The 115,343-nt window shown below is 49.9% G+C and carries 79 protein-coding genes and 2 tRNA genes; 37 read left to right on the top strand and 44 right to left on the bottom strand.

The annotated features are described in order from the left end of the window. Window positions 1–129: 129 nt before the first annotated feature. The 8 genes from ACW9SV_RS14350 to ACW9SV_RS14315 all read right to left on the bottom strand — a co-directional run bounded on the left by ACW9SV_RS14350 (window position 130) and on the right by ACW9SV_RS14315 (window position 15,656). Window positions 130–1,317, bottom strand: coding sequence for an aldose epimerase family protein (locus ACW9SV_RS14350; protein WP_479557465.1), 1,188 nt, complete (start codon window positions 1,315–1,317; stop codon window positions 130–132). Window positions 1,318–1,385: 68 nt separating this feature from the next. Further along, entirely contained in the window at window positions 1,386–2,444 is a 1,059-nt protein-coding gene (locus tag ACW9SV_RS14345) for a family 43 glycosylhydrolase (RefSeq protein WP_479557464.1), read from the bottom strand. Between the two features lie 132 nt (window positions 2,445–2,576). Further along, window positions 2,577–4,574 carry a glycoside hydrolase family 97 protein gene (locus ACW9SV_RS14340; protein ID WP_479557463.1) on the bottom strand — a complete coding sequence of 666 codons (1,998 nt, stop codon included), beginning with the start codon at window positions 4,572–4,574 and terminating at the stop codon, window positions 2,577–2,579. A 209-nt stretch (window positions 4,575–4,783) separates the two neighbouring features. After that, window positions 4,784–6,805, bottom strand: a complete 2,022-nt coding sequence (locus ACW9SV_RS14335) for an alpha-L-arabinofuranosidase C-terminal domain-containing protein (protein WP_479557462.1) — start codon at window positions 6,803–6,805, stop codon at window positions 4,784–4,786. Between the two features lie 75 nt (window positions 6,806–6,880). Then, window positions 6,881–9,247, bottom strand: a complete 2,367-nt coding sequence (locus tag ACW9SV_RS14330) for a beta-L-arabinofuranosidase domain-containing protein (RefSeq protein WP_479557461.1) — start codon at window positions 9,245–9,247, stop codon at window positions 6,881–6,883. 155 nt (window positions 9,248–9,402) lie between these two features. Continuing rightward, a complete protein-coding gene (locus tag ACW9SV_RS14325; RefSeq protein WP_479557460.1) occupies window positions 9,403–10,884 on the bottom strand; it encodes a family 43 glycosylhydrolase in 1,482 nt (493 codons plus the stop codon). A gap of 96 nt (window positions 10,885–10,980) precedes the next feature. Beyond that, window positions 10,981–12,537 carry a RagB/SusD family nutrient uptake outer membrane protein gene (locus tag ACW9SV_RS14320; protein WP_479557459.1) on the bottom strand — a complete coding sequence of 519 codons (1,557 nt, stop codon included), beginning with the start codon at window positions 12,535–12,537 and terminating at the stop codon, window positions 10,981–10,983. A gap of 41 nt (window positions 12,538–12,578) precedes the next feature. Beyond that, entirely contained in the window at window positions 12,579–15,656 is a 3,078-nt protein-coding gene (locus ACW9SV_RS14315) for a SusC/RagA family TonB-linked outer membrane protein (RefSeq protein WP_479557458.1), read from the bottom strand. A gap of 645 nt (window positions 15,657–16,301) precedes the next feature. Here ACW9SV_RS14315 and ACW9SV_RS14310 point away from each other — a divergent pair. Continuing rightward, window positions 16,302–17,843, top strand: a complete 1,542-nt coding sequence (locus ACW9SV_RS14310) for an alpha-N-arabinofuranosidase (RefSeq protein WP_479557457.1) — start codon at window positions 16,302–16,304, stop codon at window positions 17,841–17,843. Between the two features lie 224 nt (window positions 17,844–18,067). Further along, window positions 18,068–19,045 (top strand): glycoside hydrolase family 43 protein, encoded by a 978-nt coding sequence (locus ACW9SV_RS14305; protein ID WP_479557455.1) that lies wholly within the window; start codon window positions 18,068–18,070, stop codon window positions 19,043–19,045. A gap of 141 nt (window positions 19,046–19,186) precedes the next feature. Here ACW9SV_RS14305 and ACW9SV_RS14300 read toward each other — a convergent pair whose 3' ends face one another. Beyond that, complete coding sequence (locus tag ACW9SV_RS14300; RefSeq protein WP_479557454.1) at window positions 19,187–19,945, bottom strand: sterol desaturase family protein; 759 nt, start codon at window positions 19,943–19,945, stop codon at window positions 19,187–19,189. Between the two features lie 361 nt (window positions 19,946–20,306). Here ACW9SV_RS14300 and ACW9SV_RS14295 point away from each other — a divergent pair, with 361 nt between their 5' ends. The 4 genes from ACW9SV_RS14295 (at window position 20,307) to ACW9SV_RS14280 (ending at window position 26,747) form a co-directional block, all read left to right on the top strand. Further along, window positions 20,307–23,234: a PAS domain S-box protein gene (locus ACW9SV_RS14295; protein WP_479557453.1), complete on the top strand. Its 2,928-nt coding sequence runs from the start codon at window positions 20,307–20,309 to the stop codon at window positions 23,232–23,234. Between the two features lie 354 nt (window positions 23,235–23,588). After that, window positions 23,589–24,446: a hypothetical protein gene (locus ACW9SV_RS14290; protein ID WP_479557452.1), complete on the top strand. Its 858-nt coding sequence runs from the start codon at window positions 23,589–23,591 to the stop codon at window positions 24,444–24,446. Between the two features lie 650 nt (window positions 24,447–25,096). Beyond that, entirely contained in the window at window positions 25,097–25,630 is a 534-nt protein-coding gene (locus ACW9SV_RS14285; protein ID WP_479557451.1) for a hypothetical protein, read from the top strand. 217 nt (window positions 25,631–25,847) lie between these two features. After that, window positions 25,848–26,747 carry a hypothetical protein gene (locus ACW9SV_RS14280; RefSeq protein WP_479557450.1) on the top strand — a complete coding sequence of 300 codons (900 nt, stop codon included), beginning with the start codon at window positions 25,848–25,850 and terminating at the stop codon, window positions 26,745–26,747. A 250-nt stretch (window positions 26,748–26,997) separates the two neighbouring features. Here ACW9SV_RS14280 and ACW9SV_RS14275 read toward each other — a convergent pair whose 3' ends face one another. The 5 genes from ACW9SV_RS14275 to mutS form a co-directional block, all read right to left on the bottom strand. Then, the gene (locus ACW9SV_RS14275) at window positions 26,998–27,945 is read right to left on the bottom strand and encodes a glycosyl hydrolase family 28-related protein (RefSeq protein WP_479557449.1); all 948 of its coding nucleotides are present in this window, start codon (window positions 27,943–27,945) and stop codon (window positions 26,998–27,000) included. Between the two features lie 218 nt (window positions 27,946–28,163). Then, window positions 28,164–29,273 (bottom strand): acyltransferase family protein, encoded by a 1,110-nt coding sequence (locus ACW9SV_RS14270; protein WP_479557448.1) that lies wholly within the window; start codon window positions 29,271–29,273, stop codon window positions 28,164–28,166. A gap of 194 nt (window positions 29,274–29,467) precedes the next feature. Next, window positions 29,468–29,551 (bottom strand) — tRNA-Leu (locus tag ACW9SV_RS14265). Window positions 29,552–29,625: 74 nt separating this feature from the next. After that, a tRNA-Gly gene (locus ACW9SV_RS14260) sits at window positions 29,626–29,698 on the bottom strand. A 507-nt stretch (window positions 29,699–30,205) separates the two neighbouring features. Further along, on the bottom strand, window positions 30,206–32,803 hold the full coding sequence (mutS, locus tag ACW9SV_RS14255) for a DNA mismatch repair protein MutS (protein WP_479557447.1): 2,598 nt from the start codon (window positions 32,801–32,803) through the stop codon (window positions 30,206–30,208). Window positions 32,804–33,078: 275 nt separating this feature from the next. Here mutS and ACW9SV_RS14250 point away from each other — a divergent pair, with 275 nt between their 5' ends. Beyond that, window positions 33,079–33,618: an RNA methyltransferase gene (locus tag ACW9SV_RS14250; protein ID WP_479557446.1), complete on the top strand. Its 540-nt coding sequence runs from the start codon at window positions 33,079–33,081 to the stop codon at window positions 33,616–33,618. Window positions 33,619–33,708: 90 nt separating this feature from the next. Here ACW9SV_RS14250 and ACW9SV_RS14245 read toward each other — a convergent pair whose 3' ends face one another. The 4 genes from ACW9SV_RS14245 to ACW9SV_RS14230 all read right to left on the bottom strand — a co-directional run bounded on the left by ACW9SV_RS14245 (window position 33,709) and on the right by ACW9SV_RS14230 (window position 39,313). Next, window positions 33,709–34,101 carry a hypothetical protein gene (locus ACW9SV_RS14245; protein ID WP_479557445.1) on the bottom strand — a complete coding sequence of 131 codons (393 nt, stop codon included), beginning with the start codon at window positions 34,099–34,101 and terminating at the stop codon, window positions 33,709–33,711. A gap of 115 nt (window positions 34,102–34,216) precedes the next feature. Next, a complete protein-coding gene (locus ACW9SV_RS14240; protein WP_479557444.1) occupies window positions 34,217–34,813 on the bottom strand; it encodes a tetratricopeptide repeat protein in 597 nt (198 codons plus the stop codon). A 958-nt stretch (window positions 34,814–35,771) separates the two neighbouring features. After that, complete coding sequence (locus ACW9SV_RS14235; RefSeq protein WP_479557443.1) at window positions 35,772–36,398, bottom strand: hypothetical protein; 627 nt, start codon at window positions 36,396–36,398, stop codon at window positions 35,772–35,774. A 428-nt stretch (window positions 36,399–36,826) separates the two neighbouring features. Then, window positions 36,827–39,313, bottom strand: a complete 2,487-nt coding sequence (locus tag ACW9SV_RS14230) for a TonB-dependent receptor domain-containing protein (protein WP_479557442.1) — start codon at window positions 39,311–39,313, stop codon at window positions 36,827–36,829. A 430-nt stretch (window positions 39,314–39,743) separates the two neighbouring features. Here ACW9SV_RS14230 and aspS point away from each other — a divergent pair, with 430 nt between their 5' ends. The 5 genes from aspS to ACW9SV_RS14205 all read left to right on the top strand — a co-directional run bounded on the left by aspS (window position 39,744) and on the right by ACW9SV_RS14205 (window position 45,367). Next, window positions 39,744–41,495, top strand: a complete 1,752-nt coding sequence (gene aspS / locus ACW9SV_RS14225) for an aspartate--tRNA ligase (protein ID WP_479557441.1) — start codon at window positions 39,744–39,746, stop codon at window positions 41,493–41,495. A 427-nt stretch (window positions 41,496–41,922) separates the two neighbouring features. Further along, on the top strand, window positions 41,923–42,789 hold the full coding sequence (locus ACW9SV_RS14220; RefSeq protein ID WP_479557440.1) for an alpha/beta fold hydrolase: 867 nt from the start codon (window positions 41,923–41,925) through the stop codon (window positions 42,787–42,789). Window positions 42,790–42,803: 14 nt separating this feature from the next. Then, window positions 42,804–43,862: a sensor histidine kinase gene (locus ACW9SV_RS14215; protein ID WP_479557439.1), complete on the top strand. Its 1,059-nt coding sequence runs from the start codon at window positions 42,804–42,806 to the stop codon at window positions 43,860–43,862. Next, entirely contained in the window at window positions 43,843–44,559 is a 717-nt protein-coding gene (locus ACW9SV_RS14210; protein ID WP_479557438.1) for a LytR/AlgR family response regulator transcription factor, read from the top strand. The genes ACW9SV_RS14215 and ACW9SV_RS14210 overlap by 20 nt, the downstream gene beginning before the upstream one ends. 154 nt (window positions 44,560–44,713) lie before the next feature. After that, window positions 44,714–45,367: a DUF2625 domain-containing protein gene (locus tag ACW9SV_RS14205; RefSeq protein ID WP_479557437.1), complete on the top strand. Its 654-nt coding sequence runs from the start codon at window positions 44,714–44,716 to the stop codon at window positions 45,365–45,367. Between the two features lie 146 nt (window positions 45,368–45,513). Here ACW9SV_RS14205 and ACW9SV_RS14200 read toward each other — a convergent pair whose 3' ends face one another. The 14 genes from ACW9SV_RS14200 to ACW9SV_RS14135 all read right to left on the bottom strand — a co-directional run bounded on the left by ACW9SV_RS14200 (window position 45,514) and on the right by ACW9SV_RS14135 (window position 59,097). Then, the gene (locus ACW9SV_RS14200; protein ID WP_479557436.1) at window positions 45,514–46,890 is read right to left on the bottom strand and encodes an NADH-quinone oxidoreductase subunit N; all 1,377 of its coding nucleotides are present in this window, start codon (window positions 46,888–46,890) and stop codon (window positions 45,514–45,516) included. A gap of 36 nt (window positions 46,891–46,926) precedes the next feature. After that, entirely contained in the window at window positions 46,927–48,375 is a 1,449-nt protein-coding gene (locus ACW9SV_RS14195) for a complex I subunit 4 family protein (protein WP_062543830.1), read from the bottom strand. A gap of 11 nt (window positions 48,376–48,386) precedes the next feature. Beyond that, window positions 48,387–50,342, bottom strand: a complete 1,956-nt coding sequence (nuoL, locus tag ACW9SV_RS14190; RefSeq protein ID WP_479557435.1) for an NADH-quinone oxidoreductase subunit L — start codon at window positions 50,340–50,342, stop codon at window positions 48,387–48,389. A gap of 59 nt (window positions 50,343–50,401) precedes the next feature. Then, complete coding sequence (nuoK, locus tag ACW9SV_RS14185) at window positions 50,402–50,731, bottom strand: NADH-quinone oxidoreductase subunit NuoK (protein WP_479557434.1); 330 nt, start codon at window positions 50,729–50,731, stop codon at window positions 50,402–50,404. A gap of 296 nt (window positions 50,732–51,027) precedes the next feature. After that, on the bottom strand, window positions 51,028–51,543 hold the full coding sequence (locus ACW9SV_RS14180) for an NADH-quinone oxidoreductase subunit J family protein (RefSeq protein WP_149092020.1): 516 nt from the start codon (window positions 51,541–51,543) through the stop codon (window positions 51,028–51,030). 33 nt (window positions 51,544–51,576) lie between these two features. Next, window positions 51,577–52,038: a NuoI/complex I 23 kDa subunit family protein gene (locus ACW9SV_RS14175; protein WP_479557433.1), complete on the bottom strand. Its 462-nt coding sequence runs from the start codon at window positions 52,036–52,038 to the stop codon at window positions 51,577–51,579. A 108-nt stretch (window positions 52,039–52,146) separates the two neighbouring features. After that, window positions 52,147–53,202, bottom strand: coding sequence for an NADH-quinone oxidoreductase subunit NuoH (gene nuoH / locus ACW9SV_RS14170; RefSeq protein ID WP_479557432.1), 1,056 nt, complete (start codon window positions 53,200–53,202; stop codon window positions 52,147–52,149). Beyond that, on the bottom strand, window positions 53,202–54,206 hold the full coding sequence (locus tag ACW9SV_RS14165) for an NADH-quinone oxidoreductase subunit G (RefSeq protein WP_479557431.1): 1,005 nt from the start codon (window positions 54,204–54,206) through the stop codon (window positions 53,202–53,204). The genes nuoH and ACW9SV_RS14165 overlap by 1 nt, the downstream gene beginning before the upstream one ends. A 114-nt stretch (window positions 54,207–54,320) precedes the next feature. After that, window positions 54,321–55,664: an NADH-quinone oxidoreductase subunit NuoF gene (gene nuoF, locus ACW9SV_RS14160; protein ID WP_149092016.1), complete on the bottom strand. Its 1,344-nt coding sequence runs from the start codon at window positions 55,662–55,664 to the stop codon at window positions 54,321–54,323. Continuing rightward, the gene (locus ACW9SV_RS14155) at window positions 55,646–56,185 is read right to left on the bottom strand and encodes an NADH-quinone oxidoreductase subunit NuoE family protein (RefSeq protein ID WP_479557430.1); all 540 of its coding nucleotides are present in this window, start codon (window positions 56,183–56,185) and stop codon (window positions 55,646–55,648) included. Before ACW9SV_RS14155 ends, nuoF begins: the two co-directional genes overlap by 19 nt. A 72-nt stretch (window positions 56,186–56,257) precedes the next feature. Further along, window positions 56,258–57,472, bottom strand: a complete 1,215-nt coding sequence (gene nuoD, locus ACW9SV_RS14150) for an NADH dehydrogenase (quinone) subunit D (protein ID WP_479557429.1) — start codon at window positions 57,470–57,472, stop codon at window positions 56,258–56,260. A 72-nt stretch (window positions 57,473–57,544) separates the two neighbouring features. After that, entirely contained in the window at window positions 57,545–58,051 is a 507-nt protein-coding gene (locus tag ACW9SV_RS14145) for an NADH-quinone oxidoreductase subunit C (RefSeq protein WP_186640990.1), read from the bottom strand. Between the two features lie 3 nt (window positions 58,052–58,054). Next, complete coding sequence (locus ACW9SV_RS14140) at window positions 58,055–58,609, bottom strand: NADH-quinone oxidoreductase subunit B (protein WP_479557428.1); 555 nt, start codon at window positions 58,607–58,609, stop codon at window positions 58,055–58,057. Window positions 58,610–58,713: 104 nt separating this feature from the next. Beyond that, on the bottom strand, window positions 58,714–59,097 hold the full coding sequence (locus ACW9SV_RS14135) for an NADH-quinone oxidoreductase subunit A (protein WP_479557427.1): 384 nt from the start codon (window positions 59,095–59,097) through the stop codon (window positions 58,714–58,716). A gap of 452 nt (window positions 59,098–59,549) precedes the next feature. Between ACW9SV_RS14135 and ACW9SV_RS14130 the strand changes: the two genes are divergently transcribed. From ACW9SV_RS14130 to ACW9SV_RS14120, 3 genes are all read left to right on the top strand, one after another. Next, window positions 59,550–60,101 (top strand): hypothetical protein, encoded by a 552-nt coding sequence (locus tag ACW9SV_RS14130; RefSeq protein ID WP_479557426.1) that lies wholly within the window; start codon window positions 59,550–59,552, stop codon window positions 60,099–60,101. Window positions 60,102–60,241: 140 nt separating this feature from the next. Then, window positions 60,242–60,688, top strand: a complete 447-nt coding sequence (locus ACW9SV_RS14125) for a nucleoside deaminase (RefSeq protein ID WP_479557425.1) — start codon at window positions 60,242–60,244, stop codon at window positions 60,686–60,688. 68 nt (window positions 60,689–60,756) lie between these two features. Further along, the gene (locus tag ACW9SV_RS14120; RefSeq protein WP_479557424.1) at window positions 60,757–61,368 is read left to right on the top strand and encodes a superoxide dismutase; all 612 of its coding nucleotides are present in this window, start codon (window positions 60,757–60,759) and stop codon (window positions 61,366–61,368) included. Window positions 61,369–61,599: 231 nt separating this feature from the next. On the opposite strand, the gene ACW9SV_RS14115 is transcribed toward ACW9SV_RS14120, so the two are convergent. Next, the gene (locus tag ACW9SV_RS14115) at window positions 61,600–61,974 is read right to left on the bottom strand and encodes a Fur family transcriptional regulator (protein ID WP_479557423.1); all 375 of its coding nucleotides are present in this window, start codon (window positions 61,972–61,974) and stop codon (window positions 61,600–61,602) included. Between the two features lie 158 nt (window positions 61,975–62,132). Between ACW9SV_RS14115 and ACW9SV_RS14110 the strand changes: the two genes are divergently transcribed. The 3 genes from ACW9SV_RS14110 (at window position 62,133) to ACW9SV_RS14100 (ending at window position 66,848) form a co-directional block, all read left to right on the top strand. Beyond that, complete coding sequence (locus ACW9SV_RS14110; protein ID WP_479557422.1) at window positions 62,133–63,041, top strand: NAD(P)/FAD-dependent oxidoreductase; 909 nt, start codon at window positions 62,133–62,135, stop codon at window positions 63,039–63,041. Between the two features lie 101 nt (window positions 63,042–63,142). Then, window positions 63,143–65,611, top strand: a complete 2,469-nt coding sequence (locus tag ACW9SV_RS14105; protein WP_479557421.1) for a DUF2339 domain-containing protein — start codon at window positions 63,143–63,145, stop codon at window positions 65,609–65,611. Further along, on the top strand, window positions 65,601–66,848 hold the full coding sequence (locus ACW9SV_RS14100; RefSeq protein ID WP_479557420.1) for a hypothetical protein: 1,248 nt from the start codon (window positions 65,601–65,603) through the stop codon (window positions 66,846–66,848). Before ACW9SV_RS14105 ends, ACW9SV_RS14100 begins: the two co-directional genes overlap by 11 nt. 92 nt (window positions 66,849–66,940) lie before the next feature. Here ACW9SV_RS14100 and ACW9SV_RS14095 read toward each other — a convergent pair whose 3' ends face one another. Further along, window positions 66,941–69,076, bottom strand: a complete 2,136-nt coding sequence (locus ACW9SV_RS14095; RefSeq protein WP_479557419.1) for a M48 family metalloprotease — start codon at window positions 69,074–69,076, stop codon at window positions 66,941–66,943. 340 nt (window positions 69,077–69,416) lie between these two features. On the opposite strand from ACW9SV_RS14095, the gene ACW9SV_RS14090 reads away from it, so the two are divergent. After that, window positions 69,417–72,605, top strand: coding sequence for a VPS10 domain-containing protein (locus tag ACW9SV_RS14090; RefSeq protein WP_479557418.1), 3,189 nt, complete (start codon window positions 69,417–69,419; stop codon window positions 72,603–72,605). A gap of 289 nt (window positions 72,606–72,894) precedes the next feature. After that, a complete protein-coding gene (mscL, locus tag ACW9SV_RS14085) occupies window positions 72,895–73,314 on the top strand; it encodes a large-conductance mechanosensitive channel protein MscL (protein WP_479557417.1) in 420 nt (139 codons plus the stop codon). 94 nt (window positions 73,315–73,408) lie between these two features. On the opposite strand, the gene rlmN is transcribed toward mscL, so the two are convergent. The 3 genes from rlmN to ACW9SV_RS14070 form a co-directional block, all read right to left on the bottom strand. Next, a complete protein-coding gene (gene rlmN / locus ACW9SV_RS14080) occupies window positions 73,409–74,491 on the bottom strand; it encodes a dual-specificity RNA methyltransferase RlmN (RefSeq protein ID WP_479557416.1) in 1,083 nt (360 codons plus the stop codon). Window positions 74,492–74,512: 21 nt separating this feature from the next. Beyond that, window positions 74,513–74,941 (bottom strand): acyl-CoA thioesterase, encoded by a 429-nt coding sequence (locus ACW9SV_RS14075; protein ID WP_479557415.1) that lies wholly within the window; start codon window positions 74,939–74,941, stop codon window positions 74,513–74,515. Window positions 74,942–75,073: 132 nt separating this feature from the next. After that, window positions 75,074–76,468 (bottom strand): T9SS type A sorting domain-containing protein, encoded by a 1,395-nt coding sequence (locus ACW9SV_RS14070; protein WP_479557414.1) that lies wholly within the window; start codon window positions 76,466–76,468, stop codon window positions 75,074–75,076. Between the two features lie 347 nt (window positions 76,469–76,815). Between ACW9SV_RS14070 and ACW9SV_RS14065 the strand changes: the two genes are divergently transcribed. Beyond that, complete coding sequence (locus ACW9SV_RS14065; RefSeq protein ID WP_479557413.1) at window positions 76,816–77,724, top strand: S66 peptidase family protein; 909 nt, start codon at window positions 76,816–76,818, stop codon at window positions 77,722–77,724. A gap of 115 nt (window positions 77,725–77,839) precedes the next feature. Here ACW9SV_RS14065 and ACW9SV_RS14060 read toward each other — a convergent pair whose 3' ends face one another. The 3 genes from ACW9SV_RS14060 to ACW9SV_RS14050 all read right to left on the bottom strand — a co-directional run bounded on the left by ACW9SV_RS14060 (window position 77,840) and on the right by ACW9SV_RS14050 (window position 82,069). After that, window positions 77,840–78,850, bottom strand: coding sequence for a M28 family peptidase (locus tag ACW9SV_RS14060; protein ID WP_479557412.1), 1,011 nt, complete (start codon window positions 78,848–78,850; stop codon window positions 77,840–77,842). Further along, window positions 78,840–80,333: a cysteine--tRNA ligase gene (gene cysS, locus ACW9SV_RS14055; RefSeq protein WP_479557411.1), complete on the bottom strand. Its 1,494-nt coding sequence runs from the start codon at window positions 80,331–80,333 to the stop codon at window positions 78,840–78,842. The genes ACW9SV_RS14060 and cysS overlap by 11 nt, the downstream gene beginning before the upstream one ends. A 629-nt stretch (window positions 80,334–80,962) precedes the next feature. After that, a complete protein-coding gene (locus ACW9SV_RS14050) occupies window positions 80,963–82,069 on the bottom strand; it encodes an endonuclease/exonuclease/phosphatase family protein (RefSeq protein ID WP_479557410.1) in 1,107 nt (368 codons plus the stop codon). Window positions 82,070–82,305: 236 nt separating this feature from the next. On the opposite strand from ACW9SV_RS14050, the gene ACW9SV_RS14045 reads away from it, so the two are divergent. From ACW9SV_RS14045 to ACW9SV_RS14005, 9 genes are all read left to right on the top strand, one after another. Then, window positions 82,306–82,692 (top strand): Sec-independent protein translocase subunit TatA/TatB, encoded by a 387-nt coding sequence (locus ACW9SV_RS14045; protein ID WP_479557409.1) that lies wholly within the window; start codon window positions 82,306–82,308, stop codon window positions 82,690–82,692. Between the two features lie 3 nt (window positions 82,693–82,695). Continuing rightward, window positions 82,696–84,132: an Asp-tRNA(Asn)/Glu-tRNA(Gln) amidotransferase subunit GatA gene (gatA, locus tag ACW9SV_RS14040; protein WP_479557408.1), complete on the top strand. Its 1,437-nt coding sequence runs from the start codon at window positions 82,696–82,698 to the stop codon at window positions 84,130–84,132. Next, window positions 84,132–85,712, top strand: coding sequence for a lytic transglycosylase domain-containing protein (locus ACW9SV_RS14035; protein WP_479557407.1), 1,581 nt, complete (start codon window positions 84,132–84,134; stop codon window positions 85,710–85,712). The genes gatA and ACW9SV_RS14035 overlap by 1 nt, the downstream gene beginning before the upstream one ends. 217 nt (window positions 85,713–85,929) lie before the next feature. Continuing rightward, window positions 85,930–88,200 carry an NADP-dependent malic enzyme gene (locus ACW9SV_RS14030; protein WP_479557406.1) on the top strand — a complete coding sequence of 757 codons (2,271 nt, stop codon included), beginning with the start codon at window positions 85,930–85,932 and terminating at the stop codon, window positions 88,198–88,200. Between the two features lie 157 nt (window positions 88,201–88,357). Then, on the top strand, window positions 88,358–88,948 hold the full coding sequence (ruvA, locus tag ACW9SV_RS14025) for a Holliday junction branch migration protein RuvA (RefSeq protein WP_479557405.1): 591 nt from the start codon (window positions 88,358–88,360) through the stop codon (window positions 88,946–88,948). A gap of 18 nt (window positions 88,949–88,966) precedes the next feature. Then, a complete protein-coding gene (sov, locus tag ACW9SV_RS14020; RefSeq protein WP_479557404.1) occupies window positions 88,967–96,118 on the top strand; it encodes a T9SS outer membrane translocon Sov/SprA in 7,152 nt (2,383 codons plus the stop codon). 58 nt (window positions 96,119–96,176) lie between these two features. Further along, the gene (gene gcvH / locus ACW9SV_RS14015; protein ID WP_479557403.1) at window positions 96,177–96,557 is read left to right on the top strand and encodes a glycine cleavage system protein GcvH; all 381 of its coding nucleotides are present in this window, start codon (window positions 96,177–96,179) and stop codon (window positions 96,555–96,557) included. A gap of 12 nt (window positions 96,558–96,569) precedes the next feature. After that, window positions 96,570–96,968: a VanZ family protein gene (locus ACW9SV_RS14010; protein WP_479557402.1), complete on the top strand. Its 399-nt coding sequence runs from the start codon at window positions 96,570–96,572 to the stop codon at window positions 96,966–96,968. 10 nt (window positions 96,969–96,978) lie between these two features. Next, window positions 96,979–98,256, top strand: a complete 1,278-nt coding sequence (locus ACW9SV_RS14005) for a M28 family metallopeptidase (RefSeq protein WP_479557401.1) — start codon at window positions 96,979–96,981, stop codon at window positions 98,254–98,256. A gap of 177 nt (window positions 98,257–98,433) precedes the next feature. Here the strand turns inward: ACW9SV_RS14005 and ACW9SV_RS14000 are convergent, their stop codons facing one another. Both ACW9SV_RS14000 and ACW9SV_RS13995 read right to left on the bottom strand, forming a co-directional pair. Continuing rightward, window positions 98,434–100,542, bottom strand: coding sequence for a M43 family zinc metalloprotease (locus tag ACW9SV_RS14000; RefSeq protein WP_479557400.1), 2,109 nt, complete (start codon window positions 100,540–100,542; stop codon window positions 98,434–98,436). 51 nt (window positions 100,543–100,593) lie between these two features. Then, window positions 100,594–101,478, bottom strand: a complete 885-nt coding sequence (locus tag ACW9SV_RS13995) for a YicC/YloC family endoribonuclease (protein ID WP_479557399.1) — start codon at window positions 101,476–101,478, stop codon at window positions 100,594–100,596. Window positions 101,479–101,606: 128 nt separating this feature from the next. On the opposite strand from ACW9SV_RS13995, the gene purQ reads away from it, so the two are divergent. Then, entirely contained in the window at window positions 101,607–102,299 is a 693-nt protein-coding gene (purQ, locus tag ACW9SV_RS13990; protein ID WP_479557398.1) for a phosphoribosylformylglycinamidine synthase subunit PurQ, read from the top strand. A gap of 273 nt (window positions 102,300–102,572) precedes the next feature. On the opposite strand, the gene ACW9SV_RS13985 is transcribed toward purQ, so the two are convergent. Then, complete coding sequence (locus ACW9SV_RS13985; RefSeq protein WP_479557397.1) at window positions 102,573–105,785, bottom strand: TolB family protein; 3,213 nt, start codon at window positions 105,783–105,785, stop codon at window positions 102,573–102,575. Then, window positions 105,782–106,858, bottom strand: a complete 1,077-nt coding sequence (locus ACW9SV_RS13980) for an NAD(P)/FAD-dependent oxidoreductase (protein WP_479557396.1) — start codon at window positions 106,856–106,858, stop codon at window positions 105,782–105,784. Before ACW9SV_RS13980 ends, ACW9SV_RS13985 begins: the two co-directional genes overlap by 4 nt. A gap of 65 nt (window positions 106,859–106,923) precedes the next feature. Here ACW9SV_RS13980 and ACW9SV_RS13975 point away from each other — a divergent pair, with 65 nt between their 5' ends. The 6 genes from ACW9SV_RS13975 (at window position 106,924) to ACW9SV_RS13950 (ending at window position 115,002) form a co-directional block, all read left to right on the top strand. Beyond that, window positions 106,924–107,574, top strand: a complete 651-nt coding sequence (locus tag ACW9SV_RS13975; RefSeq protein ID WP_479557395.1) for an MBL fold metallo-hydrolase — start codon at window positions 106,924–106,926, stop codon at window positions 107,572–107,574. A gap of 39 nt (window positions 107,575–107,613) precedes the next feature. Next, window positions 107,614–108,318 carry a CDP-alcohol phosphatidyltransferase family protein gene (locus ACW9SV_RS13970; RefSeq protein ID WP_479557394.1) on the top strand — a complete coding sequence of 235 codons (705 nt, stop codon included), beginning with the start codon at window positions 107,614–107,616 and terminating at the stop codon, window positions 108,316–108,318. Continuing rightward, window positions 108,315–108,566 carry a phosphoribosylformylglycinamidine synthase subunit PurS gene (gene purS / locus ACW9SV_RS13965; RefSeq protein WP_479557393.1) on the top strand — a complete coding sequence of 84 codons (252 nt, stop codon included), beginning with the start codon at window positions 108,315–108,317 and terminating at the stop codon, window positions 108,564–108,566. Before ACW9SV_RS13970 ends, purS begins: the two co-directional genes overlap by 4 nt. Window positions 108,567–108,658: 92 nt before the next feature. After that, window positions 108,659–112,516 carry a type IX secretion system sortase PorU gene (gene porU, locus ACW9SV_RS13960; protein WP_479557392.1) on the top strand — a complete coding sequence of 1,286 codons (3,858 nt, stop codon included), beginning with the start codon at window positions 108,659–108,661 and terminating at the stop codon, window positions 112,514–112,516. 26 nt (window positions 112,517–112,542) lie between these two features. Continuing rightward, on the top strand, window positions 112,543–113,712 hold the full coding sequence (porV, locus tag ACW9SV_RS13955) for a type IX secretion system outer membrane channel protein PorV (RefSeq protein WP_479557391.1): 1,170 nt from the start codon (window positions 112,543–112,545) through the stop codon (window positions 113,710–113,712). A 6-nt stretch (window positions 113,713–113,718) separates the two neighbouring features. Next, a complete protein-coding gene (locus ACW9SV_RS13950) occupies window positions 113,719–115,002 on the top strand; it encodes a M16 family metallopeptidase (protein ID WP_479557390.1) in 1,284 nt (427 codons plus the stop codon). Window positions 115,003–115,343: the final 341 nt, after the last annotated feature.

The following is a 115,343-nucleotide window of genomic DNA, read 5'->3' as shown; positions in this document are numbered from 1 at the left end:
GGGCAACTCAGGCGTTATAGGGCCATTTTTTAGAAAATAGGTTTAAAAAGGCTTTCCAAAGGAAATGAAAATCCCCGAAAACTGTCTGGAAAGGAGTTCACGGGGATTCAAAGGCGAGCAGGCTAAATCCTATTTCGCGGAGAATTTATACACCGAGGTGGTTACGTAGCTTTCGCCAGGCTTCAGCACGGTAGTAGGGAAATTTGGCTGGTTAGGAGAATCTGGGAAATGCTGAGTCTCCAGGCAGAACGCGGTTCTGTACGCATCCTTAGACCCGTTCTTAAGGGTATGGGAACCGTCCATGAAGTTTCCGCTGTAGAACTGCAGCCCTGGTTCCAAAGTGTACACTTCCATCACAATCCCGCTTTTGTCGCCCACGGCGGTGGCTACCTTTTTGATGTCTTTTCCGTTAGCACCGGTTAAAACGAAGTTATGGTCGTACCCGCCGCCGTACTGCAACTGCTGGTTTTTGTCCTGGATTCTGGCTCCTATGGCGGTAGGCTGGTTGAAATCAAACGGTGTTCCTGTCACAGGTTCAATACCGGTAGGAATGAGGGTAGAATCAACGGGGTTGTAACGGTCTGCGTTCACTTGCAACTGGTGCCCCAGGATGTCGCCACTGCCTTCGCCATTCAGGTTAAAGTAGGCGTGGTTGGTAAGGTTGACAATGGTGGTTTTGTCAGTGGTGGCGTGATAGCTGATGCTTAGCTCATTTTCATCCGTAAGGGTATAAGTAACCTTGGTGGTTAAGGTACCAGGGTAGCCTTCTTCCATGTCACCGGCCACGTAGGTCAGTTCCAGGGTGTTGTCGTTTACCTGTTTAGCATCCCACACCACGCGGGAAAAGCCTACGTTTCCGCCGTGCAGGTGGTTTTCGTTGTTGTTAGTGGCCAAGGTGTATTGCTTGCCTTCCAAGGTGAACTTGCCCTTGGCAATACGGTTGCCGTACCGGCCAATGGTAGCCCCGAAGAACGTATCGGCTCCCTTGGTATAATCTTCTACGTTTGAAAAACCAACGTTCACATCAATCAGCTTCCCGTTTTTGTCTGGCACCAGCAGGCTCACCAGTCTTCCGCCGTAGTTGGTGATGGCCGCCTGCATGTTGTTCTTGTTTTTCAGGATAAACAGGTCGGTTTGCTTGTTGTCAATGGTTTTCTGGAAATCGGCGCGGGCAGGTAGTTTCACTTCGTTGGCAGTGTTTGTGGTTTGGTTTTCAGAGTTAGCTGTCTCCTCTTTCCCAGCGTTCTGGTTACAGGCGCTCACCAGCAGCATAGAAGCTGCCAGTAACATGGAAACAGGTCTTAGTACGTATTTCATGGGCTAGTTATAGGTTTTAGGCTTAATATTTTTAGAAGTTTCCGCTTGTTGTTGAATCCTGCTTTTTGTTACTGCGCCACCGCTACTACCGGCCACTGCTCTTTGTCCCAACTCAGTTTCTCTATCCGCAATTTAGGCCTCCCGTTTTCGGTGGCATCGTAGCCGTGAAAAATAATATAATCTGTGTTCTCAAAAGTATAGGCTGCGTTGTGCCCTACCCCGTTCCACTTCTCGTTTCCTTCCAGCAACGTTGTGCCGCCACCGGCCTCCATGGCTACCCCGTTCTTGTCTAAATAGGGCCCCTGCACGTTTTTGGAGCGCCCCACAATCATTTTGTAGTCACTTTTAGCTCCTTTGCAGCAATAGTCAATGGAAGCGAACAGGTAATAATAACCGTTTTTTTTGAAAATGAAAGGGGCTTCTATCGCATTTCCTCCGGCCTCGGGCGGATTACCGGGCAAAGGCGCTGGATTTGTCTGAATGGTCAGGCCTTTTTTGCGGCTGGCAATGGTAGGAATCTTGGTCATATCCGCGGCCACCGATAAACGGTCTTTGTTCATCTTCACTAGTTTCAGGCCACCCCAAAAAGACCCGAACGTCATCCACGGCGTCCCTTTGTTATCGGTCACTATGTTTGGGTCAATGGCATTCCAGTTAGTTTGTCCCGGAATGGATTCAATGATTTTGCCATGGTCTACCCACTTGAAGTCTTTGCTGGCAGGGTCAAGGGTTTTGTTTGTAGCCAGGCCAATGGCCGACGTATTCTTCCCGAAAGCCGAGATGGAGTAATACAGGTAATACTTCCCGTTATAGAAGCTGATATCCGGAGCCCAGATGTGGTTGTCTTTGAAGCCGGCCACCGCTTTTACCGCCCACTCCGGGGCCGAGGCAAACACCGGAGCCTCCTTTTTCCAGTTCTGCATATCGGTGGAGGACCACACCGAGATGCCGTGCCCCGTGCTGAACAGGTAGTACGTGTTTCCCTGCTTGGCCATGACCGGATCATGAACCGTCATGTTGCTCATTGGCCGAACCTCGCCTACCTGTTGCCCCTGCGTTTGTTGGGCCTGGACAGAACCAAGGCCCGTGAGCAAAAGCACGACTAAAATGAAGCTTCTTACCATCATATTACTCTTGATTATTTTTCATTTTGCGGCTGCTTTGGTCAAAATGACTACAAATCAGGCCTAGTTAATAAGGAGGCAGGATTTCTGCCTAATTTCCCCTCGCTCGTCTTTATTGGGCGAGTAATTTTTTTATTAAAATACCATCACAAAGCCACCATTGGGTTTCAAGTCCACAGTGGTCTTTCCGTTAGCAGCAATCTCTACTGCTTTTTGCTGCATACCTGAGGCATCGTTGCCATCTGTGATGAAAGAACCTTTTTTGCCTTTCAGGAAAGACAGATCCAAGTCCATGGTTTTGGCTGAATTCTCGCCGTTGATGCCGGCCACGTACCACTTGCCGTTTGCCTGACGCGCCATCACCACCTGCTTGCCCGGGTAGCCGTCAATAAATTTGGAGTCTTCCCACACGCTGGGCACTTCCTTCAGGAAGTTTTGCGCATAGGCCGGTACTTTGGCCATGCCTTGCGGAATCTCCACGTAATGCTGAATGCCTGAGATAAATAGCACCGACAACGCTAGCTCAAAGCCTTTGGTCGTTTTGCGGTTGATTCTCGGGATCTGGTCTAAATTCACCGGCGTGAAATCCATTGGGTCAAACACATTGCGGGTGAACGGAATCACGGTGGCGTGCGCAGCCTCTTCGTCGGCGTTCCGTTGCTCAAAGGTGATGAACTCAAAGCCTTTAATGGACTCCATGGTCATGAGGTTGGGATAGGTGCGCTGCCAGCCTCTGGGCAACGTACAGCCGTGGAAATTTACCAGCAGTTTGTTCTCGGCGGCGTCTTTCAGGATGTCGGTGTAATACTGCATCACGCTCTGCCCATCGCCGCCAAAGAAGTCAATCTTCACGCCTTTGATGCCCATATCACGCAGTTTGGCAAACTCCTGCATCCGGATTTCATGGGTGAGCATTTTGTCTCTGGGGGTATAGGGCGCCGTGTTCCAGGGACCGGCGGAGTTGTACCACAGCAACAAGCCTACGTTCTTGGTTTTGGCGTAATCGGCTAGCTCTTTCATTTTGGAGTAGCCAATTTTTTTGTCCCAATCAGCGTCAATGAGGGTGTAGGCCCAATTCATGCGGGCGGCGTAGTCAATGAACCGCTTCTGCACGTTGTACACCGTGGAATCATCTTTGAGCAAGGCCCAGCTCCACGAGGCTTTGCCGGGTTTGATGAAGCTTTGGTCCAGGGTTATGGCCGGTTTTGCCAAATCGGTTCCTAAAGTAGACTCCGCAATGGCTTTGAGAGAGCCCACCGCCACAATGCGCCACGGCGTGTACCAAGGCAATTCAGACTCGGGGTTCACCACGCCACTGGCCATCTTCTCAGCTTCCTGCGGAAACGCGATGCTGTACTCGCCTCCGGGTGCATTCTGCGCTAAACGGGTACCACAGTAATTTCCCTCGGGAGCAGATTCGGTGATCAAGGCCCAGCTGTCGCCGCTCTGGAACAAGGCCGGGAATACCCATCCTGCTTTGATGGGCGACGGCGTTCCTACCGGAATGCCTTTCAGGTAGTATTCTTCATAGGACGGATTGGTGCTCTCCCAGCCGGTTTTGGCATCAGACATGGGTTGCAGCCAGCCTTTCGCGCTCGCCGGGAACTTAAAGGAAGTAAGCTCCTGGTTGATTTTCTTTATCCCAGAACCTTGTCCCGGAAAGTAGTACCGGAACGCCACCCCGTCATTAGACACCTGAAAGATCACGTCCATCTGCTGGCCTTGGGCATTCTTCAAATGGAAGGTGCGTTTATTAGCGCGGTAGGAGTTCTTCTTGCGTTTGGCCGTCAAAATCTCGTAATCATCCTTTACGGTTTCCACCTTAGAAACCGAGGCTAAGGTCAGGCCTTTGGTCAGATCTGCGTCTTCCATGCGTACTCCCAATTTGGAGTCCTGCAGCACTGGCGCCCCATTGCGGGTAATAGCATAGGTAGCGCTCTGATCTGGCGCCAAGCTAAATCGTACCACAATGCTTTTGTCCGGGCTCTCTACCAGGTACTCATTCTCCAGGGCAGCGCTGCTGGTGCTGCTGTTTTTTTGGGAACAGGAAACAAATACCAGCAGCCCTAAAGCGACTAAGAGGAACTGGCACTTACTAAATACAGATCGGCTTTGTTTGTGTGGGAAAGACATGTACGTTTCTTTTAACTGGGAGAAGCTTTTAGGCTAGTTTTTAGAAAGAGGCGGTGATCAACGTTTTTAGACAAAATGGCCAGCATTTACTTCAGACTTCAAGTAAGTCCTAGGAAATACATTTGCGCCAATAAGAAGAAAAGGAGTTGGCGTTTCCAGACCGGATTACCTAAAACAGCCTGAAAACGCCACCACCTAATTACTACCGTTTACTTTGTGTTCTGCGAGTATTGGTTTTCCGTAGGAGTCACTTTCACCTTAATCACGTTTACAGAATAAGGCTCCAGGGCTAACTTTACGCGTTTGTTTTTCACCTGCACCGTTTGTTGCACCGGACTGATGGCCGTAGGATTAGCAAAAGAGTTCATCTGCTCCAAGTTGCTGCTTCTCAACTTCTGCACGGTGCCTTTGCTCTGGGTGCTTTTCACCCCGTTCAGCACAAATTCGCTTTCCTGGGCTTTGTCTGAGGTGTTCACCACTTTCAAAATCAGCTCGCTTGTTTTCTTGTTCAAGCTAGCCGACGCGAACAGTTTATCCTGTCCGGTCACGTTGGCATTGTTCAACTGGATAGGCACCAGGTGCGTGCCTACGTTGGTGGAAAATAGCTTCTGCACATAGTAGTTGGGCGTCCCGAAAGATTGGAGGTTGTTTACCCAGATCATATCGGGGGTCCACTGCCAGCCTTCTTCATGGGCGAACAAAGGGGCGTAGGAGGCCATCACCACCACATCGGCGTTGCGCTCCAGACCGGTCATGAACGCAGCTTCGGAGAGGGCGCCTTTCCAGTTGTTCTTGTTGTCCGGGCTTGCAATGGCTACGGTTTGAGAGGCGTATTCCCCAGCAAAGATTTTAGGGCCTTTGCGGTCATAGTTGTCATAGCGCGTGGCGTTCTGCTGGAACCACTCCGGGGCCCGGTAATAGTGCTCGTCAATGATATCCGCATTGAGGCTGCGCATGGTTTTGTTCAGGTAATCAAACTCAGGACCATCGGGGAACGGGCCGGTAGTGGTGATCAGCTTCACGTCTGGGTACTTGGCCTTGAGTGCTTTCTCAAAGATTTTGTAGCGCTCCACGTACTGCTCACCCCATTGCTCATTGCCTACCCCCAGGTACTTGAGGTTAAACGGCGCCGGATGGCCCATCTCGGCTCTGATCTTTCCCCACTCTGAGGTAGCCGGGCCGTTGGCAAACTCAATCAGATCCAGCGCATCCTGGATGTAAGGATCCAATTGGTCTAGCGGCACCACCTCGCCGGTATTGAACTGGCAAGCCATGCCGCAGTTTAAAATAGGAAGTGGGGCGGCCCCAATGTCTTCGGCTAACTGGAAGTACTCAAAGAAACCTAACCCGAACGTTTGGAAATAGTCTGGTGTGTGGCGGTGCTTAAATTCAGTGTTCCAGCGGTTAAACAATGTCGCCCGGTTCGCCACCTCGCCAATGGTTTTCTTCCATTGGAAACGCTCATCCAAAGTACGGCCTTCCACAATACAACCTCCCGGGAACCGCAAGAAACCAGGCTTCATATCTGCCAGGAGCTGCACCATGTCGGCACGTAGGCCGTTGGGGCGCTGTTTCCAGGTATTCTTAGGGAACAGGGAAATCATGTCCAGATCAACAACACCTTTTCCTTTGGCGGTCACCACCAAGTTGGCTTTAGGCTCTGTGGCTGTAGCGGTAAGGCTGGCCTCATATTTTTTCCACTCCTGTCCGGATGGCGTAAGCGTAGCGGAACCCAATTTCTCACCTTTGGCATTCACCAGTTCCACCACTAGGGGCACGGTGCTGCCTGCTTCTTGCCGAGCCAAAATTGTGAAATTGTACTGCTCGCCTTTCTTGATGCCCATGCCCCGGAAGCCTTCGTTCAGCAAGCCGTATCCTGCCTCTGTTTTAGACGTCAGGCGCAGGAACCTTGGGTTGGCAGCGTTCAGATTTCCACGGTTATGGATAAGCAAACTGCCTTCGGCGTTGTTCTGCTTCTGCTCTTTCCAGCCCATCAAAGGTGTATCAAACTCAAAGGAGCGATTCTTTACCAACTCGGCGTAAATACCGCCATCGGCGCCCAGGTTAATATCTTCAAAGAAGACCCCGTACATGGTGGGGGCAATCTCGCCATACACCTGGTCTGCTTTCACGGTAAAGGTCTTGCTGGAGGCGGCCGTCTGCCCCGAAACGTTCCAGGAGACAAGGCATCCTACCACCAAAGCGGCTAAGGAAAAGGGTTTGTTTGTCATGGTTATACTAAAATCTGGTGCTACAAGTAATCATCGGGCCGCGCGTTACGGCGGCTATTTATTCAGTCTCGTTTTCTATTTAAGTAGTCTCACGTAGTAAATGCCCGCCGTAGAGGAGTTTTCCTGGGCAGCAAAAGTGACTTTGAGGGTATTGTCCTTTGCCTTCTGCAGCACCTCGGCCGGAAGGGCATAATCAACGTCAATGAACGTATCACCGGCAGAGCCGTCCAGCCGCACGGTTTCCAGCAAGGTTCCGTTCACAGAAATGGTAAAATTGCGGTCTTTGTCTGTGCCGTAATAAGTGACGCGCAGCTTGCGAGGCCCTTGCCCTTTGTTTTTGAGGATGTAGCTGAACCATCCCCGGGCGAGTCGCCAGTGCCGGTCTTTGTAAACGCCCGTCTCGGTCTTCTCCCCCGCGAACCCGTGGTCAGATTCTGGTTGCTGCTCGCCGGGCGCCACCTGGTCTACCGTTTGGGCTTCCAGGGCCAGCTTTACCCGTTCTTTTTCTTTGATAGCTGCCATTCTCGCCTCCAGTCCTTCTGGGGTGGTCACGGGCCAATAGACCATGTACCGGGCATCATGTATCTGGTAGAAAGGCACCAACTCTACCTGCTTGTATTTCTCTGATTGAATTAACCCCGACGCCGAAAACGTAAAGGGTTTGCCCGGCACCGGCTGAATGGCAGAGGCCACTTCTTTGCTGGAAGACACCAGTAAAGGGGCTTCTTCCAGCGGGTACAAAGGTCCGTTCGCGACGTGGCCCATACGGCTTCCGTCGGCTTGCAAGCCGGTTAAATCTGTTTTATCGGTCACGGCCGCGAGCACTATGGGCCCGTGCACAAAAGATACCCAGGGTGATCCATCGGGCAGGTACTCGGCTTTGGTTTGCATGGGCAGCGTCACCGTCACCACATCCCCAGATTTCCATTTCCGGTCTATTCCCACGTACCCAGTCGAGGCAGCGGAGCTCTTCACGTCCTTGCCGTTCACCTTTACGGTCATTTGGCCTTGTTTCACCCACTCTGGGTGCCTGATGTTCAAGGTAAACTTCTGCGCCTTCTTCAGGACAAGGGATATCTCTGAGGTTTCCGCCAAAGGGAATTTGGTGTTCTGCGTCAAAGTTAAACCTTTCTCCTGCCAATCTAAGGTAGAGGGCAAAAACAGGTTTACGTACAGGTCCTTGTCTGAATGAGCGTACACCAACTCCCCGTACTTGCCGTGGTTCTCCAAACCCGAGCCTACGCAGCACCAGAAATCTTCCTGCGGCTGGGAATATACCCGATAGTGCCGTGGCCGCATGGAAGTGAAATACACAAACCCGCCTCTCTCTGGATGCTGCGAAGAGAGGATGTGGTTGTACATGGCCCGCTCATAGTAGTCCAGGTACTTAGGAGAGGCACTGGAGAGGTACAGTTGCTTGGTAAGCTTGAGCATGTTGTAGGTGTTGCACGTCTCAGGTCCCTCTTTCCCTTCCACCATGGAGGTAAAGTCGTTGGCCGGATGGAAGTGCTCGCTTACGCTGTTGCCTCCAATGGAGACCGTGCGTTTATCCACTACCGTTTTCCAAAAGAAATCAGCGGCTTTGGTCCAGGTGGGGTCACCCGCCACCTCAGCCACCCGTTGGTAACCGATCACCTTCGGGATTTGGGTGTTGGCGTGCATGCCGTTCAACTGGTCTTTGCCTTGTAGCAATGGGGTAAGCACCGAAGTCTGCGAGAATCGTTTGGCAAGGGTCAGGTACTTTTGATCCCCGGTTATTTGGGCTACATCGGCGAAGACCTCGTTCATGCCGCCGTGCTCGCTGCGCAGCATGTCCTGTATTTGGGCATCGGTCAGGTTAGAAGTCAGATCCAATGCCCAGTCCGAAAGCTTAATGAGCATGTGCTTTGCCTTCTCGTTTCCGGCAAATAGGTAAGCATCCCGCAGCCCAGAATAGGTTTTGTGGATGTTGTATAAGGGCACCCACTTCTTGTTAAGCGAGAAACTTCCGGCGTCTATCTTTCCAGCCTTAATCTCCTGCCACATCTGCTTGCCTCCGGGGGTACTTCCCAGATAACCATTCCCACTCTTTTGCTGGCAAGCCTCCAATTGGTCTACCATATAGTTCAGGCGCTGCAGCACCTCTTGGTTGCCGGTGGAAGCGTACATGAGCGCCAGCGCCGACAGGTAATGCCCACCAATGTGCCCGTCCAAGCCAGTGTTTTCCCAATTGCCGTAGTTTTCTGCTATGGGCTGGATTCCGGCTTCTTTCTGGAAAGGAGCCAGTAAACGGTCTGGGTTCAGGGACAGCATGTACCGCAGGTCGGTTTGCTGCGCCTGCTGAAATGGGCTCTCCAACAAGCGCACTGATGAAAGCGGGAAGCTCTGCAATTTGCCAGACTGGGCCACCACCACCATGGGGGTCATAGCCAAAATCAATACCTGAAAAGCTTTTTTAAACATGGGGATTTGTTTTACTTCAACCAAAAACGCCTACAAAGACGCCCGCTATTTTAACCGGATAACGTAGTTTCGGGCCTCTTTCCACAAAACAGGCCCGAAACAAAGATTTGCCCAGTGGTGCGCTGAGGCTTTCCGCTGGGCAAATCTGTTTTAGTCTATTGTTTCTTTTTCATCCAGATGGCCAGTCCTCCGCCATTTAAGCCGGTCATTACAATGGTAGAGGGCTTCTTGTTTTCCCAATCCCTTTCCCGTGACACGTGCATCTTGTCCAGGAACATACCGCCGGCCCATCTCAAGGTCAGCCAAGGGGCGTCGTACACCCAGGTATTGTTAGGGTCACCGTTGATGGTTCCGTTGGCGCTTAGTGTGGTGTTGAAGGCATTAGAGAAATTCGGGTCTGTTTGCTCGTTCCCGAAGCCCGGCACCACGGTTTGGGTAAGCACGATCTGCTCGTAATCACCAGCCAGTTGCTCTGTGGTAACAGGAGTCTGCTCCACGTTGGCGAAACGCTCAGGAGAAACCATCGGCCAACCTTCTGGAGTCCAGAAAATCTTACGTACGTGCATCACCATGAACGCTGGGTTTACGCCTGGCCGGCCTTGGTGCGCCATGTAAAACTGGCCGTTGTCCTGAAACACAGATGGGTGTGACACCCCTTGCCAGCCGCCATGGTTCATAAATTTGTACGGTGACAAAATCATAGGTCCGTTGTCTTCCAGGTTGTCTACGTTCACGCCGTTCCAGTCCAGGAAGGGTCCGTTTGGACTTGAGGAGCGGAACACCCGCACATTGTATTTGGTAGCCAACCAGTCATAGGCCACAAACAGATAATACATGTTAGTTTGAGCATTGTAGATGATTTCGGGGCCTTCCAGGTTACCGTTCACCATGTTGCCGGTTCTTCCCCTTCTGACAATGCGGGCGCCTTTGTCACCCGAGGCCAAGGCCAGACCAGTGCTAGGGTTCAACTGCAGCTCATACAAACCATCCCAGGAAGATCCGTACACCATCCAGTGCTGGCCTGATGGCGTCACCACCACCGATGGGTCAATGGCGTTGGTACCCGGTCCCTCGTTCACCGAGGTCACCACCAAACCTTTTTCGGTCCAGGGTCCTTCTGGTGAACTGGAGGTAAGCAACCCAATGGCGCTGGTACGTCCTTCGGTAGGAGCCAGGGAATAATACAGCCTGAACTCATTCCCCACCTTCATGGCATAGGGTGCCCACAGCCCTTGCACCGGTGTGCCCCCGTTAGAGGTAATGTGCTGCACGGCCAAGGCAGGCAGTGCATTCACGGCCCAACCCACGTACTGCCAGTCTACCAAATCCTTGGACTTGCGCACCATGATCCCTACCCTGGCGGCTGCGCCGTAGGCCACATCGGTGCTGTAGCAGTAATACCAATCTCCATGCTTCACAATGGAAGGGTCATGCAAATTGTACGGTCCCCATTGCAGGAAAAAAGCGCTGGAAGCCAGTTGGGGATATGTGTCGGCTAGCCCGTCCAATGAGAACGGTTTAGGCGCAAATATCTCGGGGTCAATCTCGGTTAGTGGCTCATCATCCTCCTGGCAGGAAGTAAGCATGGTAGCTGATAGCAGCGTGAAGGTTAAAACTCTTTTGATGAAGTTCATCATTGTGCCCTGTGTTTAAGTAGGTGATTTAGTCAACTATGCCCAAAACCGCTACCGCATTTGCCTTTATTTTTGAAGAAATGCAGTAGCGGTGCTGATTTACTTATTTGCAGAATTTGGAAGCAGATTAGCGTTATTGTCTAACTCTGACTGCGGAATAGGCAGGTACTCATTGCCAGGGGTCCAGGTGTTGAAATCATCATCATGCTCTTTTAACATGGCCAGTTTTGCTGGGTCATACAACCAACCCCAACGGATGATGTCATGGATGCGCTGGCCTTCAATGGCAAACTCCAAGGCACGCTCGTGGGCAATCTGATCCCGCATCTGCTCTTTGGTCATATTGGGCTTTATCGTAGCTAGATCAGGCAATTTGGCCCTGGATCTTACCTGCTGGATGTACGGGTAAGCTTCAGCGGTACGGTTCAACTCATTCAGCACCTCTGCATACATTAACAGGATATCGGCGTAGCGCAGCACGCGGTAATTATTGCCGCCAGTCTCTGGAGTTTCGAAAGGCACGCCCTGGCCTTCCATGGTGTATTTCCTTGTATATATTTGGTCGCGGATGTTGTCTGGCCAAGCCACGCCGTATGCCGTGGTATTGCCTTCCGCCGGATTGTAGTACAGGATGGTGGCGGGCAACCTTGGGTCAACCTGGTTATCTACGGTTCTTTCCTGTCTGTATTCATTGAAGATCCACTGGGTAGGCTGATAATCTGACCATGCTTTTCCTTGCATTCCGTAAGCAACCGGCAATGCGCTGAATTGTCTCCAGTTAGCAGTAGGCTCCCCTGTCCAGTTTCCTACCGATCCTCCAGTAGCGCTGAACTGCACTTCAAACAACGACTCCGCATTGTTCTCATTGGTGGTGGTAAAGTTGTCTCTGTAGTTTGGCACTAAAGAATAAACACCTTGCAGAGGACCGGAGAAGAACTTGGCGAACTGCGCCTCGGCTTGGGTGTACATTTTCCGGTAGAGATAGGCTTTGCCCAGCAAACCGGCCGCCGCACCTTTGGTGGCTCGCCCTTTCTGCCCTCTGTCAGGACCAACCACCGCATCGTAGTTAATGGGTAGCATTTCCTCAGCATTTCTCAGGTCAGAAAACACCTGGTTCCACAGTTCCTCTTCTGTGGCAGTGGCAGGGTAGTAATCGTTCTGGTCGGCAGGCGGCGTGGTGATCACCGGTACCGCCTTGAAAGTAATAGCCAGGTTGTAATATGCCAATCCGCGCAGGAAATAGGCTTGTCCTAAAATCCGTTGTTTGGCGGCATCATTGATGATGCTGGCGTCCATCTTACCCACATTGGCAATGACCTGGTTCGCCCGGAACACCACCATGTAATGGTCTCTCCAGATCCACTGCGCCTCGCCGGCGTTGGTAGGCAGCGTAAACTGACCGCCTAACTCCAGGTAAACCGCTGGACTGTCTCCGTAGAAATCATCTCCCCTGCTGTCATTGAAACTAGGGAAGGTTCTTTGGTAGGTACCGTCTGTGGTCAAGGCATTGTAGACTGCAGTGACACCGGCAAAGGCCTGCGCTTCTGAGGTCCAGTAAGTGGCAGCTGTTTCCTGGTTAGGGTTGGTGATATCTAATTCGTCATCGCAGCTAGACAAAAGCATCAAGGCGATTACATAATATTTGATCTTTTTCATCTTAAACATCTTTTATGTTTCTCTACTTCTTCGTCTAACAATTAGAAACCCACCTGCACCCCAAACATGATGGTTCTAGGTCTTGGGAAAGAACCATTGTCAAAGCCTGGCTCAAACACTCCGGCGGTAAAATCTGGGTTATACCCTTTGTATTTCTGGAAAGTGTAGAGGTTTTGAGCGGTCACATACACCCGAGCCTTGGTGATGCCTTTGATGAGACCTTCTTTGAAGTTATATCCAAGAGACACGGTATTGATGCGTAGGTGGGTACCACTTTGCAGCCAGCCTTCTCTGTTAGAATCTCTTCCGTTTTCGTTAGGATCTGTCCAAATCAGGCGGGGAATGTTGGTGTCAGTATTGGTAGAAGTCCAGCGGTCAAGGATGTCCTCGTGCCAGTTGTCATCACCTCCGGTGTGCATCAAGGTTCTGTACAAGCGACCGTTGATCAGGTAACCACCTTTGCCAGAAGCGAAAATGGTAAAATCAAAGCCTTTGTAAGATGCGTTGAAATTTAAGCCGTAAGTGTATTTAGGAATACCACTGCCCAGGTACGTGCGGTCATATGTATCTATTACGCCGTCAGGAGTACCTTCAGGACCGCTGATGTCTCTGAAGATCAAATCACCCGGGGCGGTACCTGGCTTCTGGAATGCATGGTTGTCAATTTCTTCCTGAGTCTGGAAGATACCATCTACTACCCAGCCATAGTGTCGACCAACCTCACCACCTAACTCAGTGATAGAACCTACACCCAATCTAGACTTCACGTTGGTTCCCAGATCCAACACCTCATTCTTAAGAGTAGTGAAGTTAGCGGAAACCCCAAACTGGAAGTCACCCACTGATTTGTTGTAGCCTGCGGTAACTTCAAACCCAGAGTTCACCAGGGTTCCGGCGTTTACCACCGGGCTGGAGTTCACAGAACCTACTGAGGCCGGGATAGGAATGTTCACCAACACGTCCTCGCTCTTGCTGCGATAGTATTCAGCAGACAGGTCTATTTTGCCTTCAAACAGGAGAGCGTCAAACCCTACGTTAGAGGTGGTTTTCTCCTCCCATTTAATGGTCTCAGAAACAACATTGGTTTGCAATCCGCCTAAGACTCTTTCTCCGTTGTTGAAAGTGTACACCACATTGGAGTTGATGGCCGGAGAATACAGGTAGTTGCCAATGTTCTCATTTCCTAGCTTACCCCAGCTGGCTCTGATCTTCAAATCAGAAACGATGGACTTAGGCAAAGGGAAGAATGCTTCATTGGAGATTTTCCAACCCAACGCCAAGGAAGGGAAATAGCCGTATCTGTTTACCGGGGAGAATCTTGAAGAACCATCTCTTCTAAGGGTGGCCGTCAACAGATATCTGTCGTCAAAGCTGTAGTTCACTCTTCCCAGGTAAGAAGCCAACACGTGCGCATCCTCGGTACCGGAAGAAGTACTGGTACTACCGTTGCTCAATACAGGGAAGTAAGGCTTAGTAAATCCTTCGGCGTAGCCTTGGGTGAAGATTCCTTTTTCTCTCTGGAACATCTGACCTACCAAAACCGCCAGAGAGCTTTTACCCAAAGTAGCCTCGTAGTTCAACGTGTTTTCAATCAGTGAGCTCTCGTATCTGCGGGAGTTATCGTTTAAGCGGGCAATGGCATTAGGGAAGAAATATCCCAGATTAAACGTTGGGATAAACGTCTTATCACGGGCAGTAACCACATCATAACTCAGGTTCAATTTATACTTCAGGTTATGGTTGGTTCTTTTCAACAGGTGCAATTCACCGTAACCACTGCCAAAAATGCGGTCTACATTAGTGGTGCTGTTGATTAAACTGTTGTAACCAATACCGTTTAACGAGATGGCGTCTTCTCTTTCCTGCAAGGTTCCGCCAAATCCGCCTTCATTGGCTGGGTCATAGACCCCCATGGTAGGGATGGCAATCACCAGGTCATTGATCAATGGCGGTCTACCCCCGGCCAAAACACCGTCACCGGTTACAAGGCCGTTTTCGTGAGAACGGGCATAAAACAAAGACTGGCCAAATTTGAAGATCCCTTTCTCTATGGAAGTATTAACGCGCGCGGTGTAACGCTCATAAGAGGGGCCATTGCCTTTGTAAGTACCTTCGTTCCCGAAATAATCAAGGGAGATATTGTAGGTACTGCTGGCACCACCACCAGACAAGTTAATGTTGTGGTTCTGGCGGTTTCCGGTCTTTAGACCTTCTTCCTGCCAATCTGTATCAATGTCATCAATATACCGTGCATTGTTGGGGTCATTGCCCGGAGCCAATGGCTTGGTGCCAGATCTCAAACGGGACTCGTTGTTCAAGGTCTGGTAATTCTGGCGATTGGTTACCGGCATTCTCTGCCAAACCTGGTCTATGCCGTAATACCCGTTGTATTCTACCTGCAGCGGAGTATCTCTTCTACCTTGTCTGGTAGTAATGATCACTACCCCGTTGGCAGCACGAGAACCGTAGATGGCTCCGGCAGATGCATCTTTCAGCACCTGCATGGACTCAATATCATTAGGGTTGAAATCGCGAGGCACGCCACTGATTGGCACCCCATCAATCACATACAGCGGATCTGAGTTACCAAACGTACCAATTCCCCTTATTCTTACCTGCGGGAAAGCCCCAGGCTGGCCATCGGTGTTGACGCTCACCCCAGAAACCCGGCCCTGAAGCATGGAACCCACGTCATTGGTGGAGACTTTCTTCATATCGGCTACGTCTACCACGGCTACTGATCCGGTAATATCAGAGCGGCGTTGGGTACCGTACCCCACTACTACTACTTCGTCTAAAGACTCAGCATCTGCCTGCAAAGCCACGTTGATAGTGGTTTGATTGTTGATAGCTACTTCCTTGGTGAGAAAGCCAATGTATGACACCACCAAAGTACCGGTACCACTTTGCGCTGTCAGGCTGTAGTTTCCGTCCACGTCAGTAGAAGAAGCAACTGTGGTTCCCTTCAACAAGACCGAAGCTCCTGGCAACCCTGCCCCGCTTGCATCTGTCACCTTTCCTTTGATAGCAATGCCTTGCGCCACTGCATTCACCATTGAACCATATATCAGAAAGAGGGCTAGTATCCACCCTTTCTTGATCAGTAAATTTTGCTGCATAGGATTTAAATAACGGTAGAGATTATAAGTAGAATTCAAACTCGCGGGACTCTAGGATGAGGTAAGTTTCCTTTGTAAATGTTAAAATGACATTTATTAATTTTTCATAAATGTATACCTGCTTTATTTTTTTAGCAACAAAAAGACATTTTTTATTTTCTAAAGTGCCGATTTCACAATCACTTCCACTTTACGGGAGAGACACACCAGCTTTAAGATTCCTTTGCGGGAAGTAAGCTGATTAAAAGGTGGCTTCTGGAAGCAAATACCTCTTTATAGTAGTGGGCTACTTTCTAGTAGACCTTGATTCAGATTCTGGGGAAGCAGCTTTCACTAAGCGGCCACTCTAATATATAGTATACAGTAGGATGAGGTCAGCGAACGGCTGTTTTATTGAGAGCCACTTTCTTTTTAGAGGCTGAGAGAGTTCCAACTTTGCCCCTGCTTACCATTTCACCAGTGCGCCCAAGCTGAAGTTTCCTTTTGGATCCTCATTTCGGGGCTTCTTTCTAATTCCTACTTTAAACTTTGAAATTTGGTTGTATAAATGTAATAAATACACTTATATTTATTGCAAATTTTACGAATAAAAATCTTCCATTTTTAAAATCTTACACCGAATCCCCACCAAAACAGCCCTAAAGTATGAAGAACGCAATCCTGAGTTTCCTTCTCCTGCTGAGCACCCTTGGCTCTTACGGACAAAACACGGCCACTCTCACGGTGCCGGCCAAACCAGACAGAACAATTAGCCGCCACATTTATGGGCATTTTGCAGAACACTTGGGCCGGTGTATTTATGGAGGCTTCTATGTAGGAGAGAATAACACTAAAATCCCGCATACTGCCGGAGTGCGGAACGATGTGGTAGATGCCCTTAAAAAACTGAAGATCCCTAACCTGCGCTGGCCGGGCGGCTGCTTTGCTGATACATACCACTGGAAAGACGGCATCGGGCCCAAAGACCAACGTCCTACTATTGTGAATACCTGGTGGGGTGGCGTTACTGAGAACAACAGCTTCGGGACACATGACTTCCTGAACATGTGCGAATTGTTGGGCACCGAGCCTTACCTGGCAGGAAACATGGGCAGCGGTGCCGTTCAGGAACTGGCCGACTGGGTACAATACGTGAACTTTGCAGGCGTGAGCCCTATGTCTGCCCTGCGCAAGCAGAACGGCCGTGAAAAGCCTTGGAAAGTGAAGTACTGGGGAATCGGGAATGAGGCCTGGGGCTGCGGCGGCAACATGACCGCCGAGTACTACGCGAACGAATACCGTAAGTACGCCACCTTCGTCTCTGACTGGGGCAACTCAGGCGGGCTTTTCAGAATCGCCTCAGGCGCTAACTCTGCAGACTATAACTGGACCGAGGCCATCATGCGGATCATTCCTAAAAACCTGATTGAAGGCGTGGCCCTGCACCATTACTCTGTGATCAACTGGGACAAGAAAGGCCCTTCGGTGAAGTTCAACGACCAGCAATACTTCTCTACCATGAAGAGTGCCTTGTTTATGGAAGAGCTTATCCAGAAACACTCGGCCATCATGGACAAGTATGATCCTGAGAAAAAGATTGCCTTAGTAGTGGATGAATGGGGAGGTTGGTATGAAGTGGAACCCGGCACCAACCCAGGTTTCCTGTACCAGCAGAACACCATGCGTGACGCTATGATTGCCGGCTCTACCCTCAACATTTTCAACAACCACTCTGACCGCGTGCGCATGGCCAACCTGGCCCAGGCCATCAACGTACTGCAAGCTGTGATTTTAACAGATGAAGAGAAAATGATCTTGACCCCTACCTACCACGTGATGGAGATGTACAACGTGCACCAGGATGCCACTTATCTACCCCTTACCGTGAAGAGCGCTGATTACACCTTAGGAAACGAGAAACTGACCGCGGTAAACGGCTCGGCTTCCCGTGACAAAAATGGTGTAACGCACGTGTCTTTGGTAAACATTGACCCTAAGAACAAGCAGGAAGTATCTATCAACATTGAAGGAGCTAACTTCAAGTCAGTAGGCGGCCGCATCCTTGCCTCAAAGTCACTGCAAGACCATAACACCTTTGAAAAACCGAACCTCATCACCCCGGCTGCTTTCAAAGGCGCGAAACTGAAAGGCAACAACCTGAAGGTAGAGCTTCCTCCGTTCTCGGTGGTGGTGCTTGAGATGAAATAAATTCCTCTTCTTTTCAAGAGCCAGAATCGCTGATCAGGAGCAAACCGCGGGCTATTCTGGCTTTGGGAAACTTTCCCAAGCTTTTTGGCTGCAAAGTCCTGCGCTCTGCTTTAGGGCTATTTTCCTGGAAACGAGCCTAAATAAGTAATTCCGTTTCTGAATTTTCACTCCATTTTACTAAGATGAAAAACTTCCCGCGTCTGGTTTCTTCTTTCGGTAGAGCCATGGCCTTTCTTGCAGCCTTTCTATTAGGTGGCATTTATTCAGCAACGGCCGCCTCTCCTTCCTTATCCCCTGCCGACACGGTGGTGAAAGCAAAAGGCAACCCTGTCATCACGCACAAATACACTGCCGATCCGGCCGCCCTAGTGCACAAAGACAAGGTGTACCTGTACGCGGGCTTTGACGAGGCACCCGCTCGCCGCGAAGGATATGTGATGAATGACTGGCTGGTTTTCTCTTCCCCGGATATGGTTACCTGGACCGAGCACCCTGTTCCTTTACAGGCCAAGGACTTTGCTTGGGCCAAAGGTGAAGCTTGGGCCTCGCATGTGGTGGAGCGAGACGGTAAATTCTATTGGTTTTCCACGGTGGAGCACGCCACCATTCCGGGCAAAGCCATTGGGGTAGCTGTTTCTGACAGCCCCATCGGGCCGTTCAAAGACGCGCGGGGCTCTGCCCTTATCACCAATGACATGACCAAAGACATTTCTATTGGCTGGGATGACATTGACCCCGCAATTTTCATAGATGACAACGGGCAGGCGTACATCTTCTGGGGCAACACCACCCTGCATTATGCCCGCCTGAAGAAAAACATGACCGAACTGGACGGCCCCATCAACACCATCAAGCTCCCTAACTTCACTGAGGCCCCATGGGTGCACAAGCGCAATGGCTGGTACTATCTTTCTTATGCATATCAGTTCCCAGAGAAAACGGCTTATGCCATGAGCAAAAGCATTGAGGGACCTTGGCAGTACAAAGGCATCCTGAACGAACTGGCGGGCAACTCCAACACCAACCACCAGGCCATCATTGATTTCAAGGGCAAGACCTATTTCATCTACCACAATGGCGCTATACAGCCAGATGGTGGAAGTTTCCGGCGCTCGGTTTGCATTGACTATCTGAATTACAACAAAGATGGCTCTATGAAACGGGTGGTCATGACCTCAGAAGGCGTAAACCCAGCTAAATAATAGCGCATAACAAGCCCCTTCAGCAAACCCCTTTTTGGAGGTCAATTTCCCAAAAGGCACCAAAAAAGAAGCTCCCCGCAGACGTAACTTGCGGGGAGCTTCTTTTTTGGTGTTGACGAAACAGATTCCTTGACAAAGCAGCTACTTCCTGCCCTCTGCCCCTACCAGTTTGGCCAAGGTCTCCGTGTACTTACCGTGGGTAGTACCCAGCCATTCATCCCAGAACCGGAAGTACAATCCGTAATTTCCTTTAAAGTACTTATGGTGCATGTTATGGTTGGTGGAGGTATTCAGCCACTTGCCTACGGGGCTATCTACAAGCCATTTGGGATAAATTTCATATCCTAAGTGCCCGTAGACATTGTACACCGTCATAAAGAACAGAAACACCACAATGGCTAGCGGGTGAATGGGAATGAGCAAGGCGACCACAAAGATAATCCCGCCTTCTACCACGGCCTCAAGCGGACTGAATGAGAAGGAGGCCCAAGGAGAGGGGTTCACCGATTTATGGTGTGTCAGGTGAAAGAGCTTGAACAGGCGCGGGTGATGCATCAATCTATGCGTCCAGTAAAAGTAGGTGTCATGGATAAGCAAGGCCAGCAGCACGCTCACGGCAAAATACCCCCAACCGTAGTCTGAGATTTCGATGTAGACTTGCGTGTGCGGCAAGACCGCCTCTGAGGAAAGGACCACTCCATATAACGCAAAGATGAGAAAGGTCAGGAAAGAATGCCCTACTTCGCGGGCATAATCCTTCCGCTTAGGGAATAGCGCCTGTATTTTCCGGGTGGCAAACCTTTGAGGCAGGAAAATATAAAATATCACAAAGGCAAGTCCCGCAATAAACAGGTATCGGGCTGCCAATACGCCATAAAAAAGCCAAAATTGCGCGTTCATTTCAGGTTAAAAACAGGTTGGTTTAAGAATATGCCAGTATAAAAGCCCTTCTTTAGCGGAACAATTTAAGGCTAATGATAAGTTTATTAGGCAAGCAGACTATTTTAGTTTTATCTTTCTATATCTAACACTTTGTCCTGCTTAAAAAGCTGTTTTATACCATTAAACTAAGTTTTGCGTTCATTTCGATGCTGTTTAACTGATACTTAGACTTAAATTTACGCAAAGCGGCTGCAAAATTCCACCATTCCCAAATAGCACAACTTTGCCTTTCATCCACCACTAGCAAGAGAATTTTTGAATTATTCCTGCTTCCATCAATTAATTTTATCTCTTATTAAATTCCCTTAGATATACCGGCATGCCTCTTCAACGCACACTGTTTGGTGTTTTTCTTACGGCCTTTCTTAGCCTCGTATTCTTTACGGTGTTGGCTTACTTTAATCTGCAGGAAAACGATGCCATAGATCGCCGCGAGAAAGTCTCCCTGCGGGTTCTTAAATCCATAGAAAGCCTTTACAGCCATTTGCAGGACATAGAAGAGGGAAGCACGTCTTACATGGTCACCCGGCAAAAGGCGTCGCTTTTACAGTATAGATCAGCCTTAACAAGCTACCCACGGCACCTTCAGAATTTGCAGCAAGCCGGAGTCACCGACAGCACGGAAAAGAGCCACATTAAGAACTTGGCGACTTTGACCGAGACTTTTGCTCGCTCGGCGGCACAGGCCGTCTCTGAGGCAAATTCCTCTACTGTTCGCAACTCCAACACCCTGGCTAGGGAAGATCTGAAAAACCAATTAAGCTCCATCAGGCGACTGGTGCACAAGATAGAGGAAAAGGAAAGGGCCCTACTTCATTTTGCCGACGAAGAATCAGCGGTGAAGACAGAGAGGCTGTTTGCCACTTTTGCTGCTTTCTCGGCCTTTATGTTCCTGTTTTTCATTTCTACCTATTGGTTTATCAACAAGCACCTATCGGCCAGAAGCAAAGCCTCTAAAATACTCAAAGAGAAAGAACAGATTTTCTCGGGCCTTTTCTACAAAAGCCCCATCATGCTCTCGCTGGTAGAAGTATCTTCCAGAGTTATCATAGATGCCAATGAGAACGCACTTTCTTTCTTCGGCCATACCCGGGAGGACATTATCGGCAAGCCGGCCGAAAACCATGCGGTTTTTGTGGACCCTACCTTCCGGGAAAAGATGTACGCGCAACTGAGCCGCGACCAGAAAATAAAGGGCCTTGAAACGCAGGTAAGGGCCAAAGGCGGGCGCATCAGAAACGTGGTCTACCACATTGAGAAAGCGTTTCTTAATAATAGAGAATGCCTAGTCATGGCTTTTGAGGACATCACCGACCGGAAATTGGCGGAACTGAAACTGAAGGACAGCGAAGCCCTTTTCTCTCAGATCTTCTTTAAAAGCCCGATCATGAAATCTATTTCAGAAGCGCAGACGGGCGTTTTCCTGGAGGCAAATGAAAACTACACCCAATATTTCGGCTATACCAAAGAGGAGCTTATTGGCAAGACCAGCACCGAGCTTAACCTATGGAAGCAGCCCGAAGACCGGGCTTCCCTTCTGCAGGAACTGCGCACCAATGGGGCCTTTAAGTCACTGGAAATGGAGGCCAGAACCAAGACCGGGGAAATCCGCCAAATCTCGGTGCACGCAGACCTGGTAACCTTGGATGGTCAGGAGCGGCTCATGACCGCTTTTGTGGATATCACCGAGAAGAAGAAAGCAGAGGCCCTCTTGCAGAGCCTCAACGTGTCACTTGAGAAAAATGTGGCTGAACGGATCAAGGAGATCGCCGATTACAAGGACGCGTTAGACCAGTCAGCTATTGTGTCCATTATGGATCAAAACGGGGTCTTCACGCACGTGAATGAAAACTTCTGCGCCATCTCTGAATACAGCCGGGAAGAGTTGCTGGGTAAGGATTTCAACATCACTAGCTCCGGCTACCATCCCGAGGACTTCTTTAAAAACATTCAGGAAACAGTTTCCAAGGGAAACATCTGGAAGGGCGAAATCAAAAGCAAGAGCAAGAGTGGCACCTTTTACTGGACAGAAGCCACCGTTGTCCCCATCAAAGACCATGCAGGCATTCCGTACCAGTACCTCGCCATCCGGTGGGATATAACCGCTAAAAAAGACGCGGAGGCCGCCTTGCAGCAGGCCTTCGGTGAGCTGGAGAAAAGCGAGGGCCGGTTGAAACTGGCGCAGACTTTGTCGCACATGGGCAGCTGGGAATACACCATTGATACTGGGGAAACGGTCTGGTCTGACGAGGTGTACAGAATTCTAGGCACCACACCTGCTTCTCTTGAACCAAAATTCACGTCCTTTCTGACTTTTGTTCACCCAGAGGAAATGGAGCAGATAGCCGCAACCGTAAGAGAAGCCATTCACTCTGGGGTAGCCTCTTACCAGTACCATTGCCGGATAGTGCGCCAGAACGGCGAAGTGCGGTATCTCTTCAATGAGTTTGAACGGGAACTTGCCCTTGCGGGGCAACCGAATAAGATCTTGGGCATTATCCAGGATGTCACCAAAGAGCGAATTGCTCAGCTGGAGAAAGAGCGCATTGCCTCTGATTTACTTCAACGGAACAAAGACCTGGAGCAGTTTGCCTACATAGTCTCGCATAACCTCAGGGCTCCGGTTGCCAATATCATCGGCCTCTCAGACCTTGTCAGCGGTTTGTCGCCAGACAATCCGCTCTTCTGCAAATCCATTGAGGGTATTCAGACTTCAGTGGGCAAGTTGGATGCTGTTATCAATGACTTGAACCATGTGCTACAGGTGCGCCAGGAAGTAAACGAGAAAAAAGAACAGGTAGACCTTACCCAACTGGTAGACGACATCAAGGTCATGTCCTCTGGCTTACTGGCAAAGGAAAAGGTCTCTATCCGCACCGACTTCTCAGATGTAAAGGAGATCTACACCATCAAAAGCTATTTACACAGCATTTTCTCCAATCTTATCTCTAACAGCATTAAGTACCGGCAAGCCCACCAGCTGCCCACCATAGAAATCCTGGCCAGCAAGAAAGATGGGAAGAACATCATCACGTTCAAAGACAACGGGCTGGGCATTGATTTGCAAACGCACCAGCATAAAATCTTTGGGCTTTACAAACGCTTCCATTTTCATACAGACGGCAAGGGCATGGGCTTGTTTATGGTAAAAACTCAGGTAGAAGCCCTGGGCGGCAAGATTCATGTCCATAGTAAGGTAAACCAAGGCACTGAGTTCTGCATAGAGTTTGAGGAAGCCCAAGTTTAGAATTACCGCAGGAAGGAGGTTATCACTGCTTACCGGAAGGCTGTTTTACGTGTGATTCTCAGAAACCTGCCTTAAAACCTCTTCCTCTGACTTGCACAGGTTCTGGCTACTACCTATCTTAATCTTATTAAAGCGGATTCCGGGCTGCAAGCCACACCTAATTGCTCATTCACCAGAGGGTTAGCACCTTCTTACACACCAATACATTCGGGCAATAGGGCCTTCCTTTTGTTAAGTTGTCACATTGCTTTCTTCAAGGCAGTAAGGCTCTACTTTTCCCTTCCGTTACTGAAAATTTAGCGGAAGCACTCTCAATAGCAGTTCTGACGTGACCTTAAATCCATCGCCTACCAGATGAAAACATTCCTGTATCTTGACTTCTTCTTTTCCTTCCTTGTGGGGCTCGCCAGCTGCAAAACAGAAGATGCCGTTCCGGTAGACCCTGCTCAGAATATCACTCCTGTGAAGGTACCCGTTGTTCCCATGATTGATGAAGTATCTGGTATTGCGGATAGCAGAACTTTGCCGGGTCATCTTTGGGCTCATGAAGACAGCGGAAATCCGGCCCAGTTGTATTTAGTGAAACATGACGGAAGCGTTTTAAAGGAGGTTTTCATAAAAGGGGTCAAAAACAGGGATTGGGAAGACATGCTCCTGCTTGACAAAAGGATTTATCTTGCGGAGATTGGGGATAATAATTTCTCAGCAAAGGAATACGCAATTTACCACTTCCAGGAACCCGGTCTTTCCACCGACACCGTTAAGAACGTTAGTGTCATTCGCTTCCACTATCCTGATGGGTCCCACGATGCCGAAGCGTTTCTTGTTGACCCTAAAACAAAAAACATCCTTATTTTCACCAAAACAGATAGTCTCTCCAGAATATACAAATTAACCCCTCCCTTTTCTTCCGGTACTCTCCATGTGGCAAAACTGGCAGGAACTATACCTCACCCTTTTGTGGTTAGCGCCGCTTTATCCCCAAATGGAAAGGAAGTGATCATAAAAACCTATGGCGCTTTGTACAGGTACCGTCAAAAATCAACCGAATCGGTGGAAAACTACCTACTTCAGGATTTCACTACGCTTTCTTACACTATCGAACCCCAGGGAGAGGCCGTCACCTACGCCGCGGCTGATTCTGGATACTTTACCTTAAGTGAAAAGGGACTTGCTTCCTCTGTGAGCCTCTATTTCTATAAAACCAAGTAGGCCTTTTTCTATTTCTTAAAGCAAGATCTTCTATAAGCCTTACCTAGTTTCCTTGATCAGAAAGACCTAACCGTCACAAATAAAGTACAATTCCGAACCTACAACCCATTAACACTTATCTAATATTAGCACTTTTCTAACCAAATCATTTCTCCAATCAACCACTCCACCCTAAAATCCTCACTTTCTTACCCTTCCAAATAAAAAAATACAAAGGCTTCTACTACTTAGAAAGGAAACTTTTACATAATAACCTAACCTCTGTTTTGAAACATTTATAATTTTTTATTGTATTTTATAATTATCGCATATAATTTCACATATACAAAGTCCAATAACGGCCCATATTTCACTTATTGTCTATCGCTATGGATACTTGTTCTAGTTACTTGGTTCATGATGAAGGTGAAACAGCAAGCACCCTGAAAAATCATTCCACGCTAGCAAAATCCAACCCTTATCCCATACTATTTAGCTTGTTGGCAAACAAAACTTAACGAGTAGGAACACAAGGCACAGGCAGCATCTGTAGAGCCTGCTTGCACCAAAGGAATTCACTCGTTATTTATAAAGCCCCACCCTCTTCTTTATAGATCTTTCACAGAAACCTTATGCGCTAAACCCATCCCCCTACCCAGAAATGTTTCAGTATGTTCTCTCTAAGATTCACCGTAGTCCTTTTGGCCATTCTTTTGGTTCCTTATTTCCTGAGGAGCAAGTATGGAATCGTCTTGGAACCATACCCGGCAGTGATGCTTCCCTCTGGTTCGGGCAAAGTAAGTGTCTACCCAGACAAAACGGAGGTTAAGTACACCACCCTATATGCCCAAAAAGCAAATGGTGCTTGGGCCGAGGTAGACCCCATGCGTTTGCTCTACCCTATTCCTATCCAATACCTAAGCCCTATCTTATCCAGAGAGTTTGGCCTTAAAGAAACTTCCAATTCCCTTTACCTAGGAGCTTTATCACCCTTGGCGACACACACAGATCTGTTTAAACTCAGAACTTCTACCCCACAAGACAAGGAAGAGGTAAAGGCGTGGCTACGGGCAAAGCTCAAAGACCAAAACTTTGCTGCGCTTCAACTCAAGGTTGTTGAAACCAACCAAACCATCTCCATCCCAAGTGGCAGGAAATTAAATTACAAGATTACCTATGAAAACACTTTACACTTGGACCAATAGCCTCAACACATTCTTCTGGACGAGGGTCTGCCGATCTACAACTCCTGATAACGCAAAGTCCTTAAGTGCTTTACGCATTGTAGTGGGCCTTTTTCTGTTAGCCATTTATGTTCCCAGTTTTAGCTGGATAGCAAAAGCCCCTCAAGCCCTATTCACTCCTCCCCTCCTAAGCCTAGCCAATCTTTTCCATGGGTTTCCGGGCGAAACCTTTTTCTTCTTGCTTGATTGCCTTGTGCTGCTAAGCCTGGTTTGCCTCATCATCGGCGTAAAGGCAAGAACCTCTACCTTGGTTTTCCTGTCTTCCTGCCTTATTGGCCTTAATTTTAATTACTCCTTCGGGAAAATAGACCACTCCATCATGATCTATGCCTTGCTGTTCTGCATGGCTTTTTCTGGTTGGGGGAAACATTTGGCGGTTTTGCCAGATAAAAAATCAAGGCTTGACTCTCCCTCCAAAAGCCTCTCGTTGCTCAGCATCCTGCTTTGCTTTTCTATGTTCTCGGCTGGTTTTGAAAAGGCGCTTAATTGGGTGGATTTTGACCCAGCTTATAACGGGTTTCTGGGATGGTTCAAAGATGGTTACTACACCATGAATAGGAACTACCTGTTGGCCCCTTACGTCAACTATTTCCCTCCTATTCTACTGGAGCTTTTTGACTACACAGCCGTACTGTTTGAGTTGTCTCCGCTCTTCTTTCTTTTACACTCCCGAAAAGGTTGGCGCTTGTGGCTTCTGATTGCGTGTTTTTTCCATCTAACCAACACGTTTCTGCTGAATATCCCCTTTATCGCGAATAGCATGGTGTATCTTGCTTTTGTAGATTTCACCTGGCTTTATAACAAAATCAACCATTCGATGCAGCAGCTTTATGCCAGGTACCTAGCATTTGGCACCATTGTACTCTTGCTCTTCTTAAGAGGCAAAGCAGCTTTCGAGGTAAATGCCTCCACTACACTCCTTTCTCCCAGCGACAAAATAGAGCTGAAACTTTATTTAGGTATTTTCCTTTGGATTGTCGCCATGACAGTGATTGCAAAAGAACTGCTTCGCAGCACCGCCCCTTCTGAAAACCAGTCTAAAGAGGTGGCCGATCCTATTTTAGAGGCACAATACTAAAACGACCGTAAAAGCTTACTTGTGGGTAAAGGAGTGCAAATAAAGACCTAAATGTTTTTCAACCTTTATTCTGAAAACAAGAGAAGAAGCAGATCTCTTACCTCTTTGAAAGTTTTAGGCGGAAGATATGGTGTGATATACCCGTTACACCTTCTTAGGTTCGATACTTAGTAAGAACAGAAGACTCTATTAGTCCAAAAGATTGGTGGGGCTTTTTGTTTTTACAAATTTACTTACTAGCTGACTGAAATCACTTTTTATTTCCAAGAGTGTACGGGGTACCCCAAATTCCCCCAATTACAGTTGAAAGTGGCCCAAGTTTAGAGATTGGACTCCCACCCTCAGAATAACAACCCATAAAAAGAGATTTAGCGTTGCCCCAATCCCTTACAAAGTAGTCTCCCTTCTTGTTGTAGTGCGCCATGCAAGAGAGAAAGTTGTTGCCTAGAAAGCTGTCGTCATTGAATCCATAGCGCCCATTGTCTCTGGCATCACAGCCGATAAAGGTGATAGCGTTAGCGTCCGTCCTACCCGCCAGAAAGCCATCATGCCCATTCTCCAGCGCATGGCAGTATTCGATAGAAGAACCTGAAGCATCGCCTCCCTCTTCCATGTTGGCCCAAATCAACAGACCATTCTGGGAGAATCCTTTCATAGTGACATCCCTTAGCTTGATGCGAGCATTTGACTGAATCCCGTTGCCCCTGGCCCCATCCCCACCTCCTCCAACAAGACAGATGCGTTCAATGATTGTCTCTTGAATGGAAGCCCCCCCTCGGTCAATATGTATACCGGTGGTATTAGCAGGAAATTTCAGCTTGGTACTGTTGCCCCAAATCGTCCCCGATTCCCCGAACAGCCTAACAGGCCTTTGCTTTAATGTAATAGTTTTTTCAAACGCGTATTCCCCAGCAGGAAAATAAATGTTTTGGGTTGACCCTTGAGGAAGTTTGTTCAGGTAAGCCTGCAGAAGGGCTACATTGTTCTTCTTGTTAGTTGGCGTTACTCCCAGGTCTTGGACGTTGATAGCAAATTCATTGATTGGGAAATAACTAACCGTTTTACCCTGGGTTACTAAAGGGGCAGCCTCTGCCTTTCTATATATAGAAACAACCTTGCCCCTCCCCGCATAAATAGAAATTGGTTGGAGGGCAATCAAAGAAATGAGAATAAGAAGGGATAAAGATCTTCTAATCATGTTATCCTAGGAAGAAAATATAAAAGCAAATCAGCCACCAGCAAAAGCATCCTAATGTGGTGCCATAGACAATTCTTGTGCCAAAGAGTAAACGGGAAAGTAAGATTAGGAACCGATCACCATTTCGGTAGCCAACCCAAATTGGTCTTGGCTTAATAGCAAAACCCTACCCTCGTTTAAATGCAAGGGAAGCAATACGTGCCACTTCAAGAGGTTCTTTACCTTAAGCTGCTCACGCTAGGAACGGTGGCAAAACGAGATTTCAATTTAAGGAAAGGCTTTTCAAAGTAATTATAAGAGAGGTAGGCTAAAGCTATTGTAACAGAAACAACCCCGGCGAACACAAGGGCATATTTAGCCGTTTGTCCCAGGGCCATGCCATTGATTAATCTTTGAAAAAGGAATATCACCAAAGGGTGAATCACATAGATCCCGTACGATATTTTGCCAAAAAAGTCACTTATTCGGTTCTCCAAAGGCACAATCCGGTTCCTACCGGTAATCTGCCCCATGATAATGAGGGTAGTGACGGCAGAGATAATTTCAGTATCTATGATCGAAGCGAAATGGAACCTATTCAGGATCACCAGCAGAATAATCCCCCATGCTCCTGCCTGCACAGCCAAATGAGTAGAAAGTTTTAAGAATAGTTGGTTATTCTGGTAATAGAGAATAGCCCCGGCTGCCCCTATCAGCATACAGTGGAAACGGGTAACATGGAAGAACAGCGAAATAACCTCACCACCTGGGAGGAAGTGAAACAGGATCTTAAGGCCGAGCCACAAACCCGCCAGAAGAAGAACCTTGGTCAGAAAGTACCTCCTGGTGTATTTGACCAGCCATGGCCAGAACAGGTAAAACTGCTCCTCTACCGCTACAGACCAGTAATGTCCAACAAACGGCAGAACGCCCCCTAAGACAAAGGGTACGTTGGCGGCAAATAGCACATAAAGCGGCACTGACTGCTGAGTAAAATCAACGTTAAAAATAAAGTAAGCTGCCAAACTTGCAAGGAAGTACCCATAATATAGGGGCCATATTCTTAAGATACGCCTGTAATAGAAATGGGGAATATGAACCTCTGCTTTCCTTTTCTCAGCCAAAAGCAGATAGGTAATGAGAAAACCGCTAAGGGCAAAGAACATGCTTACCCCAAAACCGGCCAACATCCACCCCTCAGTTGAACCGGCTGCATTCTTGAAAAGTTGGGGCAGGTTGAATCCTGGCAAAGCTAAATCTATATGCGAGACAACGACACCAACTGCCGCGATGGCGCGTATCCCATTCAAACCTTGGAAATAATGGGCAGAAGCTACTTTAGTATTCAAAACTTATGGCACCTTTGCAGGTGTAACTAAAATTAAATTTTAATTACAAACTAATAGCTAACAGAATCTACTAGCCTCTAAAGAATTCTCTTTAAAAGAAGACATTTCTGAGACTTTTTGTCACTAGTTTGTTACTCACAATAGAAATAGCCTGCAAATACTTGATTTACAGGCTATAAAAAATTTGTGATATGTACCAGGAGCGGGAATCGAACCCGCACGACCTAATGGTCACAAGATTTTAAGTCTTGCGTGTCTACCAGTTCCACCATCCCGGCAACCTCGTTTCTTTACAGAAACAAAATAGGCAGATAAAGAAAAGACGTTACCGGAGTAACGTCTTTTATCTTTGAGCGAAAGACGGGGTTCGAACCCGCGACCTCGACCTTGGCAAGGTCGCGCTCTACCAACTGAGCTACTTTCGCGTTTTCTAATTCGCTGTTTGAATTAGTGATACAAAGGTAAGCACAAAAATCACGAAGTCAAGCCCTGGCCCAAAAAAAATCTTCACAAATAGGCAATCCTTCTGAGAATCAGGGAGAAAAATTTTACTCTAAATAGTGCCCTACATTAGTTTGAAGGCTGTTTTCCGGAAAACACCCATAAAAGGAGCTGACATTATCCAGGAAACAGCGGCTTGGCTCACAGAATTTGTATGGAACCCTTAATATTCTCCCGAGCCATCCTTACCTATGGGAGCCGCCTTCGGCCTCCACTTTTGCTACACCGTTGAGTTGATTTGCTTTTGATTTGATTTAAATCAGCATAATTGGCTTCTCGTTACATCTGTCAACCAGTGCTACCCAGCTAAAGCAGAGAAAATTGAGCCAAGTTAATGAAAGCATAAAAGCCGTTTTGGGACTTGTTTAGACTAAAAAGCTCCAAAACGGCTTTTGCAAATCCTTACTCAGGAATAAGAACTCAAAACTCCTTTAAACCTTCTCCCTCTTGCCATCTACCAGCATCTTCAGCTCATTCAACTTTAAGAGTGCTTCCACCGGGGTAATAGTGTTAATGTCTAGCTTCTCAAACACTTCTTTAATGCGCACCAACTGCGGATCATTCAACTCAAACATGCTAAGCTGATAGGGTTGCTTAGGCAGACTTTTCAAAGTTTCTTGTGGATCCTGATGCGGGTGCGCGATCTTCTCCTGCTCCAAGTGGTGCATGATTTCGTTGGCTCTAATCACCACACTATTGGGCATACCCGCCATTTGAGCCACTTGTATCCCGAAGCTGTGGGCGCTGCCGCCTTCTACCAGCTTACGCATGAACAGAATCTTGCCGTTGCTCTCCTTCACGCTCACGTTGTAATTGCGCACCCTCGGAAAGTCCTCCGCCAATTGGTTCAACTCATGGTAGTGGGTCGCGAACAAAGTCTTGGCTCGGCCTTTAGGAGCGTTGTGCAGGTGCTCCACTATGGCCCAGGCAATGGAAATACCGTCATAGGTACTGGTTCCCCGCCCGATCTCGTCCATCAACACCAAGCTGCGATCAGAGAGGTTGTTCAGGATACTGGCGGTCTCCGTCATCTCCACCATGAACGTGCTCTCGCCTCTACTTAGGTTGTCTGAGGCTCCCACGCGGGTAAAGATCTTATCAATGACCCCTAACTGGGCTGCTTCGGCGGGCACAAAACACCCGATTTGCGCCATGAGCACAATTAAAGCCGTTTGCCGGAGCAAAGCGCTTTTACCTGCCATGTTTGGCCCTGTGATAATGATCACCTGCTGGTCTTCATTGTCTAAGCGGATGTCATTGGGAACGTACCGCTCCCCTAAGGGAAGCTGCTTCTCAATCACCGGGTGACGTCCCTGCGCGATGTTCAGGGCGGTGCTGTCATTGACCTCAGGCTTCACGTAGTTATTCTGGGTGGCCAGTTGCGCAAAGTTGGAAAGACAGTCCAGCATGCCCAAGGCTTTGGCATTCTGCTGAATTTGAGGCACGAACTCGGCGGCACTCAGCACCAACTCGTTGAAGATGCGCTGCTCAATCACGTACAAGCGGTCCTCAGCGTGCAGGATCTTTTCCTCGTAGGTTTTAAGCTCCTCGGTGATGTAGCGCTCGGCGTTCACTAAGGTCTGCTTCCGCATCCAGGTGCTGGGAACTTTGTCTTTGTGCGCGTGGGTCACCTCTAAGTAATACCCAAAAACCTTGTTGAAAGCGATCTTTAACGACGAGATGCCGGTATTTTGGATCTCGCGCTGCTGAATCTGCAACAGGTAGTCTTTGCCCGAGAAGGCGATAGCGCGCAGTTCATCCAGCTCCTGGTCAATGCCGGTCTGCACCATGTTGCCTTGGTTGGTGAGCATAGGGGCATCAGGCTTAAGGGTGCTTTGGATCTCATCCCGGATAGATTCACAAGGCAGCAGTTGGTCTGACAGTTTCTGCAGGGCAGGCACGCCACTTACCGCCAGCAGTTCTTTGATAGGCAGGGTAGCCTCCAAGGCGCGGGCCAACTGCAGCAATTCCCGGGGATTTACCCGGCGCACTGCCACTTTGGAGATCAGACGCTCCAGGTCATTGATCTGTTTCAGATAATGATGAATGTCCTGCAGCAGGTCGGGGCGGGCCTGAAGGGCTTCCACGGTATCCAACCTTCGACGGATTTGGGCCGCATCTTTCAGGGGCAACACCAGCCATTTGCGCAGCAGGCGTCCGCCCATGGGCGTGATGGTGTGGTCCAGTACGTCAATCAAAGGCACACCCTCGGGGTGCTGCGGGTATATCAATTCCAGGTTGCGCACCGTGAACCGATCCAGCCACACGTACTTGTCCTCTTCCAGTCGGCCCAAGGCCGTGATATGGCGCAGGTCATGGTGCTGCGTTTCGGCAAGGTAATGCAGGATGGCACCGGCTGCCGTGATACCCTCAGTCAAAGCCTCCACCCCAAAACCCTTCAAGGAAGTGGTATTGAACTGCTTGGTAAGGGCCTCCACTGCAAAGTCGTAGCTGTACACCCACTCATCCAAGGCATAGTGACAGATATCTGAACCAAAGGTCTGGAAAAACGTCTCCTTTTTACCTTTGCAGAACAAGACTTCGGCCGGGCTGAAGTTTTGCAGCAGCTTGGCCATGTAACCGCCATCGCCCTGAGCCAGCAAGAACTCACCGGTAGAGGCATCTAGCAGGGCTATACCCATTTGGGTTTTGCCGAAATGCAAGGAGGCCAGGTAATTGTTTCGCTTCTGCTCCAGCACTTGGTCGTTGAACGACACACCGGGGGTCACCAACTCGGTTACGCCTCGCTTCACAATACCTTTTACGGTCTTGGGGTCCTCCAATTGGTCGCAGATGGCCACGCGCTCGCCGGCGCGCACCAGTTTGGGCAGGTAGGTGTCCAAGGAATGGTGCGGGAAACCCGCCAAGGCGGTCTCAGAGGCGGAACCGTTGCCGCGCTTGGTAAGCATGATCCCCAGGATCTTACTGGCCTTGATGGCATCCTCGCCAAAGGTTTCGTAAAAGTCCCCTACCCTGAACAGCAACAGCGCCCCCGGGTGTTTCGCCTTGATGGCGTTATATTGTTTCATCAGCGGCGTTGCGCTGAATTCTGCGGTAGTCTTAGCCAAAACGTACGTTGCTAATAGTTATGTGCCGATGTGCCTTCTCCGAAACCTTACGCCCAAGCATGCTTTAGACCCAGTTTCCGGAAAAGAGCCTTCAAACAGCATCTTTCCTCTCTTGCTTCCCTCTTCTTCCTTTGTTTTTAGCCCAGAATAATCAAACCAGGCGCAAAACGCCTCCTTTGCGGCAATGTGTTACCTTTGCAAGATACGCCGGCCAGTGGCCGATCACCTTTTCAACTATGCGAAAACTAAGCATGGAAGAACTTCAGCGCGATTCGGTGGAGGACTTCAAAAATAAGCAAAAAAATCCGTTGGTGTTGGTTCTGGACAACGTGCGCAGCCTGCATAATGTAGGTTCGGCTTTCCGGACCGCCGATGCCTTCGCCGTGGAGAAGATTTACCTATGCGGCATCACAGGCACGCCCCCCAACAAAGAAATTCATAAAACAGCCCTGGGAGCGACCGAATCGGTGGAGTGGGTGCACGTTGCCTCTACCCTGGAGGCCGTAGAGGGGTTGAAAAGGAATGGTTACCAAGTGTGGGCCGTAGAGCAGGCCGAAGGAAGCACTTCCCTGGCAGACTTCAGACCGGCCATGGATGCCAAATATGCTTTTGTTTTCGGGAATGAAGTGTTTGGAGTGGAGGAAGAAGTGATCAAAGCAGCCGATGGGGTACTGGAGATTCCGCAGTTTGGCACCAAGCACTCCCTGAACATCTCGGTCACGGTTGGCGTGGTGGTGTGGGACGTCCTAAGCAAAACACTGGCTGGCACCGTCTGATCTTGAAGCTTGTTTTCTGGGCTACAAAACACAAAAAGGGAGGCCAGCTTGAAAAAGCTGGCCTCCCTTTTTGTGTTTTGGCAAAGCAGTTTAGTTTTTGTTTGCCTTTGCTATTTCCTGCACCATAGACAAGAAGTTTCCTTCTGGCTTAGACTTAAATTCGGTGTAAGCTTCTACCTGACGGCTGTTCAACACTTTGAACAACTCGCCTTCAAAGTTGGCTTCAATTTCTTTTAAGCGCAGGTCACGTGTCTCAGCATCGCTGCTGTACATTTTAGCAACTTCGGCGGCTTTCTTCAAACGATCTTGGTTTAAAGTTTTCACCAGTAGGTACTCGCTCTCGTTTAAGCCCATGGATTGCACCATCAGGCGAGTCACCGAGTTACAGGTTTTTTCTACCGTTGGGTTTGATGGACCGTTTTGAGCAAAAGCATTCATTACTAATGCAAATACAAAACAGAAAGTAAAGGCTACATTTTTCATAATTGTTAGAGTTTGTCTTGAGTTGTTTATTTAAAATTTATGGTTTTGGCGCCCCGAGCAGGAGCGCAAGGGTTTCAGTCTCAAACCCAGTTCTTTTCTTGCACAAACCTTTAGGTCAGCGCTTTGCTACCTGCCGCTGCAACCGATTCGTTGCCACTGACAAGGCGTAGGCAGCCTCTAGATGCTCTGGATAATGTTGTAGAAAAAGCGTCAAATCTTGGGTGGCTTCTTCTAGCTTATTCAGCTCTAATTTCACGATTCCGCGGTTGCACAACGCCCTTGAATGGGTTGGGTCAGTTGCCACTACCTCGTCTAAATCCCGGATTGCCCCAAACAAGTCATCCAGGTAGTATTTGGCTACCGCCCTACCATATAGGGCCTCGGCCGAGGTCTTGCTCATAAGAGCGGTGTCGAAATCCTGTAGTGCCTCTCTGTAGGCGCCAATCTCCAGAAAGGCATGCCCCCGGCTAGCGCGAGCGCCAACTTTATCTGCCGGTCCAAGAGCTAAAGCGATGGAATAGTCTTTAATTGCACCATACGCATCTTGCACTTCCATTCTGGCAGCCGCCCTTTCAAGGTATGCCTGAGCATTGCCGGGTTCCTGCCGAATAAGCAGCGTTAGTTCCTTTATTTTATCTTTAGATCCTGAGCCTGGAGAAATATAGAACCCTGAAGCAGAGGCTTGTAGAGAAGCCACTACTAGTACTAGCATACTTACAACAACCCTCAACCGACTCATCTTTCCCTTTGAGCTTTTAAAATCAACCATTACTACCAACTTGAACATTCCTTAGGACAAACGCACCTATTTAGGAAAGGAAAACTGCAATTGTTTAAAAGAATGTCACAAATATATAGTACTTGTACGTATTGATGCAACTTTTAATATGAAAAAACATATTAAAAAGTTAACTTTTCTCTAAAAACCTTATTTAAATGATTTAAAGGCTGTTTTGACGAGCAAATAAATTTTGGAAAATTATTAAACTAACGGTTAAATAGACTTGAGAAAGGCTAAAGCATCCTTGTTTAAATTACATAGGCTAGCAGCTGCTATGACAAACCCTTTAAGTTTTATGCTTTTCTTATTAAATCCTAGGCGAATTTATTTACATACTGCTTAACCAGACTCTTATATATTATCAATAATAAATTTAAATCAATTAATATTCAATAACTTACAAACCAATCTACTAGAAATACATTAAAGGTTATTAACTGAGAATAAACTTTCAAAGGCGACAGAAAAGCTTAGAAACAAAGAAGGCTCCACTTAAATCAGCTGAACCCCTGCCTTCAAATGAAAAATATTGAATATTACTTCACCACTATCGCTTGGGTGTGGTGAATTTTGTTGAGATCAATTAGTTTACTCAGAGCAACTACCCCTGCGCGGCGAGGCTTTTCCTCTAGGGTAATTCTCCGGCAGTTTTGACCGACCTTCTTTTTTTTTGCAAGCACAACGGTTCACCAGGCAAGCCCCATTCATCATGCACAGGGAATCCTGCCCACAACCATACAGTCCTTCAGTTAAGCGGAGTTTTCATTCGCTAAGTTGCAGGTGTGGACTTCCTTGTATCAATAATAAACTGCTCTGCTAGAGCCAAAAAAGCAAAAGCCCTTTCTTATCATAGAAAGGGCTTCGGCTTTTGAGACATTTTTGTGGCAGGCTATACGTAGCGAACTTGTTCCTGAAAGGCAGTTTTCCAGAAAGTGGCCTTGCTTTTTTCTGTGGCCTGCACCTTGGTAATTAACGGGAGCACCTCAGGATCGCCGGTGGCGTAGGTAAAGGTTAAATCAAAAGCATAGTGCATCTCAATTCTGTTCTGGTTTTGATCACAAATGGGGAAGATGCTCTCCAACGTAAAGGCTTCCCTAGTCTCAGGCAACAGATTATATTTGGAAAGCACAGACTCAATGATGGCGGCGCACTTAGCAGGCCTAGGCGTCTTCACGATGCTTTGCCCCAAGATGAACTTGCCATAAAGAAAGTGCAGACAATGGGTCACTTTGGCCGAACCAATGTAAGAAAAGTAGAAAACAACCTCATGCCCTACTACATCAAGATCTTTGTTTATATGATACTCAGGCTTACCCAACAAGCGCTTTGCATCCTTTAAAGACGCCCCAAACGCCAAGCCCCTGAAAGTCACGCCTCGGTTGGTATTAAGTTGCACTTGCTTGGGAACAGACAAGGCGTTACGCAACCCCGCCACCGTGCGCACATAATTTACTCTATCAAAATAATCCTTTTTGGACAACCCTCCCACATCTAATCTGTTCTTAGATTTTCTCAATACTAATGTTTTCCAGACAGAATTAAACATCTCCAATAACTTTTAACAATATAGCTTTATATGAACCAAATAAGAGTTTATCATTGAATAAGTTCAATTTTGAACCTTAGCTACTTTATTTCACTTATTCTTAAGCTATTTAAGATGGTTTTTTCAAGCCTCAAAACACTTCTTTAAACTATCCAACAAGTTCCTTTTTAATACTAAAACTTTGTTTGCTGTTTTAAGTAGCCTTCAATATTAAAAAGGATATATCCAATTCAGCTTTTCTCAAGATTCTGGGCTCTCCTGAACCTACTTTTCAGGATCAAACCAGCCTTTTCGGCTTCTCATATTGTCTACCCTGTTTAGGGCCCTTAAACAAAAAAACAGCCTTAAAACGCAGGTGTTTTAAGGCTGTTTTCACAAGGTGTTGATTGGCAAAGCGCTTATCCCGCCCGGCGTTTCTCATCCTCGGCACCACCAGTGCGGCGGCGGGCTGGGGCCACCTGGGTACCGCCAAATCTATAGGTAAAACTAAGGGTGGCTACCCGGGTATCGCGGCGTTGGTAGAACTTCTCATAATATCCGGTCAAAGCGGTAGTGGCTCTTATTTTGTTTGAGTAGAAGACATCGGTGACGTTCAGCTTCACGTTGGCCTTTTTGTCTAAGAACTGTTTCTGCACGCCCAGGGTCAGGAACCGCACGGGTTGGATGTCCAGGAAAGCGTAGATCTCACGGCTCCGGTACACCCCAATCAACTCCGCTGACCAGTTCTTGGGCAGCTGGAAAGAGTTGGTGGAGTTGATAGAGAAAGTAGGTCGGCCGTTTCTGAGTGCAGTGTTGGCCAGGTTGCCCTGATAGAGCCCATAGTACGCCTCAATGTTGTTGGTACTGGTGAACCAGCGCGCCACGGAAACCGGCACCGAGAAACTGGCCCCGTAGTAGTGGAACTTAGCCAGGTTACGGTCCTGCTGGATCACCACTGGGATCTGGTTTGGATTTGGGTCTGGTACCGGACGAGGCTCAGGAGACAGCACCGAGATGATATTGTCGGTGGTGCGGCTGTAGCTGAGCTTGGTCACGTACTTCTCTTTCAAGGTGTGGGTGAATTCAAACGCGTACGTGGTTTGCGGCAACAGAAACGGGTTACCCGCCGATTTGGTGCTAGGGTCAATGAAGTACACAAAGGGATTCAACTGGTTATAGGTAGGCCGGTCAATGCGGCGGCTTACGGAGAGTCCCAGGTCATGCGTTTTGTTCAGCGTGTACCCTAAGAAAGCGCTGGGGAAAAGCTGGGTGTAGTTTCGGTCAAACGACCGCTCTCCTTCTACCTGGGCGTACTCCGCTACTTGCTCACCTTTGGCAATGGTGTTCTCTACCCGCAACCCTACCTGCAGGCTAGTCTTAGACCATTTTTTGTTCATGTTCAAGTATGCCGCATTGATGTTCTCGCGGTAGATGAAGTGGTTGCTCCGGTTTGTATCCAGAGTATTTCGATTTCTGGTACGGTCATAGAAGCGTAGGTCATTGTCGGCATCTACCAGGCTGCTTTTGAGCCCGGCTTCCAAGTTCGCGCCCATTGATTTCAGGGGTTGGGAATAATCTACCTTCACCGATTTGATGGTGAGTTTCCCGTCCAGATCGCCGTACAGGAGGGAGTCTGGCATGGGCTTCTCGGTGTCAAAATACCGGGTGGTGAAATCCTGTACATCATCGGACTGGAAGGCGGCGTAGTCTACATCGGCACTGATTTCTTTTCCGGTGGAATCTATGGTATGCTTCAGGTTGAAGTTAAGGGCCTGTGAGTTCCGGTTGGTTCCACTGAGGGCGTTGGTGGTGGTGTATTTGTCATATTGCCGGTTGCGGTCAAAGAACTGGGAGGTATTGGCGGTGGCTCGGTTTACATCCACGAAAACCCCGTTGGCTACCACACCCACAATAGTCTTGGGGGTCACATTCCAGTCAAACCCCACACGCCCGTTGTGCGAGTTGATCTGGTGCGAGAACTGGTTTTTCTGATCATTGATCCCCTGCAGACTACGGGCTTCGTTCAGGGAGAAGAACTCCCGGTAGATATCCAGCTTGCTGAAATCTTTGCGGTGCACGTAGTTGTAAGAGCCAAACACGTTTACTTTCCCGGTGCGGTGGTTCAACTGCAGGCCTTGGTTAGACTTGAAACGCTGCCCCTGCCCGAAGGACGAGGTGATGCTGCCGTTGGTGCCCACCCGGTCATCTTTCTTCAGTTTGATGTCAATGATTCCGGCGTTTCCGGCCGCATCGTATTTCGCCGAGGGGTTGGTGATGAGGTCAATCTTGGCCACCTCGTTGGCGTTGAGGCCCCGTAGCATGGTGGCCAGTTCCGTGCCTGACATAGGCACCCGTTTGCCATTGATCATCACCATCACCCCAGAGCGGCCCCGCATGCTGATGTTATCGTTCTGGTCTACCCGCACGCCGGGTGCTTTCTCCAGCACCTCCAGCACGTTACTCCCCGCAGAAGAAATGCTGTTCTCCACGTTGAGCACCGTTTTGTCAAAGTGCTGCTCCACAAAAGGCTTCTGCGCCTCAATCTTCACCTCTTTCAGGGCCACTGCCCGCTCAGCCAGGGAAATTACCCCCAGATCAGTGTTCTTCTGCAGGTGAATAGCCCCTGAGGTATACAGGGCGTAGTCATAGTGCAGCACCATGAGCTTGTATTTACCCACCGGAATGCCGCTGAACAGGAAAGCCCCGTCCTGACCGCTCACCTCTACCTTTACCAGCACCTGGCTGGAGTCTTTCACTAATTGCAGGTTAGCGGCCAGCAAAGGTTCTCCCTTAGCGCCTTTCACCACACCTTTCAAGTCAAAGGAAGTATTTTCCTGCGCCCAGACCGTGGGCGCGAGGCAGAGAAGCCAAAGAGTTAAGAACAGGGATAGTCTTTTTGTGTACATAGTTTTTAGTAGCGTTTTTTTCAGATGCGATTCAGAGCTTTACAGCGGAGGCTCTTTCATAAGAGCAGCCTTCCCACCATCATCTTAATCAAGGGCAGTGCCAACAATCAAAAACCTCCATTGCTAGCCGTCAAGGCCATTTTACCCCTAATCTGATGTTCGCTTCCGAACAATATTTTATTCGAAAATGGACACTTTTGCCCAACATCGGACACCCAAGAAGTGGAGTTTCGCTGCATCTGAGTTCTCCATTTCCTTATGGTTTGGGTGCCTTGGACTAAAACCAAGCTGAAAACACCTGACTTAGGAGTTTAGATAAGCAGGAGAAGCTATTTCAAGCTTGATTTCTTTAAAACTGGCTTAAAACGGGTCTGGGCAGATCACGGAACAATCGTTACCTTTGGGGCTTAGTTTCTAAAGAACAGATACAATGCTTCGTTCACACACCTGCGGCGAATTGCGCCTCGAGAATGTTGGTCAGGAAGTGACCCTGACCGGTTGGGTACAGAAATCACGCGATAAAGGCGGCATGCTTTGGGTTGACTTGCGCGACCGTTACGGCATCACGCAGCTGAGCTTGGAAGAAGGTGTTTCTGAGGCTCAGACCTTAACGTTGGCTCGTACCTTAGGTCGTGAGTTCGTGATTAAGGCCACTGGCACCGTAATTGAGCGCGTGTCTAAAAACGACAAAATCGCCACTGGCGACATTGAGATAAAAGTAACCACGCTAGAGGTTCTGAATCCTGCCAAACTGCCACCGTTCCTGATTGAAGACGAGACCGATGGTGGTGATGACCTGCGCATGAAGTACCGCTACCTGGATTTGCGCCGCTCACCCGTGCGCAAGAGCCTGGAACTGCGCCACCGCATGGCCCAGCAAACCCGCTCTTACCTGGACGGACAGGGCTTTATTGAGGTGGAAACACCGGTATTGATTAAATCTACGCCTGAAGGTGCCCGCGACTTTGTGGTGCCCAGCCGCATGAACCCGGGCGAGTTCTACGCCTTGCCGCAGAGCCCGCAGACGTTCAAGCAGCTGTTGATGGTATCAGGCTTTGACAAGTATTTCCAGATTGTGAAATGCTTCAGAGACGAGGACCTACGCGCCGACCGTCAGCCGGAGTTCACCCAGATTGACTGCGAGCTTTCCTTCGTGACCCAGGAAGACATCCTGAACACCTTTGAAGGCTTAGTGAAGCACCTGTTCCGCACCGTAAAGGGCATAGAACTGGCCGACTTCCCGCGCATGACCTACGCCGATGCGATGCGCCTTTACGGCTCTGACAAACCAGACACCCGTTTCGGGATGCAGTTTGTGGAGCTGAACGACGTGGTAAAAAACAAAGGCTTCAAAGTATTTGACGATGCCGAATTGGTGGTAGGGATTAACGCTAGTGGCAGCGCTTTCTACACCCGTAAACAGATAGATGAACTGACTGATTTCGTGAAGCGTCCCCAGGTAGGAGCCACCGGTCTGGTGTACGCCCGCGTGCAGGAAGACGGCAGCGTGAAATCAAGCGTGGACAAATTCTACTCACCCGAGGATTTGCAGCAATGGGCCCAAGCGTTCAACGCCCAACCCGGCGATTTGCTGTTAATCTTAGCCGGAGGCGCTGATAAAACCCGCAAAGCCTTGAACGAACTTCGCCTGGAGATGGGTACCCGCTTAGGTATGCGCGACAAAGAAACGTTCTCTACCCTCTGGGTGCTGGACTTCCCGCTCTTGGAGTGGGACGAGGAAAGCAACCGCTACCACGCTATGCACCACCCGTTCACATCGCCTAAGCCTGAGGACATGGACCTGATTGACACCAACCCCGGCGCGGTGCGCGCTAATGCTTATGACATGGTCATTAACGGCGTGGAAGTAGGCGGTGGTTCTATCCGTATCCATGACCGCGCCGTGCAGTCCCGCATGTTCGATTTGCTTGGTTTCACTACCGAGGAAGCCCAAGCGCAGTTCGGGTTCCTACTGGATGCTTTTGAGTACGGCGCGCCTCCGCACGGTGGTATCGCCTTCGGGTTTGACCGTCTGTGCTCCTTGTTTGGTGGCGCTGACTCCATCCGTGACTTCATCGCGTTCCCTAAAAACAACTCGGGTCGTGATGTCATGATTGATGCTCCTTCTCCTATCGCGCAAGCGCAGTTAGATGAATTGCAGATTGACACTCGCGTGAAATAATTGCTGATTGTTTATTGCTGATTGCTATAGAAAGCCGGTGAGGTCCTAGAGACTTCACCGGCTTTTCGTTTTTAAGCTGTTTTGTGGAAAGTAGGCCAGAAATGTAGCGTCGTTACCCTGTAACGACATGGTTCTACGCAGCAATACCAATCCAACCCGTTAAGAACCTTCTTCAGCAATGTTGTTTTAAGTACAGGTTTGATGCAAACCATGGGTTATTGTTCCATGGAAACACGTCGTTACAGGGTAACGACGCTACATTCCTGTTTTGTGCCACTTCCATTAAAATAGCCCAAAAACGCTTTTCCAATCTTTCCTGCCGTTCACCCCTTCCAATAACCGCTCATCATATTTTGCTTCCACACCAGGCCTTCAGGTAGCACCTTTGTTTCAATTAATCACAGAAACAATCAAACTCCATAAAGCCATGAAAGCAAAAATTACTTCTATCCTTGTTCTATTCTTATTCCTCGCCATTCAGGTGCAGGCCAAAACGCCTTCATTCAAAGTGGTGAAATCGGGGAAAGGACCCGCTATGATTTTAATTCCTGGCCTGAACTCAGCGGGCGAAGTGTGGGACGAGACGGTAGCGCATTACCAGAAAAACTATACTTGCTATGTGTTGACCTTGCCTGGCTTCGCGGGGCAGCCTGCCGTGAAGACTAACCACTTCCTGAACAGCGTGCGCGACGAGATTATCGCCTATGTGCAGGAAAACAAGCTGAAAAAGCCGGTACTGGTGGGGCATAGCCTGGGCGGTTACATGGCACTGGCCCTAAACGTGAAAGCCCCTGAGTTGTTCGGGAAGACGGTGGTGGTAGACGGCTTACCTTTCATTGGGGCCGTTCAGAATCCTACCGCCACGGTAGAAACCATCAAACCCATGGCCGACCAGTTCCGCAAGGCGATGGCGACGCCGAACCCCGCTGCGCAACAGCAGCAGGAAGCCAGCTACGGCATCTCTATGGCCACCGACTCAGCGAACATCAAGAAGATTATTGAATGGGGCAGAAAATCTGATTATAACACCACCGGCCAGGCCATGTACGAGATGTACCTCTCAGACCTACGCCAAGACGTTGCCACTATCAAAGCACCGGTGTTGGTGTTGGGTGCCTGGGCCGGATACAAAAATTACGGCGTCACCAAAGACATCACCACCAATATGTATAAAGCACAATTTGCTAAATTGCCTGGCGCCCAAGTGAAAGTAGCCGATACCGCCAAGCACTTCATCATGTATGATGAGCCCACCTGGATGTTCGCGCAGATGGACGCTTTCCTCAAGAACTAAAGAACACCTGGTTAATGACCGCCTCACGTCAGCAAAAATGGTATTGGGTCTGCCAAGCAATTGGTTGGACCTGCTACCTGTTTATAGGCCTCCTGATGAGCTTCCTGTTCTTCAAAAAGCAAGCGGGCATGTACGCCGTACAGTTTGTGGGCACCGCTGTTTTCTTCGGCACCACGCACCTGCAACGGTACTTACATCGCAAGCATCGCTGGCTGGAGCTTCCTCTGGGCAAAATGGTTTTGCTGGTGCTGGCCTACAATGCGGTGGCGTCTATCACGTGCCAGTTGCTGGTCTGCCTTTTCATGATGAGCATTGGCATGTTCACTTTAAAGGAATTCAGCTTCGGATATCTGGTCATGTACTCGGCGAACGGTCTGGTGATTCTTAGTTTCTGGTCTACCATTTACTTTGCGTTCCAAGCCATTCAGCGCTGGAAGGAGAAGGAAGTAGAAGCTTGGAAGCTGCAACTGTCCTTGAAAGAGGCCGAACTGCAGGCTATCCGGTCGCAACTGAACCCGCACTTCCTGTTTAACAGCCTCAACAACATCCGGTCACTGGTGCTGGTAGACCAGAACAAGGCGCGGGAGATGATTACCCGCCTTTCGGCTATGATGCGCTACGTGATTGGCTATAACCGGAATAATCTGGTGAGCGTGGCCGAGGAGCTTGATTTCTTAGACCATTACGTGGCGCTGGAGAAGATTCACTTTGAAGACAAGCTCGATTTCTCCTGCCATGTGGAAGCATTGGTTAAGAACGCGGCCATACCTCCGTTGGGCATTCAATTGCTGGTGGAGAATGCCATCAAGCACGGCATTGGGACCCAAGCCAAAGGCGGAAAAATTCAGCTGTCCTTGCACCGGCAGAACGGACATTTACGGGTACAGGTAGAGAATACCGGCATCCTGGATGCATCCTCCGCTTCTAAAGGAATTGGCCTGCAACGGTTGCTGGAACGCGTGGCGCATTCCCTAGACCAACCCGGCACCTTTGCCCTCACTCAAACAAGTGACCACAGTGTGACTGCCACACTCACCCTTCCCTGGAAAGACTATGAAAATCTGCATCGTTGAAGACTCCCGGCTGGCCCGGCTGGAACTGAAACACCTCTTAGCCAAATTCCCTGACTTGGAACTAGTGGGTGAAGCCGAAAACGCCGAAGAAGGCATTGAATTGATTGAGTCCTTTCGGCCCGACTTACTTTTCCTGGACATTCACTTACCCCAGAAAAGCGGTTTCGAACTGCTGGAAGCCTTGGAGTACACGCCGCAGGTCATCTTCACAACCGCTTACGACCAATACGCCCTCAAAGCCTTTGAGCGGAATGCGCTGGATTATCTCATGAAGCCCATCGAGGAAAGCCGCCTGCGTCAAGCCGTGGAGAAAGCCATGGCAAAGCAAGAAGCTCCCAAATCTGCCGCTCCTACTTCCCTGCTAAGCGAAGAAGACCGGGTGTTTGTCAAAGACGGCGAGCGCTGCTGGTTTGTGGCCCTGAAACAGGTACGCATGATGGAGTCTAACGGCAATTACGCCTTCCTGTACTTTGAGAAAGAGCGCCCCTGCATTCTCAAAACCCTGAACTACCTGGAAAGCCGCCTGGACCCCAAAGTCTTCTTCCGGGCGAACCTTCAGCAGATTATCAACGTCAATTTTATTGAGCAGATTAATCCCTGGTTCAGCGGCAGCATTAAAATTCAACTGAAAGGCGGCGAGGAAGTGGAAGTTTCCCGAAGACAGACGCAGGTATTCAAGGAGCTGATGAGTTTGTAAGTGTGTTCTGGACCTGGTTTGAAGTAAACAGACCCAAAACACACTTTTTTAGTACCTTCCCTTCTCAGTTCTTTATGCCATGAAGTATTCTATCCTGTTCCTATTGTCTATTATTTGCTTTCAAGGCCTAGGCCAAACAACTCCTAAACGTTCTTTGCAAGAACTTATTAACACCAAAGAACCGGGCTGGGAATTAGTTACTACCTGGATGAAGGACGCGAAGAACAAAGTAGAGATTCTCCCCAAGACGCAGTCTAATGCTGAAGCCGCTTTGTTGCAGGCACAAGTAACAACCCGTTCTCCTATGGGAGCCATTATCTATAAAACAGGAGGCATTCTGATTGATGATGGTTGGATTAGAATCTTAGGGTCTGGTTCCTCCCGCCTTCCAAGAAGCCTAATGGCATGGAACAAAGACAAATCTTTCTTGCAGGAAGGCGAACAGCCCTCGTTCCTGTTAATTGCAGACGATGCGCTAGGCGGGTTCTTTGCCGTTAATGCGGGAGGCATTAGTGAGAAAAAGATTGGCAAAGTCTTTTATCTATCTCCTGACAATCTCCAATGGGAGTCTACTGAACTTGGCTACTCTGAGTTTCTCCAGTTCTGCTTCTCCGCCAACTTGTACGGTTTTTACGAGAGCATGCGTTGGAATGGCTGGGAAACAGACGTAAAGCAGCTTGCTGGTGACCGGGGCATCCATTGCTTTCCCTATCTCTGGACCTCCGGAGGAAAAGACATTAACAAGGTTAGCAGAAAAGATGTACCTATTGAAGAACTTTGGTACCTGTATAGTGGCCAAAAGAAGTAGAGACAAGGCATGCCTTGTCTCTACGGAATCGGCTAAAACAGCAAGGTCATTTAAAGCCTGTTGTCCTAAAACTAACCCTAAACCCTATAAATGAGAAGAGGCACCCTAAGGTGCCTCTTCTCATTTATAAAAAGCTATTTTAAAGCTTACAGCAAATCGTTGAACAAGCCGGGTACAACGCCCATCAGCACGGTCAAAACCACCAAGGAAATCAAGGTAAAGGTAGCCAAAGGGTCAACCGCAATGCGGGTTCCTTCTGCGTCTCTCATGTACATGGCAATGATGACTCTGAAGTAGTAGTAGATACCTACGGCAGACATCAGCACGGCTACGATAATGAGCCAAATCATATCTTGTTCCAGCGCCGCCGAAAAAAGGAACACCTTTCCGAAGAAACCACCGGTTAACGGGATACCTGCCAACGACAGCATGGCAATGGTCATCACGAAAGCTAGCAACGGGTTGGTCTTACCTAGGCCATTAAAAGAAGTGTAGTCATCTGAACCACGTTCATCGGCTACGTACTTCAACACGCCAAAGGCAGCGATAGTCGCTACGGCATAGGCCAGAGAGTAGAACAGAATGGCATTCTCAGAACGGTCGTTGAACGAAGTCAAAGCAATCATCAGGTAACCGGCGTGCGAGATACTGGAATAAGCCAGCATCCGTTTCATGCTGTTCTGTGCCACTGCCCCAATGTTTCCAATCAACAAAGTTAAAACCGTGATGGCTACTACTGTTGGGAACCACTGGTCATACACGCCTCCAAAAGCTGCAGACATCAGTTTATAGAAAGCGGCAATACCAGCAGTCTTTACTACGGTAGACATATAGCTCGTGAAAACGGTTGGCGTTCCTTCATACACGTCTGGGGTCCAGAAGTGGAAAGGCGCGGCTCCAATCTTGAAGGTGATACCCACCAAAACAAGCAATAAGCCCATCAACAGCAACGGAGCCGTGGCCGGGTCCATGTTGGTAGCAGCAGCGGCAATGTCTGTCAAATAGAAAGCTCCGGTGGCTCCGTACAACAAAGCAATCCCGAACAAGATGATCCCGGTAAAGAACGAACCCATCAGGAAGTACTTCATGGAAGCTTCGTTGGACAGGATGTTGCGCTTATCAGAACCAGCAATGATGTACATGCTGATGGACATGATCTCGATGCCCACAAACAGAATCAGCAGGTTTTCATACGATACCATCATGATGCCACCAACCAACGAGAATAGCAGCAGGGAGTAATATTCCGCCAGGTTAGAGTTTTCGGCTACCACATAGCTGCGGGAAAATGGCAGGATGAACAACGTGGAAAGCACCATCACCACGGTAAAGCCCACGGAGAAGTTGTCAGTGGCCAGCATGTTGCTGAAATAGCTTTGCGGCTGGTTCCAGTCAAACAGGGTGACACCCAAGGCTACTGCTAAGAACAGCAATACCACAGGCATAAGCACCTTTTTAGATTTCATGAAACCTACAAAGAGGTTCAGGATACCGAATATGGAGAGTAGAATAATTGAGGTCATGAGCAGGTAATTTCCTGGGTTAAAATAGCGTCAGGGTTAGCGTTTGATCACGTCCAATAGTTTAAGAACGGCAGGTTCAGAAATCATTAAAAACGTGTTTGGGTGCAAGCCAATCCAGAACACCATCACTACCAACGGCACCAACACGGCTTTCTCGTTGAAGGTCAAATCAGTGAAGCCTTGGGTAATTTCGTTCTTCTCGCCAAACATCACGCGCTGGAACATGCGCAACATGTACACGGCTCCAAGAATGATGGTAAGACCGGCAACGGCACCCATCCAGGCATTGTATTGGTACACGCCCATCAGCAACAGGAACTCGCCCACAAACCCGTTGGTTAACGGTAAGGCCACGGTTCCTAACAAGAGCACCAGAAACGTCACGGACAAGAATGGAGTATTCTGCGTTATACCACCCATAGCGGCAATCTCGCGGGTACCGGTGCGGCTCTGGATAATGTCAATGATAAAGAACATACCCACTACGTTCACGCCGTGGCTCAGCATCTGAATCATGGCACCCTGTAATCCGTGGTGGTTCAAGGTAAACAAACCAGCGGCAATCAAGCCCACGTGCGAGATAGACGAGAACGCCACCAGTCGTTTCATGTCCTGCTGACGGATGGCGATGATGGCACCGTAGATAATCCCGATGATGGCTAACACCAGCGCCACGTCTGCCCATTGGCTTACGCCTAATGGTACCACCGGTAATAACCAGCGTAAAGCTCCGTAAATACCCATTTTCAGCATGATCCCAGACAAGAGCATAGTACCAGCGGCCGGAGCCGTGGTGTAGGTATCAGGCTGCCAAGTATGGAAAGGGAATACCGGCATTTTAATAGCAAAGGCAATGAACAGGAACCAGAACAACCAGCTTTGAGTACCGGCATCCAACACTAATTGGTAGAAAGCAACTTCTTCAGAACTGTGCGTGCCCGGTGTCTGGAAGTACAGGTACACAAAGGCAGCCAGCATGAACAAACTTCCGAAGACGGTGTAGATAAAGAACTTGAACGTAACGCGCACCCGGTTCTCACCGCCCCAAATACCGGCAATAAAGTAGATTGGAATAAGCGCTACCTCCCAGAAGAAGTAGAACACAAATGCATCTAAGGCGGTGAACACGCCCAGCAGACCCGTTTGCATGAACAGGATGAGCGCGTAGAAAGAAGAAGGCTTCTCGTAGGTGTGCTTGGCCGTAGACAGGATAATCAACGGAACCAGAAACACGGTCAACAACACCATGAGTAAGCTGATGCCGTCAATGCCCACTTTGAACATGATGCCGGCATTGGCAATCCAGGGTTCATTGAGCAGGAATTGGGTACTTCCGTTCGGAACGAAGTTAATCCAGGCCCATACGCCCAGCACCAGTTCCACCAAGGCAGCCCCGAAAGCAATCTTCCGGGCTCCAGGACCTTTTACCAACAGTACCAGCAGTGCGGCCAACGCGGGCCATAAGATTATTAAAGCGGTTAACATGTTTGGCAATATCAGTTAATAAAGTTCAGCAATAAGATTAACGCGATGCCCAGCACCATCAGGAGCAAGTAAGAACCAGTGGCACCGCTCTGCACAAAGCGCAGCGAACGACCTCCGCCCAACGTGGCTTTCCCGAAACCGTTCACAATTGGGTCAATGATGCCTTTCTCCACGAAGCGGTACAGCCCGGTAGATAAGCCCATCACTGGTTTCACAAACAGCCCGTTGTAGAGTTCATCCACGTAGTATTTGTTGTACACCAGTTTATGCAGCGGCGACAAAGCAGCGCCTTCCTCGGCAGGAACCGTTCTTTTCTTACCGTAGATGAAGTAAGCTAGAATAATAGCTACTACTGCCACCCCTACGGATACTGCCATCAGCATGTATTCGGTCTCGTGCGACAGGTGATGCGCTTCAAACGCGCTTGGTACGGCTCTTCTGGCCAATTCATACACCGGCGACAGGAAGTTTCCCAACATATGGTTTTCGCTGAATACCGCTGGCAAGCCCATGAACCCACCGATTGTAGATAGAATTGCCAGAATGATCAACGGAATAGTCATCACCGCTGGAGATTCGTGCAAGTGATGGCGCTGCTCCTCGGTACCCCGGAAATTTCCGTAGAACGCCAGGTACAACAGACGGAACATGTAGAACGCGGTCATGAACGACGTCAACACCCCGAAGCCCCACATTACTTTGCTGTGCACAAACACGTGCGCCAACAACTCGTCTTTAGAGAAGAAACCAGCAAACGGTGGAATACCAGAGATAGCCAGCGTTCCAATTAAGAAGGTGATAAACGTAACAGGTAAAGCTTTCTTCAGACCGCCCATTTTGCGTAAATCCTGTTCGCCGCTCATGGCGTGAATCACACTACCGGCACCCAGGAAGAGAAGGGCTTTGAAGAAGGCGTGCGTTAATACGTGGAACAGCGAAGAGGAGTACGCCATCACACCCAAGGCTAGGAACATGTATCCTAACTGGCTCACGGTAGAGTAAGCCAATACTTTTTTAATGTCGTTTTGGAAAAGACCAATAGTAGCCGCGAACAAAGCCGTAGCTAAACCAACAATGGCCACAATCTCCAAGGTATCTGGTGCCAGCGTGTAGAGCACGTTGGAACGGATAACCATGTAAATACCGGCCGTCACCATGGTAGCGGCGTGAATCAAGGCAGAAACTGGAGTTGGACCCGCCATTGCGTCTGGTAACCAGGTGTAGAGCGGCAACTGCGCTGATTTACCCATGGCACCAACAAACAGCAACAAAGTAATGGCAATCACTACGCCGTCGTTCACCTCACTCAGCTGAGAAGCCTGGTTGAACACCTCGCCATAAACGACACTGCCGTAGGTTTGGAAAATAAGGAAGATACCCAATAAGAAGCCTAAGTCACCAATGCGGTTGATAATGAAAGCTTTTTTAGCGGCGTTGTTGTATGGAGTGACTTTGTTCCAGAACCCGATGAGCAGGTACGAGCAAAGCCCTACGCCTTCCCAACCCACGAACATCATTACGTAGTTAGACCCCATCACCAATAGGAGCATGGAGAACACGAACAGGTTCAGGAAAGAGAAGAATTTACCGAAGTTCTCGTCATGGCTCATGTAGCCTGCCGAGTAGATGTGAATCACGGAACCAACGCCCGTTACCAACAGCAGCATAATCAGCGACAATTGGTCAATCTGGAACGAGAACGGAATGCGGAGGGCACCCACGTGTATCCAGTTGAAGATATCTGTGGTGTACGGACGGTTGCCGTAGCCTTCAAAACCGAAGAAAAGGTACAGAGAAAGCAGGAATGAACCGATTACGGTGGCACAGCCAATCAGTCCCGCCAGCCCTTTCGGCAATTTCCGGTTACCCAGACCGTTAATCAGAAACCCGATTAGCGGCAGGAGCGGAATCAGCAAACACACCCAGGTCATCTCAGCGTTGTTTGCCGGCAAAATAAATTCTTGCATTTGTTAAAACGTAAATGGAACGGTATTCTTTAGAGATTCAGTAGAGCAGGAAACCCGCTTTACCATTTCAATTTGTTCAGGATGTTGATGTCTGTAGACCGAACGTTCCGGTAAATCATCACAATAATGGCCAAGCCCACGGCCACCTCGGCGGCAGCCACCGCCATGATGAAAAACACGAAAATCTGTCCGTTGGGGTCTGAACGATAAGACGAGAAAGCCGTCAGCAACAGATTGACGGAATTGAGCATGAGCTCAATGCACATAAAGATAATGATAGCGTTGCGGCGGGTGAGAACCCCAATAATCCCGATACAGAAAAGAGCGGTGCTGAAAAACAGATAATAGTTCAGCGGGATGGTCCTTATGACCTCAGGAATTTCGTTCATGCGTTATAATCGTTCTTGAAAAAGACCTTGGCTTTGCTGTAGCAAGAGCGGCCAAAGTTATTCCCATTTTTTGGTAAAACCATATTAAAAGCCATCCTCTGCAGGGTAGCTTGTATTCTTCTTTTGGCGTTTTAGGGCTATTTTAGAGAAAAAGCCTCTGAAACGATTAGCTTCTTGCCAGCAGGGCTATCCTATTTTGGGCTGTTTTCAGGAAATCAACCTTGAAAAGGCTTGTAGCAGCGGCAATAAAAAAGGACAACATAAAAGCTGTCCTTTTTCAGCCTCCCGCAGGAGACTTAGAATCTATTTTGCTCGCCCGGCTCGCGCTTGCCCAGCATTACTGCTCCGGCCATAGCCGCCAGGAACAACACCGATGCTAACTCAAATGGCAACAGGTAGTCTCTGAAAAGCACTTTCCCCAGGTTCTCCACCATACCAATCTGCGAGTCAAACACGGCTGTGGTAGTCATTTGGGTGTTCACGTCCTTTAACGCGGCAATCATCACCACAAACAAGATACCTCCGGCAATGGCCGCGGCAATCTTGCTTAATACCGGTTTGTGCTGCTCGGTGTCTTCGCGCATGTTCAGGAACATGATCACGAAGAGGAACAACACCATGATGGCGCCCATGTACACAATGAAGTTTACCGCCGCCAGGAACTGGGCATTCAGAAGAATGTAGTGACCGGTTAAGGCGAAGAATGTCAGAATCATGAACAGAACGCTGTACACCGGGTTTTTGGAGACAACTACCCCAATGGCCGCGAACAAGGTTAAGAAAGTGAGAAAGTAAAAGAAATTACCCGTCATAGTTTTGGATGATATGCGCTTGTATTCGGCGGATTATTGGTTTTGAATGGGCATGGGCTCTACCAGACGGTCTTTGCCGTAGATGAACTCATCACGCTCGTAGCGGGCCGGAGCCACTTTGTCGTTCTGCAGGAAGATGGCCGCCTTAGGACAGGCTTCTTCGCACAGACCGCAGAAAATGCAACGCAACATGTTAATCTCGTAGCTGATGGCATATTTCTCTTCGCGGTACAAGTTCTCCTCGCCACGCTTGCGCTCACCGGCTACCATGGTAATGGCCTCGGCCGGACAAGCCACCGCGCACAGACCACAGGCCGTGCAACGCTCTCTGCCTTTTTCGTCACGCTTTAACACGTGCAAACCACGCCACACCGCACTCATTGGGCGGGTTTCCTCAGGGTATTTAATGGTAGCTTTCTTCTTGAAGAAGTGACGCATGGTGATAGACAAACCCTGGAAAATTGCCGGGAGATACATTCTCTCGGAAAAATTCATGGGTTTCTTCTCCAGCTTTTTCGCTCTATTACTAAGTGATTGCATGTCTCTTATAAACTTTAAATGATGGGTAGAGGAGCAAAAACTCCTCTCCTACTCATAATGTCTTTAGAACAACTCTGCCTTTAACAGAATAGCTCCGCCGGTCACGATTACGTTCAGGATAGACAACGGAATCAAGATTTTCCAGCCCAGGTTCATCAACTGGTCATAGCGGAAACGCGGTAAAGTCCAACGTACCCACATGAAGAAGAAGATGAAAAAGAAGATTTTAGCGAATAGCACTATCGTTCCCAAGATGGTCACCACGTTATGCGGCAAGCCTAATTGGTTCATGAACGGGAAGTTGTAACCGCCAAAATATAAAGTTGCCATTACCGCTGAGGCCACGAAGATGTTCACGTACTCTGCGAACAGGTACAAGCCCATGCCCATAGAGCTATACTCGGTGTGGTAACCACCTACTAACTCCGTCTCGCACTCAGGTAAGTCAAAAGGAACACGGTTGGTCTCCGCGAAGGCACAGATGATAAAAATCAGGAAGCCTACCGGTTGATAGAAGATGTTCCAGTTCAGTCCAGACACCCCAAACAGCTCTTGTCCCTGCTGCGCCGCGATGTCCCGCATAGAAAGCGTACCAGTTACCAATAACAACGCGATGATGGACATACCCATGGCCAGCTCGTAGCTGATGTTCTGCGAAGCCGCTCGGATAGCGCCTAACAGCGAGAACTTGTTGTTGGAAGCCCAGCCACCAATCATGATGCCATACACGCCCAAAGCCACAATACCGAACACGTACAGAATACCGATGTTCACCTCAATGGCCTGTAAGTGAATCGCCTCACCACCAATGATTAGGGTACCCCCAAACGGAATCACCGCACTGGACATACAAGCCGTTAACATAGCCAGCGAAGGACCGGCAATAAACAGGAACTTGTTTGCATTGGCCGGCACAAACTCTTCTTTGAAGAACAGTTTCACCGCATCGGCCAGCGGCTGCGCCAGACCAAACGGACCCGCACGGTTAGGGCCTACGCGGTCCTGGATGAAGGCTGCCACTTTCCGCTCAGCGTAGGTGGAGTAAGTAGCAATCAGCAACGTAATACCGAAAACGGCAAAGATGATGAGCCCTTTGATTAATAATAAGGATAGCTCCATTATACTTGTCTTCCTAGGTTAAAAGGAGTGGATTGTAAGTCTTCTTCGGTTGAGCCTGGCAAGTTCGGAATCACGTCCACGTTCAGCACCGGTAACTCGTAGTGGTTCGCAGAAATCACCGACGTACGGGCAATCTTGCGTGGTCCTTCAATGGTCCAGTCATTCGGGTCTTTTTTGTCAAAGCGGCACGTGTTACAGATGAATTCCTGCACCTCGTTGTACTCGTCTTTCCGGGCCGTTACGCGCAACACATCGTTCCCACGCATCCACAGCACTACTTTGCCGGAGCAAGTAGGGCAATCGCGGTGCGCATCAACCGGTTTGGTGAACCACACCCGGTTTTTAAAACGGAACGTCTTATCGGTCAAGGCTCCTACCGGACACACATCAATGACGTTCCCAGAAAATTCGTTATCGATGATGTTTTCAACGTAGGTTCCAATCTCGGCGGCATCGCCACGGCCTAACACACCGTGCACGCGTTTCTCGGTCAATTGGTCAGCGGTGTACACGCAACGGTAGCACAGAATGCAACGTGTCATGTGCAACTGCACTAATGGGCCGATGTCTATTTTATCAAAGGTGCGGCGTTCTTCTTCGTAACGGGTACCGGACGTGCCGTGCTCGTAAGCGAAGTTCTGCAAATCACACTCCCCAGCCTGGTCGCAGATAGGGCAATCCAATGGGTGGTTGATTAAAAGCATTTCCACTACGCCTTTGCGGGCGGCTAATACATCTGGGTTGGTGGTGTTTTCCACCACCATTCCGTCTTGTACCGGGGTAATGCAAGAAGCGACCAATTTAGGCATCGGACGCGGGTCTTTCGCAGAACCAGCTGCTACCCGAACCATACAGGCGCGGCATTTTCCGCCGGTTCCTTTTAAAGGGGTATAGTAGCACATGGCTGGGGGCACCACCTCGCCGCCGATTTTACGGGCTGCGTTGAGGATGGTAGTTCCTTCCTCTACCTCCACCTCTATGCCATCAAACGTTATTTTTACCATGTTAAATTTATCGTTGATTGCTGATTGCTACATGTAGTAAACTTCAGCAATGACATACTTATTTAAGAAGCTGTTTCAAGCCTGCTTTCTATAAAACAGGCTTGAAACAGAAATTTATGCTAATACAGATTCAGCTTTGTTGAACACTGCGCCTGGAGCCGTAGCTGCCTGTGGATGTTTCACATGCCACTCGAACTCCTCACGGAAGTGACGAACGGCTGCGGCAACTGGCCAAGCAGCTGCATCACCCAACGGACAGATGGTGTTTCCTTCTATCTGTTTGGCAACACTTACCAACAGGTCAATGTCGTGCATGTGGCCGTGGCCGTGCTCAATGCGGTGCAATACTTTCTCCATCCAACCGGTTCCTTCACGGCACGGGCTGCACTGTCCGCAAGACTCGTGGTGGTAGAAACGGGCTAAAGTCCAGGTATGGCGCACAATACAAGTCTGGTCATCCATCACGAAGAATCCGCCGGAACCTAACATGGTACCTGTGGCGAAACCTCCGTCAGACAAAGACTCGTAGGTCATCAATCTATCTTCACCGGCAGCAGTTTTCAGGATTAACTCCTTCGGTAGAATTGGAACAGAAGAACCTCCGGCAATCACTGCTTTCATGTCGCGGCCTTTCCAGATACCACCGCAGTACTCGTCTGAGTAGATGAATTCCTCCACAGGAACACCTAACTCAATCTCGTACACGCCCGGTTTGTTGATGTTGCCACCGGCAGAAATCAGCTTGGTACCGGCACTACGACCAATCCCGAATTTCGCGTACTCAGCGGCGGTGTTGGTGATAATCCACGGAACAGTGGCGATAGACTCCACGTTGTTCACCACGGTTGGGCAACCATAAAGGCCCCAAACCGCCGGGAACGGAGGCTTATTACGCGGGTTCCCGCGCTTGCCTTCCAGAGATTCCAACAAAGCTGTTTCCTCGCCGCAGATGTACGCGCCACCACCTGGGTGCACGTGCAAGTCAAGAGAGTAACCGCTTCCTAAAATGTTCTCGCCCAGAAAACCGTTGGCGTAGGCTTCCGCAATGGCTTTCTCCAGAATACGCAGTACATACAACAACTCACCTCGGATGTAGATATAAGAAGTACGAGCACCCAGCGCGTAGCTAGACGTAATCATCCCCTCAATCAACAGGTGCGGCAGTTTCTCCATTAGATACCGGTCTTTGAAAGTGCCCGGTTCTGATTCGTCGGCGTTGCAAACTAAGTAGCGTGGCTTGCCTTCTGGCTTGGCCAAAAAGCTCCATTTCATCCCGGTAGGGAATCCGGCACCACCACGGCCTCTTAAGCCCGATGCTTTCACTTCTTCCACCACTTCCTCTGGGGACATGGTTTTCAAGGCTTTCTCTACGGAGGCGTAACCGCCGTGCTTGCGATAGACGTCAAAGGTGTGGATGCCTTCAACGTTGATATGTTCAGTTAATAATTTTCTTCCCATGGTTTCCTTACGGTTAAGGCTTTCAGGTCTTCCAGCATCTGGTCAGCGCGGGCAGGGTCCAGGTCTTCGTAGAATTGCTCGCGCACTTGCAGCATCGGTCCGGTGCCGCAGGACGCCAAACACTCTACTGTTTTAAGGGTGAAGTTACCGTCGGCAGAGGTCTCGCCTACTTTGCAGCCCAGACGGTTCTCCAGGTGCTCAATCAGTTGGTCTGAGCCACGCAGCATGCAAGGACCCGTGCGGCAAACTTCCAACACGTGCTTGCCTACCGGCTTCAGGTTAAACATGGTGTAAAAGGTAGCTACCTCGTACACTTCTATAGGCTGTATGTTCAGGATTTCGGCCACCTTATCCATTACCTCAGGGCTTACCCAACCACCAAACTCCGCTTGCGCGATGTGCAGGATAGGCAAAATAGCGGACTTCTGACGGTCAGCCGGATAATGAGATAAGTAGCGCCGGATTTCGGCCATGGCCCCTTCCGAAAACTGTACTTGTGGTTTCTCTACTGTTTGGTCCATTTGGTCAATGGCAGGTATAAAAGCTGCGTTTTAGGCAGGCTTAGGAAAAATCGTTTCTAAAATGGGAACCGCTTACGCGTCTAGCTCACCGGCAATCACGTTCATGGAAGACAGGATCACAATTGCATCTGACAACTGTGTGCCCACTACCATTTCTGGGTATGCCTGGTAATAGATGAAGCAAGGTCTTCTGAAGTGCAAACGGTACGGCGTGCGGCCTCCGTCAGACACCAGGTAGAAACCTAGCTCACCGTTACCGCCTTCTACCGAGTGATATACTTCACCAGCCGGAGCGTCTATCTCACCCATCACAATCTTGAAGTGATAGATCAACGCTTCCATGTTGCGGTACACCGCCTGCTTTGGCGGCAGGTAGAACTCCGGTGCATCGGCGTGGAATGGACCTTCAGGAAGGTTGTCCATGGCTTGCTGGATAATACGTAAGCTCTGCCAGATTTCCTCGTTACGAACCATGAAGCGGTCATACGTATCACCCTTGGTACCTACCGGAATTTCGAAGTCGAAGTCCTGGTAAGAAGAGTATGGGTTCATCACGCGCACATCATAATCCACGCCAGCGGCTCGCAGGTTTGGACCGGTAAAGCCGTAGTTCAAGGCACGCTCGGCAGTGATTGGTCCCACATTCTCCACCCGGTCAATAAAGATCCGGTTGCGGTTGAACATAGTTTCAAACTCGCGCATCACCTTAGGGAAATCGCGCAGGAAGTCCCTGATTTTCTGAATAGCTACCGGTGATAAATCACGCTCCATGCCGCCTACTCTACCCATGTTGGTCGTTAAGCGGGCTCCGCAGATTTCCTCGTAGATTTCGTAGATTTTCTCTCTTTCCTGGAAAACGTACAAGAAGCCGGTGAAAGCTCCTGTATCCACCCCAAGGATAGAGTTACAAATCAAGTGGTCGGCAATACGCGCCAATTCCATCACGATTACCCGTATGTACTCGGCACGTTTTGGCACGGTCACGCCCAACAGTTTCTCTACCGTCATCCACCAGCCCATGTTGTTGATGGGCGAGGAGCAGTAGTTCATGCGGTCGGTGAGCGGGGTGATTTGGTAAAAGTTACGGCGCTCCGCGATTTTCTCAAAGGCGCGGTGTATGTACCCAATCGTCGGCACACCAGACACAATCTTCTCGCCATCCATTTGCAGGATGTTCTGGAAGATACCGTGCGTGGCGGGGTGCGTAGGTCCTAAATTCAGAGTGGTGAGCTCCTGCATGTAGGAATCTGGGGTAACTATCTGTGTATTTTGTTTGGCTAACTCCATGTGGGAACTTAGTAGTAAGCAGAAACGCCGGCGGCCTTGTCTTGTGCACAAAGCCGTTGGCGTTTATAAAGTTTATCTTCCGAAGAAGGTATTAATCTTGTCTTCGCGGGTCTGGTCTTCCAGCGGAAACTCTTTGCGCATAGGAAACGCCTCCATCTCCTCCACATTGAGAATGCGGATAAGGTTGGGGTGGCCTTCAAAGCGGATGCCGTAGAAGTCAAAGGTTTCGCGCTCCATCCAGTTAGCGGTAGCGTACAGGTTGGTGGCGGTTGGCACCACGGCATCATCTTCTGAGAAGAAGATTTTGATACGCAGCCTGATGTTGTGCACCAGGCTGTGCAGGTGGTAAATCACGCCTAATTCCTGCCCCTTGTTATCTGGGTAATGAATACCGCACATAGTGGTCAAGAACTGAAATTGCAGGAAGGCATCATCATACAAAGCCTGTAGCATTGGGATGATGTTTTCCCGGGTAGTGGTCACGGTCACAAGCCCGTAAGGCTCATGGATATCAAACAACTGGTCGCCAAATTTCTCTTGCAGCGCTTGTACCAGCAGTTCGTTGGTTAGTTCGGCCATGCCTTATTTAATGTTGTAAGAAGCCAGTAATGCTTGATATTCCGGGGAGTTCCGGCGGCGGAGCGACTCGTTCTCGGCTAAATCCTGAATGCGCATAAGGCCATCAATAATCTGCTCAGGGCGCGGCGGGCAACCAGGCACGTACACGTCTACCGGTACAATGCGGTCAATGCCTTGCAACACGCTGTAAGAATCAAAGATACCACCGCTGGTAGCGCAGGCGCCTACGGCAATTACCCAACGCGGCTCGGCCATCTGCTCGTACACCTGTTTCACCACCGGACCCATTTTCTTGGCAATGGTACCCATCACCATCAAAAGGTCGGCCTGACGTGGCGAGAAGCTTGGGCGCTCAGACCCGAAACGGGAAATATCATAGTGAGAGCCCATGGTAGCCATGTACTCAATTCCGCAGCAAGAGGTAGCAAACGGCAACGGCCACAAAGAGTGCTTACGGGCCAGACCTACTACTTTCTCCAGGGAAGTGGCGAAAAAGCCGGTTCCTTCTACCCCTTCTGGGGCGTCTACCATGGTTAAATTGCTATTTTTATCGCTCATGAGTCGTTTTCGCTTAGTTTTCAGAGAATCAGGCCAAGAACCGGCCTCTTTCTGAACACTTTTTCGCTTGTAAAAGTTTGCCGCCTACGCGACGATTATTGACGCTATTCCCACTTGAGAACGCCTTTCCGGATAACGTAGTAGAAGCCGGTCAAAAGCAGCCCCATGAACATGAGCATCCAGACGAAGCCATCCAGACCCAAGGCTCTGAAGTTCACGGCCCAAGGATACAGGAAGATTACTTCCACGTCAAAAAGTACAAACAGGATGGCAATCAGGAAATACTTGATGGAAATAGGGGTACGAGCATCACCTTTCGATTCAATACCACACTCCCAGGAAGCATTTTTCACCTGGCTTTTGCGCTTGGGGCCAATCAGGTGGGTGACCACCATAGAGAACACCACAAAACCCAGCGCCGCCACAAATTGAATCACGATTGGAAGATAATCTCCCGGTAAATATTGTGCAGGGACAGTTGTTTCCATATTACAAAGCTATTTGGTGCAAAAGTAGAGACTTAAACCTAAGATTCAAACTAAAAAGCATTTTGGGCAAGGCTTCTGGCCAAGCCTTTCATCTAACGAACAGCCGTTCTGTTTATTTTACAAAAACGACTACAAGAAATCGTTATCATTTAAAAAAATTAGAAAATAATTGGGATTCCTGTAATATTTTATAAATTTCATTTACTAATCATATGAGTAGTGTAAATACACTCAAGCAAGCGGAAAAAGAAGCCCCCTCCTTCTCTCTGCCTGACTCATTTTTTAGTAAGTTTTCTTCAGACCGATAAATGCCCAACTACTTTAGTTGGGCTTTTTCCGTTTAGAGCCAAATTGAAAAAATCACTTTCTAAACTACCTTTGCCGCCTGCCGGAACTTAACGGCCTGAAATTTGCATTCGGCTGTTAAGTCAATTTGACGCACGAAAACCTTTATGAAGAGAACCTATCTATTATTGCTTGTCCTGCCGCTCACGGTTTTGCTGGCGTTTGCGCCCAAACTGAAAAAGGTGTCGGTGGCCAAGAACGTTTCGCTTTCCATTCCGCAGAACTTTGAGATGATGCCCGATGACGGAATCGCCCGCGAGTACCCGGCGGCCCGCAAGCCCTTGGGCGTGTTCACCTCTCCCGATGGCCAGATAGACATCAGCGTGAACCAACGCCCTAGCACGTTCCCTGCCGATGATATCAACATCCTGCTTCCGTTTTACAAGGCATCTATCCAGCGCATGTTCACCGAGGTACAGTTCCTGCGCGAGGAGAAACAAACCATCAACGGACGCGATTTCTTGGTGTATGAGTTTGTCTCTACCGTACGCGATGAGCGCCGCACTCGCAACATGGCCCCGGTACGCAAGTACACGCTCATTCAGTACACGTTCCAGAAAGACCAGATGGTAATTTTCAGTTTCAACGCCCCGGTGCAACTGCAGAAAGAATGGCAGGAAACCGCCCGTGCTGTCATGGCCAGTGCCACCGTGAAGTAATACGAACTTCTTCCTTTGCCGGAAGAGACCGCTTTTGTTTAGGGCCTGTTTTCCAGAAAACAGGCCCTAATTGTTTTCCATACAACCAAAGAAAGCTCTCCAGAGTAAAAAAAAGGCTAGCTTTCTATTAACTTGAACTCGTGTTAAGCATCCATTCAGACGAACATTTTATGCGCGAAGCCTACAAGCAAGCGCAATACGCCCTAGAAGAAGGCGAAATTCCCATTGGCGCCGTGGTGGTCTGCCAAAACAAAATCATTGCGCGCGCCTATAACCAAACCGAGAAACTCAACGATGTCACGGCCCACGCCGAGATGCTCGCCTTCACCGCTGCCGCTAACCATTTAGGCAATAAATACCTGCACGATTGCACGCTGTACGTGACCGTAGAGCCCTGCGTCATGTGCGCCGGCGCGAGCTATTGGTCCCAGTTGAAGCGGGTAGTGTACGCCACCTCTGATGAGAAACGCGGTTACCGACGCACGGGCGTAAACCTGCTGCACCCGAAGACCGAGTTGGCAACTGGTATCCTGGCGCACGAGTGCTCGCAATTGATGACCGAGTTTTTTAGAGCGAAAAGAATTTAGTTTATCTTTGGCCCGTTCCGTATTAATAGCAGAACTATTGTATTTCTAACCTATAACCACATAAAACTATGGCATTTGAACTTCCGCAACTTCCGTATGCGTACGATGCGCTTGAGCCGCACATCGATCGTCAGACAATGGAAATCCACCATACCAAGCACCACCAAGCGTATACCACTAACCTGAACAACGCCATTCAGGGGACTGAGAAAGAAAATCAGTCTATTGAAGAAATCCTGCGCGATGCCGCTAAAACTCCGGCTATCCGTAACAACGGCGGTGGTTTCTATAACCACAACCTGTTCTGGACTATCCTGGCTCCTAACGCTGGTGGTAACCCAACTGGTCCGGTAGCAGAGGCCATTGACAAAGCATTCGGTTCTTTTGACGCGTTCAAAGAAGAGTTTACCAAAGCCGCTACTACTCGTTTCGGGTCTGGCTGGGCCTGGCTTTGCGCCGTAGAAGGTGGCTCTGTACAAATCTGCTCTACCCTGAATCAGGACAACCCCTTAATGGAAGGTGTTGATTCTTGCGGTGGCGTTCCAATTCTGGGTCTTGACGTGTGGGAGCACGCGTACTACCTGAAATACCAGAACCGCAGACCTGAGTACATCGCAGCGTTCTTCAACCTGATTAACTGGGATGAAGTAAACCGTCGTTACGCACAAGCCAACGGCTAAGCAACAATAGATTTCAAAATCTGCCAAAAGGCCTCATCTTCACTGATGAGGCCTTTTTTGTTTCTGCCAATTTGAAGAGCACTGCTTTTCAGGCCTGTTTTAGCGAAAAGACGCCAAAAGCACGAATTACTTTCGGTGGCGCGAGCCTGCGGTCAAAGGCAGGCGCAATACCTTGTGGTTGCCCTTTTCAGTAGAGCAGGCAAAAGAGCAGCCACAAGGTGTTGTCCCTACTTAACTACAGCTTGCGCAATAACCCGAAACCCACGCATTCGCATTTGTGGCGCGATATCCTTGGGGCAACGACACCTGCACTTTCTGAGTCAGGCATTCCACCTTTTGGCAGTTCAGGCACTGGAAATGGAAATGGTCATGCGTATGGTGGTTTTCCTGGCAACCATGGCACAAGGCGAAATAGGACTTTCCATCATCAGAGACGATGCGGTGCGCCAAGCCATCTTCGCAGAACCGGTTCAAGACCCGGTAGATGGTTACCCTATCGGCCTCACCTTTCATCTTTTGCTCAATCATGTCCTGACTCAAGGCCGAGTCGGAAGTTTGGAGCATGCCTAAAATTGCCTGTTGGGCAGGGGTAGTTCGTCTTTTCATCTCAACTAATGCAACACTGTTGCAATAATAGAAAACTTTTATACATTTGCCAAAAACAATTCACCCATGGCAACTTCCCGGAGGAGACTTTTTAAGTGCAGAAGAGTAACAACTTCTGCACGTCCACTTGGTAGCAGCCATACAACTAACGATATCCAATGGCAGAAAGAACAGATTTTGACGTCATCATCATCGGCGGAAGTTACGCCGGCCTTTCCGCGGCAATGGCGCTGGGTCGGTCTCTCCGGCAAGTCTTAGTCCTGGACAGCGGTAAACCCTGCAATTGGCAGACGCCGAACTCGCACAACTTTCTTACAAGAGACGGCGAAACTCCAGCCGCCATCGCGCAGATTGGCAAGGAACAGGTATTGGCTTATCCTACCGTAACTTTTAAAGCTGGCAAAGCCGTGCAGGTGACCGGGCAGAACAACGCTTTTGAAGTAACCACCGAGGCCGGCGCTACTTTCAAGGGCAGCAAGCTCTTATTCACCACGGGTGTGAAAGACCAAATGCCTGAGGTGGAAGGGTTCGCAGAGTGTTGGGGAATCTCAGTGTTGCATTGCCCGTATTGCCATGGCTATGAGGTACACCACCAGGAACTGGGCATTCTGGCCAACGGCGACATGGCATTTGATTTGGCCAAGTTGATTTCTAACTGGTCGCCCCGCCTCACGGTTCTCACAAACGGGCAACATACGCTTACAGAAGAGCAGTTACAGGCTTTACAGAAACACCAGATTCCTGTTGACGAGCGGGAAATTGCCTTGCTGAGCCATGACCAAGGATATTTGCAACATGTGGTGTTCACCGATGGCTCCGTACTGCCCTTGAAAGCCATCTACGCCAGACCGGCGTTCACCCAGCATTGCCCCTTACCACAGGAAGCAGGGTGTGAACTAACTCCGGCGGGGCATCTGAAAGTGGACATCCTCCAGAAGACGACGGTACCCGGCATTTACGCATCCGGTGATGCTACCATCATGATGCGCTCAGTTTCCATGGCTATCTCAGGTGGCACCATAGCCGGAGCAGCCATCAACAAAGAGCTGATTGACGAACGCTTTTGAGGTAATTTCTGGAAAATAGCCTTAAATCAAGCGCAGCACTTCCCTGCGCACGTTTTACCAGATAAAATTGTAATATAGAGCCTAGACTATAACAGGCTTTTATGGAGGTATTTCTGCTTTTGGTGTTGGTGGGCTTGGCGCTTTGGTTTGGCACCAGAATATCGCGTCATCTGCTTGAGCATCGCCGGGACATACAGGAAGTACGGGAAGAACTGACCCGGCTGCGGGAACAGCTCAGCCGCTCCACGGTGCGCCCACCGATGGATGCCGCCCAGGAAGCTATCCGACGAGATGGTGCTAATGCAACTGCTTCGCCCTCCGCAGATGTTTCTGCTCCACCTTTAGCACAACCTGTTCCTACGCCTCCACCGGTTTTCACGCCACCTACACCAGTTCCTGTTGAAACACCATTTGCGCAACCTGAAAACATTCTGGCTCCTGAACCAATACCAACCGCTGCTTTTACCTCCGCTCAAGAGGCTTCTGTTCCCCAAGAAGCAGAATCCACCAAACCTTCCATTTTCTCGCGAAAACTGGATTGGGAGAAGTTCATTGGCGAAAACCTCATCAACAAACTCGGAATTGGGATTCTGGTGCTGGGCATCGGGTTCTTCGTGAAGTATGCCATTGACCAGGACTGGATTAACGAAGTAGGCCGGGTAGCCATTGGGTTACTCGCAGGTGGGGCCTTGCTGGGCATCGCGCACCGGCTTAGAAAGGAGTATAAAGCCTTTAGCTCTGTGCTCATCGGCGGCGGCATGGCGGTCCTGTACTTCACCATTGCCATCGCTTTTCATGAGTATCAGATTTTCAGCCAGACAGTGGCGTTCATCTTGATGATGGCCATTACGGGCTTTACCATCTTCCTGTCCATTGCCTATGACCGAATGGAACTAGCAGTGCTGGCCTTGGTAGGTGGTTTCGGGAGCCCGTTCATGGTAAGTACCGGCGAGGGCAACTACATCGTGCTGTTCGTCTTTATCATGCTTTTGAACGTAGGTATTCTGGTGCTGGCGTACTTTAAGAAGTGGAACCTGTTGAACCTGATTGCCTACGTTTTTACTATTATTCTATACGGTGGTTGGTTCGGAACCCGGGTGGTGGACGTGCCCAATGCTCCTTACGTGGGTGCCTTGGTCTTTGCCACGCTCTTCTACCTGGTGTTCTTCCTGATGAACCTCATTTACAACGTAAAAGAGCGCCGCAGATTTACCGGTCCCGAGATTATGATGCTGCTGAGCAACACGTTTCTGTATTATGGGGTGGGTATGTACGTCATGTCACAAATAGCCGGAGGCAGTTACCGAGGCTTGTTCACCATTCTGCTGGGCCTTTTCAACTTTGTATTCGCATACGGGCTCTACCGCAGCAACCGGGTAGACCGCAACTTGGTGTACCTGCTCATTGGTTTAGTGTTGACGTTCCTGAGTTTATCGGCGCCTATTCAGTTGGAAGGCAATTACATTACGTTATTCTGGGCGTTGGAGGCAGTTTTGTTGCTGTGGCTCTCGCAACGGTCGGGAATTCAGTTAATGAAGCATGCCTCGGTGCTGGTGCTGGTGTTAATGCTGGGCAGCCTGGCCATGGACTGGCTGGACTATTCCATCGCCCGGGAAGGACTGCCGCTACTGGTGAATAAACTCTTTATTACCGGTCTGGTAGTAGTAGCCTCTTTGGCGGGAACCTGGTTGCTGCTGGGAAGGGAAAGGGAAATTACCACTCCACCCATCAAGTTCTTCCAGGTGTACAGAACCTTGGTAGGCCTGGCGCTGGTGCTGTTCCTGTACCTGGTGCTTTTACTGGAGTTGCAACACCAACTTACCCATTCTACCCTGAGCGGCGATGTGCAGATACAGTTGCTGGGCTTCTACCATTACCTGTTCCTGTTGGGCTTGCTGGCGTGGAGCGCCCGACTAACAAACCCGGTGTATAGTAGGGTGGTCATGGGATTGTCTCTGGTGGCTTTGCTGGCCTACCTCATCAATCTGCAGCCCTCGGCCAGTTACATCCGGAACGGCTATCTCTTTAACCAAACCGAAACCTTGGCAGGGTTCCTAAGCCATTACCTGCCCTTGCTGACGCTGGTCATTTTACTGGCCGCCGTGCTCCGGAAGGTGCAGCAGCAGTTTGGGTTTACAAGTAAACTGGGAAAAATTAGTTTGTGGCTAGCCAGTGCCGCGGGCGTGTTCCTGCTCAGCTTCGAATTAGTGCATCTTTGGTTATTGAAGTCGCACCCCACTTCTGCCGAGCTGTACAACTCTATGGGGCACATCCGGAAAATAGGCTTTCCTATTCTTTGGGGCGTGATTTCGTTTGTGTTGATGATGGTGGGCATGTCCAAAAAAATTAAGACCCTGCGCATTATCTCGCTCACCCTATTCTTCCTGACCTTGCTCAAGCTCTTCCTGTTTGACGTGCGGGACATGACCGAGGGAGGCAAGATTGCAGCCTTTATCTGCCTGGGCGTGCTGCTGCTGGTGATTTCGTTTATGTACCAAAAGCTCAAAAACCTTATTTTAGAAGGAGAAACCAAGCCTCTGGAGGCTAGCCCTGTTCCAAATGAAGATTAAACTGCTGTCCCTCTTAGCCGGATTTCTATGGTGCATGCTACCTGCCCAAGCGCAGGAGTTTGGCTGGCAGGCTCAACTTGCTCCGGTGACGCAGTCAGGCTATCACCGCATACTGCTTCCTCCTCAGGTGACGGGACACCTGCAACCAAACTTGGAAGACCTCAGGGTATTTGACCCCAAGGGACAAGCCGTGCCATACCTGGTCCGCACCGAGGTCCCGCTTCAATACCGCACCTTGTTCAAGCCATACGAGATTCTAAGCTATACAAAAAAGCCAGGGGGCATGTCAGAGCTCTTGGTGCACAATCCGCAGAAACGGGCCATAAACAACATCAGCCTGCGCATTGGCAATGCCGAGGTCCGCAAACAGGTTTCGCTGAGCGGCAGCAATGACCAACAGGATTGGTATGTGCTCAAGGAACAGGATGTGTTGTACGCCATCCGCAACACCCGCAGCACCAATGAGGTCAAACTGCTGGACTTTCCGTTGAGCAATTACCGGTACTTCCGGCTCCAATTGAACGACTCTGCCAGCGCTCCGCTCAACATTCTGCAGGCAGGCTATTATGACACGTACTCCGAGGCGGGCAAGTACACCCGCATCCCGGTGCAATCACTCACCCGCGTAGATAGCACCGAGAACCACACTTCCTATCTGCGGCTCCGATTCGGGCAACCGGTGTACCCAGAGCAGATGGCTTTGTACATCTCGGCCCCGGCGTTGTATCACCGGCCGGGAAGAGTAGTGCTGGGCGAAGAGAAAGTCTATGAACGCCGCAGAAGGAAACGCCGTCGGGCCCGCATGCAGGAAATATCGGTTCCGCTGCTACTGCACTCTAACGCCCCGACTGTGCTGGACCTGCCACGCCAAAAAGTGGAAGGATTGGTCATTGAAATTGAGAACGCCGATAATCCGCCGCTGACCATTGACTCGGTGTGGGTGCTGCAGCTTAACCGTTACCTGATTGCTGAGCTCACCCCGGGACAAACTTATACCTTGCGGTTCGGGAACGAGAAACTAGCTGCCCCAGAGTATGACCTGCAGTTCTTCCAGGACAGCATTCCACTAAGCACCCCGGTAGTTCAGGTACAAAACATTACATCTCTTTCTTCTCCTAAATCCGGAAAACAGCCCCAAAGCTCTAAGATTTTAATTTGGGCCGCCATTGCCGCGTTAGCCTTGGGACTGGGCTATATGACGGTGCGGTTGCTGCGAGATATGGAGAAAAAAGCCTAAAGCGCGGCAGTACGCATCTTCAGAGCCAGAATACCTTCTTTCACCTGTTTCTTAGTTTAAGAGCTGTTTTTATGAAAACAGCCCTTAAACGATCAGGCCAACTCCGCTACTCCGGTTTTTTCTTCCTGGGTTTGGAGCAGGCGCATTTGCAGGGCCAACATGTCCTTTTTTAGTTGGAAGTTTCTCTCCCAGCTTGTGTTGACAAAAAGACTCAGGGCTTCAGTCAGGGTAGAAAGGGCCTCGTTGTCAAAACCCTCCTCGGTGAAGTACACGTGTTGGTGCTGGGTGTAGGCTTCCAGCTTTTGCAGCTCCTCGTGCTTCAGACAACGGGTATACGCAGGTTCTTGCAGAAGCTCCAGCAAGCGTTCTTTCACAGGCTTTTCCTGCTCGGTTACCTTGCTCATAATGGCATGAGCCCTTTCCAAGGCCATCTCAGAAGAGAACACAGGTTCCAGCGTCTCAAAAAGTTGTTGGTATAACGCCGTGTCTTCCTGGGCCTGCTGGGTAGCGGTGAATACGTTCTGGTAAGCAGCGATCAGTTCATTCTTGGCAGATTCTGAGGTAGCCTGCTGCACAAAGAACTGAAACACCTTTTGGTCTAGCAGGAATAGTTGCTCTTGGGCTTCTTTTAGTTCGGCTTCCAGGATCTGCTGCACCACAGCTGCTTCCTTGGTACTGTATTTCTGGCCGTCAAAATCAAAGGTCTTGGTATCATACGCCCCCTGCAAGAGACCCTGCACCACATTCAAATCTCTTTCAAGGCTCGTGATCTTCTCTGGTAGCTGACAGTTGGTTTCTGAGAACAAGTCATTGAACTGGAGGGCGGGAAGCACCGAGGCTTGGGTTTGGGCTTCCTCCAGGTCAAAGGAATTCAGGTTGCGGTCATCATAGAAACCCTTGTAGGCTTTGTCAAAGCTGCGTTCGCGTATCTGGAAGTCCATTTTCTGGTTAAAGGCTGCCAGGGTAAGCGCCTTCGGTATGGAAGAGAATTGGGCTTTCTCATAGACTTTCTCGGTCATCTGGTGCTGCACTTTCTCCACCTCTCTGAACAGCGTCCACGCCGATTCATGCAACACCACCGCCGGGATGTTGAGCGATAACAGATGAGCTTCCCGGTCATCGGTGCTGGGGTGCGAGGCCCATTGGTCTTTGATAACGATGCGACTTTGGCTGAAAATCGCCAGACTTTGGGCATTCACCTGCAGTAGGCCGTGCGCCACAGGAATGTTGAAGTCCTGCGCGAAGCGGTGCATCAAGGCCTGGTGCTGCGGGTACATGTTATCGGCTTTCAGGTTCTCATTGAACCAGGTGTTGTACTGGCTAAAAAGCTGCGAGTAGCAGATATCGGCGGCTTCTAAGCGACGCAGACTGGTGATGAGCGGCTCAGAGCCCGAGACAAACGCCGCCACAGAATCGGCGTGGAATTCCATCTGGCGCGACAGGCCCATGTACGGTTTGTTCACCACCACGTAAGCTTTCTGCAGCCCCCACTGGATGCCTTGCACAATCTTCACCGTCAGGCCCGCGAACAAGGCAAAGTACCCACTGATATTGGACCATTTCTCCAGAGTCTTGCCGTAGCCTTCGTTGTCATAGAGCATATTGTAGATGGCCTTGTTCACGTTGTACACGTAGGAGCCCAACTTCATGCTGCGCTGCGAAAAGTGCCCGAACTCATGCGCCAGAATGGCTTTAAACTCAGAGATGTTCACGGAGTTCACTAGGCCTAAGCCAATCACCAGGTTCTTTTTCACGGGCAGAAACATGCTCCAGAAACTGGAATCGTAGAAAACGGCGGCGTTGACCTCCGGAGACAAATAGATTCTCTTGGGAAAAGGCGTCTGCGTCTCCTGCGTGATGTTCCGGATGAACGCAAATAGATCGGGTTGCTCGGCCTCGGTGACTTCCACCATGCCAGACCGATCCGTTTTGCTGCGCTTGAAGATAAACTTAAGCAAAAAGAACAGCACCATGAGTCCTAAACCGGCCAGACCTAAGCCCAACATGAGCGTGAAAAACGCCGGTTTAAGAATCACCAGCATCACCCCGGCATAGCCGCATAATACCGCCAACAAGGTAGCAGCGACCATTAATGCCACGTACACCACCGCAAAAAACGCGATGGCACCGGCTACGTTCACAACTTCTTTCTTAAACGCAGCCGAGGGCGTGATGACCTGCTCACTTACGTTCTGGGGCATGGGCGGATAGGGAAAAGATGCTTTCATCTGACGAGGGTTCTTATGAGACTCTTAAGATAGAAACAATCCCAACACAAAAACACAGGCAACTTCTTTTCAATAGAAAAATTTAAAGAAGCAGGACCTCTCTCCCACTAGTCTAATGAGACCTGCACTTATCTGGAAGTGGTTATGGCCTGGTTTCCTGAAAGTAGCCCAAAATCCACTTCCTCAAACCTGACCAAAGGCTTTTTGATGATTTGCCTTCAACTTTCTGAGCACATTTTCTAAAAAACAACTCTAAAACAGAGAAGCCTTTCTGCTCATTGGCTATTTTTCAGTAGTTTACTAGTCGCATTCCAAACACCACCTTAACAAACAGAATTACATGCAACACCCATTACCACACCGGTTCATCCGGCAGTGCCTTCCCTTGCTGCTGGGCGGACTAACGCTCTTGGCTCCCCTTACTTCTGAGGCCCAGAAAAAGGGAAAAACCAGTACCTCCCGAAACAAGAAAGCAACGCAAGATCCGTACCCAGAGAAATTATACAATGGCATGACATGGCGGTCCATCGGGCCGTACCGCGGCGGGCGTTCTGCTACCGCAACCGGTGTACCGGGCAAGCCGAACCTCTATTATTTTGGGGCTACGGGCGGTGGCGTGTGGCGCACCAAAGACGGTGGTTCCAGCTGGGAGAACATCTCTGACAAGTACTTCGGCGGCTCTATTGGCGCAGTGGCGGTGAGCGAGGCCGACCCCAACGTGATCTATGTGGGCGAAGGCGAGAAAACCGTGCGTGGCAACGTGTCCTCTGGGTTCGGGATGTGGAAGTCAGAGGATGCGGGCTTGACCTGGAAACACATCGGGCTGAAAGATGCGAAGCACATCCCCCGCGTGCGCATCCACCCGAAGAACCCTGATTTGGTGTACGCGGCGGCCCTGGGCAACATCTATGCACCCAATGACATGCGCGGCGTGTACCGCTCCAAAGATGGCGGCAAGAACTGGGAGCGCGTGCTGTTCGTGAACAACGAAGTAGGCATCGTGGACCTGACTATAGATCCGGTGAACCCCAGAAACCTCTACGCCACTTCCTGGCGGGTACAGCGCACGCCCTACAGCCTTTCTTCCGGCGGACCTGGTTCCGGCATCTGGAAAAGCACTGACGGCGGCGACACTTGGAAAGAAATCTCCCGCGCCACCGGCTTACCGAAAGGCACCTTGGGCATCATTGGCGTGACTGTTTCGCCGGTAAACAACCAGCGCGTTTGGGCTCTGGTGGAAGCCGAAGACGGTGGTTTGTTCCGCTCTGAGAACGGTGGCGAAAGCTGGACCAAGGTGAACGAAGACCGCAGCCTTCGCCAACGCGCCTGGTACTACACCCGTCTCACCGCCGATCCGCAGAACGTAGATGGTGTGTACGTGCTCAACGTAGGTCACCATTACTCTACTGACGGCGGCAAGTCCTTCAAGTCCATCCCTACGCCGCACTCTGACCACCACGACCTTTGGATTGCCCCCGAAGACCCCAAGCGCATGATTATCGCCGATGACGGCGGGGCGCAGGTGAGCTTTGATGGCGGCGAGAACTGGAGCACGCCAGACAATCAACCTACTGGCCAGTTTTACCGCGTAGTCACCGATAACGCTTTCCCGTACCGCATCTACGGAGCGCAGCAGGACAACAGCGCCGTCCGGATTGCCAGCCGTACCAGTGGACGTAGCATCGGTCAGCACGATTGGGAAGAAACTGCGGGTTCTGAAAGCGCGCACATTGCGGTGAACCCCAAAGACCCCGAGATTGTGTACGGCGGAAACTACGGCGGCTTCATCGGGCGTTTGGACCACAAAACAGGTTTTGAGCGCACCATCAACGTATGGCCAGACAACCCCATGGGCCACGGCGCCGAAGGCATGAAGTACCGCTTCCAGTGGAACTTCCCCATTTTCTTCTCGCCCCATAACGCCAACCGGCTGTACACCACGTCCAACCACGTGCACGTGACCACTAACGAAGGCCAAAGCTGGGAAGTCATCAGCCCTGATCTGACGCGCAACGACAAGTCCAAGCTGGGACCATCCGGTGGACCCATCACCAAAGACAACACCAGCGTGGAGTACTACGGAACCATCTTCGCGGCTATGGAATCTCCCGCTGAGGAAGGCGTGATCTGGGCCGGATCAGATGATGGTTTGGTACAGGTGACCCGTGACGCCGGCAAGACTTGGACGAACGTAACACCCAAGGCACTGCCCGAGTGGAGCATGATCAACAGCGTAGACCCGCACCCTACCCAAAAAGGCGTGATGTACATGGCGGCCACCCTCTACAAAACTGGAGATTTCCAGCCGCTGCTTTTCAAGACCACGGATTACGGTAAAACCTGGACGAAAATCACCAACGGGATTCCGGCCACGCACTTCACCCGCGTAGTACGCGCAGATCCTAAACGACCCGGTTTGCTGTACGCGGGTACAGAATACGGTATGTACATCTCGTTTAATGAAGGGACTTCCTGGAAGCCATTCCGCCTGAATCTGCCGCTGGTGCCTATCACCGACTTAACCATCAAGAACGACAACCTCATTGCCGCTACCCAAGGCCGGGGCTTCTGGATCATTGACGATTTAACACTGCTGCACCAGCTTACCCCGCAGTTAGCCGACAGCAAGTTTCACCTGTTCAAACCCATGGCTACCTACAAAACTTTGGGCGTTAATTTCGCAAACACCAAGTTTGAAGGCCAGAACCATCCGGGTGGTGTGATGATGCATTTCTATCTGCCTATTACCCCAGATACAACTTCCAAAATAACGTTGGAACTTCTGGAGAAAGACGGCAAACTGATCAAGAAATACACGTACGGCGCCAAAGAAGCGGCTGACAAACTGGAGGCAAAAACCGGCCTGAACCGCTTTGTCTGGAACATGACTTACCCTGAGGCATCCCGCTTTGAAGGCATGATTCTGTGGGGCGGCGGTACACAAGGACCTAAGGCGATTCCCGGCACCTACAAAGCCCGCCTCACCGTGAACGGACAGCCGCAGGAAACCGAGTTTGTGATCTTGCAAGACCCACGCAGCCAAACCCCGCTCGCCGATCTACAGGCGCAACACGCCTTCCTGCTTTCCGTGCGGGACAAACTCACCGAGACGCATGACGCCATCAGCAAAATACGGGAAGCCCGCACGCAGATGAACGCCGTGACGGCCCGCTTCCAGGGTCGTTCCGACATGAAAGACGTGCTGGATGCCGCCAAAGCCATGAACAAGAAAATGACCGAGGTGGAGGAAACGCTGTACCAGACCAAGAACCGCAGTGGCCAGGATCCGTTGAACTACCCCATCCGGTTGAACAACAAACTGGCCAACTTAGCCTCCCAAGCCTCGGTAGGTGATTTCCGGCCAACGGATCAGATGTATGCGTTCCAGAAGGAAGTGACCGCTCAGATAGACGAGCAGTTGCAGAAGCTGAATCAGGTGTTTACCACTGATCTGCCAGCCCTGAACCAGCTCATCCGGAGCAAGAACGTGGATGCCATCATGCTGAAAGAGAAAAGTGAAACAAAGTAGGAAAGTCTTAAAACTGACAAATTCTAATAAAGAAAACTCCTGCCGCGCAAAGTGGCAGGAGTTTTCTTTTATGCCTGTTTCATCCAAATTGCCCTGAAAACGGTTTTGTTATGATACCTCTCACCACTAGGCAGTATATGCTGGCTTCTGGGTTAGGGTGGCTTTCTCTTCGCGCAAGCAAGGCCTGCATGATAAAATTGCCAGCACTCTAGTGGTCAAAGTCAAATAATCCTTATTTGTCCTTTTTCCGTATTTTTTTGCAAACCAAACCTAAAACAGGATCTAGACTATGTCAATGACAAAAGAATTCAAAGAATTTGCCATGCGTGGCAACGTGGTAGACTTAGCTGTAGGGGTAATTATTGGAGCCGCCTTCGGGAAAATTGTTACTTCTCTGGTAGAAGATATCCTGATGCCTCCGTTGGGTCTTTTAATTGGAGGGGTAGATTTCAAAGACCTGAAGCTGATATTACGGCAGGGAGTGATGGGGGCAGACGGAAAAATGACTGACGTGACGTTGAATTATGGCAACTTCATCCAGAGCTTAATTGACTTCATCATCATTGCCCTGGCCATCTTTGCGGTAGTGAAACTGATGAACTCCCTGAAGCGCAAGAAAGCCGCTTCCCCAGATATTCCGCCAGCACCCACCAAAGAAGAAGTACTGCTCACCGAAATCAGAGATGCCTTACGCACCAAACCTTTGTAATTCTTTTCAGCCTAGTTTCTATAAACCAAGCCATAAAACAGAAAGGGCACCGAGTAACTCAGTGCCCTTTCTGTTTTCTATAGCAGCTAGAAGCTTATGCTTCGTTCTTTTTATCCTTGATCGCTAACTGACCACAGGCGGCGTCAATGTCCTTGCCTCGGCTACGGCGCACGTTTACCTGTACGCCTCTATCGGCTAGGTAGCGCATGAACGGCTCCAAACGGTCATCCTCAGACTTCTGGAACAGCCCGCCCTCAATAGGGTTGTATTCAATGATGTTCACCTTACAAGGAATGATTTTAGAGAACTGCAGCAATTCCTGCGCATCCTCTAAGTTATCATTGAAGTGGCTCAACAAGATGTACTCATATGTCACCTTGCGACCGGTTTTCTGATGGTAGTACACCAATGCTTCTTTCAAGGCCTCCAGCGAGTTAGTCTCGTTGATAGGCATGATCTCATTGCGTTTGGTGTCATTGGCAGCATGCAAGCTCAAGGCTAAGTTGGCTTTGATACCGTCATCGGCCATCTTCTTGATCATTTTAGCAATACCGGCGGTACTAACCGTGATGCGGCGGGCCGCCATGTTCAGACCGTCGGGCGCTGTGATGCGCTCAATAGACTTCATCACGTTAGCGTAGTTCAACAACGGCTCGCCCATGCCCATGTACACAATGTTGGTCAACGGACGGTTGTAGTTGTTCTCGGTCTGCTCCTTGATGCGCACTACCTGGTCATAGATCTCATCGGCGTTCAGGTTTCTGATGCGGTCCATTTTACCGGTGGCGCAGAAAGAGCACGTCAACGAGCAACCCACCTGGCTGGAAACGCAGGCAGTCATACGCCTAGGGTGCGGAATCAGCACGCCTTCCACAATGTTGCCATCGTAGAGGCGGAACGTAGATTTTATGGTATAGTCTGAACTCAGCTGACTGGTGTTCACCTCCACGCTGTTAATGGTGAAGGAACGCTCCAGTTTCTCGCGCAGCGGCAGACTGATGTTGTTCATCTCTGCGAACGAGGTGGCCGTGAGTTTCCAGATCCACTCGTAGACTTGTTTGGCACGGAAAGGCTTTTCGCCCTGCTCCACCATCCAGGCCTTGAGTTGGTCCAGAGACAGTTTCCGGATGTCCTGCCGGTTCAGAATCTCGATATCTGGGATCAATGTGGTACTCATACTACAAAGGTACAAAATATCTTACGCTTTAGTTTCCAGACGCTCTAAGGCCTCTTGAGGTATTGTCTTTAATTTTCTTGTGCTGTAGTCAAAGCACAACATCCCGGTTTTAGCATGGGCTATTTCCTTGCCGTTTTGGTTGGAAAGCCGGTAAACCAAGTCAAAGCCGTACTTGCTGAACTCGGTGGCCTGCACCTGCACGGTGAGCACATCGCCGTAGAACCCTTCGCCTTTGTAGACAATGCCCACGTCTGACATAATCAGCCCGGCTCCTGCAAAATCCATTTCTGAGTAGCCGTGTTCTTTCAGGTATCTGACCCGTGCCTCATGGAGGAGGCTCAGCAACGCGTCATTACCCAGGTGCCCTCCGTAGTTAAGGTCTGTGATCCGGATGGGTAGTTCGGTCTGAAACGAGAAATTGGCGGGTAGGTCTATTTTGATGCGGGCCACTTTGCGTTGGAAAGAATGAGAGAATAACGTCTGGATACCTGACCGTTTCCGGCGGTTCTTGGCAAAGTAAGCAAAAAATAACCCCGGCGCTTCTCAGAGCCGGGGCTGATAGTATCATTCCTGAAGGATCTGTCACAGTTTCACAATCTTTTGATTGCTGACACCGGCTTTGGAATGCACCTGCAGAATGTAGGTGCCGGCTGGCAGATGGGCGATATTGATTTCCTGTTGGGCCCCGGTCTTTGTTAAGGTGGTGGTTAACAAAGTTCTCCCGGTTAAACCCATCACTTTTATAGAGGCTCCGGCGGCGACCTGGTCCAATTTAACAGAAAACGTCCCCCTTACCGGGTTAGGATAAACCTGCAAGGCTAATCCCTGAACCTCTTCTTTGGCGGAAAGCAGGTTCTGAAAGTTGCTGTACACCATCCGGATCTCGTTCACACACGTGCCCGTGGTAGCGCCTTCAGAGGCAGGCTCCCAAAATTGGGTGATGACTTCGGTCATGTCGCCGGTGGTATTGTAGGTACGGTTGTATTTCACCCCATCCACCATAGCCCAGGTACCGTCTCTCCATTCATCTTCTACTGCCATGATCAGGTTTCCTTTGGCATCAAGGGTGATCGTGCTTCGGTTGCCATTAACCCAGGCATTGTCTATCCAATCTTCCTCAATGGATACGTAGCTTCCATCAGCCTGATAGGTGATGGTTTCCCGCTCGTCATTCATCCAGGCACCGTGCCACTCCTGGTAGGTGTAGCTGGTTAAATCCCAGTTCTCCCAATCGGTCAGGTCGGCGCTGTCAAAGCTTCGCCATAAAAGATTGGTATCCCGGGCGTAATTTACCCAGGCATTTCCTTCGCGCTCCTGATACACAACTGAAATTGGGCGGTCGCTGCCAGCAGCATATTCAAAGACTGTTCTTTCCTCCAAAACCCAAGCATTGTTTTCCCATTCATACTCGGTGATATCGGCTAGCCCGCCCGCGGCAGTGTAGTTGTATACCACTTTATCAGAATTGCTCCAGATATTGTTTGAATAGAACTGGGTTACAATCTCTGATAGTTTGCCATTGGTGTAGGTAAACCCATTTTTATACCCACTGAACAAGAGCCATGTGTCGTTTTCCCAGTAATACTGCAGGTTTTGAGTGAGATTGTTGTAGCTGTCATACACAGACGTGTTGCGAGAAAAGTTGCTGTTGTCTGCCTGCGTTGTGAGGTCTTCCAGCACCAACCCAGCCCCGTTATAGGTGAAGGTGTGATTGTACCCCAACTGCCAGGTATTGGTGGCCTCATTCCAGACATACTGCTGGGCATTGCGTGGCTGCCGGTTGGTTTCTCCGGTACGGTAAAGTTTCTGTGGACTTTTGGCGCGCAGATTCTGGGAGGAAGGTCGATTGATAGCCTTGCCTTTTCTAGCCTTGATGCCTACCGAGGTATCCCTTTTCTCCTGCGCCTGGCTGGTGAAGGCAAGAGTTAAAAATAGGAAACCTACGGTCAGGATCTTGCGCCAATTCCCGTGATTCATGTGCTTCTGGTAGAGGTATATCATAGAAAAAGTTATAGAAGAAAAATAAGGAGAATATTGGCAGCTATACCAATTTCATCTTCTTTAAGTTACAGAACAGCCAACCGGCTCTGTAAGACTAGTCTCTCAAATAGTTATTCATCTGCATATTACTATATTCAATTGAGCGAATTCTTATAAACAGCCTCAGGAGAAGGCTTCTGACGATGAATTGTTGCAGAATAGTTTGTTATGGTTTTTGCAGTCATCAGGAGACGCAAGCCAATACCGTTAGCTATAAAAGGAGCAAGGCGCCCTCATCAATGAAGAATTGCTTACTTTAGAGGTCTGTTTAAATCATTTTACCCGTGACCATACCTACCCTGCAGAAAGGAGATGCCGTTGGCATTGTTTGTTTAGCCCGCAAAGTTAGTTTCGAGGACATTCAGGAAGGCATTAAGCTATTAGAAGCTTGGGGGCTGAAAGTAATCCTAGGGCAGAGTATTGGGGCAGAACACGGGTACTTCGGTGGAACCGATGCCCTGCGTCTAGCTGATTTCCAGCAGATGCTGGAAAACCCAGAGATCAAGGCCATCTTCTCAGCCCGGGGCGGGTACGGCACTACTCGTATCCTGGACCAAATTGACTTCAGTAGCCTGCGGCAAAACCCCAAGTGGGTGATTGGTTTCAGTGATGTCACCGCCATGCTCTGCCACCTGCACACTTTGGGCCTGGAAAGCGTCCACGGCACCATGCCCCTGCTCATGGGCCAACCCGATACCCAGGAAGCCGACGAGACCCTCTACCACGCACTCTTCCAGAAACCGCAGCCTTACTTTCTCCCGGCACACCCACTAAATCTACCAGGCACCGCCACGGGCCAAGTGGTGGGGGGCAACCTGATTCTGCTAGACACTATCTCGGGAACCGCCTCAGACATCGATTATGCTGGCAAAATTCTGTTCCTGGAAGACGTTGGCGAATACTACTACAACGTGGACCGCGTGCTAGTGCACTTGCGCCGCCAAGGTAAACTTGAAAAGCTGGCTGGGTTGGTAGTAGGGCAATTCTCTGACATGAATGACACCACCGTTCCGTTCGGGAAGGATGTAGCTCAGATAATCTTGGAGCACTGCGGCAGCTACGGCTATCCCATTTGCTTTGATTTCCCGGTGGGGCACGTAACCCGAAACCTTGCGTTGGTGGTGGGTCGTGAGGCAACCCTGCTTGTAACACAGAAGGGCGTTTCCCTGCAATACACCCAAGCTCGTTTATAAGCTACTTCTTAGAAACGGAGCCCAAAGCAGGACTTTCTGTTGGCTTTTCAAATGCAAAAAGCCGTTTTCCGGTACTTCCCGGAAAACGGCTTCTAAACTCTTAGCAAGTTCCTTGTTACTTTTCGGTCATGACAACATGCAAGACGGTCTGCCCTACCGCTTTCAACGTGTTGCGGTCAATGACATCCATGTTGTCGGTGTGGCGGTGATGGTACGGTCCGAAGAACCCGTCTGGACTGGTGGGGTCGTAGGCGATGATATCAGCCATCCGGATGTTGGCATGCTGGATGATGTAGGTGTGGTCATCCGTGATGCCGGGGCTATCTTGAAACGGGAAATAATCTGAGTACCCAATCTGGTTGGCCGTACGCCACACTTTCTCCACCACGTCGCCGGCATAGGTACGGCTGGTTTCTTCCCGCGCGAACCTGGAACCCTTCGCTCCTACCATGTCCAGCAGAATGCCATAGTTAGCGGAGTAGCCCCTCGGCATCAGGTTCTTGGCCCAATACTGCGAACCCAGGCACCACGTGTCTTCTTTGTACTCACCGGTATTATCTGGCTGCCCATAATCTTCACCATCAAAGAGCATAAGGTCAACCCCTACATTACCAGTCAGCGGATTGGCCTGTAATTGGCGGGCGATCTCTAGTAGAACTCCTACCCCGCTGGCTCCGTCATTGGCGCCATCCATGGGTTTGGTAGGGTTCAATGAATCTTTATCGGCTACATGGCGGGTGTCCCAATGGGCGGCAAGTAAAATCCTGTTGGTGGCTTTGGGGTTGAACTGCGCCATAATGTTGCGCAGGTTGAGCGAAGTGCCATTGTAGGCATTGGCGGTGAAAGACTGCACCTGCATGGTGCCGCCGTACCCTTCCAACTTGCTAATGAGGTAATCGCCGCAGGCCCGGTGCGCCGGAGTATTAGGTACTCTAGGACCGAAGGAAACCTGCTTGGCCACAAACTGGTACGCCGAGTCGGCATTGAACGCCGGAACGTTCACCGCCGCTGTAGCCGCTGCCGGTTGCTCCACCGTGGCGGTGTCTGTATTTCCTTTTTTGTCGCAGGCAGGAAGGCTGGCGGCGAGGAGCAGGCTCAAGGCCAGAACTTTCATGTTATTCTTCATAAGCCCAGTCAATACCGGTTTTCATGTCCTTGATCACGATGCCCTGCCCTTTCAGCTGCGCTCTAATCACATCAACTTTGCCGTAATCTTTCGCTTCTTTGGCTTCTTTGTAAAAGCCCAGCACCACCTCTAAAAGCGATTGGGCATCGGCAGTTTGCTCTACTTTCAGGCCCAGCACGTCTAACACCAAGGTGCGGTATTGGGTACGCATCTCCTCAAAGGTTTCTTGGAAAATGGTCTCCAATTTGAACCCACCAGTGTGCATGCTGTTGATTTTCTTGAGCAGGTTGAACAGCGACGCGATGGATTTGGCGGTGTTCAGGTCATCGTTCAAAGGCTCAAACAACTCGGCGGTCAGCTTCTTGATTTCCTCTTCTGCTTTACCGTCAATGGCACCGGCTGCTTCGGGGTATTGCAATTGATCCAGAATACGTAAGCCGTTGATTACTTTCAAGTAGCCTTTACGAGCAGCCTGCAACCCTTCATTGCTGAAGTCCAAGGTGCTGCGGTAGTGCGCCTGCAGAATAAAGAAGCGCACCGTCATGGGAGAATACGCCTGCTGCAAGGCCTCGTGGGTACCTGTAAAGAACTCGCCCAGCGTGATAAAATTGCCCAGCGACTTACCCATCTTCTTACCGTTGATGGTGATGAGGTTGTTATGCACCCAGAAACGTGCGGCATCGGTGTGGTTGTGGCTGGCCTGACTTTGCGCAATCTCGCATTCGTGGTGCGGGAACATTAAGTCCAACCCACCGCCGTGGATGTCAAACTGCTTGCCCAAGTACTTCCGGCTCATGGCCGAGCACTCCAGGTGCCAGCCCGGAAACCCTTCGGACCATGGCGATGGCCAGCGCATGATGTGCGTAGGCGAGGCTTTCTTCCACAGCGCGAAATCCAGCGGCGAACGCTTCTCCTCCTGCCCTTCCAAGTTATCACGGGTATTAGACAGCAAATCCTCAATTACGCGACCCGACAGTTTGCCGTAGTTGTGCTGGTTGTTGTAGGCGGGCACATCAAAATAGATGGAGCCGTTGGACTCATAGGCTAAGCCGTTTTCCAGAATCTCGCGGATCATCTCAATCTGCTCAATGATGTGACCTGAAGCGCGGGGTTCAATGTCTGGGGGCAGCACGTTCAGGCGGTTCATGTCCTGGTGGAAGCTGTTGGTGTATTTCTCCACCACTTCCATAGGCTCCAATTGAGCGGCTTTGGCTAGTTTTTGGATTTTATCTTCACCCGAGTCGGCATCGTTTTGCAAGTGGCCTACATCGGTGATGTTGCGTACGTACCGCACTTTATAGCCTAAGTACTGCAGGTAGCGGCGCATCACGTCAAAGGTGATGTACGGCCGGGCGTGACCTAGGTGCGCATCGCCGTAGACAGTAGGTCCGCAGACGTACAGGCCTACAAACGGGGACTCTATTGGGGTAAACGGTTCTTTGGTCCGGGTGAGGGTATTATATAAAGACAATGGGTGGTTCATGCGGCAAAATTATAAAACTTACTGGTACTTGTGGTAACGGTACGGAGTTAGAGGGTATAAGCTGCTTTTTTCTTTGATTTAGAGGTGTTGTATAAGGAAGAAGCTCTAAATGTTTCTTTTTCATTTGGGGAAACGGAAAGGGTTTGTTAGCGAAGTAAGGCTATCTATTATCTAGGCTTGCATTGTTGCAACTTTGCTTTGGTGCGCTCAAGGCCGCGAGGCCTCGTCTTCCGGCCTCGCGCTGTTGTTTTAGCCTTGGCCAGTAGGCCTGCCTGCGGCACCAGGTCTAAAACAAAGGCGCTCTGCCGAAAGACTGGAAAAGGCATCTTCAAACCTGAAGTTGCATAGCCAGGTAGTTTGCAGCTTCTCCTTATCATGGTTCAAGTTTTCAACTTGGACCTACCATGATCTGCAGTTTGCAACTGCAGTGAGGCGATAGCCTCAGATGAGTTAAGTGAGACTTCTTCTATGTAGTGAATTAAGGGGATGCACCTGCAGGCTACGCATTGCTGTTCAGCATCAAACATAATACCGTCTACTCAAAAGACTTCGCGTCATCTTTCAGACCTACGAGTACCTATGCCAGTACCTGCTTCAAGCCTGTTTTCTATAAATCGAACTTAAAACAATCAATCTCCTTCCTCTGCGGCAGGAGCATTCAGCACGTAGGTGGAGGTAAGTGGGAAATGGTCAGTGAACTGGATTTGGTCCAAGACATCGAACTGGAGTAGTTCCAGGCGGTCACTGAAGAACTGGTTGTCTATCCGGATGGGGAGTTTGCCGTTGTAGGTGAACCCGAAACCGCTGCCACCTTCCTCGAAGCCGTTCTTCAGATGCCGACGCAGTTGCTGATAGGTGTAGGAACTGGGCAGATCATTGAGGTCGCCGCAGAGGAGCACGGGGTGCCTGCTATCTTGAATGTGCTCCAGCAGTTTGTTGACTTGGTGGCTCCTGGCGATGAACCCACCTTTGAGACGACGTGCAATGTTGCGGCCTTTGGTTTTCAGGCCTACTTCGCTTTGAACGGCGGCTTCCACGTCTTTCTCTTCTATCGCCATAGATTCCAGGTGCATGTTGTACACGCGTAGGGTGTCCTTTGACGGAAGTTTCACATCCACGAAAATCACCTGGTTTTTGGTAGGTCGGTCAAAGGAGACGGTTCCTTTCTTTACGATGGGATATTTAGAGAAAATAGCCAGGCCAAACTCGGCCCCAATACTGTTGGTAAGCGCTTTTCCTACATAGATTTCCCGGTCTTGTTGCTTGCCTACCCTTTTGCGGCTATCCCAAGTTTTGTGGCCCTTTTCGTTGTAGAACTCTTGCAGGCAGAGAATATCGGCGGGGTGCTCGGCTACCCATTTCATTTCATTTTCTGGCAGGTTTGGGTCCGTTTCATGCAGGTGCTTATAGACGTTGAAGACGCGCACATTGTAGCTTAGGACTTTTATTTGTCGGTCTTCGGAGGTGAGGCTTTCGTTTGTACCACTCAGGTTGAAGTAGCGCGTGTGCTGTCCCCAGAAGAGGAAAATGAGCAATGCCGGCCATAACGCCCACCCCGGGCGATGCCACAGCCATAGAAGCAACAGCACGCCATTCATCACCAACGCCCCGGGTAAAGACATAGCAATGAAGCCGGCGGGCCAGAAAACGTGCGGCGGCACGTACTGGCATCCTACTCCCAGCAATAGCCACAGGGTAGACAAAGACGTAAGAAAAGAAAGAAGCTTGCGGCGCACAGAGAAAATTTTAATCGCAGAAGTAAACCTACGCAAAAAACCGGAAGCAGATGAAAAAACGTAGGTTCTGGCTCCTTTGCGGGTATTTTCTGGAAAACAGGCCAAAAATGGATTATAAATATACTGGGTGTTTTGAAATACCCCATCTACCTGTCCGTTTTAAACTTGGCCAGATGTACCTTGTAATTGAAAATTATACCCTAATTTTACATTCTTAACACCTTATTAGTAGAGCTATGTTGTTATCCAGCTTATTATTTATCGGCAACTTAGGAACCGGCGAGATGATCGTTCTTGTGTTAATCGTTTTGTTGCTGTTTGGCGCCAAGCGTATTCCAGACCTGGCCCGTGGCCTGGGAAAAGGAATCCGTGAGTTCAAAGACGCCACCAAAGAGATCAAGAACGACATTGAGAACGCTGGCACCAATGACCAGCATTCCAATACCCAGAACAGAAACAATTATAACAACGGCCCGGGCTACACCAACCCAAACCCAGGTTATAACAATCCTAATTACAACAACAACGCACCTTACAACAACGGTGCTCCTTACGGCAATGCGCCTTATGACAATGCGCCAAATGCCAACCCAAACCCTACTACCCACAACCCGAACGTTTAATACATGCGTTATACATCCCTTGACGTTATCCGCGAGGAGATAGGCAGAGGCGCACTCTCCTGCCGTCAACTTGTGGAGCGTTACCTGGAGAACATCAACACCAAGCGTCATCTGAACGCGTTTCTGGAGGTGTTTGAAGAGGAAGCCCTTCGGCAAGCCGAAGAAGTGGATGCCAAATTGAAAGCCGGTACCGCCGGCAAGCTGGCCGGAATGGTGATTGGCATCAAAGACGTGCTGGCCTACGAGGGCCACACGCTCCAGGCTTCCAGCCAAATCCTGAACGGTTTCAAATCTCTGTACACCGCTACGGCCGTACAACGCCTTCTGGCCGAAGATGCCATCATCATCGGTCGCCAGAACTGCGACGAGTTTGCCATGGGCGGTTCCAACGAGAACTCCTCTTTTGGTCCGGCGCTGAACGAAGTAGATAATTCCCGCGTGCCGGGTGGCTCTTCGGGAGGTTCTGCCGTAGCCGTGCAAGCCGACCTTTGCTTAGCTTCTATCGGGTCAGACACCGGTGGCTCCGTGCGTCAGCCGGCTGCCTATTGCGGCGTGGTGGGCATGAAACCTACTTATTCGCGCATCTCGCGTTACGGGCTTATCGCCTATGCTTCCTCTTTTGACCAGATTGGTGTAATCACGCAAAGCGTGGAAGACGCCGCGCTTCTCTTGGAAGTGATGGCCGGCCCTGATGAGTTTGACGCCACCGTAAGCCAACGCCCGGTTCCTGCCTACAGCCAAAACCTGACCTTTGACCGACCAGCCCGCATCGGGTTCATCCGTGACTCCTTTGAGAGCCCGGGTCTGAACGCTGAGGTGAAAGCCGCTGTGCAGGGCGTGCTAGATGGCTTACAGGCTGATGGCCATACGGTTGAGCCCGTGGAATTCCATTTTTTAGATTATATTGTGCCCACCTACTACATCCTGACCACCGCCGAAGCCAGTTCAAACCTGGGCCGGTACGATGGGGTGAAGTATGGCTTCCGGAGCCAGAACGCCACGGATTTGGCCTCTATGTACAAGAAAACCCGTTCCGAAGGCTTCGGGAAGGAAGTACAGCGCCGCATCATTTTGGGCACGTTCGTGCTCTCCGCTGATTACTATGACGCTTACTACACCAAGGCGCAGCAGGTACGCCGCCTAATAAAAGAGAAAACTGATGAGCTTCTAAGCCAATACGATTTTCTGATTTTACCTACTACCCCTACCACTGCTTTCAAGATAGGGGAAAACACCAAGGACCCGCTGGCCATGTACCTGGAAGATATCTACACGGTACAGGCAAACCTGGCAGGCATTCCGGCTATTTCGTTACCAATTGGGCAAGACGCCGCAGGGCTGCCAATTGGGATACAGCTGATGACCAAAGCTTTTGGCGAAGAACAGTTACTGGCCTTCTCCAAACAACTGATGAACCATCAACCACACCTAACCGCCTAATGCGCAAAACTACCTTTCTTACTGGCCTTGTACTTACACTAGGCTTGGGCTCTGCGGTGCAGGCCAAGCAAAAACCAGGACTGGATTTTCCAGTGGTGCAAGTAAAAGACACTACCAAGGTACTTGTTGACTCTGTAGAATTCATTCCGGTAGAAACCGATGAACTGATTCAAGACCGCCTCAGCTGTCTGGAGCAAGAGATCCCCCTGGAGTTCAACAAGCAGGTAAGAGGGTTGATTGACTACTTTACCATCCGGAACCGGAAATACACCCGGCGCGTGTTGGAACGCAAACCCATGTACTTCCCTATGTTTGAGAAGTACCTGGCCAAGCACAACATGCCCGATGAGTTGAAGTATTTGGCAGTGGTAGAATCAGCGTTGCTGCCTAAAGCAGTTTCTTCGGCGAAAGCGGTTGGTCTGTGGCAGTTCATGGACTTCACTGGTCGTGACTTCCGCTTGGTGCAGAACCATTACCTGGACGAGCGCATGGACCCGGAGAAATCTACCGAGGCGGCCTGCAAATTCCTCAAGCAACTGTACCGCATGTTCGGGAGCTGGGAGATGGCATTAGCGGCATATAACTGCGGTCCGGGTAACGTAAAGAAAGCCATTGCGCGCTCTGGGGGTAAGACTACGTTTTGGGGCATTTATCCATATCTACCTAAAGAAACGCGGGCCTACGTACCCTCTTTCACGGCCTTGGTATACGCCTTGAACCACGCCGAGGACCATAACCTGCATCCGGTTAACGTGCAAAAGCCCATTGCGGTAGATACCATGTTGATTAGCCAACCAGTAGATTTAAAACTGTTGGCCAAGCAACTGAACCTACCCGAGAACCAGATCGTGGACCTGAACCCGGCCTTGAAGCTGAAGCACATTCCGGAGAACGTTTCTAATTTTCCGTTACGCATTCCGGCGGATGTTCGCCCGTTCCTGGCGGAGAACAGAATGGCTATTTTAGATTCTTCGCGGTACGTGGCACCTTACAAAGCTCCGGCCAGAACCAAACTGCCTTCTTTGCAGGAAGCACCTACCACCATTCTGGCCAAAGCAGAACCTGTTACGCAGGACAGCTCCTTGCAAAAGTCGTTCTACACAGTGCGCCGCAATGACAACCTATCCAAGATAGCCAAAGAGCAGAACGTAACAGTAGAGCAGCTGAAAGCCTGGAACAAGATATCAGGTAATTCATTGGTGGCCAACCAGAAGTTGGTAGTGTTCAAGCCTGAGGCCAAGGAACCCCAGGATACAAAGCTGAAAGAAACTTCGGCATCTGAAACCGCGTTGCTGGCTTCGGCGGAGGAGCTTCCGGGTACTACGGGCAAGAACGCTGGACCTAACGGCAATGCCGTTCCTAAGGAAAATGCTGCCATTGCCTTGGTGTCTTCCAAACAGGCACTAGCCAAGAAAAAAGCCGAGATAGAGAAGCCGCAAACCGTGCACCACGTGCAGCCCGGTGATACGCTTTGGAATATTTCGCGCCGTTACAACAACGTAAGCGTGGAGAAACTGCGCAAAGCGAACAAATTGAAAGGTGACGAGCTAAAACCCGGCATGAAGCTGATTGTAGGCTGATTCTGGAAAAAATAGACAATTAGCATCTCTGGCTTCGGCTTGAGGTGCTTTTTGTTTTTCCGGTATTTCCCTAAAAATGTACCTGAAACAGAACAATCTAACAACGGGCACTCTTTGGTGAATCGGAAAAAAGATAGCAATTTGAACTTATTACCTGCATAACAAGCGTTGGTTTTGCGGAAGAGCCAACTTAGAATACAACACGACAAAGAAGGACATGATTAAAATTAACAAGGAAGACGCACTGAATTATCACAGCCAGGGCCAACCCGGCAAGATAGAGGTGGTGCCCACCAAAATGGTGAGCACGCAGATGGACTTAGCCCTGGCGTACTCGCCGGGTGTAGCGGAGCCTTGTAAAGCCATTGCCGCCAACCCCGAAGATGTGTACAAGTACACCGCCAAAGGAAACCTGGTAGGTGTTATCTCCAACGGAACTGCCGTTCTGGGACTGGGCAACATCGGCCCAGAAGCCTCTAAACCCGTGATGGAAGGAAAAGGCGTTTTGTTCAAGAAATTCGCGGGCATTGACGTTTTTGACATAGAGATCAACTCCACAGACCCAGAGGAGTTCATCAAAATCGTGAGGTCTCTGGAGCCTACGTTTGGCGGCATCAACCTGGAAGACATCAAAGCCCCCGAAAGCTTCAAGATTGAGAATGCCTTGCGCGAGCAGATGAACATTCCGCTCATGCACGACGACCAGCACGGCACCGCCATTATCTCCAGCGCGGCTCTTCTAAATGCCTTGGAGTTGGTAGGAAAGGAAATCGGGAAGATCAAGATGGTGGTGAACGGAGCCGGGGCCGCCGCCATTGCCTGCGCCAAGCTGTACCTTGAATTGGGCGTGAACATTGACAACATTGTCATGTTTGACAAAGACGGCATCATCAACCCGCACCGCAACGACCTAGACATCTACCGCGCCCAGTTTGTGACCACCCGCAATATCACCACCCTGGCCGAGGCCATGGAAGGCGCTGATGTGTTTGTGGGCCTGAGTGCCGGCAACGTTTTAGCGCCCGAATTGGTGAAACTGATGGCAAAAGACCCCATCATCTTCGCGCTAGCCAACCCAGACCCGGAGATTGCCTACGAGACCGCCATGGCTACCCGCGATGATTTGATTATGGCCACTGGTCGCTCAGACCATCCTAACCAGGTAAACAACGTGCTAGGCTTCCCTTACATTTTCAGGGGAGCGTTGGACGTGCGCGCCACCGAGATCAACGAAGCCATGAAGCTGGCGGCGGTGTATGCCCTGGCAGAACTGGCAAAAGAGGGTGTTCCAGACATCGTGCACAAAGCATATGGAGACAATTCTATCTCTTTCGGTCGCACCTATCTAATCCCTAAACCGCTTGACCCTCGCCTGATCACCACCGTGAGTCCGGCCGTAGCCAAAGCCGCCATGGAATCGGGTGTGGCGCGTCAGCCTATCACCAATTGGGATCGCTACCATCAGGAACTTCAGGCCCGCATTGGTATTGACCAGAAACTGATGAACCGCGTGCTCACCCAAGCTCGTCAGAACCCTAAAACCGTGGTCTTCGCTGAGGCGGATAATTACAAAATCCTGAAGGCGGCCCAAACGGTACTGGAGCAGAAACTGGCTTACCCTGTTCTGTTGGGTGAGCGGGCCCGTATTGAGGCAATGATCGCCGAGTTCAACATGGATTTGACCGGCAGTGTGATCATTGACCCGCGCGAGGAAGACGCCAGATGCGAGAAGTTTGCCCACTTGTTATATGAGAAGCGCAAACGCAAAGGCCTTACCTTATTTGACTGCCGCAAACTGGTGCGCAACCGGAACTACTTTGGCTGTATGATGGTGGAAACCGGCGACGCCGATGCCCTCATCTCGGGTCTTACCCGGGAGTACTCCTCTACCATCAAACCGGCCCTGCACGTGATTGGCGTGGAAGAAGGCGTGAACAAGGTAGCGGGTATGTACATTATCCAGAACAAGAAAGAGCCTTACTTCTTTGCTGATACCACGGTGAACCTGCAGCCTAGCGCGGAAGAGTTGGTGGACATCATTGGCTTAACGGCCCGGTACGTGCGTTTCTTTGACCGCGAGCCAAGAATGGCAGTCCTCTCCTACTCCAATTTCGGGTCTAGTTCTGGGCAAGTGCCTACCAAGACCCGTGAGGCTACCCGCATGGCCAAGCAGCGCTATCCAGACCTGATTATTGACGGGGAGATGCAAGCCAACACGGCGTTAAACCCTGAGTTGCTGCGCGAGCACTACCCGTTCAGCGAACTTGCCAACGTAGGAGCCAACACGCTTATCTTCCCGGGTTTGGCCGCAGGTAACATCGCTTACAAACTTTTGCAGGAAATTGGAGGCGCTGAGGCCATTGGTCCTATCCTGATGGGCATGCGTAAGCCAGTGCATATCTTGCAGTTAGGCTCATCTGTACGGGAGATCATCAACATGGTGGCTATTGCCGTGGTAGATGCCCAGACGTGCAAGGCTAAACTATAAATAGTACTAGTACGTACTGCCTTTATCCTTCCTATATAGGAGTAGTACTATGCTTCAATCTTTACATTCTGTTTTTAGCCTATTTGTCTGAAAAGGGCTAAAAACAGAATGTTTTCATTATCTTATATCTGATTTCAACCCATACACCACAGATCACATGATCGCCTATTTAGATGGCCGTCTGGCTCAAAAAGACCCCACTTTCGTTATCATTGACGTAGGAGGCGTGGGCTATGAACTACGTATTTCCCTCAACACCTACGGGCAGTTGCCAGAGGGAGAGCGTTGCCGTCTGTACACCCACCAGCATATCAAAGAAGACGCCCATACCCTGTATGGTTTTGCCACCCCCGCTGAGAAAAGCGCCTTCTTACATTTAATCTCTATTTCGGGCGTAGGGCCTAACACCGGCCTTATGATTCTTTCTTCCCTCACAGTACAAGAGGTGCAGCAGGCGATTGTCAGGGAAGATGTTCGCACCATCCAGCAGGTAAAAGGGATTGGTGCCAAAACTGCCCAGAGAATCATCCTGGAACTTCGCGATAAATTCCGGAAAGGCTTGGGCGCAGATGCGGTAAGTGTCTCTTTTGGGGCGCACAATACCTCACGAGAGGAGGCGTTATCAGCATTAGTCACATTAGGCTTCGCGAAGAATGTCGCCGAAAAGACCTTGGATACAATCATTAAGCGGGAGGGCGCTGGCTTAACCGTGGAAGAAATGATCAAGTTCGCTTTGAAGTCATCATAAGAAACTTCCCCATTATTTGTGTTTTACAAAAAGAAGCCTCACATTCTTGCAGCCGCGGTAGGGTTGGTGTCGTTGACGGCTTGGCTTTCCCAAGCCGAGCCTTTGAGTTTGTCTATGGCGGGTGTTCGCACCTCGGTCATGGCCTTGTCTGAAGAAGATGAAGAAGAAATACAGGACACAACAAAAAATCAGGGGTATATTCCTTCCAGACGTCCTAAACTGATTTTTGACGACCGCCGGGGAGATCCTTTTTCCAACAGAACCACACTTTCACCGCTTCTGCTGCCTTTGCCAAAAAACGTTGAGTTACAGGTAGAGCCAGACGATAGTTTAAAGAGGTACCAGATTACGGAGCAGATTGGCGGCTATGACTACCGCGATCCTAGCACCATGACTTTTGAGGAGTATTCGCGCTACCAGCAGCAGAAAGCTATCAAGGATTACTGGCGCACCAAGTCGGCTAGCTTGGATGAGCAGAACCCTGCCGCACCTAGCCGGCGCCTGGTGCCTACGCTTAACCTGGGCGGACGTACGTTTGACCGCCTGTTTGGCGGAAACACCGTAGATATACGGCCCAACGGTTTGGCCACGCTCAAGTTTGGGGCACTTTTCAACAAGAATGAGAACCCGGCCATTCCGCTGCGTCAGCAGAGCATCGGTGACTTTGAGTTTGACCAGAGCATCGCTCTGAACATTGACGGCCGCATTGGCGAGAAGATGCGGATCACCGCCAACTGGGACACCAAAGCCAACTTTGATTTTGAAAACAACCTCAAGCTGGAATATACCGGCTATCCGGAGGAAATTATTCAGAAGATAGAGGCCGGTAACGTCAGCCTTCCGTTGAACAACTCCCTTATCTCTGGGGGGCAGAACCTTTTCGGGTTAAAAGCGCAGCTGCAGTTAGGGAAACTATCCGTGACGGCTATTGCGGCCAACCAGCGAGGCAGCATTGACGCGGTAGATATCCAAAACGGGGCTCAAAACAGACGCTTTGAGATACGCGCCGATGATTACGACCGGGACCGTCACTTCTTCCTGGCCCAGTTCTTCCGGAATCGTTATGACCAATCTCTTCGCAACTTGCCGTTGGTAAATTCAGGAATTGTGATCCGGCGTCTGGAAGTGTACATCACCAACGATAACCGCGCCACCCAGAACCTCCGGAACGTAGTTGCCTTGATGGACTTGGGCGAGCCCACGCCGTTTAGGAGCCGTTTTAGCAACAACCTGCCTGCCAATGCCGGGGCCGGGAACGCACAGAATAGTTTATACAGCAGCCTTACCGTCAGAAACAACACTCAGGTAGACAACTTCCTGGAAGGGTTTGGCTTGCAAAAAACCATCGATTTTGAACACGTACGGGCCCGCCGCCTGGACCAGACCGAGTACAAGTTCAATCCACAGTTAGGATATATCTCTTTAAATGCCGCGCTCCTTCCAGAGCAGGTGCTAGGGGTAGCGTTTGAGTACACCCTGAATGGCCGCACCTACAAAGTGGGTGAGTTGCAAGAAGACTACCAGAACGTTCCAGAAGACCAGGTCATTTTCTTGAAGTTGCTGCGCGCCACCAACCCAGGGCTGAACACCCCTACCTGGGATTTGATGATGAAGAACGTGTATGCTCTCAATGCGAACCAGATTGAGCGGCAGAACTTCCAGTTGAACATCACCTACAAAGACGATGCCACCGGCGGCGACCTGACCAGTTTACAAGATGAGTCGCGCCTGAAGGGAATTCCTTTGATTCAGGTGTTCGATTTGGATAATGTGAACACCAACAATGACCCTCCGCGCGATGGTAACTTTGACTTCCTATCCGGCATCACCATTGACCCCGAGAGTGGCCGTATTTTCTTCCCGCAGGTAGAGCCGTTTGGGTCTTACCTCCGCTCGCGTTTCACGCCGGGCCAAGAAGACCAGTATATCAATAAATACGTTTTTCAGGAACTCTACGACTCTATCCAGACCGATGCGCAGCAGTTCGCCCAGAAAAACAAGTTCTTTATCCAGGGCCGTTACCAAGCTTCCAGCACCGATGAGATTACCTTGCCGGGTATCCGGATTGCGGAAGGATCGGTGGCTGTTTACTCCGGCGGTACACGCTTGGTAGAAGGTCAGGACTACCAGGTATTCTATGACCTGGGCCGGGTGAAGATTCTAAACCCGAGTTACCTTAACAGTGCCAGCAACCTACGTGTCACCTATGAAAAGGCTGACATCCTCAGTGTGCAGCCCAGGACCTTATTGGGAGCGAGGTTCGACTACAGGGTAGACAATGACCTGATCTTAGGGGCCACGGTATTGCACCAAGGTGAAAGGCCGTTTATTCAGCGGGTGAACATTGGCGACGAGCCCAGCAACAACACCATCTACGGCTTTGATATTAACTACCGCCGCGAATCCCGTTTGCTCACCCGCCTCACCGATAAGCTGCCATTCCTGGAAACTAAAGAGCCGTCGGCGGTTACCTTAGGCGCCGAGATCGCGCAGTTGGTGCCGCAGAAAACAGCTTTTGAAGGCGAAGACGGCGTCTCTTACATAGATGACTTTGAGAACGCCAAAACGCCTTACTCCCTGGGGGGCTTCAATACCAATGCCTGGCGCTTGGCGGCCACCCCAGCGCCTCTCCAAAATGGTACTTCTGGTTTGGCGTACGCCTACAACCGCGCAAAATTGGCATGGTACACCATTGACCAGATTTACTATACCAGCAACGGCTTACGCCCTAATAACATCTCTAGAGAGGAACTGGAAAACCACTACGTACGGGGCGTGCAACGGCGCGAGATCTTCCCTAACCGTGACCCAGAGACCAACAACTCCTTTGAATACACCTTTGACCTGGCCTATTACCCAAGAGAGCGCGGTCAGTACAACTATAACCCCAATGTTTCCTCTGATGGTCGTTTCCTGAACAATGACCCACGGAGCAACTATGGGGGTATCAGCCGGGAGATTTCCTTTGACAACAACTTTGACAACGCCAACATTGAGTACCTGGAGTTCTGGATGCTGGATCCGTTCATCAAAGGGGACCGTGGTCGGCGCATAATCACCGGGTTAGATGACGCGCAGAACCGCCAGGACGAAAACGGTAAACTGGTCTTCAACTTAGGTAACATCTCAGAAGACCTCCTGAAAGACCAACGCTACCAGTTTGAGAACGGCTTGCCAACTGATGGCAACCCTCAAACCACTGAGCCTACCGCCTGGGGGCGCGTAACCCGTAACCAGTTCCTGACCGATGCTTTTGACAATGAGCCCGGATCCCGCCAGTTCCAGGACATTGGTTTGGACGGTTTGAACGACAGTGATGAACGGGCTTTCTTCCAAGGGATTTACAGCACGCTGGATGACCCGTCCGCCGATAACTTCCGCCACCACTTAGACGGCTCCTATGATGCCGCCAATGCCGGGGTGCTGGGTCGTTACAAGAACTTCAACGGCATGCAGGGCAATTCACCGGTGAACAGCGAGCTTTCTTCCAACGCCTTCCCAGACAAAGAGGATCTGAACAAAGACAACGTCATTAGTGACGTGGAGCAGTACTACGAGTACAACATTGACCTGAGACCTAACCGTTTGGCAGTAGGTGACAACTACATTGTAGACAAAGTAGACTCAACAGATGCCAACGGCAATAGAATTAGCTGGTACCAGTTCCGGATTCCGGTGCGTAAGCCTACCGGTAATGTGAACAACATGCAGGGCTTCAAATCCATCCGGTTCATGCGGATGTACGCCACGCAGTTTGCCCAACCAGTAGTGTTACGCTTTGTACAGATGCAGTTTGTTTCAAACCAGTGGCGCACCTACAACACCATTCTCTCTAACGGCGCTCCTTGCGTGGGCGACTGCGACTCTGATGCTTCTGCTTTCGCGGTGTCTTCGGTAAGTATTGAGGAAAACGGTGAGGTAGATGCGGGGACCATCCCGTACGTGGTGCCACCAGGGGTAGAGCGTCAGCGTGATTACTCTTCGGCAAACAACCGCCGCCAAAACGAGCAATCACTACAGTTGAACGTAGAAAATCTGAGAGACTCTTTCAGCAAGGCCGTGTACAAGAATGTGTCTCAAGACATGCTTATCTACAAGCGCCTGAAAATGTACGTGCACGCACAGAGCCCAAGCGGTACCCAGGACAATGAAGTAAACGCTTTCATCAGAATTGGCACCGACTTTACCCAGAACTACTACGAGTTCTCCATCCCGCTGAAAATGACGCCGCAGGGCAGCCGTGACCCGTACCAGATCTGGAACGAACAGAACTTCATTGATGTGGCTTTTGAAGAATTTGTGCGGTTAAAGTCAAGAAGAAACCAGGCCAACTTCCCATTCAACCAGGTGTTCACCGAAGCCCGCGAAGACGGAAAAGTGTTTAGAGTGGTGGGTAACCCAGACTTCAGCGATGTGCAAAGCCTTATGATTGGTTTGGAGAACCCGGCAACGCCAGACAAAGCAGCCCACTCAGTTACCCTCTGGGTGAACGAACTGCGGGTATCTGACTTTGACCGCACCGCTGGTTGGGCAGCAACAGCTAGAGCCAACGTGAAACTCGCCGACTTTGCCAACATCACCGCTACGGGTTCTTACACCACTGTAGGTTTTGGAGGAATTCAGCAACGGGCGGCCCAAAGAGCCCGCGAGACTACCGGCCAGTTTGACATCACTGCCAACGTAGCGGCCGAGAAGCTTCTTCCTTCTGGCTTAGGCTTGGTAGTACCGCTTTCTGTGCAGTACGGAACCACCATCAGTGAACCCCGCTTTGACCCACTGGATCGTGACACTGAGCTGGATCTTTCATTGCAGAAGTTTGAAAACAACTCAGAGCGGGACAATTACCGCAAAGAGGTGGTAAGCCAGACCACAACTAAGAGTGTGAACCTGCTTAACGTCCGGAAAGAGAAAACTGACCCCGAAGCGAAAAGCCACATTTATGACATTGAGAACCTTTCGTTCTCCTATGCTTATACCGAGGTCTTGCACACCGATATTTCCACGGATCGTAACTTCTCCAAGACGTACACCGGCGGTATTGCTTACAACTACAACAATACTCCTAAGAGCTTTACGCCGTTTGCCAACGTTAAGGCCTTTCAGTCACCGTACCTGCGCTGGCTGAAGGATTTCAACTTTGCGCTGGAGCCAAGCAGAATCTCTATCAGAGCCGACCTGGACCGCCGGTACAATGAAACGTTCCTGCAAGGCCGTACCTCGCCGTACAGTTTGCCAGACACCGCCGGTTTCCTGCCTACTTTCCAGAAATCGTTCTTCTTTAACCGGATCTATGACGTGAAGTGGGATTTGACCAAGAGCCTTTCGCTGGACTACACGGCCACTAACCGGGCAGTGGTGGACGAGCCGAACGGACGCATCAACGAGGAGATTGACACACTGCGCTGGAAGAATGAGGAAATCTGGCACAATCTGCGCCGCTTCGGCCGGAACACGAACTTCAACCAGGTAGTAGCGGCCACGTACCGCCTGCCTTTGGACAAGTTCCCGCTCACAGATTGGGTATCAGCGGATGCTCGGTACCAGGCTGGTTTCACCTGGACCTCGGCCTCCACCGCGCTCAGCAGAAACGATACCTTACAGCTAGGAAATACCATTGAGAACAGCACGGAGACTAGTGTCAGCGGTAAGTTTGATTTGGTACGGCTTTACAACAAGGTGCGCTTCTTGAAGGCGGCCAACGAAGCCTCCCCTAACCCGGGAGTGCGGCAGCAGTCGGTCAAGCAAGGGCAGGAGGCAACGCCAGATTCTACCAGAAGCGGCGGAAGGCAGGTACTAAACGGAATCCTGCGGACCCTGATGTCAGCTAGGTCCATCAACTTCACCTACGCCCGCACCGAAGGAACCTTGTTACCAGGCTTCCTGCCTACCACCAAGAACTTCGGCTTAGCCGATGGGTTCGGGGCTCCGGGGCTGGACTTTGTGTTAGGGAAACAATATGAATTGGACGAACTCTTCAACCGCGCCAACCGCGAAGGCTGGTACACCGACAGCAGCCAGTACCTGAACACACCTTTGAGCTCGCTTTCGTCTATCAACCTAACGGCGCGGGCCACGGTTGAACCATTCAGAAACTTCATTATCACCTTAGACGGCGTGATGAACAAATCTGAGATAGACGAAGTGTACTACCGCCGTGACACCGAGGATTTAATTGTGAAGCGCCAAACGCCTTTCACCACCGGCTCTTACCGGGTTTCTTTTATCTCGTTGCAGACCTTGTTTGAGGGAGGCTCTGGCAACAACTCGGCGGCGTTTGAGAACTTCATCCGGTACCGGGCCACGGTGGCCAGCAGATTAAATGCCGCCAAATCAGGCCCGGGCTTGTACCCGCTGAACTCTCAGGATGTGCTTATCCCGGCGTTCATGAATGCTTACCAAGGCAAGGACATCAATGGCTACAAGGCGAAACCAACCACTCCATTTGACGCCATTCCGCTCCCTAACTGGAACGTGGTGTACAATGGGTTGTCTACTTTGCCTTTCTTCCAAAAGTATTTCAGCTCGTTTACCCTGAACCACGCCTACCAGTCAACCTTCACGGTGGCGAACTTCAGCACGGCGCTGGATTACAGCTTTGAGCCGGCTGGCTTCCCAGACCTGGCAAACGAGAGAGGAGAAGTGATTCCGTACTACATCGTGAGCCAGGTGGCCATCACCGAGAGCATGGCGCCGTTGGTGGGTATTAACTTCCGGACCAAAGGCCAGATCACCGGCCGCGTGGAGTACAGAACCCAGCGCAATCTCTTACTGAACATGACCAACGCACAGGTAACCGAGAACGGCATCAAAGACGTGGTCGTAGGCTTTGGCTATACCACCACCAACTTCAAGATTCCGTTCCGGATTGGGGGCTCGCGCCGAACCCTGGAGAATGAGTTGACCATGCGTCTTGACTTCACCTTACGCGACAATGAAACCATCCAGCGTACCATTGCCATTGACAACAACGGAAACGAGTACCAGAACAACCTGACCACCGCCGGTGCCTTGCAGGTACAGATTAGGCCTACCATTGACTACGTGGTAAGCCAGCGCCTGAACCTGCAGTTCTACTTCACCCAGAACATCAATGAACCCAAAGTGGCTAACGCGTTCCGCAACACCGTTACCGAGGGCGGCATCCAGCTTAGGTTCAGTTTATCTGAATAAGGCTTGCGGCACGTGCTAAAAAGAACGTATTTTTGAATCAAACTTAATCTAATTACTTATGAACTTCCCTGAGGAGCTGAAATACACCAAAGACCACGAGTGGATCCGGATTGAAGGCGATGTAGCGTACGTAGGCATCACTGACTTTGCGCAGCGCGAGTTGGGTGACATTGTGTATGTAGACATTGACACCTTAGACAAAGACGTAGCCAAAGAAGAGGTATTTGGTACTGTTGAAGCAGTGAAAACCGTTTCTGATTTGTTTAGCCCGCTTTCTGGCCAGGTTTTGGAAATCAATGAAAAACTGGACGGCAGCCCTGAACTGGTGAACTCTGATCCTTACGGCGATGGCTGGATGATCAAGATGTCTGTTGGTGACCAAGCCGAAGTAGCCGAGCTTCTTTCTGCCGCCGCGTACCGCGAGTTGGTAGGCGCCTAATATATTTTTGCCGTGCGTCTCTCCTATTATGCACTGGCACTGGGGTGGGCAGTCGTCATTCTTGTATTGACGTTACTGCCCGCTCCTCTTTTACCTCCCGGCCCCAAATGGGACTTCCTTACCGTTGACACGCTGGTACATGCCATCCTCTTCGGGATGCAACTTCTTCTCCTTCTTTTCGGGTTGCAGCGTGACCCTTCCGTTCAATTAAACAAGCGCCTGCTCACGGGTTCCTTTTTGCTGGTAGTGGCCTTCGGGATATTTGTGGAAATCCTGCAGGGTTCCATGGGTCTGGGCCGGGCCGCCGATCCGGTGGATGCGCTCAGCAATACTGTTGGTGGGGTGATCGGGTTGGTCCTGTGGTTTCTGTTTGTTCGCCGCTTTGCAACCAGTTTCAGAAGATCAGGCTAAAAACGATTCTATGACAAGGCACTCCTGGCTTTATCTTACGGTTTCGCTCCTGCTCCTTTCTTTTCAGGGGAAAGCCCAGGACATGACCCGGGTACGCCAAACCATCCGTGACCTTTCTGCCCCGGCCTTGCACGGACGTGGGTACGCCTTCAAAGGCGACAGTCTGGCCGCCGATTACCTGCAAGGCCAATTTACCACCATCGGGTTAAAATCTTTTCCTCCCGGGTACAAGCAACCCTTTACGCTTCCGGTCAATATTCTGGAAAACTCACTCCAATTGGAAATTGACGGAAAGATCTTAACACCCGGTGTGGATTTTCTGGCCCACGCGGCTACGGGGGCTGGGGCCGCTGAAGGTAGGGTCTATGAGATAGACACGTTGATTCTGAAAGATGTTGACGTGGCCCAGCAATTCCTAACCAATAACCTGCGCAACAAAGTACTGGTGGTGCACCAACGGAATTTTCAGGAATTGCTTTCCTTACCAGAGCCGTTCCAACCGCAGTTGAGAAGCGTGGCTGCAGTGATCGTGCGACAACCCGGTCCCAAGTTGATGGGCACTATTAGGGGAGAGCAGCTTCCGTTCCCGGTGTTTGAAGTTTTAGAGAAAGCCTGGCCACCCAAATCAAAGAAGGTGAAGTTTGCGGTAGATGCCCGGCTTGATTTGCAGTACAACAGCCAAAACGTGATCGGGTTTGTACCGGGTAAGGTCAACCCAGATTCCTTTGTGGTGGTCACCGCCCACTATGACCACTTAGGCCACCAAGGCAAAGAGGTGTATTTCCCCGGCTCTCATGATAATGCCAGTGGTACCGCCATGTTACTGGAACTGGCCCGTTATTATGCCCAGCCTCAGAATGCCCCAGACTACTCCATTGCTTTCATGGCCTTTGCCGGAGAAGAAGCCGGCTTGGTAGGCTCTCGCTTTTATACTGAGAACCCGCTCTTCCCACTGAATAAAATTAAATTCCTGCTGAACCTGGACCTCATGAGCACTGGTGAGGAAGGACTGATGGTGGTCAACGGTAGCGTGTTTCCCAAGCAGTTCGCGCTTTTGCAGCAGTTGAACAAACAGCACCAGTTTCTTTCCCAGATTAAGAGCCGGGGCAAAGCGGCCAACTCAGACCATTACTTCTTCTCAGAAAAAGGCGTTCCTTCCTTCTTCTTCTATACCTTGGGAGGCACCACCACAGAATACCACCACCCCAAGGATACCATAGAAACCTTGCCGCTGACCAAATTCAAGGAAGTTATGGCCTTGATCCAGGCGTTTATCAAAGAATTATAGAAAACCTGCTTTGGCCCTATTTTCCCGAAATCGGCTAAAAAGCGCCTGGTTGTTATTTCATTTTTGCTTCCCTTTTTAGCGTTCTTTCCTTAAAGAAGCCTTAAAACCCGGATGCCCCGGCAACTACCTTCAATTGGGTAATTAACGGGGCATTCGGGTTTCTACTACTAAGAGAAGTTATCTTAAAAGCATCACCCTCCGGACTACCATTCCCTTGTCGGTATGGAGCTTGAGAAGGTACAGGCCATTAGCTTGGTTCTGCAGGGAAAGCTGCAAAGGCTGGCTTCGCACGTGCCGTATAGGAGTAACTGTCTGCAGCAACTTCCCTACGGTATTACACACCTGAATGCTGGAAATGGTGGCTTGTGGCGAGCTGATGAAGAAGGCACCGGTAGAGGGATTAGGCGAAACTGTTACCGCTTGCTGGGCGCGGTCTTCCTCGGCTCCCAACGGGTCCCCGTCTACTTTCACATCATCTATAAACAAATTGTTTTCATAATCGGTGATGTGCCTGAACTTCAGGAGCATCGTTTTGGCAGTCGCAAAGCCTACTAAATCCAATGTCTCCAAGCGCCATTGCGAAGCGGTTGGGATAAACTCCTCCTTGGTGAAGTAAGGAGTAGCGGTAGTCAAGTCTCTCCCGGCCTTTTGGTAAAGGCGTTGGTACGAACTGCCACAATCTATAGAGGCCCAGACTTCCAACGTATCGGAGTAACCACTTTCGGAAAGCAAAGAATACGCCACCTGGAAGGTGAGCCGTGGCATGGCCCTGTTGGTTAGATCCAAGGGAGGGAGCACCAATTCATCTACCAAGCCGTTGGCCTCATAGCGAATGTTGTTCATGTATGCCGAGGCCGTCCCCGTTTTGTCTGCTTTAGTGGTACGCGCCCAGGTGAGGTCTCCGTTAGGATTATTGATCGTCCAGCCGGCTGGCGGGAAAGTCTCTCCTTCAAAGCCTTCCTGCAGGGGCAAAGGCGAACCCTGCACTTGGAAGGAAGCGGAAAGGACGTCATTGCTTGCCTCTGCATCAGAAGCAGTGTTGTTTCTGGAGCTAATGGTAAGGGAAAGGGTGTGTGCCCCAGAGAGCACCGTAAGCGCCGGAATGGTAACGGTAGTGCTTTGGAAGGACGCTACAGAACCGGTCCAAGTGTAAGTTTGAACCGGGCCATTGTCTACCCGGTACTGGATTTGGGCCGACGTGAGCGGTTGGGTTCCCTTGTTGCGCAATACCACTGAAGGCGCAAAGGAGGTAGCGCAAAGAATCTTTCCAGGAGAAGTCACCTCCATCAAGGCTGCATCCAGATCTGGCACCTGCACCGTGGTACACCCAGGAGAGGAAAGGATACCCGGCCGGTACGCTGAGAGAGCCTGCTGCATCACGTTTTTCTGCCCGGCGGTAAACAGGTTCATACAGGCATCATTGGTGTAGTCCATGTAGTTCATGAACATATCGCTGATGTTGTCACAGCTGGCACTGGGGAACGTAGGACAGCCAGCATTTTCTTCCTCTTGGGTGGGCGTGTCGGCCACCTGGTCATCACCGCAGGGCTCATCGCCCCAGATGTGGAACAGGTTCAGCCAATGACCAACCTCATGGGTAGTGGTACGCCCCAAATTGAAGGGTCTGGTCACGGTACCCGTAGTCCCGAAGTAGCGGTAATCAATGACTACTCCGTCGGTAGCAGGTGACCCGGCGTTCGGGAATTGGCCATAGCCCAGCACTTCTTCATCGGAGGAGAATTTCACCACCCAGATATTCAGGTACTGGCTCGTGTTCCAGGCATCCTTTCCGCCGGAGGCATTGAACTTCATGCCGTCGTTCACCTTAAACTCGGCCGTGTTGGTTTTGGTGCGGGTAATGCCGGTAGTGGGCTCGCCGTCGGGCGTGCGTTGGGCCAAGCAGAACTCAATCTCGGTATCGGCGGCCACGCCTCTGAAGGCTTCGGGTGTATTGCCCACATCAGTGTTCAACCGCCGGAAATCTTTGTTTAAAACCTCAATCTGGGATTTGATCTGGGCATCGGAGATGTTTTGGGCATCGGTGTTATAGACAACGTGGACCACCACCGGGATAGTCACCACCCCAGCCAAGACTCTTTTCTCCAGAAGATCTTTGGATCGTAAGCCCGCCATTTTTGCTTGCTGTTGCAACTGGGTTCGCAGGTTAGGCCTGTCACGCTCCAGGTGCTGTACGTGCGCCATGGTGCCGCAAGAACGGGCTTGCCCCAAAGCTTCGCCTATCCCCCAAAGGAAAAGAAGAATAACAGCTAGTAACTTTTTGGGCATGCGTTCTGCGCTAAAGGGTGATTTAAGGAAAATAGGCCCAAAACAAAACCCTTACAAGATGTTGTTCAGCTGCTCTTTGATCTTCTCCAGTTCTTCTTTCATTTCTACCACCAAATGCTGGATGGTGGCATCGTTGGCTTTGGAACCGATGGTGTTGATCTCACGGCCTATTTCCTGGGAGATGAACGCCAGTTTCTTGCCGGTTGGTTCAGGAAGGTAGACGGTCTCGGTGAAATAATGCAGGTGGTTCACTAAACGCACCTTTTCTTCCGCAATATCCAGTTTCTCAATGTAATAGATCATCTCCTGCTCAAACCGATTCTGGTTGAAAGACTCTGAAGAGCTGATCTCAATCAGGTGCCCTTGGATGCGCTGTTTTATCTGCTCTACCCGCGTAGGATCATGTTTGTCTACCTCGGCCAGCAGAATACGGATGCGGTCTATGTAGGAAATGATTTCGGTGGTAAGGGCTTTGCCTTCATCGGCCCTGAAGGTGTTGAACTTGTCTATGGCTTCCAGCAACAGCGGCTGCACCTGCTCCCAGGCAATCTCTTCGGTTCTGGGATCTTCGGCGGCCTCGGTCTGGAGCACATCGGGCATGTGAAGGGCCAACCGGAACAAATCAGGGGACTGGGCGCCCAGCGCCAACGCGGCCTGCTCTATCTCCTGGTAATATTGGGTTAGTAACTCGGTGTTGATTCTACTGCGGGTGCTATTGGCTTTGTTTCTGTTAACCTCAATGGTGAGGTTGATTTTGCCCCGCACCAGGCTCTTGCCTATCAGGTTTCTGATCTCCAGTTCTTTGTCAGACAGACTGCGGGGGATGCGCAGACTCAGGTCCATGGATTTTGAGTTAAGAGATTTCAGCTCAATGCTGACCATAGAACCCTCAGTTTCTAGGTGGGCAGCCCCAAACCCAGTCATGGATAAAAGCATAAGTAAAAAAGTAAAGTGTTAAAAAGTAAATTTATGAAAAAAGCGCCACTCTCTCCCTATCTTGCCAGTAGCTGTTTCTGAGGGCTTTTCCCTTATGAAGCTGAGGTATTTTCTTTTATCTTTGCCGTATGAAATTTGGAGTTGTCGTTTTCCCGGGGTCCAACTGTGACCAGGATGTCATTGATGCGTTGCAACACACTACCCAGAAGGAGGTTGTACGCCTTTGGCACAAAGACCATGATTTGCAGAACTGTGATTTCATAGTGCTGCCAGGAGGTTTCTCCTATGGTGATTATCTGCGTTCGGGTGCTATTGCCCGGTTCTCCCCTATCATGCAGGAAGTGGTGAAATTTGCCAACTCAGGTGGGTACGTGTGGGGAATCTGCAACGGTTTCCAGATTCTGACCGAGGCCGGTCTGTTGCCGGGTGCCCTGCTGCGTAACACCAGCCAGCAGTTCATCTGCCAGAACGTGTACATCACCCCTGAAAACAACGAGGCTCTGCCTACTGCCCTGCTAGAGCCCGGCAAAGCCTACAAAATTCCGATTGCCCACGGAGAAGGCCGTTTCCACGCCGATGCCGACACCCTGAAGCAACTGGAGGACAATGGCCAGATCATGTTCCGCTACTGTGATGCCAACGGTGAGGTAAACGAGTACTGCAACTGCAATGGCAGCTTGCTCAACATTGCCGGGGTAAGCAACAAGAACAAGAATGTGTTTGGCATGATGCCGCACCCAGAGCGCGCCGTTGACCCAGATCTGAACAACACCGATGGCCGTCTCCTGTTTGAGTCGCTCCTGCAAGCGGTACAGGCATAACTTTTCCTTCCCAGAAAACCTGGCTTGATGAAGCTTTTGCTTTATCAGCTTATACATAAAACAAAGAAGCCTCCTTGTATTCAGGGAGGCTTCTTTGTTTTTATGCCACTTTCAGGAAAACACCCGCTAAAGCATCAGGCTTGAAATAACAGTTTGAAAGAGGGAAGTTACTCTCGCCATAAAAGCAGAACGGCACCTTTGTTAAAGGTGCCGTTCTGCTTTTATGGCGTTTTCAGGAAATTAGTCTTAAATCGAGTTGAAAGATTCTAGAGGTTAGAAATCGTAACCCATAGAGAAGTAGAACTTAGGTCCTTCGCGCTTCAGGTTCCGTTCTCCCCACGCCATGTCAAACCGACCGTAAACGCCTAAGAGAGTAGTTCTTGCCCCAAATCCATACCCATACATGAACGGATTCCGGAAGTTGCGGACAATCACTTCAAACGGAGGTCTTGGCACAGGCTGGGTATTAACGGAGTTGTCATCGCTGAACGGGTTTCCGCTGTTATAGGCGGTACCGGCGTCAAAGAACCCTACTACCTCTAAGTTCCGGAAGAAGCCCGAGTTGATAGGTCCCTCAAACAGGTATTGGAAAAGCGGCAGGCGCAGTTCTGAGTTCCACAACACATACCGGGTACCGTTGCGGGCACCGTAGTTGAAGCCCCGCAGCGGGGTAGCGAAGTTCACAAACAGGTAATCTACCGGGCTCATGGCCAAGCTGTCGTCGTCATCGGCGTTGATCCAGTTATCCACGCCTCCCAGCTTATGCCGTTTAGGAGCTGGCCCAAACGACTGCTCATAACTCAACCGGTTAGCCCACACAAACTGCTTATGGATTTTCTGATAGTGTCTTAAGTCCACGTAGAAGTTACCGAAGCCGGCAGACTTGTTCCCGATGCCGTACATTCTGCTGATACCTACTTTCATACGGGTACCTTCTCTCATGTTCATGCCGGTCACCACAGAATTGTCAAACACGATCTCGCCGCCAATACCTGCTAAGTCGGTCACCTGGTCTGGCTCAGAGAAATTCTCTACGGCGATAGCCCGCACATTCGCAAAACGTGGCAAGAACTTAACACTAAGGGCATTTGTCAATGGGTAGCTAAGAGCCGGAAGAACTTCATATTTAGAAAGCCTCGTCATCAGCCCGTTGGTGGCTCGTAGAGAGATGCTTTGTCTTTGGAAGCCTACGCGGTAATCATACCGATTCTTTAGGTTAGAATACTCTGCGTAAAAGTTGGTGGTCTGGAGATCAGTCAAGGCGAACACTCCGCCTCTGATGCGGTAGTCCTCAAACAGATCGGCCATGCCTACTTCCATTACAAACCCAAAGCCAAGCAAAGGATCAGCGTAGATAGAGGTAGTGAGGCTGTTCATTCCAAACCGCAAATCATAAGGCCTTGGGTAATTCAGCACCAGTGAATCTGGCGAGTTCATGGCCATGATGGTTCTGGGTTTGGGAGTGGTGGCGGGCTTGGCTGCTGGTTTTGCCGGGGCAGCGGTGCTGTCAGTGACGGTACTGTCTGGAGTGACTCCGGCCAGTTGGGAAGCTTGCACCGCGGCGATTGAATCAGCCAGGGCTTTGGCAGCCAGAGCAGCGGCGGCCCGGGCATTCTCCTGCTGAATACGACGTTGCAGATGCCCCTCTAAAACCTCCTGACGCTTTGTTTTGAATCCCTGCTGCGCCAAGGCCTGCAATGGAGAGTTGGGATACCAATACAGGAACTCCTTTGCTCTGTCATTGGCCACAAACGTGAGGTTGCCCGTGCGCACATTGTAATCATAGGTTTTAATGTTTTGCCGGAAAGCAGTTACCCGCTCAATAACCCCCGTTTTAATATTATGGCGGTATAGAGACCTGATACCGGTTTCCTCGCCCAAATACATGATCTCTTCCTCAGAAATCCCCAAAGGCATCACTTCGTTTGAAGGAGTGTACGTCAATTGCCAGAAGCGGCTTTGCGTGTTGTTGGGGTCAAAGAGGTAAATATCATAGTTGTTGGTCACATTAGTGAACTTACCCCGGCTAGACTGAAGGGAGTCTGCAAACCTGTTAGAACTGAACACGATGCGGTTGCTGGTACCCGGCAAGAAAGACGGGTTTAAGTCATCAAACACATCGTTGGTGAGTTGGCGCACCAGGCGGCCGTTGCGGTAGAGGTACAAATCGCTCTGCCCGTCTTTCACGGCGCTTAACACCATGAACTGTCCGTCTTCTGAGAAGTCAACGCCGGCTACCTGGCTGTAGGCGTTCAGGGGCAGCACGTTATTGTTCTTACCCAGCAGGTTTTTCACCGTGGCAACTCCCGGAATGTACCGGTTGTCGGCGTCCTGTAGTTTCAGTTGAAGTTTACCCCGTCTCACATCAGAAATACCCAACTGCGATTCTGACCGCCACGAAAGCAATGGCACAGTGTGGTCCACTTCCAGGTTGGGCATTTTGTAGCCCCCGCGGTACACCATGCGTTGGTTTTTAGAGGCAAGATTCCGCACGTAAACTTTGTATGCCCCCCGGTCATAAATGACATAGGCCAGCTTTTGTCCGCTGGGGCTTAAAGCTGGTTCTGAGTACAAAACGTTGCGTGCGTTCGATTTCTTGATCTTATTCTCTTTGCTGGGGGCAGGAAGAGCTCCTTCGGCAAAGGTGTTCATCTGGGTGTAGTAGGCAAACCAATCGCGCATGAACCGCTTGTAGGGCATATTCAGGCTACTGGCGATCCCCACTTCAATGTCACGGGTAATACGGGTCAAATTCAGGATGTTCTGGATGGCAGAGGTGCCGTGACGCTCCGTGATGTAGTTCCAGATGGCCTGGCCGGTGAGGCGCTGGTTGCGGGCAAACAGAGGATCTGGCCGCTTGCCTCCGGTTTTCTGGATCATGTCGCGCACATAATCATCCATGTCCACACTCCAGCCTTCGGCCAGGTACGAGGCGGCACCAGACACAAACCATTCTGGCAGGCGCAACAGATAATTGCTTTGGATAACTTCTTTCAGGCTTCCGCCATACATCATGTCAGAAAGCAGCAACTCAGAGATGCGGTAGGTCATCTGGCGCTTCAGCTCGGTCTGGGATCCTTCAAACGCTACCTCAATCTTGCTTTTCACAAACAAGGCATCGTTACCGCCTTTGTATGGATCATCAATCAAGCCAATGTTACTCTGCTTCATGTCTGACACAGAGTTGTACATGATGATGGTGATCTTGGAATACGGATAGTACCCAATCAGCGAAGTAATTCTCTTCAGTTCCCGCTCGGCGTGCTCGGCAGCGTTACGGGCCAATTGCCGCCCGTCTTGCGAGAAGTAGATATTGAAGTTTTGGGTACTGTAATACTGCCAGTTAAACCGTTTGTACTGGATACGGTTCTGACCAAAATCATCTGGGGCCGTAGCTTGCCCAAACGTGGTAGCGGGCGCTCCTAAGACCAGGAGCAGCACAAGTAACCGGCACACATGTAATAAGCGAGTAGAGAGTTGACTCATGTGTTTGACGTTGATGCTAAATATAACGATAAATACCGGGCAATATTCACCTCTGGCCATAAAGGAACGCCCTGTTCTAAAGAGGCTATCAACTGCTGGGCCAGTAAAGGCGCCATCAGTACTCCCTTAGAACCCATGCCATTGAAAATAGCCACCTGTTCATGCGCAGGGTGCAGCCCTATCAGCGGTTTTCGGTCCCGTACCGCCGGCCTGATTCCTACATACTGCTTTTCCACAGTAAACGGTTTTTTTATAATTTCCTGCGCCTTAGCCTCTAGTTCCTCGCGGGCCTCAGGGGTAAGCTCTTCATCGGGATTTCGCCAGTTGTAGGTTGCACCCACCCGGTAGTGGTATTGTCCTAAAGGCACAACGTAAACTGCTTTATTATAGATATATGAAGCCTCAAAATCAGGCACATTTATGTCTAAAATTTCGCCTTTATTCAGGGAAAAGGGGAGCCAGCCGAAAAATGGGTTTTGGGCACCTTGGGCTCCCTCACAGAAAATGACTTTGCGGGCCAGGACCTCTCCGTAGCGCACCCCGTCTGGCAGCAGTTCCAGTTGGGTTCTGTCAAACGCATCTGTTCTAAACACCTGCCGCTGCCTCAGGTCTTCTTCCCGGGCATCCAGAAAAGTGCGCAACGCTACGTAACCACCCTGCCGGATGAGCAAACCGCCCAGTTCCTGGTGCACAGAATCAGAGGTGGGAAGTTGCAGGTGCGTGGTTTCAATGTACCCGTCCCAGGCGGCATCGGTGCTTTTCCCCATCCAGTTGTTTTGTTCCTCTGGTGTGGAAAACAGCTTTAAAATAGGCTTTTGGTAAAACAGTTCTGTGTTGTACCGCTCCTCCATCTCCTGGTAAAAGGCGGCAGCAGCAGGCAGGAAAGCATCCACTTGCCAGCTTTTGGCAAACCGCTTACCCGCTACCGGATTGATCAGACCCGCGGCCACCCTAGATGCCGAGTTGGCTTTACGTGCATCAAAGACCAGCACCGTTTTGCCGGCTTTTTCCAGAAAACAGGTCAAAATTGCCCCGGCCAGCCCGTGCCCTACTACCAGATAATCATATTTCATGCCCCAAGGTACGGCTTGTGCCGCTGAAATCTGTAACTTAGAGCCTGCAAAATAAGATGTCTCCCATGGCTGCCACTGGTCTGCAAGTAAAGTACTTTACCTTCAATCCGTTCCAAGAAAATACCTATGTACTGTATGACGCCACAAAAGCCTGCGTGGTGATTGATCCCGGTTGCTCCGATAAACAGGAACAGCAGGAATTACAGCAGTTCATCCAGGCCGAAGGCTTGAAAGTAGAGCGGCTTCTGAACACGCATTGCCACATTGACCATGTGCTGGGAAATAAGTTTGTGGCCGATACCTACGGAGTGCCGTTGGAGATCCACGAAGAAGATTTGGCCGTTTTACGTGCGGTACCTACGTACTCTGCGGCCTATGGCTTTCCGCAATACCAGGAGGTTTTACCGGAGAAATTCTTAAAAGAGGGTGAAAACGTACGTTTCGGAGAGACAGAATTGGAAGTTTTGTTCACGCCCGGCCATGCGCCCGGCCACGTGGTCTTCTACCACCCCGGGAGCAAGAACCTGATTGGCGGCGATGTCCTGTTCCAGCGCAGCATTGGCCGCACCGACTTACCGGGCGGTGATTTCAACACCCTTATTCAAAGCATCCGCACTAAATTATTCACCCTCCCCGAGGATGTCACCGTTTATCCTGGCCATGGCCCCTCTACCACCATTGGGGAGGAAAAAGCCAGCAATCCGTTTTTGAGCTAATTCTACTAAAACAGGCTCAGAACAGACCTTTACAATTCTATGAAGAAACACATTCCCAATTTCATCACCTGCCTTAACTTATTGTGTGGTTGCCTTGCCTTGGTTTCTGTTTTTCAGCAGGAACTGATTGCGGCAGCCGGCTGGATTGTAGCCGCCGCCACCCTGGATTTCATGGACGGCATGGTGGCCCGCGTACTCAACACCTATTCTGAAATAGGCAAACAACTGGATTCGTTAGCAGATATGGTTTCTTTTGGCGTGGTGCCTGGCGCCGCGATGGTGCAGATGATTGCCCTTGCCATTGAAAAAGGCGGGTATGACCTGCCTGCGTTTCTGCCGTATGCCGGCTTTTTGATCACTATTTTCTCCTGCGTTAGGCTAGCCAAGTTCAACATTGACACCCGCCAAATTTCTTCCTTCATTGGCGTGCCCACTCCGGCCTGCACCTTGTTCATTATGTCGTTGCCGCTGATTCTGGCGAACGATGATTTTGGGTTATCACCCATTATCCTGAACCCGTTTGTACTGCTGGGGATCTCAGTTCTATTTTCTTACCTGCTCATCGCTGAGCTGCCGCTATTTGCGCTTAAATTCAAAAATGCCTCCTGGAAAGGCAATGAGGTGCGGTTTATTTTCATGGGGCTTTCCATTCTTTTCCTGGCAATCCTTAACTTTACCGCGGTTCCTTTGAACCTAGCCATGTACATTATTTTATCCTTTTTCAATAAATCCTCTTCCTTATGAAATTCACCGCCGAAATTGATATCATGCCGCACGCAGAACTGTTAGACCCTCAAGGAAAGGCCGTAATGCTGGGCTTGGAACATTTAGGCCTGGAGCAGGTGTCAGATGTAAGAATTGGCAAACACATTCGTTTACAGTTAGAAGCAGAAGACGAAACCGCTGCTGCCCAGAAAGTAGAAGAGGCTTGTAAGAAATTACTGGCCAACATGATTATGGAATCTTTTTCTTACCGTCTCACAGCCAACTAACAACTCCCCCATTCATGGGTTAGCTTCTCACTTCTGAGGGTGATCCTATGATAGAAGGACTGTGTTGCGGAGTAATTATTTTACCCGCGTACATGCATCTTGTAAGAAAGCTTCTTTTGGCTGCAGGCTTTTGGGTAGCTGCCGCTTCTGCCTGGGCCCAAACCCAGGATTCGCGCACTATCACGTGGCGCACAGTACCTGCTAGCCCTTCTGCGGGGGCAACAGTTACTGCTGCGCTTCCTGTTTTTGAGGAAGCTTCATTTGAAGGGCGTGAACCAATTCCCTTCTACCTACTGTCATTACCTAATGCCCAGGTAACTTCTTTTGAGTTCACCAACTTGGAGTTTGGCCCGCTCACGGAGGCAGAAGCACGTGCTTTTCCTAAAAAGAGCCTCAAAACTGCTTTACAACCCGCCATTAGCGTAGGTACCGCCAACCGGGTGATGCATTCAGTGGTCGCTTTCCAGCCCTTTAGGTTAAACCCTCAGACGGGCGCGGTGGAGAAGCTGCTGAACTTCAGTTTTCGCTATACTTCCGGAAACAACCTTAGAAAAGCCCCGGGGCAACCCTCCGCTCGGCGGGCGTACACTACTCGGTCGGTGTTAGCGTCCGGTGAATGGTATAAGATTGGCGTGCCGGCTTCGGGCATGTACAAGTTAGACCGGGCCGCTTTGCAGGCAATGGGCGTAAACCCGCAATCTCTTAACCCGCGCAATCTGCGGTTATTCGGAAACGGCGGCGGAATGCTCCCCCAAGCCAATGCCACTCCCCGTCCCGATGATTTGGTAGAAAACGCTATCTGGGTAGAAGGTGAGCAGGACGGCTCCTTTGACAACAACGACTATCTCCTTTTCTACGGCCAAGGCCCGCATACCTGGTCAGAGAACCCTGTTACCGGCCAGTCTCCGTTTACGCATTCACTTAATCTGTACAGTGACACCACCTACTACTACTTAACGGTAGGGCCTTCGGCAGGCTTAAGAGTAAGTCAACAGGCCGCACTTCCGGGCTCTTTCCCGGAGGTTAACTCCTATGATGAACGCTGGTTCCATGAAGTGGATCTCAGAAACATGGTGAACTCAGGCCGCGAATGGTACGGGGAGGAATTCAACGCATTCGCGCTGCAGCAAAACTTCTCTATTCCGGCCTCTGACCTAATTCCTAACAGCACCGTTTGGTTTACCTCGGCGGTTATGGCCAACTCCCCAGACAACAGTTCCTTTGCGGTCAGGTTGAACGGTGCCGCCCAGGGTACTCACTCTATTTTTGGGAGAGGGTCTTACAACTACCACCCCGAGGGTGTGAACCACGTCCTGCATTTTTCTCCCTCGTTTGGTTCTTTGGCTTATACAAATGAGCTAACTGTCAACTACACGTATCAACCGGGCAACAGCTCCTCAGCTACGGGTTTTCTTAACTATTTCACGTTATCTGCGCAGCGGCAGTTGAAGCTATACGGGGACCAAACCAGTTTCCGGTCTTTGGCCAGTAAACAGAACCCGGTCACCACTTTCCGGCTAGGAGGCATCACAGCAGCAAATGCGCAGATTTGGGATGTCACTGATCCGCTGAAGCCCGTACGGCAGACTGCTTCCATTAACAATGGGGTAGCCAGCTTTTCGGCTAACAGCCAGCAATTGCGCGAGTACCTTGCCTTTCAGGGTTCCTCTTTCCCTACCCCCACCTTCATCGGTAAAGTAGCAAACCAGAATTTACACAGCCTTAACCTAGATGGGAAGATTGACTTGGTCATCATCACACCAGTGGCTTTTTCCGCGCAGGCTCAACGATTGGCTTCTCACAGGCGCTCCCGTAATGGCTTACAGGTAGAGGTAATAGAACTTCCTAAAATCTATGAAGAGTTTTCTTCCGGGAAGCAGGACATCACCGCCATCCGTGACTTCCTGAAAATGCTTTATGAGCGCAGCGGAAAACAGGGAGATGATCTCATCCAGGTAACCTTGTTTGGCGATGCCTCTTTTGATCCTAAGAAAAGGATTCAGCAGAACACCAACTTCATTCCTATTTATGAGTCCCGTCAGTCTCTTGATCCGGTTTTATCTTACTCATCAGACGACTACATAGGGTTTCTGGATGACGAAGAGGGGGAATGGTCTGAAGAAGATTTCTCTCTGGCCCATCGGTTAGATGTAGGCATCGGCAGGCTACCCGTAAAAACCGCTTCTGAGGCTGATTTAATCATTGACAAGATCATCCGGTATGAAAGCCAGCAAACGCTGGGTAACTGGCGCAAACGGCTTGTTTTCCTGGCTGATGATGGTGACTCCAATGAACACCTCAATGACGCTGATTACCTGGCAGAGTTTGTGGAACGCAACCACTCTGATTACCTGCCTCAAAAGATATATTTAGACCTGTACCCTCAGATAACGGTTCCCAATGGTCAACGGTCTCCTGAAACAAACCAGGCACTGCGGGAAGCCATTGAGAAAGGCGCTCTCGTTACCAATTACACCGGGCACGGCAATGCGATAAGCCTGGCGGATGAGCAGATTTTGACCATTAATGAAATACAAAGCTGGAAAAACCCTGATAAACTCACCTTCTTTCTAACGGCAACCTGTGAGATTGGCCGTTATGATGACCCGAGGCGCAACTCTGGCGCAGAAGTTGCCTTATTTCATCCGGAAGGTGGTGCCATTGGGCTGTTGACTACCACACGTCCGGTTTATTCAGACGGTAACCGGGCTTTGAACACGAACTTCTTCAATTTCCTGTTCATCCCTCTTTCCAACGGGACGATGCCCACTTTGGGAGCCCTAACCAACAAGACCAAGAATGCGAGTTTGTTTGGGGTCAACAACCGGAACTTCGCTTTACTGGGAGACCCTTCCATGCGTCTGGCGTACCCAAACCTGGAGGTTGTACTCTCCAAGCTAAACGGAAAGCCTTTCTCAGCCGCAGCTTCTGATACGCTCAAAGCCCTTTCAAAGGTAACGCTGGCAGGGTTCGTCCAAAACAACCAACAGCAAGTAGCAACAGATTTTCAGGGGCAGATCCATATTACAGTTTATGACAAAAGAGCCACACTTACTACCCTGGGTGACCAAAATGCGAAGCGGCAGGTTCTAAACCGGAGCAATGTGCTTTATGACGGATTAGCCACGGTTAAAAACGGAGCCTTTGAAGTCTCCTTGGTTATTCCCAAAGACATCAATTACCAAATAGGCGAAGGAAGTATTCATTTATATGCCTCCTCTTCCTCTCTTGACGGCCATGGCGCTACTTTAGTGCCCGTAGGAGGAGCAAATGCAGACGTAGCTGCAGATAATACCCCCCCTCAGTTAGCGCTTTACATGGACGATGAGTCATTCATCTCTGGCGGTACCACGGGCCCAGATGCGGTTTTACTAGCCCATTTATTTGATGACAATGGCATTAACACCGCAGGAGCCGGGATAGGCCACGAAATCACCGCTATTCTGGATGAGAAATCCTCAGAGCCAATTATCTTAAATGAGTTCTACACCGCTGATGTTGATTCGTACCAATCGGGGAAAGTCCGGTATGCTCTAAAGAATGTAACTCTCGGCCCTCATACTCTTTCTTTGAAGGCCTGGGATACGCATAATAACTCCAGCACTACCAAGATTGAGTTTATAGTGGCCTCTTCAGAGAAACTAGCGTTAGATCACGTATTTAATATTCCTAACCCTTTCTTAAATAAAACCACCTTCCATTTTGACCATAATCGTCCCGGGCAGGAATTGGATATACTTATTCAGGTTTTTACCGTATCAGGAAAACTGGTGAAATCACTGCATGGTTTTGGTGACGGGAGCAGCCACTTTTCTGACCTAACTTGGGATGGGCGGGATGACAATAATGACATTTTAGCCAAAGGCGTATATATATATAAAGTGAATGTACGTTCTCGTCAGGATGGAGCTAGTACATCTCGTTTTGAAAAGCTAGTTTTACTTAAATAACCTAATTGATACACAATCTCTACCGCATGAACTGCACCTTCTTCAGATCTACACTCTTTGTTCTCTCACTAGCCTGCTTGTCTAGTCTTTCTGCAAAAGCCCAAACTACTATTGGCCAGAGCACAGAGTATAGACCCATCACCACGGCGGTGCCATTTTTATCAGTTTCCCCCGATGCCCGTTCTGCAGGTATGGGTGATGCCGGAGTTGCTATTTCTCCAGATGCCAATGCTATCTACTGGAACTCTGCAAAATTGGGATTCATTGAGACAGATCTGGGAGTATCTCTTTCCTATACCCCTTGGCTCTCAAAGATTGTGAATGACATGTCTTTGAGCCAGCTATCTGTTCATAAGAAGGTAACCGCAAACTCATCACTTGCAGCCTCACTTCTGTACTTTGACCTTGGAGAACTGAACTTCACAGATGCGTCTGGTAATGCTATTCAGAACTTCAACCCTAAAGAATATGCTATCAACCTAGCTTATGGCCAGAAATTAAGTGAGAATTTAAGCTTAGGAGTAGGCGCCCGCTTTATACACTCTAACTTATCTGGAAATGTTAATGTAGGCGGTGGCGGAAACGTTATCGGTGAATCTCAACCAGGTAACTCAGTTGCCGTTGACTTAGGCATTTACTACACCAAAGATCTTGCACTAGGTGGCAAAAACTATAATCTGTCTTTAGGTGGAAATATCTCCAACATTGGAGGCAAAATCTCTTATACCACCGCAGGAAGAAAAGACTTTTTACCAACCAATCTAAGATTAGGTACGGCTTTTACTATGGAGCTTGACCCCTACAACAAAATCACCCTAGCCATTGACGGAAACAAACTACTGGTACCCTACACCCAGTCAGATGATCCTACCGCCAACGACCAAACCAATGTCTTCTCTGGGATCTTTAAATCTTTCACTGATGCCCCTGGTGGAGGAAGCGAGGAGTTGAAAGAGATTACGCTTTCTTCAGGTTTAGAATACTGGTATGACAATATGTTTGCTGCCCGTGCTGGTTACTTTTATGAAAACGAGCTAAAAGGAGGACGTCAATACTTTACCATGGGTCTGGGAATCCGGTATCAGAAATTTGGATTCGATGGTGCTTATATGATCCCTAACGAACAAAATAATCCACTAGCACAAACCTTCCGTTTTTCGCTTCATTTCAGATTAGACGAAGCGACTGCTGAATAAAACTATATGTCACTTAACCGTACCGTAGCACCTGTCATTGCTGAGCTCTCTTCTGATTTATCTATAACACCAGAAGTAACTATAACTCCATCAGGAGCCCGCCTTCATACCTTCACAAACAATATTCAACCTGTAGTACGGGTTGAATTTGTTTTTAAAGCCGGAAAATGGTTCCAAAATAAGCCAGGAGCAGCTTCGCTTACAGCCAAGATGCTGAAGGAAGGAACTCAGCATCATTCAGCTAAGCAGATAGCAGAAACTATAGACTTTTATGGAGCTTCGCTAGAGGTAAACCATGGCTTTGATAGATCAACCGTTACTTTATATTGCTTATCAAAGTTCCTTCCTTCGCTTCTACCGCTTGCTTTTGAAATCATAGAGCAACCTTCTTTCCCTGAGAATGAATTCACTCTAATGAAGCAGAGGGTCATTCAAACCCTAGCCGTAGATAAACAAAAGAACAGCTACTTAGCGACAGAAGCGTTTACAAAAGCTTTGTATGGCAAAGACCACCCCTATGTGTCTTCCATTTCAGAAGAAGAAATCAATGCTTTGACAATAAAAGATCTTTCTGATTTCCATAAACAAGCATATTCCTTTTCTACCGCTGAAATCTTTGTTACTGGGGATATTACTCCTGAAGGTATAGAAAACCTCCTATCAGCTTTACCTATTGATTTTGAGCAGCCAAAATCTGATATCCTTATAGAAGAAGGTCAAGTGGAACAAACGGGTTTACTCTTCAAGAGCACAACAAACCAAATGCAAGCCTCCATACGAGTAGGTAAATCTATCATTAAACCTAGTCACCCAGATTACCCCTCTTTGTACCTGCTTAATCATATCTTAGGCGGATACTTTGGGTCACGCTTAATGAAAAATATTAGGGAAGACAAAGGATTTACCTATGGAATCTACTCCTCCCTCTCTCATAAGGAAAATGATTCACTCTTCTTTATAGGATCTGATATAAAAGGGGATAAGATCAATGAGACTCTGGAAGAGGTTTCCAAAGAAATAACTCAGATAAGCCAAGAAAAGGTACCTGAGGAAGAATTAGCAACCGCAAAGAAACACCTCTCAGGAAAGTTCCTTTCTGATCATGCTACTCTGTTTGATAAAATGGACAAGTATAGATCAAATGTAATACTTGGCTTACCAGGCAACTTCTATTCATTACTCCTAAACAATATTCAGGTACTTTCTTCTGAGGATTTAATAAAAGCAGCAAACATGCACCTGAAAGAGGAGACACTCCTTAAGGTAGTAACTGGCGGAACTCAGGAGTAAATATAATAGGTCAAAAAGGAAAGGGCCGTAGATAGATCTATCTACGGCCCTTTCCTTTTTGACCTATTATGCAGGCTAGTATTAAACCTAAAGTACAATTAGCTTATACATGGAAGACCTTCAAGATTGGAAAGTCATAAAACAACAATACAATAAAGGCTTGTAGAAATTTTTACAGGAGAAACGAAAGTGGAAAGGCTAAAACAAGCTTAACAATAAGGCTCTAAGTAAACCGATTAACTAAAAAAAGGGAAAAACAAACACGCCTCTGCAGATAGCTGAACCAAGTCTCCCAAAAAGTCTAAGTTAATACTCCCTCCTCTCCCTGCTATACAAACGAG

Source organism: Rufibacter sp. JT20002 (genome assembly GCF_056491185.1).
This window is presented reverse-complemented; position numbering and strand designations above follow the sequence as displayed.

What these genes read in the sequence shown, in the direction of transcription:
- ACW9SV_RS14325 (WP_479557460.1), bottom strand. Translation starts at nt 10,884, where the DNA reads ATGATGAACTTCATCAAAAGAGTTTTAACCTTCACGCTGCTATCAGCT.
- ACW9SV_RS14005 (WP_479557401.1), top strand. Translation starts at nt 96,979, where the DNA reads ATGACAAGGCACTCCTGGCTTTATCTTACGGTTTCGCTCCTGCTCCTT.
- ruvA (WP_479557405.1), top strand. Translation starts at nt 88,358, where the DNA reads ATGATCGCCTATTTAGATGGCCGTCTGGCTCAAAAAGACCCCACTTTC.
- ACW9SV_RS14215 (WP_479557439.1), top strand. Translation starts at nt 42,804, where the DNA reads ATGACCGCCTCACGTCAGCAAAAATGGTATTGGGTCTGCCAAGCAATT.
- porV (WP_479557391.1), top strand. Translation starts at nt 112,543, where the DNA reads ATGAACTGCACCTTCTTCAGATCTACACTCTTTGTTCTCTCACTAGCC.
- ACW9SV_RS13995 (WP_479557399.1), bottom strand. Translation starts at nt 101,478, where the DNA reads ATGCTTTTATCCATGACTGGGTTTGGGGCTGCCCACCTAGAAACTGAG.
- ACW9SV_RS14350 (WP_479557465.1), bottom strand. Translation starts at nt 1,317, where the DNA reads ATGAAATACGTACTAAGACCTGTTTCCATGTTACTGGCAGCTTCTATG.
- mscL (WP_479557417.1), top strand. Translation starts at nt 72,895, where the DNA reads ATGTCAATGACAAAAGAATTCAAAGAATTTGCCATGCGTGGCAACGTG.
- ACW9SV_RS14295 (WP_479557453.1), top strand. Translation starts at nt 20,307, where the DNA reads ATGCCTCTTCAACGCACACTGTTTGGTGTTTTTCTTACGGCCTTTCTT.
- ACW9SV_RS14105 (WP_479557421.1), top strand. Translation starts at nt 63,143, where the DNA reads ATGGAGGTATTTCTGCTTTTGGTGTTGGTGGGCTTGGCGCTTTGGTTT.
- ACW9SV_RS13985 (WP_479557397.1), bottom strand. Translation starts at nt 105,785, where the DNA reads ATGAGTCAACTCTCTACTCGCTTATTACATGTGTGCCGGTTACTTGTG.
- ACW9SV_RS14030 (WP_479557406.1), top strand. Translation starts at nt 85,930, where the DNA reads ATGATTAAAATTAACAAGGAAGACGCACTGAATTATCACAGCCAGGGC.
- ACW9SV_RS14130 (WP_479557426.1), top strand. Translation starts at nt 59,550, where the DNA reads ATGAAGAGAACCTATCTATTATTGCTTGTCCTGCCGCTCACGGTTTTG.
- ACW9SV_RS14285 (WP_479557451.1), top strand. Translation starts at nt 25,097, where the DNA reads ATGTTCTCTCTAAGATTCACCGTAGTCCTTTTGGCCATTCTTTTGGTT.
- ACW9SV_RS14165 (WP_479557431.1), bottom strand. Translation starts at nt 54,206, where the DNA reads ATGGTAAAAATAACGTTTGATGGCATAGAGGTGGAGGTAGAGGAAGGA.
- ACW9SV_RS14035 (WP_479557407.1), top strand. Translation starts at nt 84,132, where the DNA reads ATGCGCAAAACTACCTTTCTTACTGGCCTTGTACTTACACTAGGCTTG.
- ACW9SV_RS14275 (WP_479557449.1), bottom strand. Translation starts at nt 27,945, where the DNA reads ATGATTAGAAGATCTTTATCCCTTCTTATTCTCATTTCTTTGATTGCC.
- ACW9SV_RS14340 (WP_479557463.1), bottom strand. Translation starts at nt 4,574, where the DNA reads ATGTCTTTCCCACACAAACAAAGCCGATCTGTATTTAGTAAGTGCCAG.
- purQ (WP_479557398.1), top strand. Translation starts at nt 101,607, where the DNA reads ATGAAATTTGGAGTTGTCGTTTTCCCGGGGTCCAACTGTGACCAGGAT.
- purS (WP_479557393.1), top strand. Translation starts at nt 108,315, where the DNA reads ATGAAATTCACCGCCGAAATTGATATCATGCCGCACGCAGAACTGTTA.
- ACW9SV_RS14305 (WP_479557455.1), top strand. Translation starts at nt 18,068, where the DNA reads ATGGCCTTTCTTGCAGCCTTTCTATTAGGTGGCATTTATTCAGCAACG.
- ACW9SV_RS14195 (WP_062543830.1), bottom strand. Translation starts at nt 48,375, where the DNA reads ATGTTAACCGCTTTAATAATCTTATGGCCCGCGTTGGCCGCACTGCTG.
- ACW9SV_RS14210 (WP_479557438.1), top strand. Translation starts at nt 43,843, where the DNA reads ATGAAAATCTGCATCGTTGAAGACTCCCGGCTGGCCCGGCTGGAACTG.
- ACW9SV_RS14300 (WP_479557454.1), bottom strand. Translation starts at nt 19,945, where the DNA reads ATGAACGCGCAATTTTGGCTTTTTTATGGCGTATTGGCAGCCCGATAC.
- ACW9SV_RS14315 (WP_479557458.1), bottom strand. Translation starts at nt 15,656, where the DNA reads ATGCAGCAAAATTTACTGATCAAGAAAGGGTGGATACTAGCCCTCTTT.
- ACW9SV_RS14090 (WP_479557418.1), top strand. Translation starts at nt 69,417, where the DNA reads ATGCAACACCCATTACCACACCGGTTCATCCGGCAGTGCCTTCCCTTG.
- nuoD (WP_479557429.1), bottom strand. Translation starts at nt 57,472, where the DNA reads ATGGAGTTAGCCAAACAAAATACACAGATAGTTACCCCAGATTCCTAC.
- cysS (WP_479557411.1), bottom strand. Translation starts at nt 80,333, where the DNA reads ATGAACCACCCATTGTCTTTATATAATACCCTCACCCGGACCAAAGAA.
- mutS (WP_479557447.1), bottom strand. Translation starts at nt 32,803, where the DNA reads ATGAAACAATATAACGCCATCAAGGCGAAACACCCGGGGGCGCTGTTG.
- ACW9SV_RS14175 (WP_479557433.1), bottom strand. Translation starts at nt 52,038, where the DNA reads ATGAATTTTTCCGAGAGAATGTATCTCCCGGCAATTTTCCAGGGTTTG.
- ACW9SV_RS14060 (WP_479557412.1), bottom strand. Translation starts at nt 78,850, where the DNA reads ATGAAGAATAACATGAAAGTTCTGGCCTTGAGCCTGCTCCTCGCCGCC.
- ACW9SV_RS13970 (WP_479557394.1), top strand. Translation starts at nt 107,614, where the DNA reads ATGAAGAAACACATTCCCAATTTCATCACCTGCCTTAACTTATTGTGT.
- ACW9SV_RS14155 (WP_479557430.1), bottom strand. Translation starts at nt 56,185, where the DNA reads ATGGACCAAACAGTAGAGAAACCACAAGTACAGTTTTCGGAAGGGGCC.
- rlmN (WP_479557416.1), bottom strand. Translation starts at nt 74,491, where the DNA reads ATGAGTACCACATTGATCCCAGATATCGAGATTCTGAACCGGCAGGAC.
- ACW9SV_RS14045 (WP_479557409.1), top strand. Translation starts at nt 82,306, where the DNA reads ATGTTGTTATCCAGCTTATTATTTATCGGCAACTTAGGAACCGGCGAG.
- ACW9SV_RS14240 (WP_479557444.1), bottom strand. Translation starts at nt 34,813, where the DNA reads ATGCTAGTACTAGTAGTGGCTTCTCTACAAGCCTCTGCTTCAGGGTTC.
- ACW9SV_RS14100 (WP_479557420.1), top strand. Translation starts at nt 65,601, where the DNA reads ATGAAGATTAAACTGCTGTCCCTCTTAGCCGGATTTCTATGGTGCATG.
- ACW9SV_RS14330 (WP_479557461.1), bottom strand. Translation starts at nt 9,247, where the DNA reads ATGTTTAAAAAAGCTTTTCAGGTATTGATTTTGGCTATGACCCCCATG.
- ACW9SV_RS14250 (WP_479557446.1), top strand. Translation starts at nt 33,079, where the DNA reads ATGCGAAAACTAAGCATGGAAGAACTTCAGCGCGATTCGGTGGAGGAC.
- ACW9SV_RS14245 (WP_479557445.1), bottom strand. Translation starts at nt 34,101, where the DNA reads ATGAAAAATGTAGCCTTTACTTTCTGTTTTGTATTTGCATTAGTAATG.
- nuoF (WP_149092016.1), bottom strand. Translation starts at nt 55,664, where the DNA reads ATGGGAAGAAAATTATTAACTGAACATATCAACGTTGAAGGCATCCAC.
- ACW9SV_RS14345 (WP_479557464.1), bottom strand. Translation starts at nt 2,444, where the DNA reads ATGATGGTAAGAAGCTTCATTTTAGTCGTGCTTTTGCTCACGGGCCTT.
- ACW9SV_RS14290 (WP_479557452.1), top strand. Translation starts at nt 23,589, where the DNA reads ATGAAAACATTCCTGTATCTTGACTTCTTCTTTTCCTTCCTTGTGGGG.
- nuoK (WP_479557434.1), bottom strand. Translation starts at nt 50,731, where the DNA reads ATGAACGAAATTCCTGAGGTCATAAGGACCATCCCGCTGAACTATTAT.
- ACW9SV_RS14310 (WP_479557457.1), top strand. Translation starts at nt 16,302, where the DNA reads ATGAAGAACGCAATCCTGAGTTTCCTTCTCCTGCTGAGCACCCTTGGC.
- gcvH (WP_479557403.1), top strand. Translation starts at nt 96,177, where the DNA reads ATGAACTTCCCTGAGGAGCTGAAATACACCAAAGACCACGAGTGGATC.
- ACW9SV_RS13950 (WP_479557390.1), top strand. Translation starts at nt 113,719, where the DNA reads ATGTCACTTAACCGTACCGTAGCACCTGTCATTGCTGAGCTCTCTTCT.
- ACW9SV_RS14335 (WP_479557462.1), bottom strand. Translation starts at nt 6,805, where the DNA reads ATGACAAACAAACCCTTTTCCTTAGCCGCTTTGGTGGTAGGATGCCTT.
- ACW9SV_RS14110 (WP_479557422.1), top strand. Translation starts at nt 62,133, where the DNA reads ATGGCAGAAAGAACAGATTTTGACGTCATCATCATCGGCGGAAGTTAC.
- ACW9SV_RS14145 (WP_186640990.1), bottom strand. Translation starts at nt 58,051, where the DNA reads ATGGCCGAACTAACCAACGAACTGCTGGTACAAGCGCTGCAAGAGAAA.
- ACW9SV_RS14230 (WP_479557442.1), bottom strand. Translation starts at nt 39,313, where the DNA reads ATGTACACAAAAAGACTATCCCTGTTCTTAACTCTTTGGCTTCTCTGC.
- ACW9SV_RS14070 (WP_479557414.1), bottom strand. Translation starts at nt 76,468, where the DNA reads ATGAATCACGGGAATTGGCGCAAGATCCTGACCGTAGGTTTCCTATTT.
- ACW9SV_RS13980 (WP_479557396.1), bottom strand. Translation starts at nt 106,858, where the DNA reads ATGAAATATGATTATCTGGTAGTAGGGCACGGGCTGGCCGGGGCAATT.
- ACW9SV_RS14135 (WP_479557427.1), bottom strand. Translation starts at nt 59,097, where the DNA reads ATGGAAACAACTGTCCCTGCACAATATTTACCGGGAGATTATCTTCCA.
- porU (WP_479557392.1), top strand. Translation starts at nt 108,659, where the DNA reads ATGCATCTTGTAAGAAAGCTTCTTTTGGCTGCAGGCTTTTGGGTAGCT.
- gatA (WP_479557408.1), top strand. Translation starts at nt 82,696, where the DNA reads ATGCGTTATACATCCCTTGACGTTATCCGCGAGGAGATAGGCAGAGGC.
- ACW9SV_RS14140 (WP_479557428.1), bottom strand. Translation starts at nt 58,609, where the DNA reads ATGAGCGATAAAAATAGCAATTTAACCATGGTAGACGCCCCAGAAGGG.
- ACW9SV_RS14320 (WP_479557459.1), bottom strand. Translation starts at nt 12,537, where the DNA reads ATGAAAAAGATCAAATATTATGTAATCGCCTTGATGCTTTTGTCTAGC.
- ACW9SV_RS13975 (WP_479557395.1), top strand. Translation starts at nt 106,924, where the DNA reads ATGGCTGCCACTGGTCTGCAAGTAAAGTACTTTACCTTCAATCCGTTC.
- ACW9SV_RS14095 (WP_479557419.1), bottom strand. Translation starts at nt 69,076, where the DNA reads ATGAAAGCATCTTTTCCCTATCCGCCCATGCCCCAGAACGTAAGTGAG.
- ACW9SV_RS14200 (WP_479557436.1), bottom strand. Translation starts at nt 46,890, where the DNA reads ATGACCTCAATTATTCTACTCTCCATATTCGGTATCCTGAACCTCTTT.
- ACW9SV_RS14115 (WP_479557423.1), bottom strand. Translation starts at nt 61,974, where the DNA reads ATGAAAAGACGAACTACCCCTGCCCAACAGGCAATTTTAGGCATGCTC.
- aspS (WP_479557441.1), top strand. Translation starts at nt 39,744, where the DNA reads ATGCTTCGTTCACACACCTGCGGCGAATTGCGCCTCGAGAATGTTGGT.
- nuoL (WP_479557435.1), bottom strand. Translation starts at nt 50,342, where the DNA reads ATGCAAGAATTTATTTTGCCGGCAAACAACGCTGAGATGACCTGGGTG.
- nuoH (WP_479557432.1), bottom strand. Translation starts at nt 53,202, where the DNA reads ATGGAGCTATCCTTATTATTAATCAAAGGGCTCATCATCTTTGCCGTT.
- ACW9SV_RS14000 (WP_479557400.1), bottom strand. Translation starts at nt 100,542, where the DNA reads ATGCCCAAAAAGTTACTAGCTGTTATTCTTCTTTTCCTTTGGGGGATA.
- ACW9SV_RS14180 (WP_149092020.1), bottom strand. Translation starts at nt 51,543, where the DNA reads ATGACGGGTAATTTCTTTTACTTTCTCACTTTCTTAACCTTGTTCGCG.
- ACW9SV_RS14120 (WP_479557424.1), top strand. Translation starts at nt 60,757, where the DNA reads ATGGCATTTGAACTTCCGCAACTTCCGTATGCGTACGATGCGCTTGAG.
- ACW9SV_RS14220 (WP_479557440.1), top strand. Translation starts at nt 41,923, where the DNA reads ATGAAAGCAAAAATTACTTCTATCCTTGTTCTATTCTTATTCCTCGCC.